Source organism: Solitalea koreensis, from assembly GCF_900182575.1.
Lineage (GTDB): Bacteria > Bacteroidota > Bacteroidia > Sphingobacteriales > Sphingobacteriaceae > Solitalea > Solitalea koreensis.
The window spans coordinates 1-115,343 of the sequence record NZ_FXSZ01000004.1; the positions used below are offsets into that span (position 1 = coordinate 1).

Annotated in this window: 105 protein-coding genes and 1 tRNA gene (1 of these 106 running past the window's edge); 77 read left to right on the top strand and 29 right to left on the bottom strand. The window is 38.2% G+C overall.

Going from position 1 to position 115,343, the window contains the following annotated elements; translation table 11 throughout:
- Nucleotides 1-94: 94 nt before the first annotated feature.
- The 16 genes from FN756_RS07285 (at nt 95) to FN756_RS07360 (ending at nt 19,077) form a co-directional block, all read left to right on the top strand.
- Complete coding sequence (locus FN756_RS07285) at nt 95-2,026, top strand: SusC/RagA family TonB-linked outer membrane protein (protein ID WP_262709400.1); 1,932 nt, start codon at nt 95-97, stop codon at nt 2,024-2,026.
- A 23-nt stretch (nt 2,027-2,049) separates the two neighbouring features.
- The gene (locus FN756_RS07290; protein ID WP_142602873.1) at nt 2,050-3,474 is read left to right on the top strand and encodes a RagB/SusD family nutrient uptake outer membrane protein; all 1,425 of its coding nucleotides are present in this window, start codon (nt 2,050-2,052) and stop codon (nt 3,472-3,474) included.
- 52 nt (nt 3,475-3,526) lie between these two features.
- A complete protein-coding gene (locus FN756_RS07295) occupies nt 3,527-4,753 on the top strand; it encodes a thioredoxin family protein (protein WP_142602875.1) in 1,227 nt (408 codons plus the stop codon).
- Nucleotides 4,754-4,817: 64 nt separating this feature from the next.
- Complete coding sequence (locus FN756_RS07300) at nt 4,818-5,945, top strand: TlpA disulfide reductase family protein (RefSeq protein ID WP_142602877.1); 1,128 nt, start codon at nt 4,818-4,820, stop codon at nt 5,943-5,945.
- A gap of 134 nt (nt 5,946-6,079) precedes the next feature.
- The gene (locus FN756_RS07305; protein ID WP_185955218.1) at nt 6,080-7,363 is read left to right on the top strand and encodes a TlpA family protein disulfide reductase; all 1,284 of its coding nucleotides are present in this window, start codon (nt 6,080-6,082) and stop codon (nt 7,361-7,363) included.
- Between the two features lie 16 nt (nt 7,364-7,379).
- A complete protein-coding gene (locus FN756_RS07310; RefSeq protein ID WP_142602881.1) occupies nt 7,380-7,673 on the top strand; it encodes a hypothetical protein in 294 nt (97 codons plus the stop codon).
- 362 nt (nt 7,674-8,035) lie between these two features.
- Nucleotides 8,036-8,107 (top strand) — tRNA-Arg (locus FN756_RS07315).
- A gap of 318 nt (nt 8,108-8,425) precedes the next feature.
- Nucleotides 8,426-9,160, top strand: coding sequence for a trehalose-phosphatase (gene otsB, locus FN756_RS07320; protein ID WP_142602883.1), 735 nt, complete (start codon nt 8,426-8,428; stop codon nt 9,158-9,160).
- 9 nt (nt 9,161-9,169) lie between these two features.
- Complete coding sequence (locus FN756_RS07325) at nt 9,170-10,024, top strand: mechanosensitive ion channel family protein (RefSeq protein WP_142602885.1); 855 nt, start codon at nt 9,170-9,172, stop codon at nt 10,022-10,024.
- 15 nt (nt 10,025-10,039) lie between these two features.
- Nucleotides 10,040-12,256 (top strand): alpha,alpha-trehalose-phosphate synthase (UDP-forming), encoded by a 2,217-nt coding sequence (locus tag FN756_RS07330; RefSeq protein ID WP_142602887.1) that lies wholly within the window; start codon nt 10,040-10,042, stop codon nt 12,254-12,256.
- Between the two features lie 13 nt (nt 12,257-12,269).
- On the top strand, nt 12,270-13,535 hold the full coding sequence (nhaD, locus tag FN756_RS07335; protein ID WP_142602889.1) for a sodium:proton antiporter NhaD: 1,266 nt from the start codon (nt 12,270-12,272) through the stop codon (nt 13,533-13,535).
- Nucleotides 13,536-13,858: 323 nt separating this feature from the next.
- Complete coding sequence (locus FN756_RS07340) at nt 13,859-16,786, top strand: DEAD/DEAH box helicase (RefSeq protein ID WP_142602891.1); 2,928 nt, start codon at nt 13,859-13,861, stop codon at nt 16,784-16,786.
- Between the two features lie 48 nt (nt 16,787-16,834).
- A complete protein-coding gene (locus FN756_RS07345) occupies nt 16,835-17,518 on the top strand; it encodes a hypothetical protein (protein WP_142602893.1) in 684 nt (227 codons plus the stop codon).
- A complete protein-coding gene (locus FN756_RS07350; protein WP_142602895.1) occupies nt 17,515-17,868 on the top strand; it encodes an MmcQ/YjbR family DNA-binding protein in 354 nt (117 codons plus the stop codon). Before FN756_RS07345 ends, FN756_RS07350 begins: the two co-directional genes overlap by 4 nt.
- A gap of 108 nt (nt 17,869-17,976) precedes the next feature.
- Entirely contained in the window at nt 17,977-18,213 is a 237-nt protein-coding gene (locus tag FN756_RS07355) for a 4a-hydroxytetrahydrobiopterin dehydratase (RefSeq protein WP_142602897.1), read from the top strand.
- A gap of 213 nt (nt 18,214-18,426) precedes the next feature.
- Nucleotides 18,427-19,077 carry a porin family protein gene (locus tag FN756_RS07360; protein WP_185955219.1) on the top strand — a complete coding sequence of 217 codons (651 nt, stop codon included), beginning with the start codon at nt 18,427-18,429 and terminating at the stop codon, nt 19,075-19,077.
- Between the two features lie 78 nt (nt 19,078-19,155).
- Here FN756_RS07360 and FN756_RS07365 read toward each other — a convergent pair whose 3' ends face one another.
- The 3 genes from FN756_RS07365 to radA form a co-directional block, all read right to left on the bottom strand.
- On the bottom strand, nt 19,156-19,713 hold the full coding sequence (locus tag FN756_RS07365) for a 2'-5' RNA ligase family protein (protein ID WP_142602899.1): 558 nt from the start codon (nt 19,711-19,713) through the stop codon (nt 19,156-19,158).
- A gap of 73 nt (nt 19,714-19,786) precedes the next feature.
- Nucleotides 19,787-20,317, bottom strand: a complete 531-nt coding sequence (locus FN756_RS07370; protein WP_142602900.1) for a DUF1572 family protein — start codon at nt 20,315-20,317, stop codon at nt 19,787-19,789.
- A gap of 2 nt (nt 20,318-20,319) precedes the next feature.
- Nucleotides 20,320-21,714, bottom strand: a complete 1,395-nt coding sequence (gene radA, locus FN756_RS07375; RefSeq protein WP_142602902.1) for a DNA repair protein RadA — start codon at nt 21,712-21,714, stop codon at nt 20,320-20,322.
- 104 nt (nt 21,715-21,818) lie between these two features.
- Between radA and FN756_RS14770 the strand changes: the two genes are divergently transcribed.
- On the top strand, nt 21,819-22,073 hold the full coding sequence (locus FN756_RS14770; protein WP_142602904.1) for a PLDc N-terminal domain-containing protein: 255 nt from the start codon (nt 21,819-21,821) through the stop codon (nt 22,071-22,073).
- Nucleotides 22,074-22,146: 73 nt separating this feature from the next.
- On the opposite strand, the gene FN756_RS07385 is transcribed toward FN756_RS14770, so the two are convergent.
- The 3 genes from FN756_RS07385 to FN756_RS07395 all read right to left on the bottom strand — a co-directional run bounded on the left by FN756_RS07385 (nt 22,147) and on the right by FN756_RS07395 (nt 25,332).
- On the bottom strand, nt 22,147-23,694 hold the full coding sequence (locus FN756_RS07385; protein ID WP_142602905.1) for an Rne/Rng family ribonuclease: 1,548 nt from the start codon (nt 23,692-23,694) through the stop codon (nt 22,147-22,149).
- 295 nt (nt 23,695-23,989) lie between these two features.
- On the bottom strand, nt 23,990-24,826 hold the full coding sequence (locus tag FN756_RS07390) for a tetratricopeptide repeat protein (RefSeq protein ID WP_142602907.1): 837 nt from the start codon (nt 24,824-24,826) through the stop codon (nt 23,990-23,992).
- 11 nt (nt 24,827-24,837) lie between these two features.
- The gene (locus FN756_RS07395) at nt 24,838-25,332 is read right to left on the bottom strand and encodes an HU family DNA-binding protein (RefSeq protein ID WP_262709398.1); all 495 of its coding nucleotides are present in this window, start codon (nt 25,330-25,332) and stop codon (nt 24,838-24,840) included.
- On the opposite strand from FN756_RS07395, the gene mutY reads away from it, so the two are divergent.
- The 3 genes from mutY (at nt 25,270) to FN756_RS07410 (ending at nt 28,246) form a co-directional block, all read left to right on the top strand.
- A complete protein-coding gene (mutY, locus tag FN756_RS07400) occupies nt 25,270-26,313 on the top strand; it encodes an A/G-specific adenine glycosylase (RefSeq protein ID WP_246085444.1) in 1,044 nt (347 codons plus the stop codon). The two genes, FN756_RS07395 and mutY, sit on opposite strands and share 63 nt — an antisense overlap.
- A gap of 42 nt (nt 26,314-26,355) precedes the next feature.
- The gene (locus FN756_RS07405) at nt 26,356-26,796 is read left to right on the top strand and encodes a single-stranded DNA-binding protein (RefSeq protein WP_142602912.1); all 441 of its coding nucleotides are present in this window, start codon (nt 26,356-26,358) and stop codon (nt 26,794-26,796) included.
- Nucleotides 26,797-26,950: 154 nt separating this feature from the next.
- Nucleotides 26,951-28,246, top strand: coding sequence for an OmpA family protein (locus tag FN756_RS07410; protein WP_142602914.1), 1,296 nt, complete (start codon nt 26,951-26,953; stop codon nt 28,244-28,246).
- Between the two features lie 51 nt (nt 28,247-28,297).
- Here the strand turns inward: FN756_RS07410 and aspS are convergent, their stop codons facing one another.
- Complete coding sequence (gene aspS, locus FN756_RS07415; protein ID WP_142602915.1) at nt 28,298-30,043, bottom strand: aspartate--tRNA ligase; 1,746 nt, start codon at nt 30,041-30,043, stop codon at nt 28,298-28,300.
- Nucleotides 30,044-30,200: 157 nt separating this feature from the next.
- Between aspS and FN756_RS07420 the strand changes: the two genes are divergently transcribed.
- Nucleotides 30,201-31,016: a TerC family protein gene (locus FN756_RS07420; RefSeq protein WP_142602917.1), complete on the top strand. Its 816-nt coding sequence runs from the start codon at nt 30,201-30,203 to the stop codon at nt 31,014-31,016.
- A 75-nt stretch (nt 31,017-31,091) separates the two neighbouring features.
- Here FN756_RS07420 and FN756_RS07425 read toward each other — a convergent pair whose 3' ends face one another.
- Complete coding sequence (locus FN756_RS07425) at nt 31,092-31,757, bottom strand: hypothetical protein (RefSeq protein ID WP_142602918.1); 666 nt, start codon at nt 31,755-31,757, stop codon at nt 31,092-31,094.
- Nucleotides 31,758-31,827: 70 nt separating this feature from the next.
- Nucleotides 31,828-33,015, bottom strand: coding sequence for a class I SAM-dependent rRNA methyltransferase (locus FN756_RS07430; RefSeq protein WP_142602920.1), 1,188 nt, complete (start codon nt 33,013-33,015; stop codon nt 31,828-31,830).
- Nucleotides 33,016-33,213: 198 nt separating this feature from the next.
- Here FN756_RS07430 and FN756_RS07435 point away from each other — a divergent pair, with 198 nt between their 5' ends.
- Complete coding sequence (locus tag FN756_RS07435) at nt 33,214-33,684, top strand: nucleoside deaminase (protein WP_394344414.1); 471 nt, start codon at nt 33,214-33,216, stop codon at nt 33,682-33,684.
- 173 nt (nt 33,685-33,857) lie between these two features.
- Nucleotides 33,858-34,463: a superoxide dismutase gene (locus FN756_RS07440; RefSeq protein WP_142602921.1), complete on the top strand. Its 606-nt coding sequence runs from the start codon at nt 33,858-33,860 to the stop codon at nt 34,461-34,463.
- A gap of 158 nt (nt 34,464-34,621) precedes the next feature.
- Here FN756_RS07440 and FN756_RS07445 read toward each other — a convergent pair whose 3' ends face one another.
- Together FN756_RS07445 and FN756_RS07450 are read right to left on the bottom strand one after the other, a co-directional pair.
- Nucleotides 34,622-36,004, bottom strand: a complete 1,383-nt coding sequence (locus tag FN756_RS07445; protein ID WP_142602922.1) for a DUF4270 family protein — start codon at nt 36,002-36,004, stop codon at nt 34,622-34,624.
- Between the two features lie 31 nt (nt 36,005-36,035).
- Nucleotides 36,036-36,857 carry a glycogen/starch synthase gene (locus FN756_RS07450; RefSeq protein ID WP_142602923.1) on the bottom strand — a complete coding sequence of 274 codons (822 nt, stop codon included), beginning with the start codon at nt 36,855-36,857 and terminating at the stop codon, nt 36,036-36,038.
- A gap of 151 nt (nt 36,858-37,008) precedes the next feature.
- Between FN756_RS07450 and panC the strand changes: the two genes are divergently transcribed.
- From panC to infB, 14 genes are all read left to right on the top strand, one after another.
- The gene (gene panC / locus FN756_RS07455; protein WP_142602924.1) at nt 37,009-37,854 is read left to right on the top strand and encodes a pantoate--beta-alanine ligase; all 846 of its coding nucleotides are present in this window, start codon (nt 37,009-37,011) and stop codon (nt 37,852-37,854) included.
- Between the two features lie 647 nt (nt 37,855-38,501).
- Nucleotides 38,502-40,877 (top strand): Calx-beta domain-containing protein, encoded by a 2,376-nt coding sequence (locus tag FN756_RS07460; RefSeq protein ID WP_142602925.1) that lies wholly within the window; start codon nt 38,502-38,504, stop codon nt 40,875-40,877.
- Nucleotides 40,878-40,925: 48 nt separating this feature from the next.
- Nucleotides 40,926-42,191: a hypothetical protein gene (locus tag FN756_RS07465; protein ID WP_142602926.1), complete on the top strand. Its 1,266-nt coding sequence runs from the start codon at nt 40,926-40,928 to the stop codon at nt 42,189-42,191.
- A gap of 53 nt (nt 42,192-42,244) precedes the next feature.
- Nucleotides 42,245-44,407, top strand: coding sequence for a T9SS type B sorting domain-containing protein (locus FN756_RS07470; RefSeq protein ID WP_142602927.1), 2,163 nt, complete (start codon nt 42,245-42,247; stop codon nt 44,405-44,407).
- Between the two features lie 142 nt (nt 44,408-44,549).
- Nucleotides 44,550-44,900 carry an aspartate 1-decarboxylase gene (gene panD / locus FN756_RS07475; protein ID WP_142602928.1) on the top strand — a complete coding sequence of 117 codons (351 nt, stop codon included), beginning with the start codon at nt 44,550-44,552 and terminating at the stop codon, nt 44,898-44,900.
- Between the two features lie 6 nt (nt 44,901-44,906).
- The gene (locus tag FN756_RS07480; protein ID WP_142602929.1) at nt 44,907-45,923 is read left to right on the top strand and encodes a lysylphosphatidylglycerol synthase transmembrane domain-containing protein; all 1,017 of its coding nucleotides are present in this window, start codon (nt 44,907-44,909) and stop codon (nt 45,921-45,923) included.
- Nucleotides 45,916-46,407, top strand: coding sequence for a D-glycero-beta-D-manno-heptose 1-phosphate adenylyltransferase (gene rfaE2, locus FN756_RS07485; RefSeq protein WP_142602930.1), 492 nt, complete (start codon nt 45,916-45,918; stop codon nt 46,405-46,407). The genes FN756_RS07480 and rfaE2 overlap by 8 nt, the downstream gene beginning before the upstream one ends.
- A gap of 37 nt (nt 46,408-46,444) precedes the next feature.
- Nucleotides 46,445-46,801, top strand: coding sequence for a TIGR03067 domain-containing protein (locus FN756_RS07490; protein WP_185955220.1), 357 nt, complete (start codon nt 46,445-46,447; stop codon nt 46,799-46,801).
- Nucleotides 46,802-47,076: 275 nt separating this feature from the next.
- Nucleotides 47,077-48,216 carry an acyl-CoA dehydrogenase gene (locus tag FN756_RS07495; protein WP_142602932.1) on the top strand — a complete coding sequence of 380 codons (1,140 nt, stop codon included), beginning with the start codon at nt 47,077-47,079 and terminating at the stop codon, nt 48,214-48,216.
- A gap of 173 nt (nt 48,217-48,389) precedes the next feature.
- Nucleotides 48,390-49,625 carry a TlpA disulfide reductase family protein gene (locus tag FN756_RS07500; RefSeq protein WP_142602933.1) on the top strand — a complete coding sequence of 412 codons (1,236 nt, stop codon included), beginning with the start codon at nt 48,390-48,392 and terminating at the stop codon, nt 49,623-49,625.
- A gap of 29 nt (nt 49,626-49,654) precedes the next feature.
- Entirely contained in the window at nt 49,655-51,805 is a 2,151-nt protein-coding gene (locus FN756_RS07505; RefSeq protein WP_142602935.1) for a M1 family aminopeptidase, read from the top strand.
- A 118-nt stretch (nt 51,806-51,923) separates the two neighbouring features.
- Nucleotides 51,924-52,391: a ribosome maturation factor RimP gene (locus FN756_RS07510; RefSeq protein WP_142602936.1), complete on the top strand. Its 468-nt coding sequence runs from the start codon at nt 51,924-51,926 to the stop codon at nt 52,389-52,391.
- Nucleotides 52,392-52,463: 72 nt separating this feature from the next.
- On the top strand, nt 52,464-53,702 hold the full coding sequence (nusA, locus tag FN756_RS07515; protein WP_142602938.1) for a transcription termination factor NusA: 1,239 nt from the start codon (nt 52,464-52,466) through the stop codon (nt 53,700-53,702).
- A gap of 112 nt (nt 53,703-53,814) precedes the next feature.
- Nucleotides 53,815-56,892: a translation initiation factor IF-2 gene (gene infB, locus FN756_RS07520; protein WP_142602939.1), complete on the top strand. Its 3,078-nt coding sequence runs from the start codon at nt 53,815-53,817 to the stop codon at nt 56,890-56,892.
- Nucleotides 56,893-56,950: 58 nt separating this feature from the next.
- On the opposite strand, the gene FN756_RS07525 is transcribed toward infB, so the two are convergent.
- The 7 genes from FN756_RS07525 to FN756_RS07555 form a co-directional block, all read right to left on the bottom strand.
- Nucleotides 56,951-57,862, bottom strand: a complete 912-nt coding sequence (locus tag FN756_RS07525; RefSeq protein ID WP_142602941.1) for a hypothetical protein — start codon at nt 57,860-57,862, stop codon at nt 56,951-56,953.
- 16 nt (nt 57,863-57,878) lie between these two features.
- A complete protein-coding gene (locus tag FN756_RS07530) occupies nt 57,879-60,167 on the bottom strand; it encodes a glycosyltransferase (RefSeq protein ID WP_185955221.1) in 2,289 nt (762 codons plus the stop codon).
- A 123-nt stretch (nt 60,168-60,290) separates the two neighbouring features.
- Entirely contained in the window at nt 60,291-61,211 is a 921-nt protein-coding gene (locus FN756_RS07535) for a glycosyltransferase (RefSeq protein WP_142602944.1), read from the bottom strand.
- 3 nt (nt 61,212-61,214) lie between these two features.
- A complete protein-coding gene (locus FN756_RS07540; RefSeq protein ID WP_142602946.1) occupies nt 61,215-62,030 on the bottom strand; it encodes a glycosyltransferase family 2 protein in 816 nt (271 codons plus the stop codon).
- A 319-nt stretch (nt 62,031-62,349) separates the two neighbouring features.
- Nucleotides 62,350-62,922 carry a hypothetical protein gene (locus tag FN756_RS07545; RefSeq protein WP_185955222.1) on the bottom strand — a complete coding sequence of 191 codons (573 nt, stop codon included), beginning with the start codon at nt 62,920-62,922 and terminating at the stop codon, nt 62,350-62,352.
- Between the two features lie 82 nt (nt 62,923-63,004).
- Nucleotides 63,005-63,808: a glycosyltransferase family 2 protein gene (locus tag FN756_RS07550; protein ID WP_142602950.1), complete on the bottom strand. Its 804-nt coding sequence runs from the start codon at nt 63,806-63,808 to the stop codon at nt 63,005-63,007.
- 10 nt (nt 63,809-63,818) lie between these two features.
- A complete protein-coding gene (locus FN756_RS07555; RefSeq protein ID WP_142602951.1) occupies nt 63,819-65,654 on the bottom strand; it encodes an ABC transporter ATP-binding protein in 1,836 nt (611 codons plus the stop codon).
- Between the two features lie 170 nt (nt 65,655-65,824).
- On the opposite strand from FN756_RS07555, the gene FN756_RS07560 reads away from it, so the two are divergent.
- The 14 genes from FN756_RS07560 (at nt 65,825) to FN756_RS07615 (ending at nt 79,577) form a co-directional block, all read left to right on the top strand.
- Nucleotides 65,825-66,961, top strand: a complete 1,137-nt coding sequence (locus FN756_RS07560; RefSeq protein WP_142602953.1) for a glycosyltransferase family 4 protein — start codon at nt 65,825-65,827, stop codon at nt 66,959-66,961.
- Between the two features lie 4 nt (nt 66,962-66,965).
- Nucleotides 66,966-67,862, top strand: a complete 897-nt coding sequence (gene meaB / locus FN756_RS07565; protein WP_142602954.1) for a methylmalonyl Co-A mutase-associated GTPase MeaB — start codon at nt 66,966-66,968, stop codon at nt 67,860-67,862.
- 346 nt (nt 67,863-68,208) lie between these two features.
- On the top strand, nt 68,209-69,465 hold the full coding sequence (locus tag FN756_RS07570) for an OmpA family protein (RefSeq protein ID WP_142602956.1): 1,257 nt from the start codon (nt 68,209-68,211) through the stop codon (nt 69,463-69,465).
- 84 nt (nt 69,466-69,549) lie between these two features.
- Nucleotides 69,550-69,693 (top strand): DUF6728 family protein, encoded by a 144-nt coding sequence (locus tag FN756_RS14715; protein ID WP_317131197.1) that lies wholly within the window; start codon nt 69,550-69,552, stop codon nt 69,691-69,693.
- A 2-nt stretch (nt 69,694-69,695) separates the two neighbouring features.
- Nucleotides 69,696-70,076, top strand: coding sequence for a RidA family protein (locus FN756_RS07575; RefSeq protein WP_142602958.1), 381 nt, complete (start codon nt 69,696-69,698; stop codon nt 70,074-70,076).
- A 3-nt stretch (nt 70,077-70,079) separates the two neighbouring features.
- Nucleotides 70,080-71,006, top strand: coding sequence for an EamA family transporter (locus tag FN756_RS07580; protein WP_142602959.1), 927 nt, complete (start codon nt 70,080-70,082; stop codon nt 71,004-71,006).
- 21 nt (nt 71,007-71,027) lie between these two features.
- Nucleotides 71,028-73,130, top strand: coding sequence for an ATP-dependent DNA helicase RecG (gene recG / locus FN756_RS07585; protein ID WP_142602961.1), 2,103 nt, complete (start codon nt 71,028-71,030; stop codon nt 73,128-73,130).
- A gap of 172 nt (nt 73,131-73,302) precedes the next feature.
- Nucleotides 73,303-74,685 (top strand): M20/M25/M40 family metallo-hydrolase, encoded by a 1,383-nt coding sequence (locus tag FN756_RS07590; protein WP_142602962.1) that lies wholly within the window; start codon nt 73,303-73,305, stop codon nt 74,683-74,685.
- Between the two features lie 110 nt (nt 74,686-74,795).
- Entirely contained in the window at nt 74,796-76,067 is a 1,272-nt protein-coding gene (locus FN756_RS07595) for an MFS transporter (RefSeq protein WP_142602964.1), read from the top strand.
- Between the two features lie 304 nt (nt 76,068-76,371).
- The gene (locus tag FN756_RS07600) at nt 76,372-76,866 is read left to right on the top strand and encodes a hypothetical protein (protein WP_142602966.1); all 495 of its coding nucleotides are present in this window, start codon (nt 76,372-76,374) and stop codon (nt 76,864-76,866) included.
- A gap of 321 nt (nt 76,867-77,187) precedes the next feature.
- Nucleotides 77,188-77,391 (top strand): hypothetical protein, encoded by a 204-nt coding sequence (locus tag FN756_RS07605; protein WP_142602967.1) that lies wholly within the window; start codon nt 77,188-77,190, stop codon nt 77,389-77,391.
- A gap of 135 nt (nt 77,392-77,526) precedes the next feature.
- Complete coding sequence (locus FN756_RS07610; RefSeq protein ID WP_142602969.1) at nt 77,527-78,159, top strand: shikimate kinase; 633 nt, start codon at nt 77,527-77,529, stop codon at nt 78,157-78,159.
- A gap of 63 nt (nt 78,160-78,222) precedes the next feature.
- Nucleotides 78,223-78,384, top strand: a complete 162-nt coding sequence (locus FN756_RS14460; RefSeq protein WP_185955223.1) for a hypothetical protein — start codon at nt 78,223-78,225, stop codon at nt 78,382-78,384.
- 656 nt (nt 78,385-79,040) lie between these two features.
- Nucleotides 79,041-79,577, top strand: a complete 537-nt coding sequence (locus FN756_RS07615; protein WP_142602970.1) for an outer membrane beta-barrel protein — start codon at nt 79,041-79,043, stop codon at nt 79,575-79,577.
- Nucleotides 79,578-79,759: 182 nt separating this feature from the next.
- On the opposite strand, the gene FN756_RS07620 is transcribed toward FN756_RS07615, so the two are convergent.
- Complete coding sequence (locus FN756_RS07620; RefSeq protein ID WP_142602972.1) at nt 79,760-80,308, bottom strand: lipid-binding SYLF domain-containing protein; 549 nt, start codon at nt 80,306-80,308, stop codon at nt 79,760-79,762.
- A gap of 216 nt (nt 80,309-80,524) precedes the next feature.
- Here FN756_RS07620 and FN756_RS07625 point away from each other — a divergent pair, with 216 nt between their 5' ends.
- Together FN756_RS07625 and FN756_RS07630 are read left to right on the top strand one after the other, a co-directional pair.
- Nucleotides 80,525-80,923 (top strand): DUF7793 family protein, encoded by a 399-nt coding sequence (locus FN756_RS07625; RefSeq protein WP_142602974.1) that lies wholly within the window; start codon nt 80,525-80,527, stop codon nt 80,921-80,923.
- A gap of 56 nt (nt 80,924-80,979) precedes the next feature.
- Nucleotides 80,980-81,348 carry a DUF2784 domain-containing protein gene (locus FN756_RS07630; protein WP_262709399.1) on the top strand — a complete coding sequence of 123 codons (369 nt, stop codon included), beginning with the start codon at nt 80,980-80,982 and terminating at the stop codon, nt 81,346-81,348.
- A gap of 48 nt (nt 81,349-81,396) precedes the next feature.
- Here FN756_RS07630 and FN756_RS07635 read toward each other — a convergent pair whose 3' ends face one another.
- From FN756_RS07635 to FN756_RS07670, 8 genes are all read right to left on the bottom strand, one after another.
- The gene (locus FN756_RS07635; RefSeq protein WP_142602977.1) at nt 81,397-83,154 is read right to left on the bottom strand and encodes an ABC transporter ATP-binding protein; all 1,758 of its coding nucleotides are present in this window, start codon (nt 83,152-83,154) and stop codon (nt 81,397-81,399) included.
- A gap of 143 nt (nt 83,155-83,297) precedes the next feature.
- Nucleotides 83,298-83,801, bottom strand: coding sequence for a DUF6691 family protein (locus tag FN756_RS07640; RefSeq protein WP_142602979.1), 504 nt, complete (start codon nt 83,799-83,801; stop codon nt 83,298-83,300).
- Between the two features lie 4 nt (nt 83,802-83,805).
- A complete protein-coding gene (locus FN756_RS07645; RefSeq protein WP_142602980.1) occupies nt 83,806-84,369 on the bottom strand; it encodes a YeeE/YedE family protein in 564 nt (187 codons plus the stop codon).
- Nucleotides 84,370-84,429: 60 nt separating this feature from the next.
- Complete coding sequence (locus FN756_RS07650; RefSeq protein ID WP_142602982.1) at nt 84,430-85,836, bottom strand: MBL fold metallo-hydrolase; 1,407 nt, start codon at nt 85,834-85,836, stop codon at nt 84,430-84,432.
- Between the two features lie 82 nt (nt 85,837-85,918).
- The gene (locus FN756_RS07655; RefSeq protein ID WP_142602983.1) at nt 85,919-86,518 is read right to left on the bottom strand and encodes a methyltransferase domain-containing protein; all 600 of its coding nucleotides are present in this window, start codon (nt 86,516-86,518) and stop codon (nt 85,919-85,921) included.
- Nucleotides 86,515-87,309, bottom strand: coding sequence for a sulfite exporter TauE/SafE family protein (locus FN756_RS07660; protein ID WP_142602985.1), 795 nt, complete (start codon nt 87,307-87,309; stop codon nt 86,515-86,517). The genes FN756_RS07655 and FN756_RS07660 overlap by 4 nt, the downstream gene beginning before the upstream one ends.
- Nucleotides 87,310-87,424: 115 nt before the next feature.
- Nucleotides 87,425-88,681: a pyridoxal phosphate-dependent aminotransferase gene (locus tag FN756_RS07665; protein ID WP_142602986.1), complete on the bottom strand. Its 1,257-nt coding sequence runs from the start codon at nt 88,679-88,681 to the stop codon at nt 87,425-87,427.
- 130 nt (nt 88,682-88,811) lie between these two features.
- Entirely contained in the window at nt 88,812-89,879 is a 1,068-nt protein-coding gene (locus FN756_RS07670) for a histidine phosphatase family protein (protein ID WP_142602988.1), read from the bottom strand.
- A 228-nt stretch (nt 89,880-90,107) separates the two neighbouring features.
- On the opposite strand from FN756_RS07670, the gene rplM reads away from it, so the two are divergent.
- The 13 genes from rplM to pepT all read left to right on the top strand — a co-directional run bounded on the left by rplM (nt 90,108) and on the right by pepT (nt 101,564).
- Nucleotides 90,108-90,551 (top strand): 50S ribosomal protein L13, encoded by a 444-nt coding sequence (gene rplM, locus FN756_RS07675; protein ID WP_142602989.1) that lies wholly within the window; start codon nt 90,108-90,110, stop codon nt 90,549-90,551.
- Between the two features lie 11 nt (nt 90,552-90,562).
- Complete coding sequence (gene rpsI / locus FN756_RS07680) at nt 90,563-90,949, top strand: 30S ribosomal protein S9 (protein WP_142602991.1); 387 nt, start codon at nt 90,563-90,565, stop codon at nt 90,947-90,949.
- A gap of 21 nt (nt 90,950-90,970) precedes the next feature.
- Nucleotides 90,971-91,795, top strand: a complete 825-nt coding sequence (rpsB, locus tag FN756_RS07685) for a 30S ribosomal protein S2 (protein WP_142602992.1) — start codon at nt 90,971-90,973, stop codon at nt 91,793-91,795.
- Between the two features lie 110 nt (nt 91,796-91,905).
- Nucleotides 91,906-92,748, top strand: coding sequence for a translation elongation factor Ts (tsf, locus tag FN756_RS07690; protein WP_142602994.1), 843 nt, complete (start codon nt 91,906-91,908; stop codon nt 92,746-92,748).
- Between the two features lie 263 nt (nt 92,749-93,011).
- Complete coding sequence (pyrH, locus tag FN756_RS07695; protein ID WP_142602995.1) at nt 93,012-93,716, top strand: UMP kinase; 705 nt, start codon at nt 93,012-93,014, stop codon at nt 93,714-93,716.
- Nucleotides 93,717-93,862: 146 nt separating this feature from the next.
- Nucleotides 93,863-94,426: a ribosome recycling factor gene (frr, locus tag FN756_RS07700; RefSeq protein ID WP_142602997.1), complete on the top strand. Its 564-nt coding sequence runs from the start codon at nt 93,863-93,865 to the stop codon at nt 94,424-94,426.
- A gap of 171 nt (nt 94,427-94,597) precedes the next feature.
- Nucleotides 94,598-95,308: an SAM-dependent methyltransferase gene (locus FN756_RS07705; RefSeq protein WP_142602998.1), complete on the top strand. Its 711-nt coding sequence runs from the start codon at nt 94,598-94,600 to the stop codon at nt 95,306-95,308.
- A gap of 110 nt (nt 95,309-95,418) precedes the next feature.
- Entirely contained in the window at nt 95,419-96,231 is an 813-nt protein-coding gene (gene trpC, locus FN756_RS07710; protein WP_142603000.1) for an indole-3-glycerol phosphate synthase TrpC, read from the top strand.
- Between the two features lie 86 nt (nt 96,232-96,317).
- Nucleotides 96,318-97,526, top strand: a complete 1,209-nt coding sequence (hflX, locus tag FN756_RS07715) for a GTPase HflX (protein ID WP_142603001.1) — start codon at nt 96,318-96,320, stop codon at nt 97,524-97,526.
- A 113-nt stretch (nt 97,527-97,639) separates the two neighbouring features.
- The gene (rlmD, locus tag FN756_RS07720) at nt 97,640-99,049 is read left to right on the top strand and encodes a 23S rRNA (uracil(1939)-C(5))-methyltransferase RlmD (RefSeq protein WP_142603003.1); all 1,410 of its coding nucleotides are present in this window, start codon (nt 97,640-97,642) and stop codon (nt 99,047-99,049) included.
- 163 nt (nt 99,050-99,212) lie between these two features.
- The gene (locus FN756_RS07725) at nt 99,213-99,593 is read left to right on the top strand and encodes a hypothetical protein (RefSeq protein ID WP_142603005.1); all 381 of its coding nucleotides are present in this window, start codon (nt 99,213-99,215) and stop codon (nt 99,591-99,593) included.
- A gap of 123 nt (nt 99,594-99,716) precedes the next feature.
- The gene (locus FN756_RS07730) at nt 99,717-100,220 is read left to right on the top strand and encodes a phosphoribosyltransferase family protein (RefSeq protein WP_142603007.1); all 504 of its coding nucleotides are present in this window, start codon (nt 99,717-99,719) and stop codon (nt 100,218-100,220) included.
- Nucleotides 100,221-100,319: 99 nt separating this feature from the next.
- Entirely contained in the window at nt 100,320-101,564 is a 1,245-nt protein-coding gene (gene pepT, locus FN756_RS07735; protein ID WP_142603008.1) for a peptidase T, read from the top strand.
- A 138-nt stretch (nt 101,565-101,702) separates the two neighbouring features.
- Here the strand turns inward: pepT and FN756_RS07740 are convergent, their stop codons facing one another.
- The gene (locus tag FN756_RS07740) at nt 101,703-102,122 is read right to left on the bottom strand and encodes a nucleoside-diphosphate kinase (protein WP_142603010.1); all 420 of its coding nucleotides are present in this window, start codon (nt 102,120-102,122) and stop codon (nt 101,703-101,705) included.
- Between the two features lie 93 nt (nt 102,123-102,215).
- Here FN756_RS07740 and FN756_RS07745 point away from each other — a divergent pair, with 93 nt between their 5' ends.
- The 11 genes from FN756_RS07745 to recQ all read left to right on the top strand — a co-directional run bounded on the left by FN756_RS07745 (nt 102,216) and on the right by recQ (nt 114,939).
- Entirely contained in the window at nt 102,216-103,115 is a 900-nt protein-coding gene (locus tag FN756_RS07745; protein WP_142603011.1) for an FKBP-type peptidyl-prolyl cis-trans isomerase, read from the top strand.
- Nucleotides 103,116-103,465: 350 nt separating this feature from the next.
- Nucleotides 103,466-104,473 carry a DHH family phosphoesterase gene (locus tag FN756_RS07750; RefSeq protein WP_142603013.1) on the top strand — a complete coding sequence of 336 codons (1,008 nt, stop codon included), beginning with the start codon at nt 103,466-103,468 and terminating at the stop codon, nt 104,471-104,473.
- 21 nt (nt 104,474-104,494) lie between these two features.
- Nucleotides 104,495-105,361, top strand: coding sequence for an FKBP-type peptidyl-prolyl cis-trans isomerase (locus FN756_RS07755; RefSeq protein WP_142603015.1), 867 nt, complete (start codon nt 104,495-104,497; stop codon nt 105,359-105,361).
- A 91-nt stretch (nt 105,362-105,452) separates the two neighbouring features.
- Nucleotides 105,453-106,223 carry a TatD family hydrolase gene (locus FN756_RS07760; RefSeq protein ID WP_142603016.1) on the top strand — a complete coding sequence of 257 codons (771 nt, stop codon included), beginning with the start codon at nt 105,453-105,455 and terminating at the stop codon, nt 106,221-106,223.
- Between the two features lie 41 nt (nt 106,224-106,264).
- Nucleotides 106,265-107,302 carry an asparaginase gene (locus FN756_RS07765; protein ID WP_142603018.1) on the top strand — a complete coding sequence of 346 codons (1,038 nt, stop codon included), beginning with the start codon at nt 106,265-106,267 and terminating at the stop codon, nt 107,300-107,302.
- 139 nt (nt 107,303-107,441) lie between these two features.
- Nucleotides 107,442-108,413 (top strand): polyprenyl synthetase family protein, encoded by a 972-nt coding sequence (locus FN756_RS07770; protein ID WP_142603020.1) that lies wholly within the window; start codon nt 107,442-107,444, stop codon nt 108,411-108,413.
- A gap of 93 nt (nt 108,414-108,506) precedes the next feature.
- Nucleotides 108,507-109,559 carry a TerC/Alx family metal homeostasis membrane protein gene (locus FN756_RS07775; RefSeq protein ID WP_142603021.1) on the top strand — a complete coding sequence of 351 codons (1,053 nt, stop codon included), beginning with the start codon at nt 108,507-108,509 and terminating at the stop codon, nt 109,557-109,559.
- 130 nt (nt 109,560-109,689) lie between these two features.
- A complete protein-coding gene (rocD, locus tag FN756_RS07780; protein WP_142603023.1) occupies nt 109,690-110,934 on the top strand; it encodes an ornithine--oxo-acid transaminase in 1,245 nt (414 codons plus the stop codon).
- A gap of 127 nt (nt 110,935-111,061) precedes the next feature.
- Complete coding sequence (locus FN756_RS07785) at nt 111,062-112,120, top strand: ABC transporter permease (protein WP_142603024.1); 1,059 nt, start codon at nt 111,062-111,064, stop codon at nt 112,118-112,120.
- Nucleotides 112,121-112,231: 111 nt separating this feature from the next.
- Nucleotides 112,232-112,726 carry a shikimate kinase gene (locus FN756_RS07790; RefSeq protein ID WP_142603026.1) on the top strand — a complete coding sequence of 165 codons (495 nt, stop codon included), beginning with the start codon at nt 112,232-112,234 and terminating at the stop codon, nt 112,724-112,726.
- Between the two features lie 101 nt (nt 112,727-112,827).
- On the top strand, nt 112,828-114,939 hold the full coding sequence (gene recQ / locus FN756_RS07795; RefSeq protein WP_142603028.1) for a DNA helicase RecQ: 2,112 nt from the start codon (nt 112,828-112,830) through the stop codon (nt 114,937-114,939).
- 96 nt (nt 114,940-115,035) lie between these two features.
- Here recQ and FN756_RS07800 read toward each other — a convergent pair whose 3' ends face one another.
- Nucleotides 115,036-115,343: the 3' end of a GH3 auxin-responsive promoter family protein gene (locus tag FN756_RS07800; RefSeq protein ID WP_142603029.1), read on the bottom strand. The gene runs 1,213 nt beyond the window's last position; 308 of the gene's 1,521 nt are visible here — the last part of the coding sequence; the start codon falls outside the window, past its right edge; the stop codon is at nt 115,036-115,038.

The window sequence follows — 115,343 nt, forward strand, 5'->3', positions numbered from 1 at the left end:
AATGATCTGTGATTCGGTAAAATTGCTTTTTTTCATTTCCCTAAAGTTATAAACTACTACACTTATTATCGTAGCTGTTTTTGGGGAAGATTACATTTCTACAGGTTATCATCGTGAAACTCCAATTTATTATGGTGATTTTTCTGATAATAGAATTAGTTTTAATTCAAATGTGGCTCACCATTCAAAAGATAATAAATTAACGGTAGCGCTAAACGCCAGCTACAATTCAGATAAGAATAATCTTAATTCAACCGATCTATTGAATTTGATTACTACCATTCCAAATGCACCATATCCGCTTGATTCGCTTGGTAATTTAGTTTGGAGAGATCAAGGAGTAAATTTCAGTAATCCACTGGCTTATACCTTTAAAAAATACGTTGGATTAACTGAAAATATGATTTCAAGTTTAAATATAAGCTATAAATTAACCGATGGATTGGTAGCGAAGCTTGATGGAGGTTACAATTTGGTAAAAATGGATCAAACAGGTACAAATCCTATCAAATCTCAAAGTCCATTTGGTACCCAGCTTGCTACGGCAGATTTTTATAATGCAACTCAAAAGAACTGGATACTTGAGCCTCAATTGACATATAACAAGAATTGGAGTAAAAATAAAATAGACTTTTTAGTTGGAGGTAGTTTTCAAGACCAACTTGTATTAAATACAAAAATCAGTGCCAGTGGTTATACTAGTGATGAGATGATTTTCTCTCCAAGCCCTGCATCTAACAAATCTGTAACCAGTGGCTATGAAAATTATCGTTATGAAGCTTTGTTTGGTAGAATCGGTTATAATTGGGATGGTAAATATTTGGTAAATGTTTCGGCAAGGCGTGACGGTTCAACCCGATTCGGGCCCGGTAAACAATACGGAAATTTTGGCGCGATTGGTACTGCATGGGTTTTCTCAGAAGAAAACTTTATGAAGAATCTAAGCTTCCTGAGTTTTGGAAAACTGAGAGCCAGCTATGGGGTTACCGGTAACGACCGAATTACAAGCTATCAATATCTTTCATTGTGGAATTCTACAAATTCAGCGGTTTCCTATCAAGGAGTAAGCGGTCTTTATCCTGCAAACTTGTATAATCCTGATTATCATTGGGAACGCAACAGGAAATGGGAAGCAGCAATGGAATTAGGTTTTTTGAGAGATCGGATTTATTTATCTGCCGATTATTATTTGAATAAAACAGATAATCAATTGGTCGGATATGATCTTCCTGTGCAAGTTGGATTTTCAAATGTGACTGCAAATATGGATGCAATACTGCAGAATTCAGGCTGGGAGTTTGCCTTAAACTCAACCAATATCCATCTCAAAGATTTTACCTGGAAAACAGGTTTTAATATCACTATTCCTCGAAATAAACTAATTGCTTATCCTAATCTGGATATCTCCCCTTATGCTAGTGTATATTCAATCGGTATGCCGATTACTACTTCAAAATGGATTCAGTATCAAGGCGTAGATCCTCAAACAGGAGTATATAAATTGGCAGGGATGAATCCTGCAACAGATCGTACTCAAATTTATGATTTAGCTCAGCGCAGTTATGGAGGCCTCCAAAATACATTGACCTATAAATCTTGGACACTGGATTTCTTTTTCAACTTTGTTAAGCAAAAAGGAAAAACCAGTATAAACTTTGCAACTCCTGGTTTAAGATCTAATCAACCTACTTATGTTTTAGGTCGCTGGCAAAATCCTGGAGATATTACTGATATTCAAAAGTTCTCACAAACGGGTACGCCAACTACTGTTTATAGTTATTATGCAAATTATTCAGACGCACGTATAACTGATGCCTCATTCTTAAGGTTGAAAAATGCTTCACTTTCTTACCAGCTTGATAAGAAAATTGCCCATAAAATAATGGCAGATAATATTCGGATTTATGTACAAGGACAAAATTTGTTTACTGCAACTCCTTATAAATTGGGTGATCCGGAAACAATGTCTTTTAGCACGATGCCGCCATTGAGAACTATTTCAACAGGCTTACAGGTAACTTTTTAATTGTTCATTTCAATTGATTAATTATGAAACTTTTAAAATATACATTTCAAAATACAATCAGATTTTCAGGTCGAATAGTATTGATGGGTTGCTTGGCCTTAACTGCATTGCCTTCTTGTTCTAATTTTTTAGACATTGGAAATCCCCCGGACAAAATAACGGAGGATAAAATATTTAAGAGTGATAATACCGCAACTGCTGCCATGCTTTCCACTTATATTGATATGATGAATGATCAATTTGGAAGCAATGGATCCTTTGTTTGTGCGGCCATGTCGTCTCAAGCGGGTCTTTCTGCGAATGAACTTTCCTACATGGGTACTGGCTTGACACAGCCTCCCTTTAAGCAGTTTAATGATCATAATTTAACGCCAGACAATACTTATGTTCAGGCCTTTTGGAGAGATGGCTATAAATATATTTATCGAATGAATGCCATTGTTAGTGGTTTGTCTACCGCTACCGGAATGTCAGACGCAGTAAAGAAACAGCTCGAAGGGGAAGCGAAGTTTATGCGTGCTTTTTGTTATTTCTATTTGGTAAACTTATTTGGAGATGTTCCTTTGGTTCTAAATACCTCTTACCAGGATAATATGTTAATCCCTCGCACTCCGTCTGATAAGGTATGGGCGCAGATTATTTCTGATTTAAAAGACGCCAAAAATCTTTTAACAGATACATATGTTACCGCAGAGCACCTTCGTCCTAACAAATGGACTGCAACTGCGCTTCTGGCAAGAGCTTATTTATATACTGAAAAATGGCAAGATGCAGAGAATGAATCAAATGCTGTTATTTCTTCAGGGGTTTATTCCTTACAAACGGTTGATAAAGTTTTTAAGAAGGATAGTCCGGAAACAATTTGGCAATTACAACCTGTACGTGCTAATACCAATACTCTTGAAGCAACTTTATTTTTAGTTACTGGGGTTACCCAACCCACCTATCAATTGACACAAAATCTATTGGGTTCATTTGAGCTAAATGATAAAAGAAAAACTAACTGGGTTGGATTTAGCAATCCTAATGATTTAACATGGGCGTATCCGGCTAAATATAAAGCAACTGGCGCTACTGTAACAGAGTATTATGTGGTTTTCAGGTTGGCTGAACAATACTTTATTCGTGCTGAAGCGCGTGCTCAATTATCAAAAATTACAGAAGGTCAATCAGATGTTAATTTGGTACGTCAACGAGCAGGCATTTCGAATATTTCAGTTTCAACTAAAGAAGCCTTATTGCAAGCAATTGAACAAGAACGCAAAGTGGAGTTTTTTGCCGAGTGGGGTCATCGTTGGCTTGATTTGAAACGTACAAAAAGAACCGAAGCTGTTTTGAAGCCACTTTCTCAATCGCAAACTTGGAAACAAGGAACTGAATTATATCCAGTTCCAGCTCATGAGTTAAGCGCAAACCCTAAGCTTGTTCAAAATAATGCATATTTATAGGAATTGGAGTAGTCATAATTAATAATTATTCATCTTCTTAAATGCAATAAAAATGAAAATAATCAGAAAAATATATGCGGTTTATATCGCTGTTCTAGTGCTGATGGTTGCTCCGGTGATTGCCAAGGCACAGGGAATTGAGTTTCTTCACAACCTGGATGAAGCGCTGGCAAAGGCTAAAGCTGAAAACAAAATGGTGTTTATTGACTTTTACACCTCATGGTGTGGGCCATGTAAACAAATGTCTAATGAGGTATTCCCACAGGCTACTGTAGGCAGCTATTTTAATACCAATTTTATCAATTGTAAAATTCAGTGCGACGATAAGGGAGTTGGTGTTGAACTGGGTAAAAAGTACCAGGTTTATGCTTATCCTACTTTAATGTTTGTAGATAAGAATGGTGTTATGGTACATTCAACTGCAGGATCTCGATCTGCCGATGGACTTATTGAACTTGCAAAAATAGCTGTGGATCCTAAAAGGAATTTGGCATCCTTAATTAAAGAATGGGATGGCGGCAACCGCAAGGAAGAGTTCCTCGCTAAATATTTTTCAACACTTAAAAAGGAGTATCAGGGAGAAAGGGCAAGCGCTGATTTTGTCAACTATTTTAACGCGTTAAGCGCAAAAGATAAGACTAAGAAAAGCACTTTTGAACTAGTGAAAACGGTTGGGGCGGCACCCTTCTCATCTATCTTTGAGTACCTTGAAACCAATCGTAATGCATATGCCCAATCAGCTGGTGCGGCTGAGATAGATAAATTCATTGCAACTACTTATTTATGGTATTTAAAGAACTTGGTCATGGAAGCAAGGCCGGAATTCGAAGCCGCAATGCTGAAGTTCAAAGCTAAAAATTACCCTTATTTTGACGAGTACGCCATGTTTTATAACGTGTTTGAAGCATACCAGGACAAGGTCGAATATATGAGAAGAGGGACAGCGTTTTTAGATAAATATGGAAAAAACAATGATCAGTATACACTTGCATTAACGAGTTTATTGGGTAATTGTACAGGCAAGAAAGATGCAGGCATTGCCGGAATAAAATGGATGGAAGATCTATTGGAAAGAAATCATAATCCCCGTTATTTGAACACCTATTTTTATATACTCTGGAGAAATTATCATTTCGATAAAGCGCTTTTGGTAGCAAATGAGATGAGAGATTATGAGGTTAAAGCGGGTAATTCAACCAAGGATATTGATAGTCAGATTGAAATGGTTAAAGGATTGATAGAGAAAGAAAAGGCCAAGTTAGAGCAGAACAAAAGTTAATAGAAAAAAATAATACGAAGCTTGCATATGTATTTGCAAGCTTCTTTATAAAAAGGAAATTTCGATGAAAAAGATAATTGTAACAATAGCTATGTCTTTTCCATTTTTGGTTTGGGCACAAAATGAAACCTTTAGTATACAAGGTAAGGTCGCAAATCAAAAAAAAGAAGCTAAAGCTTATTTGAAGTATAGAGCAGAAGGTAAAAATAAGATCGATTCAGCAGAGTTGGTAAATGGGATGTTCTCTTTTTCCGGAAAAGTTTCAGGACCTACCTCTGCAACATTAACACTTGCTCAATCAGGCCAAAGAATGGATGCAAATTCGGATACGTATACTTTATATTTAGATAAAGGGGAAGTTGTATTAACTACAAAAGAGTCGATTAAAGATGCGACTATTTCAGGGGCTAAATTAAGTGTTGAATATGCGCGCTATACCAAACTTTTTGCCGCGCAAACCTTAGCGATTGCAGAGCTTGATAAGGAATGGGCTGCCGGAACTGATGCGGAGAAAAAGGATGGAAGTTTGGCCAAACGCTTAATGGAAAAATTTAAGCCGATTAATGCAGAAAAGCAGAAAATTCAGAAGGAATACATTAAAAAGAACTCTGATTCGTATTTCAGTTTAGTGGCCTTAAAGGAAATTGCCGGTTCATCGATTGATGAGGTGGAAACGGTAGAGCCTTTTTTTAATAATTTGTCAGCATCGGTTAAAAATACTACTGAAGGTCAGGATTTTGCCAAGAGGATTTTGACGGCTAAAAAAACAGCAAAAGGTGCTGTAGCACCTGATTTTTCACAGCCTGATAGGGATGGTAAGGAAGTAAAACTATCTGATTTTAGAGGAAAGTACCTTCTGTTGGATTTCTGGGCCAGCTGGTGTGGTCCTTGTCGTGCTGAGAATCCAAATGTCGTGGCGGCTTTTCATAAATTCAAAGATAAAAACTTTACAGTTTTAGGAGTTTCTTTAGACAATCCGGGCAAGAAGGAAGCCTGGGTAAAGGCTATTGAAAGCGATAAATTAGAATGGACACAGCTAAGCGATTTACAAGGCTGGAAAAATGCGGTCGCTGCTCTTTATGGGATTAGAGCAATACCGCAAAATTATTTGATTGACAAGGACGGTAAAATCATTGCCAAGAATTTACGTGGGGAAGAACTTGACAAAAAATTAGCCGAATTGTTAAACTAGGTTTTGCGATTAGCTATAAGGCTTAGGCTTGTTCGGTGTGTGAAAAATGCGCTTAATTGTCCTTGGACCCGTGTGACATGTTGATCTCCTCTCTTTTCTATTGTTTTAAGTTATCAGTTAAAATTTTGTTTGTTATGAAAAAACTATTTAAATCGGTATTATTTATTCTGTTGTACAATTGTGTTCCAGCGTTGGCACAAACCTATACTATAGCTTTACAATCAAAAATGGGTGCAAATCCTTTGGTTAATCAATATATGCCAGCTCTACCGGTAAGAGATGTTTCCATTTATAAAGGCATTCCACAAAAGAAATATGTCCTCCAGAATGTCAGAATATGGACATTTAACTATAATCAATCTGTATATGAAGCTTTAATGGAAGATCGTATCACTCTGGAAAACTATTTAAATAAGATTAAAAATAGCCCATTAGATACTGCATGTGTAACTAATCAAAAGATCAAAAGAAATTATGCATCAGTATTCATAGGCTTGGACTCATTGAATAATAAAGATGTAATAGTTGACGCTAACAATAATTTGGATTTTAGCGATGATAAGGTGTTTACATTTAACTTGAAAGAAAAAATAAACACACTTCCCAGGGTCGAGATTTCGGTAGATTACTTTAATGGAAAGGAAATTAAACCTACTACGGTTTCAATGAAAATGGATCCTAATGAGATTACTTATTACGAGAATGAAATTGAAAAAAAAGCGAACCTAACTTTAATGATAGATTCATACAAATGCGGAACCGGTGTGATTGACGGCAAAAAATATAATTTTTATGTAAACAATGATTATTTTGGCTTATACCCTTTAAAACACCATTATATCTCAGTAAAATCAGAAAATGAAGATTCAAATGAAAATATTTATCGTTATAATCCAACAGATACATTAAGGTTTGGACATGCCCTTTATAGAGTAAAACAATTAAAACAAGATTTACTGCAGATTGAATTAATCGCAAAAACAAAATTTGAAGCCACGGTTAATTCAATAGCACCTGAAATATCGGGCAAGGATATTTTTTCATCCAAAGATTTTTCCACTCAACAGTTAAAAGGTAAATATATCCTGATTGATTTCTGGGGAAGCTGGTGTCATCCATGTGTTGAATCATTGCCTGATTTAAAAAAATTGCATGAGAAATATAAAAGTAAAAATATCGAATTTGTAAGCATTGCCCGCGAATCTGATCCTGAGTTAGTGAGAGCAAAAAAAATAATAAACGAACAAAAGCTGGATTGGACCCAATTGGCGCCTAAAAGTGATAATCTTATGAAGAATTACCAGATTCAGGCTTACCCCACCACGATGTTAATTGATCCAAAAGGAAAGGTCGTTATTAGAGAAATGGGGCCTCAGGCGTTGGTAAAAATAGATAGTTATTTGGCAGAGAATTTATAAACAAAAAAAAACGAATTTGTTTGATATTGGAGAGCCCCTTTTCAATGCTTTGGCAACGCCTATAAGAAATAGTGATTCTGGACTTGAATTTGCTGAACGTTTAAAAATTGCACATGATACGGCTGTTGGTGTTGTGGCTTCTGAATTTACCCAGACAGATCGAATTTTCATCAACCAAATTGGCAACTTTTTTACGATTCCCTCCATTTGCTTTTCAGCTACGGCAAGTTCATTCTTGTGTAAGCTTCCCCAACGCTTACAATTGTACTCATCAATTTTCAAAGGACTTGTTTTGAATACAAATACATGATACACTCATGAGATAAGTCACTGTGGACCAATTGTAACTCTGAATAACCATAAAAACCAAGGCGGCATTTAATGAACAAAGGACGCTAAAGCAGATATGATTGCCCGGCTTCAAACTGAGTTTGATAACTATGCTGTAGGGTTAACAACCTTTTACAAAGGTTCAATGCCCGCAATGAAAATGAATTAATTTTAAGGTACCAATCAATAAATTGCAGTCCGGATTAATCTCCGGGCTGTTTTTGTTAAATGAAATTGCCCTCAGGATCTTTTTTGATTTCGAATGATTTTAAAAAAACTATATTTGCCTCCGCTAACAATTGATGGATAATGCTAATCTGCCATTTCCCATTTCTAAATTCTGGTCCTTTAGTTTAATGGATAGAATTCGAGATTCCGGTTCTCGAGGTACAGGTTCGATTCCTGTAGGGACCACAGAATACATCAGAATCCCTTGTAAATGTATTATTTACGAGGGTTTTTTATTTTGGGGTACAACATAGGTTAAACAAATCTAAGTTCTACCACAAGATTAGATGCTGCTCCCTAATTTGTCATTTCCCTAGGTTAAATTTTAGTGATTCTGTTTGATGAGAACAGTCGAACTGCTCAAACGGATTCAATGATTTAAAATAATTTACGGTAATTTCCGTTTAATTAATAATAATCCCTTCCGCTACGCCTGACGTGTTTTTTTTCACAAATTATTTACTTTAAAGGAAGAGTAATAGAATGTAAACTAAAACAGATTGAATGATCGAACAATTACAACACTACAAGAATGCTTCAAAAAGACTTGTGCTGCTTGATTATGATGGTACTCTTGTGAATCTTTCCTCATTGCCCAGCCAGGCCAATCCTACCCAGCAAACCATTAAGGTTTTGAAACAATTAACTGAAAAGGTGCAAACAAAAACAATTGTAATTACAGGTAGGAGTCATATTGATATAGAGCACTTTATTGGCCATTTACCAATTGATATTATTGCTGAACACGGGGCAATGGCAAAAGATCATACCGGCTGGAAAAAACGAATAAATGATAGTTTGTGGAAAAGCGAAGTTGCTCCAGTAATGGATAGCATTACAGCAATATGCCCAAAGTCGTTTGTTGAACAGAAAAGTTTTTCTTTAGCATGGCATTACAGAAACGCAGATGAAGAGACCGGCTATTTATATTCCAGAAAATTGATTGATAAGCTGGAAGGCATCGTGCAATTGAACAATTTAAAAATCATTGATGGTAATAAAGTGGTAGAAATCATATCTAAGGAAACGAGCAAAGGAATTGCAACTAAAGATCTGGTTGAACAGGGTAATTATGATTGGATAATATGCATAGGTGATGACAAGACAGATGAAGATATGTTTGAGTGCTTGTTATCGCATAAAAATGCCTTAACTATTAAGGTGGGAGAGGGAAATATACTCGCAAAATACAGAATGAAGTCTGTAGAAGAAGTGTTATTGTTTTTAGAACAGTTATAATAAATAATTATGAAAGAAATACTTACTAGCTGGATTGAAAATTTGATACCGTGGCTTTTATCACAAGGAATAAAAATTATATTCATTGTAATAGGGGGCTATGTTTTAAATAAAGTGCTAAAAAAATTTATTGAAAAAACGGTAAGAATCTCTGTTATTACTGATACCAGGCTCTCTAAGCATGCACAGAAAAAAAGAGAAGATACCTTAATTCGAATTTTTAAGGGAGCAAGTAACATCGTTCTCTTGGCCATCGTAGTCCTGATGATTCTTCAAGAAGTTGGTGTTCCAATCGGGCCGGTTTTGGCAAGTGCCGGAATTATTGGATTGGCAGTAGGTTTTGGGGGGCAATACCTTATACGCGATATAATTTCCGGGTTTTTTATTATCCTGGAAAATCAATACCGGATAGGGGATGTGGTTGACTTTGAAGGCACCTCGGGTTTGGTTGAAGATATTAGTTTGCGAATGACCACACTTAGGGATTTGGACGGAACTGTGCATCATGTTCCACATGGGGAAGTCAAAAAAGTGGCCAACCTTTCAAAATACTTTTCGAGGATTAACCTGAATATAGGCATTTCATATGCGGCTAAGCTTGATCACGTTATAGAAGTGGTAAATGAAATAGGAATTGAACTATCTGAAGATTCACAATGGAAAGAGTTTATTATAAAACCTCCTCAGTTTTTACGTATTGATGATTTTGCAGATTCTTCTATAATGATTAAAATTTTAGGAGAAACACAACCGCTTAAGCAATGGGACGTGACCGGTGAATTGAGAAAAAGATTGAAAATTGCTTTTGACAAAGAAGGAATAGAGATTCCATTTCCACAAAGGGTTGTTCATCAGGTTAAATAGTTTTAAATTACTAGTATGAAATTAAATTTAGCACTTACTTTATCTATTATTTTCGCCGTTGGATTAGTAGTATTTGGCTTTACATACCACCAGATATCAACTGAAAGAACAAAGCTTAATAATGAACTTGAAGTAAGAACAAGTCAAATAGCCGAAGAAATTGGCCGGGGTGGCTTTTTATCCTTCTTCCAAAACAATAAAAATCGTGCAGAGCACATACTTGATAGTATAAGTGTCAAATATCATTTGATTGGCATGGCCGTTTATTTTAATAATGATAGCATCCTTGTTAATAAAGCGGTTGCATCATTGATACCATCATCGCTTGATTATATTACTCAGGCATTAGTGGCTGATACCTCGCTATTCAATTATGTTTCTAACGGTCATCCCAAAACACTATTGTACATACGGCCGATACAGCAGGACAATAATATTTCAAACAAAGCAATTGTACTTTATGTAGACGCAGATTACATAGGAAATATAATTAGCGGAATTTGGTTAAGAAATTTCTTAAGATGGTTTGTACAGGCTTTGATCGTATCGTTTGTTACCGTTGTGATAATTAGATGGGGGATTTTTAGCCCAATTAATAAAATTGTTGAATGGGTGAAAGCTGCACGAGTGGGGAATATAAACCAGTTGCAAGAACCACCGGCAGGTTTTCTTGCTCCGCTTCATACAGAAATTGTACACATTGCCAAAGCAATGCATGAAGCCAAAGAAATTGCCAAAGAAGAAGCCCTGCTAAGAACACATAGTGCTGCAATCTGGACTCCTGAACGATTGAAGGTAGAGGTGAGTAACCTGTTGGAAAACAGAAAGATGGTGGTGGTGTCTAATCGTGAACCCTATATGCACTTTCATGAGGGGAAAAGAATAAAATGCATAGTGCCTGCCAGTGGTATGATTACCGCTATGGAGCCAATATTAAAAGCATGTGGTGGTTTGTGGATTGCCTCCGGATCAGGAGATGCCGATAGAGAAACCGTGGATATACATGATAAAATTCAGGTGCCACCGGAAGAGCCAAAATACACTTTGAGAAGATTATGGCAAACGAAAGAAGAAGAAGACCATTTTTATTACGGTTTTTCGAATGAAGGATTATGGCCTCTTTGTCATATTGCCCATACCCGCCCAACGTTTAGAGAGGTGGATATGAAGTACTACCGACAAGTTAATGAGAATTTTGCAAAAGCAGTTTTGGCCGAAACAGCCGATGAAGAAGAGCCATTTATATTAATACAAGACTATCATTTTGCGCTTTTGCCCGAAATGATCAAGCGCGAAAAGCCGAAAGCCAGAGTGGCGATCTTTTGGCATATACCATGGCCAAATCCTGAATCATTTGGCATTTGCCCTTGGCAAAGAGAAATATTACTGGGAATGCTTGGTGCGGATTTGATCGGATTTCATACCCAGTACCATTGTAATCATTTTCTGGAAACGGTTAATAGTGCCTTGGAATCAAGAGTGTTGTGGGAGAATTTTTCAGTTAGTAAGGCAGGACATACAACTCTTGTCAAGCCGTTTCCCATCAGTATAGCGTTTACTTTAAAAGATTATGATAAGGTAACGCCAAAATCGAGTGCAGCTCATCTGCTTCAGGAGAATGGTATCACCGCACAATTTATGGGCATTGGTGTTGACCGGATTGACTACACCAAGGGCATTATTGAAAAATTCCTTGCTGTTGAACGTTTCCTGGAAAAAAATCCAACTTATCAAGGGAAGTTTACGTTTGTGCAAATTGGTGCCCCTAGCCGTACGTTGTTAAAAAGTTATTCTGACATGCAAAATGCTGTTGAAAAGGAAGCCGAGCGCATTAATTGGCGTTTCAAGTCGAAAAACTGGAAGGCCATATTGCTGTTAAAGCGTCATCATAGTCATGAGGAAATAACACCTTACTATGCTTCTGCCGACTTTTGCATGGTTACCTCTTTACATGACGGAATGAATTTAGTGGCAAAGGAATTCGTTGCCACAAGGGGTAATAACGATGGCTCCCTTATTTTAAGTCGTTTTGCAGGTGCGTCACAAGAGTTGCAAGGAGCAATCATTATTAATCCATATGATATTGAAAAATCTGCTGATGCAATAAAAAAAGCGTTGGAAATGCCGGAGGATGAGCAACAGTTACGGATGAAACAAATGCGGCAAGTAATTGTGGGGAATAATATTTACTCTTGGGCCGCCGACCTTATAAAAAGTATGGCAGCTATTTAATTACTATTTATTAATGGGAATCATTACCGTAACGTTCATAATTGGCTATTTATTTATAACGCTTGAACATGTAATAAATGTTAATAAGGCTGCATCTGCTTTACTCACAGGGGTGCTCTGCTGGACGTTCTATGCTTTTTATGCAGGAGATCCTGAATCTATAACCGAACAATTAAGCCATCATTTAGGAAAAATTTCAGGTATCATTTTCTTCTTAATGGGTGCAATGACAATTGTTGAACTCGTTGATGCCCATGATGGGTTTGATGTGATTACCAATGCTATTAAGACCTCCAATAAGCAAAAGTTAATCTGGATAATTTGTATCCTTTCATTTTTATTGTCAGCCGTTCTAGATAATCTTACCACCACTATTGTAATGGTTTCTTTACTGCGAAAACTCATAGCGGATAAAAATGATAGGCTCCTTTTAATAGGTATGGTGGTGATTGCGGCTAATGCAGGAGGTGTTTGGTCGCCCATTGGAGATGTTACCACTACCATGCTTTGGATTGGCGGTCGAATCACTACAAAATATACTTTGGTTAATTTGTTCCTTCCAAGTTTGGTTTGCATGATTGTACCCTTGATCTTCGTTACCTTCAGGATAAAGGGGAAGGTTAATAAAGTTGCTTTTACCAAAGCGAAGGCTGATGCAGCCTCTACTTTTGAACGAAAAGTGATTTTCTTTTCCGGGATAGGGGTTCTGCTCTTCGTTCCTGTTTTTAAAACGACCACTCATTTGCCACCTTTTATGGGAATGCTCTTTGGCTTGGGACTGCTTTGGATTATTTCTGAAATCATACACAAAGACAAAGATGAAATAGACAAAAACGCATATTCAGTGCTGCATGCTCTTCGAAAAATTGATATGCCGAGTGTATTATTTTTTCTTGGTATTCTTATTTCTATTTCGGCAATCGAATCAACAGGGCAGTTAAAACAATTTGCCTCTGTAATGGAAGCGAAAATAGGGAACGTAAATATTTTAGTTCTTTCAATTGGACTGCTTTCTGCTATCGTAGATAATGTACCTATTGTGGCTGCTTCAATGGGTATGTATGATTTACAGGTATATGCCGTTGATCATTACTTTTGGGGCTTATTGGCTTATTCAGCAGGAACGGGAGGAAGTGCACTCATCATTGGTTCAGCTGCCGGTGTAGCAGCCATGGGCATGGAGAAAATCAGTTTCTTTTGGTATCTGAGAAACATCACTTTATTAGCTTTACTGGGCTATTTTTCAGGTGCTATTGTTTTTATATTGCAATCGCACTAGTGGTCCGTTAATAACTTTCTGAAAGTAACAATTATAAAAGGATTCTATATTTTTATGCAGTAAAGCCACAAAGCGCTTCTTCCTTGAATCTTATAACCGTGCCTTGTTTGTGCGTGATCCCGTTTTTTCTAAGGAGTTTACAAGCATTAGTTTAAAAGCCATTTACGGTTTTCTTGGCATTTTGACTTATTAATTAGCAACTTTGCATTCTGTTCACAAAGCGTAATCAATCACGGTTACGCTTTTTTTGTCTTCTGTAAATAATAAACCAAACTCACCAACGGCTTATTCTTCCGTTGTTATGATAATTAAAACCCATACTAATGAGCGTTTCGACCAAGTTGCCTTTTAAACTCATTTATGCATTGGATGTTCATCCGCAATTTGGACATCTGTTAAAACCTTTTGTTGTTCAGTGTAATGAAGATGGAAACTTAGGTTTTGCATTTAAATCAGTTACCACGGGTAATATGAACGATTTTGAAATTAATATGGATGATTTGGATCGGGAACTGATTGGGCTTTCTGAATTAATGGATCCTCAGGCGGTTTATAAGAAGTTTAGTGATAAATCCACCAGAAACATTCAGCAATTCATTGACAAATATTATGTGAAAGGGAAATTAGATAAAGCGCTTGATCCAATTCGCACTTTTGTTCGCCAGCATACTGATAAGCTTCGTAAACGCTTTCTCGAATTAGCGAAGTCAAAACATGTTTGTGAATTCAGTAAAGAAGGCCCGCCGATGTGGAAACAGCTGAATTACGCTACGGCGCAAGCTGAGTTAGGTTATTTTTTTAGTAGAAATGCTGAGGGCTTGTGTTATCAAGTTCAAGTGTTTTTTAATCAACAACCCGTTTCGGTTACAAACAATGGGTCTTCGCTCTTCTGTTTGGAGCCTGTAATTCTTATTGCGGGAGAAATGATTTATTCTTTTGATGAGAACAGTGATGGCAAAAAGTTACAGCCATTTCTTACACGCGATGTGATCATCATCCCCAAAGAACGCGAAGCAGATTATTTTGAAAAATTTATTAAGCCCATGGTGGCAGCCAATGAAGTGCATGCTGCAGGTTTTGATATTATTTCAGAAACATCAATGCCGTCTGCCGTTTTACATATTGCTGAAGAAAAACCATCAACACAACAAAATATCTTTGATACAGCCAGAGCTTCCGTCACAGAGGGACTGATGGTTTTTGAACTTAAGTTTTTGTATGGACGATTTACCTTTCGAAGCGGTTTAGGAGGCAACACCGTTAAGCTCATTACAGAAAATGATCATTACACTTTCTATAAGGTAAGCCGTAATGAAATTATTGAATCTGATATTAATAGCTGGTTCACTTCATCTGGTTTAGCCCTTGCCGGACATAAGATAGCCTGGCCGCGTAAAAAGGCCTTTGATTGGTTAAGTAGGAATTATGCTGCATTGAAAGCAAATGGAGTGATCGTAAAACAACCGGAAGGGACTTCTGATGAAGCTAAACACTATTTTATTGGTGAAGCTAAGATTGATTTGCAGGTTAGCGAAAATCGTGACTGGTTCGATGTTAAAGCTGTCGTTCGATTTGGTGAGTTTGAAATTCCGTTTATCAGCATTTATCAAAAAATTAAGCAGGGCAAACATGAACTTGTTTTGCCTAATGGCGAAACAGCCATCATTCCCGATACTTGGTTTGAGCATTATTCCGGCTTATTGAATTTTGTGCAAGAGCAAGAGGGCGATGTTTTATTGCTAAAGAAGCATCATTTGGCTTTGGCTCAGGAACTTCAAAAAAACAAATTACTTAAACTCAATATAAGTGAAAAGCTGGAGCAGTTGAGAAACATCGATCAATTAAAGGAATATGACTTGCCTGCCGGTTTTATAGGCGAACTTCGTCCTTATCAAAAAGCAGGCTACAATTGGATGCGATTTTTGAATGAGTTCGATTTGGGTGGTTGTTTAGCAGATGATATGGGTCTGGGTAAAACAGTACAAACATTGGCTCTTTTACAATGGCAGAAAGAGTACATGCCCGGTCATAAATCTTTATTGGTCTTACCTAAATCTTTAATATATAACTGGCATCTTGAAGCCCGCAGGTTTGCTCCTGAGCTTAAGATTGTAGTGCATGCGGGCTCCGATCGGGCTAAAACAAATCGGCATTTTTCAAAAGCAGATATCGTAATTACTTCCTATCCGGTATTGCGTCAGGATTTGGACTTGTTCCGTTCGTTTTATTTCAATTACATTGTATTAGATGAAGCTCAGGCGATTAAAAATCCATCCTCGACAATTGCTCAATCGGTAATGGAATTGCAAGGTAAACACCGCTTAATTCTTACAGGTACCCCGGTTGAAAATTCAACTATGGATCTTTGGTCACAAATGAACTTTATAAATCAAGGTTTGCTGGGAACGCAAACATGGTTTAAAAAGGAATATACTCAGGCAATTGAAAAAAATGCAGACGAAAATCGTGCAATTAGATTGCATGCCATGGTTAAACCTTTTGTGTTGCGACGCCTAAAGTCGCAGGTGGCAGCTGATCTCCCTGAAAAAACCATCAATATTCATTATTGCGCAATGTCTTCTGACCAGGAGGAAATATACGAGCGAATGAAGGCACAGTGCCGCAGGTTGATTTTGGAGGAATTGGAAGAAGGAAAATCTAAATTTCAACTTTTGGAAGGTCTCATGCGATTGCGTCAAATCGCTAATCATCCTCAATTGGCTGATAAGAAATATGATGGCCTATCTGGGAAGTTGGACGAAGTAAAAGACATGCTTCAAACCGTTACCGATGAAAAAAATAAGGTGTTGGTTTTTAGTCAGTTTGTAAATCATTTGCAATTGGTACGCACCTTTTTAGAGGAGCAATGCATTTCATATTGCTACCTGGATGGCTCCACCGAAAATCGACAGGAGCAAGTGGATCGCTTCCAAAATGATGAAACGGTAAAAGTGTTTCTGATATCATTAAAAGCTGGGGGAACTGGTTTAAATCTTACTCGTGCAGGATATGTGTTTTTATTAGATCCATGGTGGAATCCTGCTGCTGAAGCCCAAGCTATTGATCGTGCTCATCGCATCGGACAAAAGAATACTGTCATGGTGTATAAATTTATTACTAAAGATACCGTGGAAGAGAAAATTTTAGCCTTGCAAGACAGTAAAACGCGTTTGGCCCAAAGTTTAATTACTGCTGAAGAAGGCTTTGTTAAAAGCCTAAGCAAGGAAGATATAGAATCTCTACTTTCATAATTTGGTATTCGTGCAGAATAGCCTTATCTTAACATTAAGAAAATCAATATGTTAAGAAGGTTTACTTTGTCTGTTTTGCTCTGTTGGCTAAGCGTTAATTGTAATGCCCAGCTGGTGTACACCAGCTATAGTGCTGGTATTGAAGGGGGAGCTACTTTCGCTTTTATGGATGCGGAGAATCCCATAACCAGCAGCGCGTTTGGAGTCACACTTGATGCCAATGTTACTCCTTATTCATTTTTTAAGCTCGAATTTCAAACGGGTAAATTAGAAGGTGGATCTGAAACTACTGTCCGTCAGTTTACAAATAAATATAATTACATCGGCGTCACTTATAATCAGGGATTGGGCGATTTGCTGAACTTCAATCCCAACAAACTGCATAAGTTTTACAAAAGTATTTATGCAGGTTTAGGTTTGGGATTAATTTTTAATAATATCACGGACATAAAAGCGGTTGCTGATAGTACTCAGGGTATCAGCATTTACAATAAAAACAATGAGATTGTTTTCCCGCTCAACATTGGCTACACCTATCATTATAGAACTAAAACTGGTTTGAATCCTTTTAGCGCCACAATTAATTATCAATTTACTTTATCGTTTAGTGATGTGCTCGATGGTTATGAGTGGAATCCTGCTAGTCACAGCAAGGATTTTTATGGCTTCGTTTCGCTTGGTGTTAAATATAATTTTGGGAAAGAGCAAATTTATTATCGTCTTCGAAAATGAACATTGAATTATTAAGAGATCATTGTGTTTCTAAAAATGGAGTGACAGAAGAATGTCCTTTTGGAGACGATACATTGGTGTTTAAAGTAAAAGGTAAAATGTTTTGCCTGATCAGTTTGTCCGATCCTAACTTTTGCAACTTAAAATGTGCTCCTGAATATGCCATTGAATTACGAGAAAAATATGCCGAGGTACAGCCCGGTTATCATATGAGTAAGAAACATTGGAATACGGTTAACTTCAAGGGTGCTCTTACTGATAAAGAAATCTTGCATTGGATAGATGATTCTTATAACCTGGTTATTGCCGGCTTGCCTGTAAAGCTTAAACAAGAACTATTGGAGAAGTAATTGGTGAATTGTTGTAAGTTGTTTTTGAGGCTGTTTTAGAAAAGCAGCGGTTGAGAAGCTATTATATATATGAGTTTGGTGCAGTAATTATCCTTAAATCACAAAATCATGTGGAAAGAAGAAAACGATCAGCTTTCGCGAACTTTTCAGTTCCAAAACTTTATTGAGGCCTGGGGATTTATGAACAAAGTGGCGTTAATTGCCGAAAAAATGAACCATCACCCCAATTGGTTAAACGTTTACAATCGCGTTGAAATCAATCTTTGTACACATGATGCCGGCGACAAGGTAACCGAACGTGATCACAAATTAGCTGCGGCAATTGACAAGGTTTATAAAGGCTAATTTTAAATTTGCACAACAAAACATATATTTATATGATTATCAATAGGTTGTGTTCTGTTTTTGAATAAAATATAGTAAATTACAGTATAAACATAGCCTATGAAAAATTGCTAAAGGAACATTTAAATCTTTTTGTCATTAATTTCATTTTATTTTAAAATCTGAATAGCAGTAGATTGTAGTATTGGTTTTTAACATCAAAATTCATTGATTATGAAAAAGGTATTTACGCTCACAGTTATGTTGTTCACAATGGTGTGTGCAACGAACGCACAAACACAAAAGGGAAATATATTGGCTGGGGCTAATATTTCTAGCTTTAATTTTAATTTCGGTGACGAAGGTAATACGTTCAGTTTTGCCATTACACCAGAAGTTGGATTCTTTGTTAAAAATAACCTTGCCGTAGGCCCTACCGTAACACTTGGACTGATTACAGGAGGGGGAGCGGGTACTACGTTTAATTATGGCTTAGGCGCATTTGGAAGGTACTACGTATCAGATAATAGTACCGAGATTATGAAGGGTAGCCGATTTTTCTTTGAAGCGGATGCTGGCTTGAATGGTATTAATATTTCAGGTGGAGAAAACACAAACGGTATAGGATTTGGTTTTGGCCCAGGTTTGGCTTGGTTCATGACTCCAAGCGTTGGCCTGGAAGGCCTGCTGAAGTATAATCTTACCTTTGGTTTTGGAAGTTCTAATATTAACAACCGAATTGGTTTGGGGATAGGATTTCATGTTTATGTGCCAAACAAAAAGGCGAGACAGTTGATGAAAGATGCAGGAATACAGCCACAACCAGAAAAACAACCAGAAAAACAACCGGAAAAACAACCGGAAAAACAACCGGAAAAACAATAAATTTTAACAACATTATTTTACAGCGCTTTGAATTTTAAAATTAAAGCGCTTTTTTTTGGTGTTGAGAAAAACTTTGATCTATAAGAGAAATATAAATTCCCTGAAACGTTGCCATTGTTTACCGTCATGCTTTAGGAGATGAAATGAGTGACATGTCCAGTTTGCTTCGAAATGAGCCTGTTCGAATTCCGGCCATGCTTTTTCAAATTGTTCTTTTGAAAGATCTCGATGAGCTATGGTAAGATGTGGTTTGAAATGAAACGGAGTAGCTTGTTTACTAAAACCTGCTTCTGACCTTAAAAAGGTCATTAAATGCTGATGTAAATCAGATAGTGAAGGATTCTCCTCTACATGTACATAAACCACATGGCTGAATCTGCCTGCAAAAAATCCAAACCTGTTCAATCTTATTTCGAAAGAACTCTCGTGTGTCGAAAAACGTTCAAGTGAATCAATTAATAAAGGTTCATTGGTTGAAACGGCTTTAAATGGCATTTGTAAAGTGATATGAGGCAAAATCTTCAAACCTTTAGGAGCCGAGAACTCAATCGCAAAACGTTGCTTTAGCTTTATAATTTTTGAGCCTATTTCATCCGGCGGAAGTATAGCAATGAAGTATAAGTCAACTCTAGCCATATAACTCCTTATATTAAATCGAAAATTGATTACTCTTGCCTCTTTTTCAACTCCTGACTCCCAACTCTTTTCTCTATCTCCCCATCATTTTTTTATTGAACTCGTCTGATTTTCCCTTGGGTATGCTCAAGGTTTGCCAGTCATTTCCTTTAATTATTTTACCTATGTAAGCGATCTGGCCAACATGGTAGGAGTAATGCAACAGTTGACGATTAATAGCATCTAAAACAGTGTGTTCTTCCGATCGAACGAATACTGTTTTTAAAAGATCACTGGCAGTAAGCGATTCAAGTGTTGAAAACAAAATAAGCCAGGCAGAATTCCATTTCGATTCAAGCTCTTCTTTGGGCATTAGTTGCTCTTCAAACTCTTCATCACGATTACGATTTGGTTTTTCACCATCGGAGGTAAGAAAATCGGTAAAACGAGAATGCATGTTTCCGACTAAATGCTGAATGATAACGGCAATGGAATTTACACCCGTACAGGGTTCGAAATGCATTTCAGTATCGCTCAATTGTATAAAGGTTTTATCTCCCAATTCTTTCAGGCTTCTAAACCGTTTCTTTACACTTTCCAGGTAAGCAGCTCCAGTTGTTTCCATAATTATCCAAATAGCAGATTAAATACTTCTTCTATTTTACCAACGGTTTTTACTTCAATTGCGTATTTCTTAAGGTCTAAACCTTTTTTGTTGTATTTAGAAATGAATATTTGCTCAAAGCCAAGTTTTTCAGCTTCCATGATGCGTTGTTCAATCCGGTTTACAGCTCGAATCTCACCCGAAAGGCCAACTTCGGCGGCAAAACAAGTCTTAAACGATATAGGCATGTCTTCATGAGAAGAAATGATAGATGCCACCAAACCTAAGTCAATCGCCGGATCTTCAATGCGGATACCCCCGGTTATGTTCAGAAAGACATCTTTCATCCCGAGTTTAAAACCACATCGTTTTTCGAGCACAGCAAGCAACATGTTCATTCTACGCACGTCAAAGCCCGTAGCTGATCGCTGTGGCGTTCCGTAAGTTGAATGGCTCACCAGCGCCTGTGTTTCTATTAACATGGGTCTTGCTCCTTCTATGGTGGCTGAAATGGCAATTCCGCCGAGCGGTTCATCTCGCTGCGACAATAAAATTTCTGAAGGGTTAGCCACTTCTCGTAATCCATTGCCTCGCATTTCATAAATGCCGAGTTCAGATGCGGAGCCGAAACGGTTTTTTATTGCTCGTAAAATCCGGTAGGAGTAATGCCTGTCGCCTTCAAATTGTAAAACAGTATCAACCATGTGCTCCAGAATTTTCGGACCGGCAATCATTCCATCTTTAGTGATATGCCCAATCAGGAAAACAGGAGTAGCAGTTTCTTTAGCAAAACGAAGCAGCTCGGCAGTACATTCACGTACTTGCGATACACTTCCCGGCGTTGATTCAATGTGGGAAGAATGAAGCGTTTGAATAGAGTCAATAACCACTATTCCAGGCTCTAACAATTCTATCTGTTTAAAAATATTTTGAGTGGAGGTTTCGGTAAGTATGTAGCACCCTTTTCCAGAGCTTGGGCTAGGCGGAACCATTCTTTCAGCTCTCATCTTTATTTGCTGATCACTTTCTTCTCCAGAAACATATAATACTTTCATGTTTTTAAGATGAAGTGCTAGTTGAAGCATCAAGGTTGATTTGCCGATTCCGGGTTCGCCTCCAATTAATACCAATGAGCCCGGAACTACACCGCCGCCAAGCACGCGGTTGAGTTCTCCGTCGGAAGTGACAATTCGCTGCCGTTCTGAATAGGCAATTTCACCAAGTTCCTGTGGTTTTTGAGCCCTTTGTGTACTGGTTGAGGTAGTGGATGGTTTCCAGGTAGGCACACTGGTATTCACTTTCTCAATAATTTCTTCTACAAATGTGTTCCACTCATTACAAGAAGGGCATTTTCCTAACCATTTAGGCGATTGGTAACCGCAGCTTTGGCAGAAATATGAGGTTTTTAGTTTACTCAAATGACAATGTTTTTAAACAGTTAAAAATAGGAATTGTTAACCATTGTAAGCGTTTGTTCTTGATGTGAAAATGATTAAGTTTGAATATAACTCTAATCACTATCATGAACAATATTTTACTTTTTCTTAATTTAGGCTTAGGAGAGCTTATTATAATCCTTAGTATAGTACTCTTTTTTATCCCGACAGTGGTGTTGTGGATTTATTGCCTTTTAGATATTGTACGCTCAAAAATGTCGGGTACCAATGTGTTAATATCACTTTTGATGATACTGCTGTTCCCTCTAATTGGATGTATTCTTTACCTGGTATTCCGAAATAAATTAAAAGAAGCAGATGAGCCAGTTAAAACGTTATAGCTGAACTTAAACGAATTACTGTTATAAAGATAAAAATAAGAAGTAAGGAGCTAAAGCTCCTTTTTTATGGATGCTAAAACGAAATCTCTTCTTCGTTAGGGTTGAAGAAATGGTATTCAGTAAGCGCATATGAAGTAACAGGCTTAATTTTCACCCATTTACTATGCTTAAAGAGCCATTTTACACGCAAGGATGGGAATCCTTTCGTTAAATAAGCTGCAATGTATGGATGCACACAAAGTGTAATTCCTTTTTCATTTTGATCCTCGAGAATATAATTAATATTATTCTCAATATCGTCGATAATCGTAATACTGGCTTTTATCTCGCCCGTTCCGTCACAAGTGGGGCACTTTTCAACGGTAACGATGTTCATTTCAGGGCGAACACGTTGACGGGTAATTTGTACTAAGCCAAATTTACTAGGAGGGAGAATGGTGTGTTTCGCCCGATCTTCTGCCATTTCTTTTCGCAACTCATCGTATAACGCCTTACGGTTGGTAGGTTTATGCATATCGATGAAATCGACTACAATAATTCCGCCCATATCACGCAAGCGCAATTGACGAGCAATTTCTTTAGCAGCTTCAATGTTTACCTGAAGTGCATTTTCTTCCTGGTTTTCTTCGCTATTGGTACGGTTACCGCTGTTTACGTCGATAACGTGCAAGGCTTCGGTGTGCTCAATAATTAAGTAGGCACCACCATGGAAATTAACTGTACGTCCAAAAAGGTTTTTGATCTGTTTTTCTACACCAAATTGTTCGAATAACGGATCTTTTCCTTTGTAGAGCTTCACAATTTTTTCCTGTTCAGGGGCAATATTGTGAATATAGCTTCTGATTTCCTCATAAAGCGAAGAATCGTCGGCATGAATATTTGTAAAATCAGGATTAAGGATATCGCGCAGAATACTCGAGGTACGATCGATTTCTCCCAGAATTTTTTTAGAAGGTTCTGTCGTTTTCAAACGACGAGAAAACTCTTCCCATTTTGCAACCAGTTCGTTTAAATCAGCATGCAATTCAGCTACTCCTTTGTTTTCAGAAACGGTACGAATAATTACTCCAAAATTCTTTGGCTTAATGCTTTCGATTAATTTCTTTAAACGCGTACGTTCTCCCGAACTCTTTATCTTTTTAGAAATAGAGATTGAATCAGAAAACGGTACCAGTACAACAAATCGACCGGCTAATGAAATGTCTGAACTTAAGCGAGGACCTTTTGTAGAAATAGGTTCTTTGGCAATTTGTACAGGAATAAGTTGATTCTTGGTAAGAACTTCAGTGATTTTACCACCCTTATTAATATCCTGTTCGCTGCGAAAATTACTAAGGTCATTATGGGTTTGACCGCTTCGTATTTCTTTGGTAATCTTTAACAAGGAACGTACCTGTGGCCCTAAATCCAGATAATGCAAAAAGGCATCCTTCTCATATCCTACATCAACGAAAGCAGCATTTAATCCCGGCATTATCTTTTTGATACGGCCAAGATAAATATCACCCACAGCATAGTTCTTATTACGCTGTTCCTGATGTAATTCAACGAGTTGTTTATCTTTTAATAAGGCAATAGTAACTCCCGAGGGAGTAGAGTTGATAAGAAGTTCCTTTACCAAAAAATAAATTCCTTTAAGCACCAAAAGCCCGCACCTATTATTTATTTAGCAGGGATCTGGTTTAGTTACCAATACGATTAATAATCTGAAGTAAAAATATAAAAACAAGGACATAAATGCGGAGAGGTGACCATTCATGTCCTTGTGAAGTAATTTACTAAGCAAACAAGATAAGAATTACTTCTTCTTGTGACGATTTTTTCTTAAGCGTTTTTTACGCTTGTGGGTCGCCATTTTATGTCTTTTTCTTTTTTTACCGCTAGGCATAGTCGTAAGATCTTAATGTGTTATTTAATTATTTTAACTCTTTAATGATATTGTCGATTTGAGCAGTAAACTGCGGATCAACGATATATTCTTTTGTTTTTAAAAAAGCATCGATGGCTTTCTGTTTCTGCCCAAGATTGCGGTAGGTTTCTCCTAAGTAAAAATAGGCTTCCGCACTAGGGGCGTTTTTCAAAACAGTTAAGAACCGTTTTTCTGCTTTTTCGTATTGGCCTGTTCGCATTGCAAACATACCTAAATTGAGGTTGGCTTTTACATTTTCAGGGTCTTTTGTTACGACTTCTCGTAACATTACAATTCCCTGCATTGGGTTTGGTGTGGTTTCAACGTAACAAGTACCCAGCCCTGTTTTTGCATCCAGGTTATTTGGATCTTGTTTTAGCACCGTTTCAAAGGCTTCAGTAGCATTGGTTGAAAGATAATTAACAACCAGGCTATCATTTGCATTTTGGTAACCGGTTTGCAGTTTGTTACCAGCTAAAAGCCATGCTTGAGTTGTGTTTTCAGCTTTTGCGATAGCTAAGTAATATAGACTGCTAACTGAGGCAACGTTAAGCTCATCCCATTGTTTGGCTAACTTTTTCTTTAAATCCAGATTCTCAGGATCATTGGTCAATTGGGCTTCTAATCCTTCAATTTGTTTAACAATACCTGGATTGTTTAAAGCTGACTTAGCGCTTTGAGAAATCGAAACCACTGTTACAGAAGAAGCAGTGTTTTGCTGTTCTTTCTTTTCCTGTTGTCGATTTTCTTTTGGAGCAACTAATCCCTTGATATCAAGTGACAACAAAATGCCCATCAGAACTACAACTGACCCAATTACTGCGATTTGTTTCTTTGATATCAATTTTTTATTGTTTATTCTACTTCAACATTTTCAGCAGCAGCTTTTTCTAATTTAGCTTTAGCTGAACTATTTTTTACTTTATCTACAAACACTTTAGCTGGTTTAAAGCTTGGAATGAAGTGTTCTGGAATAATAATAGCGGTGTTTTTAGAAATGTTACGCGCTGTTTTTTGAGCTCTTTTTTTCACAACAAAGCTTCCAAAACCTCTCACGTACACATTTTCGCCCTCGATCATCGAGTTTTTAATAACTTTGAAAAATGCTTCAACCGTCTCCGCAACATCAACTTTCTCAATGCCTGTTCTTTGTGCGATTTCTGCAATTACTTCTGCTTTCGTCATTTTATTTTTACTTTTTAAATTCCTAACCTCTTCATTAATTTGGGGTTGCAAAGTTATGTCTTTTAAACAATTATAAAAATCAAAATAAATTTTTTTACAATCGTGTTTACAGAAACAGTCCAAATATGGTACAATAAGTACAAACGGGACCTCCCTTGGCGACATTCTTCTGACCCTTATATTATCTGGTTGTCTGAGATTATTCTACAGCAAACACGTGTTGATCAGGGACTTCCGTATTTTTATCGCTTTACTGAACAGTTCGGCAATATTACAGAATTTGCCTCAGCAAGTGAAGATGAAATTTTAAAATTATGGCAAGGCTTAGGCTACTATTCCAGGGCTCGCAATATGCACACAACTGCCAAAACTGTGGTTGAAAAATTCAAGGGCCGTTTCCCATCTGCTTATTCTGATCTTTTAGGTTTAAAAGGTATAGGGCAATACACCGCTGCCGCGATCTCTTCATTTGCCGCTGGCGAAGCTCATGCCGTAGTTGATGGCAATGTTTATCGACTTCTTTCTCGCTATTTTGGTATAGAAACACCTATTGATTCCACAATTGGCAAAAAGCAATTTACTGAATTGGCTTATGAGTTATTAGACAGTCAAAATCCAGGTCTCTATAATCAAGCAGTTATGGAATTTGGTGCTCGTCAGTGTAAACCGGTTAGTCCAGATTGCTCAATATGTCCATTGGCTCAAAATTGTATAGCGTTGAAGAATAATAATGTAGCCTCTCTACCTGTAAAAGCTAAGAAAGTAAAGATAAAAGAACGCTTTTTTAATTATTTGGTGATGCGGTCTGGTGCCAATATATGCTTAAATAAACGTGTACAGAAAGACATTTGGCAAAATTTACATGATTTTCCAATGATTGAAACCCCGTCCAGGATATTAGCTGATGAGTTAAATAAATTACCGGAACTGGCGCGATTAACGGGAGTGAAAAATGTTAAAGTAGCAACAGTATCTGAAGAATTTAAACATATTTTATCCCACCAACTAATTTTTGCCCGTTTTTGGGTGCTGGAATCTGAGAAGTATATCCTGCCTACTGATGGTACAAGCTTTTGGGCGAATGAAATGGATATACAATCATATGCCTTTCCGAAGCTTGTTGATATTTATCTAAAAAAGTATTAACTTAATTTTCTAAATAAAAGTTAACTAACCATACAAGTATCTATGTCAGGCATTAACAAAGTAATTTTAGTAGGTCATTTGGGCAAGGATCCCGAATTAAGGCAATTAGATGGTGGAGTGAAAGTTGCGAGCTTTCCATTAGCCACTTCAGAAACGTACACTAAAGATGGAAAAAAAGTTGAGCAGACTGAGTGGCATAACATTGTTATGTGGCGAGGGTTGGCTGATATTGCTGAAAAGTTTTTAGTTAAAGGTAAATTGGTTTATATAGAAGGAAAGCTTCGGACCCGTAGTTGGGATGATAAAGATGGCAATAAGCGCTATCAAACTGAAATTGTTGCAGATAACTTTACGATGTTAGGTAGAAAAAGTGATAATGAGCCTCATGAAAATAGTCAATATGGAAGTTCTTCTCATAGTGATAATGCTGTATTGGCAAAAGTAGAATCAACAGGTGGATCGGATGACGACCTGCCGTTTTAAAATTCTTCAAGCAAAAAAAGAGCATTGTCTTGACTAAGACGATGCTCTTTTTGTTTAGTTTGCTGTGGTTCAGTTTTTTACGTAATTTGTTAGTTGGTAATTTTTATGAAAAGGAACTATTAAATTATCTATCATTTAACCTAACTAAAAGAACATGGCAAATCTAGTTGAATCATTATCAGGGTTAATTACACCCGATCTGATTTCAAAAGCAAGTGGTATGCTTGGTGAATCAGAGATAGACATTTCAAAAGCCGTTGGTGGCATAATGCCATCTGTTTTAGGAGGACTGCTCAATAAGTCATCTGATTCGAGTGCAATGAGTTCTATATTTAATATGATACAACAAACCGATGAAAGTGTGCTTTCGAATCCAAGCCTATTGCTTGGAGGTGGCGGAGAGGCAAGTGCTGGTTTAACGACAATGGGCGATCAGTTTTTATCCTTACTTTTTGGTAATAAAAAAAGCGATGTTGGTTCAATGATTAGCAGTTTTTCAGGAGTTAAGGCTTCCTCCGCATTGAGTTTATTGAGTTTTGCCGCTCCGTTGGTGATGAGTTATTTAGGAATGAAAACCAAAGAAGAAGGTCTTGGCCTATCTGGGTTAACGAATTTTCTCTTCAGTCAAAAGGATAATATTATTAGTGCTGCTCCTGCAGGTCTTTCATCTATTTTAGGACTGAATAGTTTGGCCAATTTGGGAAGCAATATTAGTAGCAGAGTCCAATCAACAGAACAAGCAGTAAGTGATTTCGCAGATCCTCCGGTATATGCATCTTCGCCTGATATGAAAAAATCAAATTGGTTAGGGCCATTATTATTAGCTCTTGCCATGTTGGCTTTAGGTATTTATGCTTTGAAAAGTTGTAATAAACAGCCAGGGGAGCGTACCGCATCAGCTGTTGATTCGCTTATGGATACCACCTCTTATAACGTAGAAACGTTGGTTGATACTGCCACTGCGAAAGTAAATGAGGCATGGGAAGCCCTAGGTGCTTTTTTTATGAAAACATTACCTAATGGGGTTGAATTAAATATTCCTGAGCTTGGTGTAGAAAATAAATTATTAGCCTTTATTGAAGATAGCACCAAAATGGTTGATAAAACTACTTGGTTCTCCTTTGATCGATTAACTTTTGAAACTAACAGTGCCACTCTTAAACCTGAATCTGAAGAGCAGCTAAAAAATATAGCTGAAATCTTGAAAGCTTATCCTAATGTAAATATTAAGCTGGGCGGATATACAGATAATACAGGTGATCCAAAGGCTAACTTAAAGCTTTCGCAGGATAGAGCTAATTCTGTAAAAGCTGAACTGGAGAAACTTGGAATTGACGCCGGTCGTTTATCGGCAGAAGGTTACGGACAAGAATATCCGGTTGCTGATAATTCTACTGAGGATGGAAAAGCGAAGAATCGTAGAATTGATATTCGTGTAACTAAAAAGTAGATTCGTAAAAGAGGGTCAAAATAATTTTTGACCCTCTTTTTATTTTTCAGACTAGTTTTTAGTAGCAATTTTGAGTTCGTCCAACTGATCTTGAGCAATCGTTGACGGAGAATCAATCATTACGTCTCTTCCCGAATTGTTTTTTGGGAACGCAATTACGTCTCGAATGGTATCCAGGCCGGCAAATAACGAACAAAGGCGATCGAAACCAAACGCTATGCCGCCATGTGGAGGTGCTCCAAATTCAAATGCATCCATCAAGAATCCAAACTGTTTTTGAGCATCTTCTTTTGAAAATCCCAGATGCTTGAACATAAGAGCCTGTAATTCTTTGTTGTGAATACGGATTGAGCCACCGCCAATTTCAGTGCCGTTTAATACCATGTCATAAGCGTTTGCACGAACGGCTCCAGGGTTGGTTTCCAGTAATGCGATGTCTTCTGGTTTTGGCGAAGTGAATGGATGGTGCATTGCATGCCAACGACCACTTTCTTCATCAAACTCAAGCAACGGGAAGTCCAGTACCCAAAGAGGGGCAAAGGTGTTCTTATCGCGAAGCCCCATGCGGTTACCCATTTCTAAACGAAGTTCGTTTAATGCTTTACGGGTTTTATTAGCATTTCCGGCCAAAATCAGGATGATATCTCCTTTCTCTGCCTCGAAAGCATTCACCCATTTTTGTAGCTCTTCTTCGTTATAAAATTTATCTACTGATGATTTAATAGTACCATCTTCATTATAACGGCAATACACAAGACCTGTAGCGCCAATCTGCGGACGTTTTACAAAGTCGGTGAGTTCATCCATCTGCTTGCGTGTATAAGACGCACAGCCCTTAGCGCAAATGCCTACAACAAGTTCTGCATCATCGAAAACCTTAAAGTCCTTTCCTTTGACGATATCGTTGAGTTCAACAAACTTCATTTCGAAACGAATATCCGGTTTATCAGAACCATAGTATTTCATGGCATCAGCATAAGTCATTCTTGGAACAGAAGGAATATCAATGCCTTTTACTGATTTAAATAAATGCTTGAATAAGCCTTCAAACATGTTCAAAATGTCTTCCTGTTCCACAAAACTCATCTCACAGTCAATCTGCGTGAACTCAGGCTGGCGATCGGCGCGTAAATCTTCATCACGGAAACATTTCACGATCTGGAAATAACGGTCGAACCCGGAAACCATTAGCAATTGCTTAAAAGTTTGAGGAGATTGTGGTAAAGCATAAAACTCCCCCGGATTCATGCGGCTCGGTACCACAAAATCACGAGCTCCTTCCGGCGTTGATTTGATCAACACCGGTGTTTCAACCTCAATAAATTTATGACTACTCAAAAAGTTGCGGGTTTCATGAGCAACTTTATGACGGAGTTCCATGTTTTTACGCACAACCGATCGACGTAAATCAAGGTAACGGTATTTCATGCGTAAGTCATCACCTCCATCGGTTTCATCTTCAATCATAAATGGAACCGTTTTGGCCGCATTTAAGATTTCAAGTTTTGAAACTTTAATTTCAATTTCTCCTGTTGGCATCTTCAAGTTTTTACTTGAGCGTTCAATAACAGTACCTGTAACTTTTATAACAAACTCGCGTCCCAGTTTACGAGCTTCTGAACAAAGTTGCTCGTTATCTTCCATGTTGAAAACCAACTGTGTAATGCCATAACGGTCGCGCAAGTCAATAAATGTCATGCCTCCAAGATCACGGGATTTGGCAACCCATCCACTTAAAGTAACTTCTTTCGTTAGGTCGTTTATGGTTAGTTCTCCGCAAGTATGTGTTCTATGCATAATATGTGTGTGTCAAATAATTGAGCCGCAAAAGTAAATATTTGGAACGGAACCCCCAACCCTGTGAAGTAGGCTAATTATATTTAAATGAATCACCCTATCACAGCTCTTCAATATTATTTATCTTCGACGTTCACAATTTAAAAATTAATATTTAATGGAATGGTTATCGAATCCTCAAGTATGGTTGGGGCTTTTAACGCTTACTTTTTTGGAGATCGTTTTAGGTATCGACAATATCATATTTGTCTCAATTGCAGCCGGAAAGCTTCCTCAAAAACTACAAAGTAAAGCAACGAATATAGGGTTGATATTGGCCATGGTGATGCGTATAGCCTTACTTTTTGGTATAAACATTCTGATTAAAATGAATGAGCCTTGGCTAACTTTTAGTACTTCATTAATTCATGGGGCGTTTTCAGGCCAAAGTCTTATTCTGATTGCGGGCGGTCTGTTTCTCTTGTACAAGAGTACGAGCGAAATTCATCATAAGTTGGAAGGAGAGGAGCCGCATGATGACGCAATTTCTGAGAAAAAAAGTAGTTTGTCCGCAGCTATTCTTCAAATTACACTAATTAATATTGTTTTTTCATTTGATTCAATACTCACAGCAGTTGGAATGACTAATGGATTACCGAACGCATTGATCATCATGATTGTTGCTGTAATTGTATCGGTGTTGATTATGATGGCTTTTGCAGGGCCTGTTGGTAGATTTGTTAACGAACATCCTACAATACAAATGCTAGGGCTTTCATTTCTTATTTTAATTGGATTTACATTAATCGCCGAAGGAGCACACCTTGCTAACTTTGTTGTTGCAGGTTCTGAAATCGGTACTATTCCGAAAGGGTATTTATACTTCGCTATTGCTTTTTCTTTAGGGGTAGAGTTCTTAAATATGAAGCTTCGTAAAAAAGGGACACCTGTTCATTTGCATAGTAAAATGGAGGGAGAGACTTTAGAAAAGTAGTAATAGATTTATAAAACAGAAAGTCCTCAGTATTGAGAATGCTGAAGACTTTTTGTTTAAATGGGGTCTAAAAAACTATTTTAATGTTTTTTCTGCTTGCTCAGTTTTAACGATAACTTTTACTTGCAAATTGTTATAATTTGTATCATTAACGCTCATAAGACCATATACGGTTTCTCCATTTTTAATGATCTTCCCAATTGGGTTATTAGAAATCAACTCATCTTTATATTTTTTATTGGCACCATCTGCAGTTAGAACATTAATTAGAGTTAGACCCGGTCCAAGTACCAATCCGATCGGATAAGATTGACCTGTTGTAAATCCATATTGATCAGTTTTTGTGATATTCAGTTTAACAAACGAGAATAGCATATATAAAAAATAGGTTGGAACCGTCTGTTTTGTTTTTAAATGAGTTTCCGCCGGATAATTTATTGTTATTGGAGTATCTCCGTTAAATACTCTTATATCATCCCCAAATGATAAATCTTTGCCAGAATTATTAGTTAATTTCACCGAAACAACTCTTAAGAAGTTCTTTTCTTCCTTTTTTCCGTATTTTTTATTGCCGGCTTGTTGTAAAACATTGTAACTATAATAGAAATCTACACCTTTATCGCTTGATTTATTAGAGTAGTTCAATGATGATGGGTGAATGTGTTTATAGGATGCCGCACATCCTGAAACAAGAAAAGAAATTGAAGTTGCAATAGCAAAATAGAGTAGAAGTTTTTTCATGTACATATTTTTGATTTTAAGGGCGCAATATTATTCAAAATATGTTGAACTACCTTCCTTATATTGAATATCAAATTACCCTACACAGCAATCCTTTCAAATACTCTGATTCAGGGAATGATGTTCTGATTGGATGATCAGAAGGTTGATTAAACTGCTCAATAATCTGTAATTCCTTGCCTGCATCCAGAGCAGCCCATGATATTATTTGTTTGAAAAGATCTATGTCAATTCCACCCGAGCAAGAGAATGTTGCCAATAGCCCACCGGGTTGTAAAAGCTTTAAGGCCTGAAGGTTTAAATCTTTATAAGCACGTTGTGCTTTATCAACGGTGGCGCGGGTTGGAGCAAGTTTAGGAGGGTCAAGTATAATAAAATCAAACTCTCTTTTTTCAGTTTGAAAACGGCGTAAAGTGGCATTGACATCGGCTTCTATTAAATCGTTTTCATTAAATGTGATCTGATTTGCCTTGTAATTTTGTTTTACGGTCTTTATAGCAAGAGCTGATGAATCAATGCTCACAATCGATTTTGCACCGGCTTTATGAGCATTCAAACTAAAACCGCCAGAATAACAAAAGCAATCAAGAACAGATAGTCCTTTGGCGTACTTGGCAGCAATTTTTCTGTTTTCCCGTTGATCCAAAAAGTATCCCGATTTTTGTCCATCAGCAATATTTACCAAAAAGGTTAATCCGTTTTCGTTGATCTCCAGTAATTCGGGAGGCATTTCGCCAGCTAATAAACCATTTGATGGTTTCAGTCCTTCTAAGCTACGTGATTTGGCATCACTTCTTTCAAATATTCCTTTGGGTTTTAGTAAAGCATATAAATGATCTGTAATGAGCTTTTTTTGCAATTCTACGCCTGCAGTGAGCACCTGCATAACCAGAAAGTCTGCATATTTATCTACAATTAACCCCGGAATTCCATCAGCCTCGCTGTAGATTAATCTTACCGAATCCGTATCTTCCAAAGTTAATAATGACTTTCTTCTGGTAATAGCCTGAGTTATTCTATCCTTCCACCAGTTATCGTCTATTTTGGTTTCCTCGTTCCATTCGATAGCCCTCACTGTGATTTTCGAGCTTTTGTTGTAATACCCATATGCTAAAAACTGATCAGCGCTGTTGATTATTTTCACAACTTCTCCTTGATTGGGTTGTCCGATTGCGCTATTAATCGCCCCGGAAAACACCCAAGGATGATGATTTTTAACTGCTTTTTCTTTTCCCTTACTTATGCGAACAGATTTCATTTGGCAAATGTACCCTTTTCACTCCACAGTCTTAAGTCGACAGTTTACAATACAAGTAATTAAATGAATTAGTTTTTTGAATTATTGGGATCTCTTATTGTTGAACTATTTTGATTCCTGGCGATATGGATAAAAATCTGAAGACTATGAACCGTAGACTTTTTATTAGGATTTAGTACCTAGAAATTGGATTTTTGTATCATGTTTTTCAATTTTACAGGAGAATCGGATATTGCTGCCGATGAGTTTTACATGAAGCAAGCCTTAAAGGAAGCTTATTTAGCATTGGAAGCAGATGAAGTTCCTATAGGATCAGTAATTGTTTGCAAGAATAGGGTCATTGCACGTGGGCATAATCTTACTGAACGCTTGAATGACGTAACGGCGCATGCTGAAATGCAGGCGATAACTGCAGCCGCTAATCATTTGGGCGGAAAATACCTTGCAGATTGTACGTTGTATGTCACGATGGAACCATGTGTAATGTGTGCCGGAGCGCTTTACTGGTCGCAAATTGGCCGGATTGTTTTTGGAGCCTATGATCCGAAGCGCGGTTTTAGTCGTATCCTTCCTAATCCTCTCCATCCTAAAACAGAATTTGTAGGCGGAATTCTTGGAAATGAATGCGGTTTATTAGTAAAAGAGTTTTTCAGGAAGAAGAGACAATAGAGGTTCATAGGAATGAGTCTTAAGGATTGAGCCTAAAACCTATAGCTAATCCTGAGTTATCTAAATCATGAAAATCGGATAAATCATGGTTCTATTTATTAACTTTACCCATGAACGTCTACTCGTTCATTCATTAATTAACCATTTGTTACACAACTAAATTTATAAACGCAATGGCATTTGAATTACCAGCGTTGGCCTATGCAACCGACGCATTAGAACCCAACATTGACAAAATGACCATGGAGATTCACCATGGCAAGCATCACCAGGCATACGTAACTAACCTGAATAATGCTATAAAAGGTACCGATGCTGAAAACTTAAGCATTGAAGAGATTTGCAAAAACATCTCAAAATATCCAATGGCGGTTCGTAATAACGGCGGTGGTCATTACAATCACTCATTATTTTGGTCAGTAATTGGTCCAAATGCAGGAGGTGCTCCAACTGGAGAGTTAGCAGAAGCAATCAATACGGCGTTCGGTTCATTTGAAAGTTTTAAAGAAAAATTCTCAGCTGCGGGTGCTACTCGTTTTGGCTCTGGTTGGGCTTGGTTATTGGTTAAAGACGGTAAGTTAGAGATCTCTTCAACGCCTAATCAAGATAATCCATTGATGGATATTGCTGAAGTAAAAGGAACTCCAATTTTAGGAATGGACGTTTGGGAACATGCTTACTACTTAAAATATCAAAACCGTCGTCCTGATTACATTTCAGCATTTTATAATGTAATTAACTGGACTGCAGTAGCTGAACTTTATAAAAAGGCTAAATAATATTTAGTACATAACAGTTATTCAGTATCTCTCTTATTGGTACTGTGTCTTGATTGGATCAGTTATCGTATAGAAACTAAAATCAAAATGTATCAAAAAAGCCCTGACTCAAAATATGTATCAGGGCTTTTTTCATTGATCTTGAATCTGAATGTCTATTATTCCGAGATGATATCAGAATAAATGATGCTCAGTTTTGGTTTACTGTCAGCACTTCCACTTCCTGCCAAAACCACACGTCCGCCATCAATAGCCGGATTGTCGACAGTTAAATAAAGATTGGTGTCATCAGTTTTTCCTTCAATAATATCTCTGACAAAGCGTACCAGGTTTAGGTGGTATGTTTTTGTTGTTGAATTGTAATATCCCCCCATGTCATTTATAAACCGTGGGTCGGTTGCATTGCCGTCAGCAATTTGGATGTATTCACCCTTGTTATTTTGGCCTCTGTTAATATAAATACGACGTAATGGAGCAGGATCTGTTCCGCCAACAACTGTAAAAATAAGCTCAGCTTTGTTGATTAATAGTTTTTTGTTTTTGGCGATGTTCTTTAAATATGGAAAAGAAATTTTTGTTCTGATTCCAGCCATTGACTGTATATAGGCTTTCTGCAGATTCGGGCCTGCAGAAAGTGCATTCGTTAGTTCAGGCGTATAAGTATGCGTGAAGTGATTGGTTTGCGCTACTGCCGAGTTTATACGAAATAGTACACTCGCTGTATCTTTAGCTGTTTTGTAATAAAACTGAATGCGTGCTCCGCCATCTGCAACAGCTGGAGAGGTGTTTAAATATACCAATCCGCCACTTCCCGTAGTTTGTGTATTGTCAATTTTTACTTTAATGCCTTTAAAGTAGGCGGTAAAAGCGGCTTGTGTCAGGTAAACGCTTGAATCTGCATTTACGAAAACATTTTTAGCAAAATTAAGATCAAGTGGAACTCGAATTTGTGCTACATCTTTTTTGATTGTATCAATTTTCCCAACCCTAATATCCTGAACGTATATTGGCGTATTGGGAGTTATTTTGAAGAAACCACTTGCAAATGGAGCAGTTCCATCTGTGTTAAATGTTTGATTCGAATAATAAATAGAGTCAGATTTCATGGCCGATCCTAATTGTTCAACTGTTAATTTGAATTTAGAATCAACATCTCCATAAAAAGTGTTGTTCACTAAAGTGTCTGCATAGGGAAGCACCAGTACGGCAGAGTCAAGGATGGTTCCTGCAGGGAATTTAAACCCGAATGATGGAATTTGTAGTTGAGAGTACCAGTCAGCAGTTGATTTCCCGAAGACAGGATCATTGTAATAGCCTAACAGTTTAAACCTGTTAACGCCGGTTAAATTATTGTATTCAAAGTTGTTGTCGACTCGTATCGGATTGTCGCTAACTGTTTGTGTAACTACGGTTACCGTGTCGACAGTAGTGCCATTTATCAGGTCTTCGTTATTTAATCCAATGCCGTTAGGGTTCGTACAACCGGTAAAAAGAAAGAGACTTATTAAGGGCATTAATAAGTCTCGCATAGAAAATTTCATATTATCTCTTTGAAAACTAATCTGTTATGTTTTAAGCTGAAACTAACTCCTCGTTTAACACTTCTTCGTAAAACTGTGCAAATGTATCAGTTTCTTCGAAGTTTGTGTAATTGAGAACAGGTTTATTAATTTTTGAGATAAATTCGTCAACTTTTGTGTCAATTGCTTCCGCACCTTTGGTTACGCCATCGGCAAAAGCAACAGCGCCCATATGTAAGCTTGCACAATCACCATTTTGATAAATTTCCACTTCTTTTTCGCTTAATCCGCTCATGGTTAATTTTTTGGCAAAATCAGCATGTAGCTTTTCATCGAAACCGTTGTCGTAAACAGAATAAATTACTTTCGAGTTTTTGAAAGTAGGATCATTCTTGTAGCTGGTTTTTAAATAAGCAGGAACTAAACTGCTCATCCATCCATGACAATGAACAATGTCAGGAGACCATCCTAGTTTTTTAACGGTTTCCAATGCGCCTTTGCAAAAGAAAATTGTGCGTTCGTCATTATCTTCAAAAAATACATCCTTGTCGTTTCTAAAAACGTACTTGCGTTGGAAATATTCTTCGTTGTCTAAAAAATAAACTTGCATCTTCGCGCCTTGGATAGATGCAACCTTGATAATCAGTGGGTTATCGTTGTCGTTAATGACGATGTTCATTCCCGATAAGCGAATCACCTCATGTAAACGATTCCTTCTTTCATTGATGTTGCCGAAACGAGGCATTAAAACTCGTATTTCGTAACCTTTTTCTTGAATAGCTTGAGGAAGTTGACGGGTGATTTTTGAGATTTCTGTCAACTCTAAAAATGGTGACATTTCGTGGGTAATGTACAAAATCTTCGTCTTTGCCATGCTCATCAGTTTTTTGTTGTATTTAATTGTGTACGAAGCCAATATCGGGTGCAAATATACAGAAAAAATATTACAATTCAATGGAATTTGCATGATGTTGTTGCTAATAACCAATTAAAATTGCAAAATTTGTAAACTAACATACAGTATTTTGCTACAGGTCATTCATACCAAAAATGAGCTTATTGCTGCTCTTGCACGATTTAAAGCTGAAGGTAAAGTTATCGGGTTGGTTCCAACAATGGGCGCTTTACACGATGGTCATATTTCATTGATTCAATACTCGAAACAACAGTGTGATATTACTGTGGCAAGTATCTTTGTTAATCCTACTCAGTTTAACGATCCGGCTGATCTTGAGCGGTATCCACGACCAATTGAACGTGATACTGTTAAATTGCAAGAAGCAGGATGTGATATTCTTTTCTTGCCTTCTGTTTCTGAAATGTATGCAGAGAATGAGCAATGGCATATCGATTTAGGCAGAGTAGAGCATGTGCTGGAAGGCGCTTTTCGTCCGGGACATTATCAAGGTGTAACCCAAATTGTAAAGAAATTATTTGATGTAGTTAAACCAGATTTCGCGTTTTTTGGCCAGAAGGATTACCAACAATTTCTGGTGATTTCAAAAATGGTTGAAATTTTCAAAATGCCCTTAAAATTGGTTTGTTGTCCTACTATTCGTGAAAAAGACGGATTGGCCATGAGTTCACGTAATATTCACTTGAGTGAAACCGAACGAAATGCATCCTTAATGCTTTCTAAATTACTGTTTGCTGCAAAAAATCAAATCTCAGCCAAAACAATTGAGGCAATAGAAAATGAGGCGATGAGCCTGATGCGTACCGCAGAACTGGTTCAACCCGAATATTTTAAAATTGTTACTGCCGATAGTTTGCAAGCACCGGCTTCAACTAATGGAACTGAAAAAATGATTGCCTTAGTGGCTGCTAAAGTCGGGAATACAAGATTGATCGATAATATGTTTATGGATTAGCACTGACCTTCATTCAATTATCCCAAAAATCAAAAACGCTCATTCTTTTTGATCAAGGTAACTTGTACAAATAATCATGCTATACAAAATAGTGTTGCGAATCGTCCTAGATTCCGTAACGGTACGTCCTATTTGATGAATTTTCAATCCCGTTGTTCAATTTAATTCAGCTAACAAGGAGTATTTTGCCTTAAAGAATCCCGCTAATAATACCTATACTACTTTTCTGCAACAATTAAGTATGCACCCTTAGTTATATTAAATAACTAATTTTAATGGTGAAATTAGTTTCTTAATCAATAAAATAGTTAGTAGTTAAGTTTTTGTTTTTAAAAGCTCAAAATTATCTCAATTGTAAACTTTGGCTTGAAAAGCTCAAAAAGCAGTGTTTCACACTTTTGGGAATTTAAAGTGATTTCAAGTCAATAAATGTATATAAAAACGAACGCTAGTTGAATTAAAGTAGACAATTTGGCTAATTGTATTTACATGTTCTCACTTTAAAGATATATGCTTAACTGAATGTTAAATTCAGATTGAATAGACAAATGATTGGTTTGCACAGATAAATAAGATTTAGGAATAATAAATGATAATGGATTGTAGGTAATTAGAAAACAACAGGGCTTAACTTAAGGAAAAGTAAAATGCTTATGCAGAAGGGCTCTACTTTCGAAACAATTCCTTTACTTTTTTTTAAACTAGCTATTCAGCTTGTCTGGCAATCAATTTTCTTTTCAAAAAGCAACTTTTCTACTTTTAAGAAACATCTATTACTACTGTGTATTCTCTCAGTATTTATTTTAGAAACTAATTTAGCTGTTGGGCAATCCATTGGGGAATACAGATCTGTTGCAACCGGCGACTGGACGGCATTAGGCACTTGGCAAAGATGGAACGGATCTGCTTGGGCTACTCCAACAGCAGGTGAAGGCTACGCTGGGCAATATGGAACAGGATCGATAGCTATACAAAGTAGTCATATTGTTTCCGTAAATGCGGATATTTCTTTAAACGCATCTTCTGTAATAATTAAAAATGGTGGGGTATTAGCATTTTCAGGAAATTATACGCTAAGCATACCTTCTGGAGGAACTTTAGTATTGGAAACCGGATCGCCTGGAGGGAAATTAGCCACAGATAACCCATGTAACTCGCAAAAAAAAATAAAAATAGGCTCAGTAACGTATGCGAGCTGTAATGGAGGTAACGGCGGGGATTATTCATTTGACGAACTTGATAATTCCAATATAACTTTAACTGCAAACCCTGCTTCAAATTCCCCTGTGTGTCAGGCTGGAACAATCAATCTTTTTGGAGCTTATTCAGGAACTTATGATACCGGAACTTTGCCTAGTTATAGCTGGTCAATTAAAGATCCCAATTCGGTCACAACAACCTCTGCCAGTCAAAACCCGACTATCTCAAATGCTATTAGTGGAACCTATACGGCAACATTAACGGTTTCTACTGTTAAAAACAGTACTACTTATTCTAATTCTAAAACCATATCAGTACTGGTCAATGCTAGACCAACCGTAACAGCTATACCTTCAAATGCTATTTGTTATGGAGGCAACGGAAGTGCAGCTTTAAATGCAAGTGGAGGTACAGGGCCATATACGTTTACTTCAACAGGAGGAGTTGTAAGTGGCTCAACGCTTACAGCACCAGCCGGAAGTTATACCATTACTGCCACTGATAGTAAAGGATGTTCCGGAACCACTAGCGTAACAATTACTCAGCCGGCAGCATCTCAGATAAGCATCGCCAATGCAACTGTTATTGAAGGAACGGGAGGTCCTAATAATATGGCATTTACTGTTTCGCTTAATACTGCTTCTGGTTGCCCAATTACAGTTGATTACGCGGTTGATTTAACCGGAACAAATACCGAAGCTGCGGATTTCGCAGGTGCTACAAGCGGTATGCTAACTATCCCTGCCGGAATAACTTCTGCAACGATTAATATTCCCATTAATACTGATCAACTGGTAGAAATAACGGAAACCTTTAAGTTAAACCTCTCTAATGCATCCGGGGGCACAATTAGTACTTCGCAAGCAATAGGAACAATTACTGATGATGATAAAATAACTGTTCAATTTGATAAAACGATTGCTAACGGACCTGAACAGAATTCAGGTTCAAATGCAATCGCTTCCTCTGTTTTAGCCATTCAAATTTCAGGGGGTATTATTGATGCTGATAGCCCGGCTCAAAGTGTGGTTATTGCAAAAACTGGAGGTACAGCCACCGCATTATCTGATTTTACCGGAGCATTGGTTTCAACAACATATACACTACCGATTCCTACAGGTAGTTATGCCACTTCGCAATTAATTCAACTACCACAAGCAGCATTAGCCATTGAAGGCGATGTGTTATGCGAGGCTGATGAAACGCTAAATCTGCAATTACAAAGTCCGGTCGGAGCGCAACTTGGAGCTAATGCAGCCACCATATATACCATCACAAATGATGATGCAATTAGTTGGCTAAGTGGATTTCCTACAGTTTCAAAACAAAACAAATGTTCAAATGATTACCAAAATGCCGAATTGGAACTCCATGTAAACGGCACAACTTCTTATTTGGCAACCTGGACGCTCCCAGATGGAACAAATGTAATCGATAATGTATCGCCAACTAAATTAACCTATGCCGAATTGCAGGCTATTGGCAAAGATTTTCAACCGGGAACTTATCATGTTAAAGTTCAGGCTAATTCTTACCCTGCCGGGTGCTTTATTGAAACAGATGTGACTTTGAGTAATCCTCCAGCATTAATAGCAGCAGTGAGCAGTGTTAATATTGTTTGTAATGGTACTGCTAGTGGATCTATTACACTCACAGCTACGGGAGGAACTCCGCCCTATCAATTCAGTAATAATAATGGGGCAACCTTTGTGGGACCAGATATAGCTGGAGGGAATAGTCACCAATTTACAGGTTTGACGGCCAATAGCTACCAATTAATCATAAAAGATGCAAATGGCTGCACTGCTTTCCCATGTCCTTAGAGGAGAAATTTGAAATGACTTTTAAGAATAAATTTTTTTAAAACATATATGAGAAATAAATACACAATCACCCCAAAAACAATTGGGCACAAGATCTTGCTTCTTGTTTTCCCACTTTTGTTTTTTGCTAATTATGCTTTCGGGCAAGTTAGCTGTCCAATAGTCATTAAGGAGCCGTCAACGGCAGCTTTTACATCAAGTCCTCAAACGATTTGTATTGGGAATTCTACCAATTTGGTAATCCATTTAAACCGGGATTCGCAAGGTCCTGCAACTACTTCTTGGGTATTGAAATATTCAGATGGAGCTAGTACAACTACAATTAACACCTCCGCTCCTCCATCTGGTGTTGTAGTAACTTCAGGAGCCAATTCTGTAGATTTAACAATTCCGGTAACTCCAACCACTACAACCACATATTCTATAGTGGATTTAAGTGATTCTTGGTTTGGTACCGCTTCCAATTGTAACTACACTTCACCTTATACTAATTCAGTTACCATAACAGTTACTCCAGATGCAACGATCGCCTTGAGTTCAGCGGCAGCGACTACAAATCAAACGCCATGTATCAATACAGCGATCACCGACATTACCTATGCCATTGGCAACGCTACGGGAGCAACGGTAACGGGCTTGCCAGCAGGAGTAACGGGTACTTACGCATCCGGTGTGTTCACCATCAGTGGTACTCCGACAGCATCGGGTACATTCAACTATACGGTAAGTACAACGGGTAGCTGTGTGACGCCAAGCCTAAGTGGAACGATCACGATCACTCCAGATGCAACGATCGCCTTGAGTTCAGCGGCAGCGACTACAAATCAAACGCCATGTATCAATACAGCGATCACCGACATTACCTATGCCATTGGCAACGCTACGGGAGCAACGGTAACGGGCTTGCCAGCAGGAGTAACGGGTACTTACGCATCCGGTGTGTTCACCATCAGTGGTACTCCGACAGCATCGGGTACATTCAACTATACGGTAAGTACAACGGGTAGCTGTGTAACGCCAAGCTTAAGCGGAACGATCACGATCAATGCGCCAATAACCTTCACCTCTACCTACACTAATGTTGCTTGTGCAAATGCGCCGTCAACGGCTGCAATTACGGTAACATTAAACGGGGGATCTGGTAGTTATAAGCTTATCTTACAATTAAATGGAGTGAATTATAAGACTGATACTGTAACTGGTACCACTTATTCGTTTACTGGTCTGCCTAAAGGATCTTATACAATAATTGTAGAAGATGCAAATGTGAATGGTTGTGCTGGAACTTGTAACGGAGCTACTCTTACTCCGTAAGAGATTTGGTCAATTAGTTAGATTAAAAAAAGAAGAATAGTAGTTTATCTTTAATGAGGAATACTAATAACATCGCAAACACCAAAACAATCGGAGGCAGCAAGTTAATTCTTGCTGTACTCCTGTTGTTGTTTGCTGGTTATTCTTCTTTCGGTCAGTGTCCAATTATTATTAAGGTGCCGCCTTCGGCTAAAGTTTCTCTTTCTCAATCAAAGGTTTGTCCCGGTCAAACGGTTAATCTTGTGGTTCAGCTAACGAGTGATGACGAGTCTCTGGTGAGTGTTCCTCAATGGGTATTTACCTATTCTCAGGATGGTGTTAATGTTTCTGCAATTAATACTGCCGGTTCATTGCCTGCTGGCGCTTCTATTTCCCGTACAGGAAAAGATGCAACAGTTGTTATTCCCTTAACGATAACTATTCCGGGTACTTATACTTACGGAATTTCTTCATTGAGTGATAATTGGTATCCTGCAAATACGCCCATTAATGCATGTAATTATAGTAGCACTACAAATCTTGTCATAAACTCTGTCATGAGCATTGCATCCTGTTCGCCCACAAACGTATCCTGCTTCGGTAGTACAGACGGTTCGATTTCCGCAGGGGAAGTGTCCAATGCTTCAGGTCCTGTATCTTATGTTTGGAAAAACAGCAGTAATGCAGTAATTGGAAATACTGCAACCGTTAATAATCTTATGGCGGGAACTTATACCTTAACCGTTACGGATGGTTGTACCACCCTTAGTTGTTCACAAACTATCACCGAACCCAATCCAATTGCGGCGTCGATTAGTGGTACTACTACCATTTGTATGGGAGAAACTGCGCCGATCAGCTTTGTTGGTCCTTCAAATGGGTTGATAAACTATACAGTAAATGGCATTTCTCAATCGGTAAGGTTGGATAACCGCGGAATGGCAACCGTAATCACTCCTGCGTTAACAGCAAATAGTACGTATGCATTATCAAGCGTTAGTAGTGATCCGGCTGGAGCAAAGGTGTGCAGCAATGCAGTAAGTGGCCATGCTACAATAACTGTGGTTTCCCCTCCGGTGGTAGCTTCTATAATAGGGCCATCTATCGTTAATGTAGGCGCAACGGTAACCTTAACTAATGCCATTCCTGGCGGTGTTTGGAGCTCTTCAGATCCTTCTTTAGCTACTGTAAGTGCTTCGGGCATGGTTAAAGGTGTTAAGCCGGGTGATGTGGATATTTTTTATACCGTTACAAATGAGTGTGGCAGTGTGACTGGTACTAAGAAAATTGCCATTAGAGTATTAGATATTAATCCGCTAGGGGTAAATACGCCTCCTTCTGTAGCTGCAATAGAACGCACCACACAAGAAAATATGCCGGTAATAGAAGATGTATTAAGTAAAGTTTCTGATAAGGAAAATAATGTAAACCCTAATTCATTGTCGATTGTGCAGGCTCCGACGAACGGGGTGGCTGCACTTACGTTTGATAATAAAATTCAGTACACTCCTAATGCCGGATTCTATGGACAAGATAAATTGAAGTTTGTAGTTTGTGATACTAAGGGTGCTTGTACTGAACAATACATTACAATTAATGTGTTGCGTATTCAGGCTGATCTTTCAGTATTGAAAATTTCTCAAGGTGAAAATATTCAAATGAATCAGGAGTTTGAATATTTGATTAAAGCCATTAATCATGGGTCAAATGATGCAACCAAGGTGTTGGTGAAAGACGTTTTACCTGCTTCGCTTGAATTTGTGAGTGCATTAAGCACAAGGGGCTCATTCACCTATGATCAATTGATTAAAACCTTAACATGGGATATAGGGGACCTGAAAGTGTATGGTCAGGAGGTAATTACGATCAAGGTTAGGTCGAAAACAGGAGGAACGGTAACCAATACAGCAACCATTTCAGGGGTTGAGTATGATGCAAATTTGACAAATAATAGTTCAACTGATAGCCGTTATATTTATGGTTTGTCCATACCAACTGCTTTTACACCTAACGGAGACAATGTAAATGATTATTTTGTGATTCCCGGAATTGAAGAGGTTCAAAACTCGATTTTCATCTACAATCGCTGGGGGGATGAAGTTTACCGTAAAAATAATTACCAAAATAATTGGAATGGGTCATCACTACCTTCAGGTACTTATTATTATGTGCTAAAAGTGAAAGATAAGGATAACAAGTGGGATGGCTATAGTGGATATATAGAAATCATCAGATGATTTTAGCACCTTTAATTTAACAAAGAAAGGCCGTCTCACATGAGATGGCCTTTCTTTATTACTAAGCACTTTAAGATAAAATGCTGAACAATGATACATTGGTTTTCTTCATCCAATAACATTTACTAATTTTGCCAGCCTTATGATGATTCAAGTATTAAAATCCAAGATACATCGTGCAAAGGTTACTCAGGCGGAGTTGCACTATGTGGGGAGTATTACAATCGATGAGGATCTGATGGATGCCGCAAATATGATCGAGCACGAAAAGGTTCAGATTGTGAATGTAAACAATGGTGAACGCTTTGAAACCTATATCATTAAAGGCGAACGTGGTACCGGAACTATCTGTTTAAATGGGCCCGCAGCTCGTAAAGTGCAGGTAGGGGATATTGTCATTGTTATTTCGTATGCAACGTTGGATTTTGAAGAAGCTAAAAAGTTCAAACCAACCGTAATTTTCCCGGATCAACATAATCGTTTAATCAAGTAGCATAGATTGAACGGTCAAATTAAATCCATTTTTCGCTTTAGTATTTTTATTGCTCTTGGTGGCTTAATGCTTTATTTTGCTTTTAAAGGGCAGGATATTCATCAACTCACTACCGAGCTTAAACAGGCTAATTATTTTTGGGTGTCGCTGGCTGCCGCTGTTACACTTTTGGCTCATTTGGTAAGGGCTGCCCGTTGGAATATGCTTATAAAGCCGCTTGGGCATTCTCCTAAACTACTCCATACATTTAATGCAGTAATTATTGGCTATATGGCCAATCTCGCTTTTCCTCGTTTAGGAGAAGTAAGTCGATGTGGTACTCTTACAAAAACAGATGATATTGCTATTGACAAATTGATTGGCACTGTAATCGTTGAGCGTGTAATTGATTTACTTTCGCTAATTGTAATTCTACTACTTACTGTTCTGCTGCAATTTCGTTTAATCAGCTCATTTATTTATGATAATCTTTTAAAAGGGATAGTGGAGAAGTTAGAAAGTAATCAATTGCTGCTTTTGGGTATAGGAATATTGGGTTTGATATCCATAATAGCCCTGATTTTTATTTATAGAAGATATAAGCTTCAATTAATGTCATCGGTATTAGGGCAAAAAATTATCCTGTTGTTTTCCGGCATCTCAAAAGGGTTGACAAGTATTGCCATGGTTGAAAGTAAAGTGCTATTTATCGCATACACTGTATTATTGTGGTTTTTGTATCTGCTTTCTACCTATATCATGTTCTTTGCTATTCCCGCAACTTCCAGTTTGACTTTCTTAACCGGTTTATTTGTATTAACGGTGGGTAGTTTAGGAATGGCTGCTCCGGTTCAAGGAGGCATTGGGGCATTCCATTGGATTGTTTCAAAAGGTCTTGTGTTGTATAAAATTTCTGAAGCAGAAGGTTTGGTTTATGCAACTATTTCTCATGGAACGCAAACCCTAATGGTTATTCTTGTTGGCGCTTTAGGATTGGCTTATATTTTAGTATCTTCCAACCATAAAGTCAAAGCCGATGTATAATAACGCATTAATGGCTTCCAAACTCCTTTCTAAAGAAGAAGTAGCCAAAAAGATTTACACCTGGCGGTTTTTGGGTGATAAAATAGTATTCACTAATGGGTGTTTCGACCTGTTGCATTTAGGTCATGTTGATTACCTTTCAAAAGCAGCCTCGTTAGGCCAACGCCTGGTAATAGGGTTAAATTCTGATTTTTCTACCAAAAATCTTAAAGGGAATAACAGGCCAATTCAAGACGAATACTCCCGCGCAATGTTATTAGCGTCTATGTTTTTTGTAGACGCGGTTGTATTGTTTGATGAAGCCACTCCTTTTGAATTGATCAAATTTATTCAGCCTGATGTATTGGTAAAAGGAAGTGATTATACCATCGATAAAATAGTAGGCGCTGATATTGTAATGGCCAATGGTGGTGTCGTTAAAACCATTGATTACATTCCTGGTTATTCAACATCAGCAATTGAACAAAAAATTAAGGCGTTTTAATCTTAGGCGAGCGAGTTGTTCTCCATTTTTTTGAATGATGAAAAGTATACAGGGCACATGGGTGCCGGTTGAAGCTGAACTGGCTGGTATAGGAATGTTGGATGAAAAACTGGATTCAACTATTTTAACAATCAGAGATGATTGTTATGCCGTTAGCAGTGGCGGCATGAGTGATATTGGTAAGATTAGTATAGGCACAGAACGTAATCCAATGACTATGAATATTACCGGAACTGAAGGAGCGAATGCTGACAAAATCATTCGGGCAATTTTCAAATTTGAACAAGAAGATCTGATTGTTTGTTATAATTTAAATGGGGGTGATCGTCCTCTTGAGTTTTCAACGCATCAGAGTACATTTCAATGCCTTGTAAGATATAGAAGAGCTCTTTGAGCTCTTTTTTAGTTTTAGTTGAATTTTTCAGTTTCTTAGAAAAGTAAACTGTTCAAATTCGATACTGAAGGTGGAAGGATTTATGTGTATATCGAATGTACGAAGCTTATAGTATTGTTAAAGTTTTCAACTATTTTTTTGTAATTTAATATAGTTCGTGAACCGATTTTCAAAATAGTATATTTTTAAAGCTTGTATTAACGAAATAATCTTTTTTCGTTATAAATTTGACCTCCCAATCAATAAATTTCATTAACCAGAAAGAGAAGAGAGATATGAATTTTCAGCTTACAGAAGAACACTTAATGATTCAGCAAGCCGCACGTGATTTTGCTCAGAATGAGTTAAAGCCAGGTGTTATTGAGCGCGATGAGCACCAAAAATTTCCTGCCGAGCAAGTGAAAAAATTAGGCGAATGGGGCTTTTTAGGAATGATGGTTGATCCTAAATACGGAGGGGCCGGCTTAGACGCGATTTCGTATGTATTGGTAATGGAAGAACTTTCAAAGATTGATGCTTCGGTTTCAGTAGTAGTTTCTGTTAACAATTCCTTGGTATGTTATGGTTTGGAGTTATATGGTTCAGAAGAACAGAAGCAAAAATATTTGGTTCCGTTAGCTAAGGGAGAAATAATTGGTGCATTTTGTTTGTCGGAGCCGGAAGCAGGTTCGGATGCAACATCACAGCGAACAACCGCTATTGACATGGGTGACCATTATTTATTGAATGGTACAAAAAACTGGATTACCAGTGGTAATTCAGCTTCGGTTTACTTAGTAATTGCACAAACTGATGTAGCCAAAGGTCATAAAGGAATTAACGCGTTTATTGTTGAAAAGGGAATGCCAGGTTTTACTGTTGGCCCTAAAGAAAATAAATTAGGAATTCGTGGTTCTGATACGCATTCACTTATGTTTACCGATGTAAAAGTTCCAAAAGAGAATCGTATTGGAGAAGATGGCTTCGGGTTTAAGTTTGCTATGAAAACGCTTGAAGGTGGCCGTATTGGTATCGCTTCGCAGGCATTGGGTATTGCTTCCGGAGCATATGAATTAGCCGTTCAGTATTCAAAAGAACGTAAAGCCTTTGGAAAACCAATTTGTGATCACCAGGCTATTCAGTTTAAACTTGCAGATATGGCAACTGAAATTGAAGCCGCACGTATGCTGTGTCTTAAAGCTGCATGGTTAAAAGATAATCATCAGCCTTACGCTCAAGCTAGTGCAATGGCCAAATTATTTGCATCAGAAGTGGCCATGAAAACAACAGTTGAGGCTGTTCAGGTACACGGTGGTTATGGTTATGTAAAAGAATATCATGTAGAACGTTTAATGCGTGATGCTAAGATTACACAAATCTATGAGGGTACTTCTGAGATTCAGAAAATTGTAATCTCACGGGAAGTATTGAAATAAAGGATAAATCATTTTCGTAACAAAAAAGCGGCAAGTTCCAACTCTGCCGCTTTTTTGTTACCCCAAGCTCTTTGTTAAACTACTGAGTTGTAAATTTCGATTAAAGAGCAACCCCATGGTTTAAATGATAAATATTTACATTTGACAAGCGTCACATTTAGGTTAATTAATGAATGAAAAAAAGCTTTTTATTAGCGTTATCGGTTAGTTTATTGCTGCTGTCAAGCTGCAATAATTCTGAAAGTTTATTACAAGAAGGCCGTTGGAGAGCAACGCTTGAGACTAAATCAGGCAATGAAATTCCTTTTAATTTTGATGTCAAAAAAGATAGTGTAAGCGGTGAGCCGATTATTGAAATTATAAATGGAGACGAACGCTTAAGGGTAGATGACGTCTCTGTGAAAAATGATTCGATAGCTATTATAATGCCTTTTTTTGATTCTGAATTCAAAGCTGCTTTTGAAGGAGATCAGATTAAAGGACTTTGGGTAAAGCATCTTGCCTATAAAGATGTGGTGATGCCTTTCTCAGCAGAGCCCGACCAAGACTTCCGATTCTTTAAAGCTGGGACGAAGACTAGTTTTAATGCCACAGGCAGGTGGGCGGTGAATTTTTTTAGTGCCGAAGACAGTTCGCAGGCGGTAGGGGAGTTTGTTCAAAGTGAATCAAAGCTTGTCGGCACCTTTCTTACAACTACGGGCGATTACAGGTATTTGGAAGGAACGATTGCTGGGAATAATCTTTTTCTATCTTGTTTTGATGGCTCTCATGCTTATTTGTTTACAGGTAAAATTGACTCCAATACAATTGTTAATGGTAAGTTTTATTCTGGTGCGGGGGGCGTTGAACAATGGTCGGCCGTTCGCAATCCAGCAGCGCAGCTTCCTGATGCATATTCTTTGACTAAGTTGAAACAGGGTTTAAAACGCCTTGATTTTGCTTACCCAGATCTAAATAAACAAATTGTATCAAGCAAGGATGAGCGCTTTAAAAACAAAGTGGTTATTGTACAATTGTTAGGTTCCTGGTGTCCTAACTGTATGGATGAAACCCGTTTCATGTCGGCATTTTATAAAGAGAATCACACTCGAGGCTTTGAAGTGGTAGGTTTGGCATTTGAACGAACAACTGATTTTGATCGGTCGAAAAAAAATGTAGCAAACATTCAAAAGCGTTTCGAAGTTGGATATCCGCTATTAATTACCGATAAAACGAGTGATAAAAAACAGCGTGACGCTGCTTTGCCGGCGCTGGATCGAATTATGGGTTTTCCAACAACCATTATTATTGATAAAAAAGGCCAGGTGCGAAAAATTCATACAGGGTTTTCGGGGCCGGGAACGGGTAAGCATTATACTGATTTTGTAAAAGAGTTTACGCAAACGATCAATGAACTTCTAGCCGAATAATCAAACTTATTAATCTTGATACTTATAAAATGAAAAAATCAATACTGTTATTTTCAGGCCTTTGCTATTTTCTGCTCTCCTGTTCAACAGCTAAGCATGTGGAATTGCCGGAGATGGTTGTAAAAGCTAATTCAAATGAAACGTTGGCTAAGGCCAATATAGATGAGGCGAGAAAACCCTACATGGCGGCTTATACTAAAATCAATGATATTATTAATACTAAATTGGATTTAAGTTTTAACTGGGATAGTGCTTTTGTAAACGGATCTGCTACAATTAAGCTAAAGCCTTATTTCTATCCAACTGATACGTTGAAATTAAGTGCAAAGGGTTTTCAAATTAAGCAAGTAGCATTGGTTACAGCATCAGGTAAAATACCTCTGAGATATAGTTATAATGGTAAGTGTTTGAGTATCAATCTGGATAAAGCCTATGCCCGAAATGAGGAGTACACCGTGTTTGTTGAATACGTGGCAATGCCTAACAAAATAGTCACAAAAGGAAGCGAGGCAATCACTGCTGATAAAGGTCTTTATTTTATTAATAATGATGGTAAAATTAAGGATAAACCCAAAGAGATTTGGAGTCAAGGCGAAACGGAATCAAATTCATGCTGGTTTCCAACCATTGACGGTCCTCAGGAAAAAATGACTCAGGAGATTTCATTGACCGTCGACAAAAAATACAATACGCTGTCAAACGGTTTAATGGTTGCTTCAAAAGATAATGGCAACGGTACTCGCACCGATACTTGGAAGCAGGATAAGCCACATAGTACCTATTTAACCATGATTGCTGTAGGTGATTTTGCTGTAGTAAAAGATAGATGGCGCAATATTGAAGTTAACTATTATGTTGAGCCTCAATATGAGAAATACGCCAGGATGATTTTTGGAAATACTCCTGAGATGATTGAGTTTTACTCAAACCGTTTAGGCGTTGATTACCCATGGGATAAATACTCGCAAATAGTTGTGCGTGATTTTGTGTCGGGGGCGATGGAGAATACAACTGCAACAGTTCATTTTGATAAATTACAAATGGATGATCGCCAATATCTGGATGAGACGCATGAAGATATTATCTGCCATGAGTTATTCCATCATTGGTTTGGTGATTTGGTAACCTGTGAGTCATGGCCTAATCTGCCGCTTAACGAATCATTTGCAACCTATGGAGAATACCTTTGGCTTGAACATAAATATGGAAGAGAAGAAGCCGATATACACGGGCAACTTGATCTGATTGCTTATTTAAACTCTCGAAAAGACTTTTCTAAAAAATTAATCCGCTTTGACGTTGCCGACAGGGAAGATATGTTCGATCTGGTAACCTACCAAAAAGGCGGACGCGTGTTGCATATGCTGCGTAAATACGTGGGTGATGATGCTTTCTTTGCTGCATTGAAGCTTTATTTGGAACGCAGAAAATTCAATAATGCTGAAATAAATGACCTGCGTTTGGCTTTTGAAGAAGTTACGGGTGAAGACCTGAATTGGTTTTTTAACCAATGGTTTATGTCTTCAGGTCAACCCGACTTAAGTTTTGCATCAACTTATGATGCGGCGACTAAAAAGGTACAAATCAATGTAGCTCAACTTCAGGATTTCAAAACAATACCTTTATATCGTTTGCCGCTTGATGTTGATTTTTACGTTAGTGGAAAAGTAGAGCGCAAACGCATTCTGATTGACAAGGCCTCTCAGCAGTTTACCTTTGATTTTGACTCTAAACCTAATCTTGTCAACATTGATGCTGAAAAAATGCTTTTAGCTACTAAACGTGAAGTGAAAGCCAATGAAGAGTGGATATTTCAATACAATAATGGCCCTCTTGTAATTGACAGATTGGATGCGCTACAAAATTTAAGCATAAATCTAAGCGATACAAATGTGCAACAGGTATTTAAGGTTGCATTAAACGATAAGGCATGGGCTATTCGAATGGTTGCCATTCAAACTTTAGGTTCCTTGCCTGCTTCCGCAAAGGATACTTTTTACCCACTCTTGGTTGATAAGGCAAAAAATGACAAGAAATCAATCGTGCGCGCTACTGCAGTTTCAGGTATAGCTGCTATGTATCCCGGTAAAAATAACAAGGCTCTGTTTCAACAAACGCTTACAGATAAATCTCCAATGGTTGAAGATGCTTCAAAAACGGCTTTGACAAAGGGTAAGTAGCATATAAATAGATAAATACAAACAGGATGTTTTCAAAACAATAAATATTTATTATCTTTGCAACGCAAAAAGAGAAGAGGGGACATTGTCCCCTCTTTTGTTTATTTTGAATTATAAGATGAGCGCGATTGTAAACAGAATTACCAAACTTGTGGAAGAGAAGATTTCCGATGATGCGAATCTTTTTATTGTTGATATAAAAGTATTGCCTAATAATAAGGTAATGATATTTGTTGACGGAGATAATGGTATTACGATTCAAAAGTGTGCTGAAATAAGTCGTCATGTGGGTTTTCATCTGGAAGAAGAGAATGTTATTGATCATGCCTATACCCTAGAGGTTTCTTCTCCCGGAATTGATTATCCATTGACTTTGCAAAGGCAGTTTTCTAAAAACATTGGCCGGAACGTTCTTGTTAAGCTAGTTGATAACAATAAAAAAGAAGGTAAGTTGTTGGAGAATAGCGAAAACGGTATTAAAATTGAAGAAACAGTAAAAGAAAAAGGGAAAAAAGCTCAGCAGGTTGAAGTCGAAATTCCATTTTCTGAAATAAATGAAGTTAAAGTAACAATTAGCTTTAAATAAAATATAGTAAAGACAATTGCAGCTAGATCATTCTAGCATGTTTTATCATAAATAATAACATTTTTTATAAAAATGAGCAATATTAATTTGATTGACTCTTTCCAGGAGTTTAAGCAATTCAAAAACATCGACAGACCAACAATGATGAGCGTGTTGGAAGATGTTTTCAGAAGCATGTTGCGTAGAAAGTACGGCACTGACGAAAACTGCGATGTGATCGTGAATACCGAAAATGGTGACCTTGAAATCTGGCGCACACGTAAAGTAATGGAAGATGGTTTCTCAGAAGATGATGCACTTGAAGTGGAGATTTCTGAAGCAAAAATCATTGATCCGGAACTGGAAGTGGGCGACGATGCGATTGAATTGGTAACGCTTGAAAGCTTTGGCCGCCGCGCTATTTTAGCTGCACGCCAAACCTTGGTTTCAAAAGTATTAGAACTGGAGAAAGACGAAATCTTCAAAAAATATAAAGACCGCGTAGGAGAAATCATTGTTGGAGAAGTATATCAGGTTTGGAAAAAGGAACTAATGGTAATCGACGATGAAGGCAATGAATTAATTCTACCAAAAACAGAGCAAATTCCTGCCGATTTCTACAAAAAAGGGGATAGTATCCGAGCTGTAGTATTAAAGGTAGAAATGCTGAACAGCAATCCGCGTATCATTATTTCACGTATTGCTCCATCATTCTTACAGCGTCTGTTCGAACTTGAAGTGCCTGAAATTTTTGATGGACTGATTGTTATCAAGAAAATTGTGCGTGAACCAGGTGAGCGTGCTAAAGTTGCTGTTGAGTCGTTCGATGATCGTATTGACCCTGTTGGCGCCTGTGTGGGTATGAAAGGTTCGCGTATTCATGGTATTGTTCGTGAATTACGTAATGAAAACATCGACGTTATCAATTACACCAATAACTCATCGTTGTATATTCAACGTGCTTTAAGTCCGGCTAAGATCACAACAATTAAGTTGGATGAGGTTCGTAAACACGCATCAGTGTTTTTGAACCCTGATCAAGTATCCTTAGCTATTGGAAAAGGTGGCCATAATATAAAATTAGCAGGTAAGTTGACCGGTTATGAAATCGATGTGTACAGAGATACTAAAGATGAAGACGATGAGGACGTTGATTTGGAAGAATTCTCAGATGAAATCGAAAGCTGGATAATAGATGAGCTGAAATCCATCGGTTGTGATACCGCAAAAAGTGTACTTGAACTTACTGTTGACGAATTAGTAAAACGTACCGATCTGGAAGAAGAAACGGTGAAGGATGTTTTGTCGATTCTTCGTGCAGAATTCGAATAATATCAAGCTGCTCAATAATAAGGGATAATACCATTAATTGTGGAGCAGCTTGTGAAATAGTTTTCCTATTTTTACAAACGGAAACTCTCAGAATAAATTTAACAAGAGCTGAATGTCAGAAGACAAAAATTTTCAATTATTAAAAGTCGCTAAAGAACTTAACATTAGTATTGCTACTATCGCTGAGTATCTGGGCACCAAAGGATTTAGGGTAGAACCGAAGCCAGGTGCAAAGATCAATGATGATATGTATACCGTTTTGTTGAAGGAGTTTCAAAGCGACAAGACTATCAAAGAAGAAGCTAAGCATATTCACATCGGAAAAATCCGTCGTGATGAAGTTTCTATTGATGAGTCGCTGCTTGAAAAGCCGAAACCTAAAGAGGTTGAACAGGAAGAAATCCTGATTAAAAATATTGCAACCCCTGCTGAAAAGGCTGAGAAGCCTAAAGAGGAACCAGTAAAGCCCAAAGAAGAGCCTGTAAAACCCGAAGAAAATACTGGGGGACCTCAAATAGAGAGCAGCGAAGAAATTCAAGGTGTTAAAGTTGTAGGTCGTATTGATCTTGATGCGCTTAACACTCGTACCAGGCCCGATAAAAAAGCTGTCCGTGAGGAAAAGCCTATTGTGCCACAAGTAAAGGAAGAGGAGAAAAAGGCGGAAGTAAAACCCGAGCCTACTCCAGAGCGGGCACCAGTACCAACTCCTGAACCAACAGTAGCGCCAGAGCCTAAGCCGGAAGTTAAAGTTGTAGCTCCAGAGCCTAAAATAGAAGAAAAACCAGTGGTGAAAGAAAAACCATCGCCTGTAGCTGCTGCTGTGCCAGAGCCACCTAAGGTGAAACCTGTAGCCGAGAAGGCTCCAGAAGCGCCAGTTGCATCTGAATCAACAGATGAAGCGGTGAAGCCTGAAGAAGATGTAATTAAAGGCAGAGCTCAGCGTCTCAGCGGACCTAATATCATAGGTAAAATTGTACTTCCGGTTGAAAGGGAGAAAAAGGGAAGCCCTGTAGCTTCATCTTCTGATAACGATAAGCATAAACGTAAACGTAAACGTAAAGACGGCCAAGGGAATACCAACCCTAATCAGCAACAACAAGGGACTGGTCAGGGTACTCAACAACCACGTCAATTCCGCCCTGGTCAAGGTCAAACTCCTGCAGGGCCACCACGTCAGGTACGTCAATTCGATCATAGTAAATCTCCTCACTCGCACAATCGCCCTAATCAAGGCGGTGGCGCTCATGGTCATCACGGAAAGCCTGTAAAGGAAGAAGTTGATGAGAAAAAAGTGCAGGAACAAATCAAGCAAACGCTTGCTAAGTTAACTGGTGCGGGTAAACAAAATAAATTCGCGGCAGGCCGTAAACACCGCCGTCAAAAACGTGATGATTTTGCAACCTCGAGAGAAGAAGCATCATTACAACAAGAACTTGAATCAAAAATTCTGAAAGTTACCGAGTTTGTTACAGCTAATGAACTTGCTAACATGATGGATGTTCCGGTTACGCAGATTATTTCAACGTGTATGTCGCTTGGTATGTTCGTTTCCATCAACCAACGTTTGGATGCGGAGACGCTTACCATTGTTGCAGATGAATTCGGCTATACTGTAGAATTTGTTTCTGCTGATATACAGGAAGAAATTGAAGAGGATATTGATGATCCAGCAGACTTGATCCCTCGTTCACCGGTTGTAGCTGTTATGGGTCACGTCGATCACGGTAAAACCTCATTACTTGACTTTATTCGTAAAGCCAATGTAATTGCTGGTGAAGCCGGTGGTATTACGCAGCACATTGGAGCTTACAATGTGAAGCTCGAAAATGGCAAGAAAATCACCTTCTTGGATACTCCGGGGCACGAAGCCTTCACGGCCATGCGTGCTCGTGGTGCTAAAGTAACCGATATTGCAATTATTGTGATTGCTGCCGATGATGCCGTAATGCCTCAAACTACTGAAGCAATCAATCACGCTCAAGCTGCGGGTGTTCCTATTATTTTTGCATTCAATAAGATTGATAAAGATGGAGCTAATGCAGATAAAGTTCGTGAGCAATTAGCTAACATGAATATTTTGGTTGAAGAATGGGGCGGTAAATTCCAAACCCAAGAAATTTCAGCTAAAAAAGGATTGAATATCGACTTGCTATTAGAAAAGGTACTTCTAGAAGCCGAACTTTTAGAATTAAAAGCAAATCCTGAGCGTCGTGCAGTGGGAACGGTAATTGAAGCGGCACTTGATAAAGGTCGGGGTATTGTAACTACAGTATTGATTCAAACCGGAACGCTTACTGTTGGAGACCCAATTTTGGCTGGTAGCCATAGTGGTAGAGTAAAAGCCATGTTCAACGAGCGTGGAGTGAAGATTGAAAAAGCAGGCCCATCAACACCTGTTCAGGTATTGGGTATGCAAGGAGCTCCACAAGCAGGCGATAAGTTTATAGAAACTAAAAGCGAGCAAGAGGCTAGAGAAATCGCAACGAAACGTATGCAGTTGTTGCGTGAACAAGGCCTTCGTACTCAAAAACATATTACACTGGATGAAATCGGTCGTCGTTTGGCCATCGGTAACTTTAAAGAACTTAATATCATCGTTAAAGGTGACGTGGATGGTTCAGTAGAAGCACTTTCTGATTCATTATTGAAACTTTCTACAGAAGAAATTCAGGTTAATATTATCCATAAATCGGTAGGTCAGATTTCAGAATCCGACGTATTGTTGGCTTCAGCATCTGATGCGATTATTATTGGTTTCCAGGTTCGTCCTTCTGCAAGTGCACGTAAACTGGCCGAACATGAGCAAATCGATATCCGCATGTATTCAATCATTTACAAGGCGATTGAAGAGATCAAATTGGCGATGGAAGGTATGCTTTCTCCTGAAATTGAAGAGAAAATCGTTGCTAATGTTGAGATTCGTGAAACCTTTAAGATTACCAAAGTTGGTACCATTGCAGGTTGTATGGTGCTTGATGGAAAGATTAATCGAAACAGCAAAATTCGTATCGTACGTGATGGTGTTGTTATCCATAATGGAGAACTTGCTTCATTGAAACGTTTTAAAGACGATGTGAAAGAAGTTGCTACCGGTTATGAATGCGGTTTGAACATTAAAAACTTCAATGATATTCAGGTAGGCGACATTGTTGAAGCTTACGAAGAAGTGGAAGTTAAACGTAAATTATAATTTGGTTAGTCATAACCAATAAAAAGAAAAAACACCCTACTTTGGGTGTTTTTTCTTTTTATTTGAGTTTAAGCTTTTTAATTATTGATTTTAATGAACTAACCATTCTGCTTAATTTCCCTTTCTTCTTTGGCAAAGGTTGATAGAAGTGCTTGTCCCTTATTAGCTCTTGATCATGTAGGGTTCTATAGTTGCTAATGAACTCAGGGATAGATTTTCCCTCAGTATAAGCCAGCGATTCCCACATTGTTTTTGATAAGGGATGGAAATTATTATAAAATGGGTAATTGTGTTCATCGCAAGCATCCCAAAAGTTGTAATAACTTTGTGTATTGAAGTCATTTGCATGGCCCCAATTATTTATTTTAGCTAACATTTCATTCTTCTCCCTTGCCCAACTTTGATGAATCATGAAAAAATTACTCAATAATTTTCCTCCTTTGACCATTCTCGCAACTTCATATTGAGGATTCCGCGTTGCTATCGGGAAGTTTTCTGGTGAAGTTATATAAATGAATCCGTTTTTAGTTTTCTTGAAAAGTGTAATCACTTTGGCGTACACTCCATATGCTTCATTGGGTTTAACAAACTTGTCGGCCTTGTTTTTTAAGAAATTGGTAAATCCATCAAAGTCGATAAAATATTCATCAGTATCAAGTTGGATATGCCAGCCATCTAGCCCCATATATTTTGCAAGTAGACTTCGTTCTCTAGTTTCGTTTTCCATTGGAGAGAGGTCAGATACGTAAAAATCATCTTCATAAATGCGTATTTTATGATTTGTGTCAAATTGTTTCAGCCATTCAAAAAAATCATTTTCTACTGCGAATGTGTTTCCACTCCATGTTAATCTATTTTTGTCAATAGCCAGGGTAATTTCATCAGCTGCATTATAAACAATAGGAATTGATGTTTGTAATAACTTGTAGTCATATGATGCTAAAAAGCCAACTTTTATTGTATTATTCATTTTTTAACGGTAAAGGTTAGGTATGTAATGTAGTCAGCCAATGTAGGGATGCCTTAATGCTTTCAGGCGACTTATCTTCAATAGCCTTTTTGGCATTTTTGCGTAACTTGAGCCATAAGTCCTTATTGTTATATAATTCAAGGGTTTTGGCAGCAAACTCTTCTGCGGTATGTGCTAACAAAATCTCCCAGTTATCTTTAAGATGCATACCTTCAGCCCCAATATCCGTCGTAACAATAGGTAATGCATACTCTAAACTCTGTCCTATTTTACCTTTCATTCCAGCTCCGTATCTAAGTGGTGCAACAAATACCCTTGCACTGTTAAAATAAGGGGTTACATCCGGAACATAACCTGTTACAATAATTCTTTCATTGGCTAATGCCCTTACCTCTTTTGGGGGATGACTTCCTACCAGAAATAGCTTCATTTCCGGAGTTTGCTGCCATATTACAGGCATAATTTCGTTGGAAAGCCATAAGGCCGCATCAACATTCGGTTTATGATAATAACCTCCAATAAAAAGTAAATCTTTTCGACCGTCAAAACCTATATTCAATGACTCTGTATGGGGGACATGAATATTAGGAACAGTTTGAAGTGAGGATACACCATTGGCTTGTAAGATTTCTTTTTCTTTATCCGTAATGGTGACAGTAACATCGGCAGAAGTAGCAAGTTCTATTTCCATCTGTTTATAGTCAATAACCTTTTGGAGTAACTTTTTATTCATACTGCGCGATAATTCATACTCTCTTTCAAAGCGAAGATAGTGCAGGTCTATTGTGTCGTAAATCCATTTAATGCTAGGGAAGGATTGTTTGATATAGGAATAATCTCGATTTATTTCCGGTCTACAGGCCCATATTAAGTTTACATAAGGCAAGGTGGCCGAGAGCGATTCATGAAACTCTTTTCGTCCAAAATGCTTATAAATAACCTCAATATTTAAATTGTGTAAAAGTGAGTAATAGGGCTCAATTTTATTGCCGTCGGCCGGGAAATAAATTACATAGTAGCCTTTGTCTATAAATATTTTCAGCAATTGGAACATTCGATTTGCTCCCGATTCTTTGTCGAAAGCGGGAAGAGCATGATCCATGACGAGTAATACTGGTTTTTCAATATATTTCCGAGCTGAATCATCTAACGCTTTATTCTTTTGGTGTTTTTGCAATAATTCGGATTCCCATTTTTGAATAAATTTAACCCGGTTTATCTCTTGATAAGCTTTTACGTTGCCTGGAGAAATGGTTTTCCCTGAACTGACACCTTCAAAATGAATTAATTTAGAGGCGGGCTGATAAATAACCTTTTTATTCAGCTTGTAAGTAACGGAAAAACAAAGGTCAGTATCTTCATAATATGCAGGACTGTACCGTGTGTCAAATCCACCAAGTGCATTAAAATCTTTCGTACTAATCAGTAAGCTACATCCAGAACAATAATCAGTTTGTCTTGTGTAATTGTATTTAGGTATTTCAGGGTGCAACCCTCTACCATAATTACAACCTGAGCCGTCTTCAAAAATTAATCCACCGGCTTCTTGTAATAATCCGTAGGGATAAAGTAATTGGGAACCCACGGCTCCTATCTCATCGCCAAATTCAATTGTATCAACTAAGCTTTCCAACCAATTCGGCAAAATCAATGTGTCATTGTTTAAAAAACAGATGTATTCACCACTTGATTGGCTTACAGCTTTATTGCATGAGTTTAAAAAACCAATATTTTGATCATTGTGAATATACTTTATACCATCAATCTTTGATATTATTCGTTGAGTATCATCAGTGGAACAATCATCAACAACAATAATTTCAATTGGAAATTTCTTTGAAAAATGTTCCTTAATCGATGCTAAACTATTAATTGTAAAATCTAACTGATTATAAACTGGAATAATGATGCTGACCTTTGGATTGTTTTCAATTGGGAAAAGCAGCGTTGATAAATTTCCATTAATAGATTTAAAATATTCATTGTTACAGAAGTAGCGAAGACCCAATAAAGTTAATAGGGCTTCTTTCAATCGCGCTTTTAAATATGATTTAGGACGCTGTGGAATTTGAAGTGGAAAATACGTTTGTTTGAAACACTCATTATACTGTTGTAAGGTATTCTTATCAAGTTTTATAATACTAATAATTTCAAGGAGTATTCTTGCGACGGTGTATTTCCAGAATCTTGGTTTTAAAATATAAAACTCACCTTTTCCGTTTTCTCTTTGTAAATAATATTTAGAAGCAATAATTAGACATAAGCGTTCATTAAATTTTACAAGCTTGTTTTTCTTTTTTTGCATTGTTTGGAAACTATTTAATTGGTCTTGTTTTTTTGAAAAAAAAACGATTCCTGATTTTACCCTCAGGAATATTCTTATGATAAGGAGATTCATTATTGTTTGATTCGCTTTATCTTCAAAAAATTAGAAATTTTTATTTAAGCACTTTTTTATAAAGAAAACAACATTGCTAAGGAGTCTCTTTCTTCTTCGATCCGGGTAAAGAGAAAAAAAGTTTTTGAACATAAATATGTTGAATATGAATGACTTATGTTCGATAGTGTTGTGCGATTCATAAAAAGACATTAGGAATTCTCGGTCATTTTGAGTTAATCGTTTGTACTCCAAAAAGGCTTTAATTTGAGTTTTAACGATTTTTAAGCGTAGTGCTTGCCTGCCAATTCGTTTTTCAGTTTCAGCTTCTTTTTGAATTACAGAATTGGCATGTATTCTATAATAAGTTAATACTTCATTGAGATAAATTAACTCATTGTTATAAATACCTATAAATGCTAGCCACCAATCATAATAACCATTTTGGGGGATAGGCAATAGTTGTTCAGAAAATTTTTTTCTGAACATAGTTGTATGCCCTGTTAATATATTATGTAATAAGATGGATTTAAAACATTGATAATGTGAAAGGTTAAAATCGTAAAGTAAATATTTGTTTAAGAGCTGACCTTGTTCATCGATATATTGTGAATTAGAAAATATAACGCCTTTATCACCGATATTTTTAACGAGGGTATCTATCTTAATTGGCATCCAAATGTCATCCTGATCGCTGATTGCTATATAATCGCCGCTACATAGTGAGATTGCCTTTTCAAAGTTTTTGTTAAACCCAATGTTTACTTCATTTTTATAAGCCTTAATTCTTGAATCCTCTGCAGCAAGATTTGTTACAAGATTCCATGTATTATCTGTTGAACAATCGTCAACAATAATGATCTCAAGATTTGGATAGGTTTGTAATTGAATACTATTGATTTGATCTATAATAAACTTTGCTCCATTATAAGAGCATAACGCAATTGATACTAACGGTTGTAAATAGGTCATAAATCAATGATCATTTCTTACAGTTGTCGATAATTCACTATATCCATTCTTACACCTTACAACTCCATTTTTCCATATGGTATAAAAATAAGCTTTATTGTTTTCTTCATTGTGTCTTGCGTTTGGTTTATGAAATATATGATAACAAACGGCGGCAAACTTTAAATGACGTTTTTTAACACCTGAATTTACCAGTCGTGCTGCAAGTTCAATGTCTTCGTGTCCCCAACCCTCTATGTTGTTATCGTACCCATTAACATTGATAAAATCTTTTTTCCAAAAAGCCATGTTGCATCCAATGACATCTTGAGGGTCTGTGGGATTACCCTTTACCAAGAAGGATAATAAAGGTGCATGTGTGGCATTTAATCTGTTTTTAATTCCTTTTTCAAAAGGAGAAAAGTGAATTTCTTGATTGTTAATGACTGACTTTGATTTTTCCTCTAATAATTGTGTTCGGCTGCCACGAATAAAGAATCCGTTTTTGGCAGCCATTAAATGATCTTTAATGAATTCAGAATGTAAGATGATATCCCCATCTATTTGAATGATATAATCGCCTAAAGATTTGCTTATTGCGGTATTCATGATGATGGTTTTTCTGAAGCCATTGTCTTCATGCCATACATGAATTAAAGGAATAGGAAATTCTTTTTGAAAGGAATTAATTAAATTACGTGTTTCATCATTTGAACCGTCATCGGCAATGATTATTTCATTAGGTAAAACGGTTTGGATTGCAATACTCTTAAAAACGAGAGCTAATGCCTCCGGCCAATTATAGGTTGATATGATGAGTGAACAAGAAAAGGTGTTCATATTATTTATAAATAACCCGTTTTGCGATTTAAAAACTAAGTGCATTTTTCAAACGGTTCAAGGGTTTGTTATTTAAAAAGTTAAATATTGTAAAACGGTAAGCGCTGTACTTTTAGAAAGTATTCGAATGGATACTCCAAAATTGGACTTCGCGTAATTGCGTTTTAACATGAATTGATCATCAAGTTGAGAGAAGAGGTTTCAATCCTTTTTCTGGACTTCATGAAGATATAATCAAATCGTTCTTTGTTTTTCTGATTGTTGCGTTTGGGTGTTTTCAGTTGAATATTGCAGGAATTAAACAGGTCCAGCTGCTGTTCTATGGACAAGTATCCTTTGTTCTTAAATCCATGTTGAGACCCCCTTTAAGAGAGGTCACCAGATGCAGTTTATAGCCGTAGTAATAGGATTTTTGCACGGCAGAATAGCCTTTATCCGGAGCCGATTCAAAAGTTTCCTTGCAAATCTTACTGCGTTTTTCCCTTGCCAACTGGCACATGGGCACAGGAATCGAGTCGACTAAATAAACATTTTCGCCTTCATTTAAACGGGATGCTAACTGCTCGTTCAGTTCCCGAATAAAAGGGGCCAGTCGTTTTCGACGACGGTTAAAATTGCAGCGGTGAATCAGCTGTGTAAAGTCCTGGCGGAGCTCGGCCTTTAGCTTTTCAAAGAAGTAGTTTTCAGAATCAATTCCGATGGACTCTGCCGATAGCGCCAATGCAATAATCTCACAGTTGGACAGTTTAGGTGTTCTTCTGTAAGGCTGCAGTTTGTTGTCAGCCAACAATTTAGCAGAAAATACCGATTTTGTTATATCAAAGAACTTATCGAAATTGGCTTTTAAGTTGTGCATGAAGAAGTAAATACTTGGTCGTTTTTTCTTCTTCAAAATACTGTTAATCAGTTGATTGCGCAATTATTCATTCCAATTTACACCCAAATTTTAATTATAAATTAAATCGCACAACGGGCTATAAATATTGTAGTACACCCGTTTTGCAAGTGGTTAGTTTTTGGTTTATTGTATTGTAAAAACGTTCTTCATTTGCTTTTAGCATCTCGCGGCTGTTCTCCTTATGGTAAATGTGAAAGGCAATTCCTCCTTGTTTAATAAAACGTTTCTTTTTACCCAAATTGGTCAATCGCATAATAAACTCTTTATCTTCTGGCCCCCACCCAATGAACTCTTCATCATAGCCATTTACTTCAATAGCATCCTTTCTCCAAAATGCCATATTGCAGCCATGGATCTCAATCACTTCATGCTTTTTATATTTATCAGCAAAATAGTTCCAAAGAAAAGGTATTCTTAATCCACTAAAAAAATTACTTACTCCTTTTTTGAAAACACTTACGTCGATGCTGTTTGTTTTAAGTAATTCAGTAGATAGTTCTGCATTGATATAAATACGACTGGCTCTAACAAAAGTTTTTTTTTTGCTGAATTGAATATGATCGCCAATAAAATGAGGGCTCATGATAATATCGCCATCAATTTGAATTATGTACTCACCTGTTGCCTGAGCAATAGCTTTGTTTCTGATTTTTGCTAGTTGAAATCCTTCGTCAGGTTGCCAAACATGAATCAGTTTAGTAGGAAAGTCTTTGCTGAACTCCTCTATTAAAATTTTGGTATCATCTTTTGAGCCATCATCAGCAATGATTACTTCATCGGGTATTACAGTTTGATTTAACACACTTAAAAGGCATAGCCGCAAGGCGTCAGGCCAATTGTATGTAGAGATAATAAGAGAAGTGCTGGGCCGATTTTTCATTGTAAAATAGTTAAACCTCAAAAGACTGCATGTTTATTAATTTATGATAAAGGCCTTCTTTGACCAAAAGCTCGGCATTTGAGCCTTCCTCAATTACCCTGCCCTGATCTAAAACAATGATCTTGTCGGCGTTTTTAACGGTGCTTAATCGATGGGCAATAATTAAGGAGGTTCTGTTCTTCATTAAATTATTCAAAGCATCCTGAACCAGTTTTTCTGATTCTGTATCAAGTGCCGAAGTGGCTTCATCCAATAGCATGATGGGAGGGTTGGTTAATACCGCACGTGCAATGCATAGACGTTGGCGTTGGCCGCCTGAAAGCTTAGCCCCTCTGTCTCCAACATTTGTATTATATCCATTTTCTGTGTTTATAATAAACTCATGGGCATTTGCAATTTTTGCTGCTGCAATAACTTCTTCCTTAGTTGCTCCCGGTTTTCCAAATGCAATATTGTTAAAGATGGTATCGTTGAAAAGCACAGATTCTTGAGGAACAATGCCAATTTGAGAGCGAATAGAATCAGCTTTTAAGTCGCGAAGATCAATACCGTCAAATAATATATTCCCCGAATTGATGTCATAGAATCGAGGAGTAAGGTCACAAATGGTTGTTTTACCACTTCCTGACGGCCCGACTAAAGCAACCGTCTGACCTTTTTCAATTGTAAAGCTAACATTGTTAAGTACCGGACGATCCTTGTAGGCGAAACTCACATTTTTAAATTCGATTTTAGAATTGAAAGGGGCTGCTGCAGTAGCATTTTTCTTATCAACTATTAATACAGGAGTGTCAATAAGTTCCAGCACTCGTTCGCCGGCGGCCAAGCCTTGGTGTATTTGGGTAAAGGTCTCGGATATCGCTTTTGCTGGTCGGGTAACTTGTGAGAAGATTGCTATATAACCAATAAATTCAGCAGCAGTTAAGCCTGAATTTTGCTGATTCATAATCATGTTTCCACCATACAAAAGTATTCCGGCTACCGTTACTATGCCTAAAAACTCAGAAAGAGGAGATGCTAATTGTTGACGGCGAACCATTGATCGTGAAAGCCTCGAAAATTCTTTGTTCTCGTTATTAAAGCGATTCTTTACAAATTCGGTTGCGTTAAATGCTTTAATGATTTTTATGCCCGATAAGGCCTCATCCAAAAAGCTGATCATGTTTCCAAAACGTTCTTGTGACTCTCTGGCCTGTTTACGTAAACGCTTTACAATTCTTGCTATCAATAGGCCTGATACAGGCACTACTATTAAGGAGAAAAGTGTTAAGCTGGCCGAAATCTTAAACAGGATGATGAAATAGACAACTAGCTGTAAGGGTTCCTTAAAGATCACTTGTAGTGTGCTGGTAACAGTATACTGAACCACCTGTACGTCGGAAGCAACTTTTGATATAATGTCACCTTTACGTTCATTATTGAAATAGCCAATGTTAAGGTTCATGATATTGTTGAAGACCGAGATCCTCAGGTTTTCGATGGTATGGATGCGAAGCTCTTCCATAACCCGCTGTGAAATATACCGGAATAGATTGGATAGAAGGGCAGAACTAACAATGATAACACAGACAAACTTTAGGGTGCCGAACTTACCTTGCGAAATGGCAATTTCATTAAAATAATAGGAGAATATATTTTTAAAGTAATCTAAAGTGAGACTAAACTCAGGAAATGGGATCGAATGTATTGCATTTGTATCCGCTTTAAACAGTGTATCCGTTAAAGGTATTAACAAAGCTAAATTTAAGGTGCCAAATATTACCGCAAGTATTGTAGTTAAAATATACGGTACTGCGAATTTGCCCAGTGGTTTTGCAAAAGAAAGTAATTTAAAATAGGTCTTCATCAAAAAATAAAACAAGCCGCAAAGGTACTTATTTTTATAACCAATATTCTTGCTGTTTTAGTGTAATTAACTCTTTTGGAACGGTTTGATACCTAAAGTATTGCACTTCTCACTCAGATAACTCCTTTATAAATGCTACTTTTGGGACAAAAATGTTTTTACAATAGCAAATGAATGATCTAAAAATCGGCTTTGATGCCAAACGTTTGTTTCAGAATTATACGGGACTTGGTAATTATAGCAGAATGGTGGTTGGGGCTCTTCAGCAGTATTATCCTGATAACAAGTATCATTTATTTACTCCTAAGGTTATAAGCAATAATGAAACAGAAGCATTTTTAAAATGTAATAATAGTATCATTCATCAACCCGAAGGGATTTTTAAATCTTTAAAGTCAGTTTGGCGTACTTTTCAAATTCCTCAACTGGCTAATCGTGTGAATTTAGATATCTACCATGGGTTAAGTCACGAACTACCAATAGGGCTTTCTTCAAAAGTTAGATCGGTGGTAACTATTCATGATCTTATTTTTATGCGGTATCCTGAGTTGTTTAATCCTATTGACCGGGCTATTTATCTAAGAAAGTGGAAATATGCTTGTAAACACGCTGATCGCATAGTTGCCATTAGTAAACAGACCAAAAACGATCTTATAAATATGCTTGGAATTTCTGAAAATAAAATTGATGTTGTTTATCAAGGATGTGCTGAGCAATTTAAGATCAAAAGTACTAATGAGTATAAAACTGAAATTAAGTTAAAATATAAGCTTCCAGATAAGTATTTACTTTATGTAGGTACGATTGAAAAAAGGAAGAATTTGCTTGCCTTACTTAAGGCATTAACTTGTTTGCCCGAAGATATAATGCTGGTAGTTTTAGGTAAGCCGACTTCTTATTTTAGTGATGAGGTGAAGCCTTTTGTAGCAAAACATAAACTTGAAAATAGAATTGTGTTTATTCACAAGGCAAAATATGAAGAACTTCCTCCTTTATATCAACTGGCTACAGTTTTCTTATATCCTTCAGTTTTTGAAGGATTTGGAATCCCTATCCTTGAAGCCTTAAAGTCTGAGGTGCCGGTAATTACATCCTCAGGTTCATGTTTTTCAGAAGCAGGAGGCCCGGGTTCCATTTATATTCATCCTGAAGATTATGACGGACTGGCAGCGGCGATTAAAAAAGTTTGGAACGATAAAGCCATTCAATCTGAAATGATTGCCAAAGGATTGGAATATTCTTTAAAGTTTGACGATTCAAAAATTGCTCAAGATATGATGATGGTTTATCAGAATTTATTAAGCTAGTTTTATGAAGATAAATCATTTGTTTGATTCATTGCAAAAAGGTGATTTCAGGGCGCTATCCAGGGCTATTAGTTTGGTTGAGAATGAATCAGCCGGTTCGGAAGAGTTGTTGCACTTACTAGATTTTCATAAGAAAGTACCCGTTATTGGAGTAACGGGGCCTCCGGGAGCCGGTAAAAGTACATTGGTTAATGCCTTGATTAGGGAAATAACCCAAAAAGGATTTAGGATTGGAGTAGTCGCGATTGATCCTACTTCACCTTTTAACTATGGTTCGTTACTTGGTGACCGAATTAGAATGGCCGAACATTTTAATAATGAAAATGTGTTTATTCGCTCTTTGGCGACAAGGGGGTCATTAGGAGGGCTCTCAATAAAAACAATTGAAGTAATTGATGTAATGAAAGCGTTTGGTTTTGATTACATTATTATTGAAACTGTTGGTGTTGGTCAGTCAGAAGTGGAAATTGCAGGATTGGCGGATACCTCGATTGTTGTTTTAGTTCCCGAAGCGGGAGATGAGATTCAGGGAATTAAATCAGGATTAATGGAGATCGCAGATATTTTCGTTGTAAATAAGGCCGATAGAGATGGGGCAGATCAATTCGCAACAAACCTTAAAAAGTTATTGCATCAACGTCCTGCAAGTACATGGGAAATTCCGGTTTTGAAAACAGTAGCAGCTAAAAATGAAGGAATTGTGGAGCTGATTTCTCAAATTGAGAAACATTTTTCTGTAGCTCAAAATACAAAGAAACCTTTTCTAATGGCAGAGAAAGCTTATCGTCTTATTCAAAATAAACGGATGAAGGATGTAAGCAAAAACAAGTTACTTATTGACATGGCTCAACATATTAATGATCCTGCATTCAATTTATATAGATATCTTAAAACCCTATAATTTAAACCTGATGGTTTTAAATTAAATACATTCTTCCATTGCTCACATAAAAAAAGGTCCGTTTTTTGTCTTTGCTTTCACTGCATGGGAATTCGATCATTAGCATTAAAAAAAAGCCATAAAAGCCTTCTGAAGGCGGTTTTTAAATTTTTATTTTTTTTCTTAAAACAAATTCTCGTTGATAATTGTATACTCCATAGTTAATTTTTATAGATTCAGACTTTAACTGAAGGTTAAGGATAGAATGAATTTTGACAATCTTCCGTTATTGATAAAAAAAAATTATATTTGTACTACATTTGCAACATGCGAATTTAAATAAGAATTAAAATTAACTTGATCGACAATGAACAAATCTACTCTTAAAACTGTAGCGGCCTTGTCACTGGCAGCAGTGCTGGGCACGCTATCTGCATCTGCCCAGGATGGGTCGGTGTCTTCTGCCAAGGTATTTAGTGGCGCGAAACAATTTCGTACTTGGTCATTCGGTGTGAACGGTGGTGTGATGACGCCAGTTGTTTTCATTGGTGGAACAAACGATTTCAACACTTGGGATGGTAACTTCGGTTATGGAGCTTACCTCAAAAAACAAATTTCTCATGCTTTTGCCATTAAATTGGATTATACGGGCGGTAAAGTATCAGGGGGCTTTACTCCTGGAGATAATGGCTTGAGTGGTGGTGCGAATTTTGATACCAATATTGACTATGCTTTGGCTTTAAAAGGTGAGATTGACCTTACCAACCTTTTCATGAAAAAAGATCCTAAAGTAGCTCTTTTTGCTGATTTTGGATACGGTTTAACTGGTTACAAGCCAGATGCGAATAGCCGTACAGAGCAATTCATTCCAGTTGGCGGCGGTATTAAATTCAAACTAAGTCAAGGAACCAATTTAGAATTAGGTTATTCCATGAATTTCTTGGATGCTGATAACTTAGACGCTCGTTGGTTAAATGGAACCAGCAAAGATAAATGGTCATACGGATATGCTGGGTTGAGCTTTGCATTCGGTAAAGGTAAAGAGAATTTGGATTGGGTAAATCCTAATGCCTTGATGTACGATGAATTGAAAGATAACGAACTTCGTAATGAAGTTGCTGCTCTTAAATCACGTGTAGCTGCTACTGAAGGCGATGTTGCTAACTTGAAAAAAGATTCTGATGGTGATGGAGTATCTGATGTATTTGACAAAGAGCCTAATACTCCTGCTGGTAATGTAGTTGATGGCGCAGGTCGTACAATTGTATTCCCTAAAGAAACTGTTTCTGCAATGCCAGTTGACAAAAACACTATTCAGTTTGACTTTAACTCTGATGTTCTTCGTCCAGAGTCACAAGCTGCAATTGAGGCTTTAGCGGCTGATTTAAAAGCAAGTGGTGCTAAAGTTTCAATCGAAGGTCACGCTTCTGCTGAAGGAACTGAAGCTTACAACATGAATCTTTCAAAACGTCGTGCAAACAGCGCTAAGAAAGCTCTTATTAAAGCTGGTGTTAGCAAATCAAACCTTACAACTGTAGGTTACGGTGAATCTCGTCCGGTTGCTTCAAACGATACTGAAGAAGGTCGTCAGAAAAACCGTCGTGTTGAATTCAAAATGCAATAATTAGCATTAAAATAATTTTCATAAAAGGGAGTTCCGATAGCTATCGGAACTCCCTTTTTATTTATTTTTGTTTCATATAATAAGATGTTGTATTTCTTCAGAAAAAAAGATCCGAACCGTCCAACTAATTTTAATCTTAAAGTGATGCATTGGATTAATCGCATTGCTATCATTATGTTTTTGGTTGGAATTATCATTAAACTCATACTCGTTTACCTTAAAAAATAAGCATGAAAACTATTTTAAAAACAGACGAAGCCCCAGCTCCGATAGGGCCATACAATCAGGCTGTATGGGCTGGAAATCTATTGTTTGTATCAGGTCAGATCGCAATTGACCCTGCAAGTAATGAAGTTATAAAAGGAGATGTGGCAGATGAAGCAAAGCAAGTAATGAAAAATCTGGAAGCCCTATTGACAGAAGCAGGGTTAACTTTTAGTAATGTAGTGAAAACGACCATTTTCTTAAAAACGATGGATGACTTTGCAAAGGTTAATGAAGTTTACGGAGGCGCATTTACCGGGAATTATCCGGCGCGTGAAACTGTAGCCGTTGCTGGCTTGCCTAAAAACGTAAATGTTGAAATTTCAGTAGTTGCCGTAAAATTTTAAGTATTGACGAACAATAAAAAGTCATATAAATATTTGATTGCCGGTGCGGCGTCAGCAATAATTTGGGGGTTCTTTTCGATCCCCCTTCGTAATTTAAAGCAGCTCCAGTATAATGCTGAAGAGATATTAATTTATAGAGTCATAACCTCATTGCTTCTTATTTGGTTGGCTGCAGTTTTTTTTCGACGCGACAAAATAAGACAAGATGTTCAATACATAAAAGGGCTATCTACTCCCAAGCGACGACGAGTACTTTGGCTTAGTATATTGGCCTGCCTATTGGTAACCGCTAACTGGTTTTCTTTTATTTATGTAGTAAACAATGTTAGTTTGCGTGCAGGAGCATTTGCCTATATGGTTTGTCCTTTGCTTACCGCTCTTGGCGGATATTTCTTTCTGAAGGAACATTTAAATAAACTAAAATTCATATCGATAGGGCTAGCATTAGTTAGCATTTTCTTGTTGGCCATGGGATTTTATCAGGAAGTTGTATGGTCGGTGTTTGTGGCCGTTTTGTATGCAGGATATCTAATTATTCAACGTACCATTCAGAATATTGACAAGTTTAACTTTTTAGGTATTCAGCTGTTTTTTTCCAGCTTTTTCATTATCCCATTGGTAATAGCACATCCTCATGCATTCCCAATGCAAGTCGCATTTTGGATTAACATCCTAATCATCTCAATATTCTTTACCATTGTTCCATTATACCTGAGTTTATATGCTTTGATTGGTATTACTTCATCTACATTAGGAATTCTGATCTATATAAATCCAATTATTGCATTTGCTGTGGCATTCTTTTATTTTCACGAAACTGTTAACAGCATACAAATTCTGTCATACGGCTCTTTATTGCTTGCTGTTGTGGTGTTTAATTGGGAGTATATTAAAAAGTTGAAACCATCATCGGCAGTTATCGAATCTTAACTAATTATTGTTTTGGAAAGAATGAGTTTTTTTAGCACACCCATTGAGTTTTTGAAAGGAGTTGGTCCCTCAAAAGCTGACGTGCTAAAAAAGGAGCTTAAGATCTTTACCTACAATGATCTGCTGCGCCATTACCCTTTTCGATATATAGACAGAACTCGCTTTTATCTGATTTCAGAAATCACTCCCGATATGCCTTATATCCAAGTAAAGGGAGTGCTGATCTCAAAACAAGTTATTGGGGACGCTCGTAGAAAACGTCTTTCCGCAATTTTTCAGGATGAGCGGGGTGGAACTATTGAACTTGTTTGGTTCCAGGGAGTAAAATTTGTAGAGAAAACCATTGTTGTTGGTAAAGAGTACATTGTTTTTGGCAAGCCTAATTTTTTCAATAATAAACCTAGCTTACCTCATCCCGAGCTGGAGTTGGTTGCTGAAGCCAAGAAAGAATTTCAAACGGCGCTCCAGCCTGTTTACTCATCTACCGAAAAATTAAAGGCTTTTTTTCTGGACAGCAGAGGCATTATGCGTTTGCAGAACAATTTGCTGGAGCAGGCCTTGCCTCATATTACAGAGAATATGCCCTCAGCGGTAGTTGAACGTTATAAAATGCTGCCACGAGTTCACGCGTTGGCTCAAATACATTTTCCGACTAGTCCAAAGCTTTTACAACGCGCACAAGCAAGGTTAAAATTCGAAGAGTTCTTTTTTATTCAACTTCGCTTATTGTTTAATAAGAAAGTAAACAAACGGCTGCACAATGGAAATGTTTTTTCTACTGTGGGCAATCATTTCAACGGTTTCTATAAAGATCATTTACCCTTTGAACTCACCAATGCTCAAAAAAGGGTATTAAAAGAAATTCGTTTGGATACCATTTCGGGTATGCAGATGAATCGTTTGCTTCAGGGAGATGTAGGTAGCGGTAAAACGGTAGTAGCACTGATGTCGATGTTGCTGGCTATTGATAACGGTTTTCAAGCTTGTTTAATGGCGCCTACTGAGATTCTGGCTACTCAGCATTATAATTCTATTGCCCAGTTATTGCAGCATTTTGATCTTGAAGTTGGACTGCTTACCGGATCTACTAAAATTAAGCAGCGCCGGATTATACACGAAAAATTAGAAAACGGAGAGCTGAAAATACTGATTGGCACTCATGCCTTAATTGAAGACAAGGTAAAGTTCAATAATTTGGGTTTGGTAATTATTGACGAGCAGCATCGGTTCGGTGTTGAGCAACGTGCCAAACTTTGGAAAAAGAATGTGCGACCACCGCATGTGTTGGTTATGACGGCTACTCCCATTCCGCGAACCTTAGCCATGACTTTATATGGCGATTTGGATGTGTCGGTTATTGATGAGTTGCCGGCAGGTCGAAAACCGATTCAAACCATGCATAAGTTTGATAGTAGCCGTTTGCGGCTATTTGGCTTTTTAAAAGAAGAAATTGCAAAGGGCCGACAAGTATATATTGTGTATCCATTAATCGATGAGTCGGAGAAGATGGATTATAAAAATTTAATGGATGGATTTGAAAGTATTTCCAGAGCATTTCCACCTCCCGAATACCGATTAAGCATCGTGCATGGTAAAATGAAGCCCGCCGATAAGGATGCGGAGATGGAACGCTTTAAAAGAGGTGAAACTCAAATTATGGTGGCTACCACGGTGATTGAAGTAGGAGTGAATGTGCCAAACGCATCGGTAATGGTGATTGAGAATGCCGAGCGTTTCGGATTGGCGCAGCTGCATCAATTGCGTGGCCGGGTAGGTAGGGGAGCTGAGCAGTCTTATTGCATTTTAATGTCGGGCAATAAGCTTTCTTCAGATGGGAAGATCCGATTGGATGCCATGGTGCGCACCAACGACGGATTCGAAATTTCGGAAATGGATTTAAAACTCCGCGGTCCGGGTGATTTGGAAGGAACGCAGCAAAGTGGAGTGCTTGATTTGCACATTGCCGATCTAGCTAAGGATCAGGCTATACTTGCCGAAGCACGCGTTTGTGTAGAGGGTTTACTTGCCGACGATCCTGAATTAATGAAGCCGAGTAATCGTACCGTTCGCAATTATTTTGAACAGCGTGGCGTCAAAACGATAAGTTTGGAAAAGATATCCTAAAGAATAGTGCAATAGTTCGTGTTAACACAACCAAACTAAACCTGATTGCAGCGGAAAACCCACAGCGAAATAGGGAAATGTGTATTGGAGCGTGGATTTGTAGCGGAAAGCAGGACTGCCAGCGCAAAATAGCTAAGAATCACATTTACAATTAAATAGTAAAACCAAAACTATGAAGAAAATTTTAGTTCCTGCTCTCATCTTTACCTTTTTTACGGGTATTGTTCAGGCGCAAACCGATTCAGCGGTGGTGAAAAGCATCTTCACCAACATCCTCACTGAAGGCAAAGTGTATGACAACCTAACGTATTTATGTACCAAGATTGGCCCTAGGTTAAGTGGATCAGCAAATGCGCAGAAAGCCGTTGAGTGGACCAAAAAAGTTATGGAAGAACAGGGTTTCGACCGTGTTTTTTTACAAGAAGTAATGGTGCCTCATTGGTTGCGCGGAGCTAAAGAAACCGCTTGGTTTAATGCAGGCTCAGGAAAACAATCGGTTGTTATTGCTGCCTTAGGCGGTTCGATTGCTACTCCTAAAGACGGGGTCGAAGCGGAGGTAGTCGAGGTGAATTCTTACGATCAATTAAAGGTTTTAGGAGAGGCGCAGATTAAAGGGAAATTCGTATTCTTAAATCGCCCGATGAACCCTGCCAATGTGGATATTTCTGAATCGTACGGTGAAGTCGCTTCGATGCGTAATACAGGAGCAAGTGAAGCTGCGAAGTATGGAGCTGTAGGTGTTATATTTCGTTCAATCACAACGCTGATCAATGAATATCCGCATACAGGAGCTATGGGTTATACTTCTGAAAATAAAATCCCGGCTGCTGCTATATGTACCCGCGATGCTGAATTGTTGAGCAAGCAACTAAAAGCAAATCCTAAATTAAAATTCTACTATAAAATGAATTGCCAAACATTGCCTGATGTTCAATCATACAATGTAGTAGCTGAAATTAAAGGTTCTGAATTTCCTGATCAGTACATTGTAGTGGGCGGTCATCTTGATTCATGGGATCTTGCACAAGGCGCACAAGATGATGGCGCGGGTGTAATGCAATCGATCGAAGTATTGCGAACGATTAAAGCGTTGGGAATTAAACCTAAACACACCATCAGGGCCGTTTTGTTCATAAATGAAGAGAATGGTGCGCGTGGCGGACTAAAATATGCTGAATTAGCCAAGCAAAACAATGAACATCATCTGGTTGCAATTGAATCGGATGCCGGTGGGTTTACGCCTCGTGGTTTTGATATTGACGGGCCTTCAGCAGTTTTGACGAAAGTACTAAGCTGGAAAGCTTTATTGGATGCTTATGGGCTTAGTCAAATTAAGTTGAGCGGCCATGCCGGTACTGACATTGGTCCGTTAAAGCCAATGGCTACGGCCTTGATTGGTTTTAGACCCGACCCTCAGCGTTATTTCGATTTTCATCATGCTGCTAATGATGTAATTGGCAATGTGAACGAACGGGAGCTTAAATTGGGTGCTGCTTCTATGACCATGTTGGTTTACCTTATGGATAAATATGGCTTAAAAGAAGTTAGTCAATAGTCAAAGTCCATAGACTATAGTCGATTGTCCATGGACTATGGTCTATGGATATGATAAATATGAACCATTAACTAGTCCTCAGTAATTTATAATTTCTTAAAAAATAAACCGTGCCGTCCCAATCTTCAATTAACACCGATGCCTTTGCATCCTTACGTTATCCCGAATTCAGGTCTTATTTGAGTATGCGTTTTTTCCTCACGTTTGCCCTTCAAATGAAGGCCGTACTTGTGGGCTGGTTTATTTATAGTTTAACCAAAGATCCGCTTTCCTTAGGGATGATCGGATTGGCTGAGGCCATTCCTGCTATTTCGATCGCCATGTTTGGCGGTCACGTTGCCGATCGGTCGGATAAAAGGAAACTCCTTTTTGGAGTGATTTGCACCATTATTTTAGCAGCGACTTTGCTGTTTGTGGTTACGTTGCCATCTATGCAATCTCGGATTGATTCGCATAGGCTGGAACTGATTATCTATATAGTAGTGTTCATTGATGGCTTAGCCAGGGGCTTTTTTTCTCCCGCAGCATTTTCGCTCATGGCATTTATAGTACCCCGGGAGTTATATCCTAATTCAACATCGTGGAACAGTTCAAGCTGGCAGCTGGCCTCTGTGGTTGGTCCGGCAGTAGGCGGTTTAATTTATGGGTTCTTCGGCATCTCGGTAACCCTTGGAGTGGTTATTGGCTGTATGCTCATATCGCTTGTTAACGTTTTCATGTTAAAAAGCCGTCCTATTCCTCCTGCTGAAAAAGAAGAAAGCATTTGGAATAGCTTAGGCGAAGGAATTCATTTCGTGTTTGGAAATAAAATGATGCTGGGCGCCATGACCCTCGACTTGTTCTCTGTGTTTTTTGGAGGAGCGGTTGCCCTGTTGCCCATCTTTGCAAACGACATTTTAAAAGTAGGCGCCGAAGGTTTGGGTATTTTAAGAGCGGCTCCTTCAGTTGGGGCGGTGCTTACCATGTTGGCCATGACACGTTATAGTCCGGCTAACCAACCGTGGCGAAATTTAATTATTGCAGTTTCGGGCTTTGGAATCGCCACCATATTGTTTGGTTTGTCAACAAACCTCTACCTTTCTTTATTTTTTCTGTTCCTTACGGGAGCATTTGATAGTGTGAGTGTTATTGTTCGGTCAACCATTTTCCAGATGCTTACACCCGATCATATGCGCGGGCGCGTTTCGGCGGTAAACAGCATGTTTATTGGTTCATCCAATGAAATTGGCGCATTTGAATCAGGAGTAACAGCTAAACTCTTTGGTACTGCGCCGGCTGTAATTTTTGGTGGCTCGATGACCCTGTTAATTGTAGCCGGAACCTACCTGAAAACCAAAAGCCTGATGGGCGCCAGACTCATCGGTAAGGAAATCGTTGAATAGCTTTTTGATTGAATTGCATTGAATAATTTGACGATCCGGGTGTTCTGCCGCCCGGATTGTTTTTTAATACGACTTGAAAACCAAAAATCAGTGCTATCAATTCCTCGTCCTGCTTTCATTCCAAGTCCTCACCCCGCTGCTCCATGCAACGCTTCGTTCCGGGCTTTACATTCAATCAGGTTTAGGAGTACGGGTTCATCTTGGTTAAAGTTACTTAGGGTCTTTAAATGATTTTTTAATTCTTTGCGAAAATGTTATATTGATAATAGTTAATATATTTTATCTATACTAAAAACATTTTCTTATGCCATTAAACGATTTAATGAACCAGCATTTTACTGCTGTTGAAATGTCAGTCATCGATGGTGCGCTGAACACGATTCAAAACACATTACAGGCAAAATGCCGCAATTTGAGTCCTGAAGAACGCGTACAGCTGGGCAGTATTAATGAACAAAACAAGTTATTGGTAAACAAAGTGCGTGATTATAACATTGCGCAACCCGCCATGCGTAGCCCGGATGTAAATTGGGTGGAATTTGAAGCCGATTGGCAAGACCGAAGTTTTTTGGATACCCGTTTGGACCGCATTAACATGCTGGCTGAAATGATGATGGATACCAAAATACTACACGATTCCGACAACTATCAGCATGCATTACTGGATTACAAGTACACCAAGTACAAAGCCGATACGGATGCAGGTGGTTTTAAAACGAAGTGTGAAGATATTAAGCAACTGTTTCCGAATACCGGAACAACATTAAAGAAAGAGTCAACACAAGAGCGTGCTGTTTAAGTCGAACTCTTGTACCTAAAAAGGTGTTGGGATAATCAATCCCGGCACCTTTTTTTATTAACAGCCGATCCTCTAAATTTTTAGCTTTTCTATTCAATGTTTTAACAGCCTAACCTAAAAAGTTGATTGAACAGGCTAACCTTTTGCCAATTAGTCCCTACTATTTTAACTGTTTGACTTATCGATTTAGGTTGCCATCCTAAAATTTTAAGCGCCATCCTTAAAATTTTACCTTGTGAACCCTAAAATTTTAACTTGATTAGTTAAAATTTTAGCCCAGCTTGCCTAAAACGTTAGCCTGTCAACCTAAAATTTTACCTTGTGAACCCTAAAGTTTTAGCCTGGCAACTAAACTTTTATCCCTGTAAGCCTAAAACGGTGGCGCGGGAGCCTAATGCATTAGCGTGCTTGAACGCAAGTGCGGACGATTTGCAACTTGCAAATTCCAATACGTTAAATTACTTTCGACATGCTGGACAATTGAGCGGAGTCTTCTTCGCACCTGCGTCAAACGCAAACCGTTAGAAGCAATCCCATCTGTTTTAGTGAAACTGGCTCCTTCGGCTAACGCTATCGCTTCTTATGCCTCTTGAAGGCTAGTTTCTGGACCAAAAAAGAAAACTACGGATTCGAAAACAAATCGATAAATTCACAATTCCAATGAACAACAAGACCGTAATCTTAACCGGTTTTTCGACAGCAGGAAAATCACATTACTTAAGAGAAATCTGTAAAATCAATCTGTACCCCATTTACTTTCTGGACTCGGACAAATTCGTATCAAAAGAATTTGACGGACATATTTATAACATCTTCATGAAACTAGGACGCGAAGACGCTATCAGATACATCGAGACTAAAGAGCAAGAATTTATTCAACATCTTTCAGACATCAAAGTTCCGACATTAGTAGCAGCTGGACCTTTTTTATTAATTCGCGACGGTTGGGACAACTACGTTACCAACTTTCGACCACAAATTATTTATTTGAAAAAATCCTTAGAAAATATCCACAAAGATTTGTCCGCGCGAAAGGCAGATCAGAAAAACACACTTGATGTAAGAAATCCAAATTTTGGAAGCTGGGACTTAAGCGTAACGACCGAAATAAAAGACGGAACTTATCAAGACATTCCCGACTCCTCTGCTCTAGCCAATATTAAAGAACATCTTACTCGCATTGTACCAATTTATGAAAAGTTCGCTCAAGAAACTTATGACTCCGATCAATTAAGAAACAACGCAGACAAGAGTAACGCTTTAACATCGACAATTATTGAAAAACTTAGATAAACTGTGTGCGTCTAGCTGCATATAACAACGGTCTAGCGCCATTTTTTGCGCAGTTACGCTCAAATGCATAAATTGGATAAGCAAAAAACGGCACAAGGCCGCCAACCGTTAGTTGCAATCCCATCTGTTTTAGAGAAACTGGCTCCTTCGGCTAACGTTATCACTTCTTATGCCTCTCGAAGGCTACCTGTTTCTGGATCAAAAAAGAAAACTGGGCATGGTTAAACGGATTCGAAAACAAATCGATAAATTCGGCCTGACTAATTAAGATCTGGGCTTTGAGATCCTTTAATGGCATCTTTTTTAACGTTAGTCAGAATGTTAAACCGGACTATTTGCCTTTAAGATTATAAATGACCTTGAAAAGAAAAATTCTGCTGATACTCCTGTGGATGATCAATACCAAAATTGCTATTGCTCAAATAGAAATATCTAAAATTGGTTCTATCTTTTTGCCCATCGTTGGGCCAATTCTATACTTCAAAAACAAGAGTAAATTGCTCAAAAAGGTGAACGCATAATAGCTAGGCTTTCCTCTTGTCCGCAGGGCATGAGATGAAAGCCGTGACGAAACCGTTGGTAGCTGGCGGTGCTGTTTAGTATGGGGTTATCGAAGAAAGAATTGGGGCAATTGCCGGCGGCCATTTTAAGAAGATGCCGCCTGTAAATCTGCAAACCGTTACAGGCAATGCCAAATTCATGTTTTTTAACGCTTACCACTTCCTAAAAGCGAGATTTCAATCGACCTCTTTTTAATTCAAACTGAACTTTTATTAAGTTAAAAATACTACAACCCATTGATTATCAAATAATTATGATTAATTTGAGGTTGGTAATTGAAAATTCAAATTTTAATTATGTTTAACCTAAAGTAAGACATTATGAAAATTCTCAGACTATTTTTGCTCAGCTTATTTATGATAATAATCTGTAGCTCAGCCATTAATGCACAACAATTAGGGGTCAGGTCAGGATGGAATTTCTCTAAGGTCACCGGTGGAGACTTGCCTGATAAAGACAATAATAATGGATGGTACATTGGGGTCACCTATGAAATGCCTTTCATCGTAAAAGACCTGCTTTATTTAGTGCCGGAAGTGCAGTACTCACAACAAGGTTTTGGAAATGTTAATCTTGATTATATCAGTGTTCCGATACTTGCAAAAATATACCTCGTTAAAATAATTAGCCTGGAATTAGGACCGCAATTTGGTTTCAATATAGGTGACAATGCTCCGGCAGATTTAAATTATAGCATTAAAACTTTCGATCCAGCTTGGGCAGCCGGATTGGCTATCAATTTACCTTTTAGACTTTCCATCAGCGGACGCTATGTAGGCAGTTTTAGCGAAGTTGTAGAAGGTACCGGTTCTAAAAACATGCTTTTTCAAGCTGGTTTATCTTTTAGATTTAAATAAACAATCACAGTACAAGGATCTTGTAAAAAAATCTTCGGCTAAAATCCGAAGATTTTTTGTTTTACATGATTGTTTCAATGAATTTTCCAGTCAAAAAATTAGTTATAATAAGCGAATTTTTGTTGCAGAAACTAATTAAAGAAATGGTAAGCAGACAAGGATAAAGCCTTGCTATTTATCTATTAAAATGTGGAATACTTAAATTTTTGGCCGCCCACCGAGGCTTCGTACATTACACCGCCTTTTTGCTGGGTAAAAATCATAATTCCGTTTGTATACTTTGCATTTGCTGAAGCACCTGATTTTGCCGCCACAGCTGAAGCCTGTGCTGAGAATTCAACTTTATTGGCTTTGAAATGATCCAGAGCTTCCTTGTTTTCAAAAAATATGAGTTCCCTGTATGCTTGTCCCCCAAATTGAAAACCTACTGTTACTTGTGACATCTTCGCTTTTCCTACCATTTTGCCTTTTTCATAAACGATACCATTTCCAGAGGCACCACCCACGCCCACTGCTCCCTTGCCAACATTGGGAAGAATCACATATCCATAGGCCCCTTCAAACACATTTTTCAATAAGGGATCAGTATGAATAAAATCGGCTTTGGCACTGTCACAATCAGCAATTATTTTTTTTTCTTTGTCTGATTGAGCTACAGCAACAGTTGCAATTAATAATAAGGAAAATATCATTATTGATTGCGCAAATGTGGTAACGAGGTACTTTTTCATAGCGGTCAATATTTAATGAATAATTATAAGGACAGATCGCCTTTCACAACTAATTGATATTAAAGTTAATATATAATTGTCTGAAAATGTTTTAACTCAAAAAAAAATCATTCAAATTAGTCAGTTAAATAAGGGGTTTTAAAACAGAGATGCAATCATTTCATGCTATACTATATTGCAACGCCAATAAAACCATTGAATCATATATTTTAAACCATGATAGTACCAGTAGTACCAACCGACAGAGAAATAATTGAAGGAGAGATTGCAAGCTACTGGATGGATGATGATGGAGTTTTAGTCTCCTTGTCCAAAAGTCCTAAACGCACCGTTGAAAACATTCGAGGGAATGTTGAGCTGGTAAAACGAATTACCGGCAATAAGAGAGTTCCCTTGTTGATTTACTTGTCGAACTCACCCGTTCCGGATAAAGAAACGCGTAAGTTTTCTACCACTCAATTGCCTGTTATTTATTCGGCAATGGCCATGGTTTCCCAACCAGGTCTTGCAACGTTCATAATGAATATACTCTTCAGTTTAAAGCCGCCTCCAATTCCGATGAAATCGTTTACTGATGATAAGGAAGCTAAAGAATGGTTGAAACAGTATTTGTAAAGGTGAGCGTGAATATTCCAACCAAATAAGCGTTAATCACATAATACTATGCAGTTTTGTATCACACTTTAGATCTCTTTTTCATGATTCTGCATCCGTGCATTATCATTTTCAATCTATTTGGATGGATATGGAAAAAAACGCGCAAAGCTAATCTTGTACTGTTGTTGCTTACTGCGAGTTCATGGTTTGTCTTGGGTATATTTAAAGGGATTGGCTACTGTCCTCTTACTGATTGGCATTGGCAGGTGCTTCGAAAACTTGGACAATACAATCTTCCTAATTCTTATATCAAGTACCTTTTACTACGTCTTACCGGCATTGATTTAAATGATCGATTGATTGACATTGTTACGGTCACATCTTTTTTTGTGGCGCTTGGATTTTCAGTTTATTTCAACCTTAAGAAGAAGTCAAAATCTTAAGCCGACAATAAATAAAAGACCCAATAGATTTGCTATTGGGCCTTTTCATTATTGTTCAAATACTTCTTCCTTTTCGCCGATCTGTTGTCTCCACATGGCGTAGTACAAGCCTTTTTGATCCAGTAATTCGTGGTGACGGCCTGCTTCGGTTATTCGGCCTTTTTCCAATACGAAAATCCGGTCGGCATGCATTATAGTGCTTAAACGGTGCGCTATAAGAATAGTGATGTGATCAGATACTTCCGATACTTCACGAATGGTTTTGCTGATTTCTTCTTCGGTTAACGAATCCAGAGAAGAGGTGGCCTCATCAAAAACCAATAAGTCAGGTCGACGGAGCAAGGCTCTTGCAATCGATAAACGTTGTTTCTCTCCACCCGAAACCTTAACACCGCCTTCACCAATTAAAGTGTCAAGTCCTTTATCGGCACGAGCCAGTAGGGTGTGACAGGCGGCTTTATGCAGCACGTTCATACATTCTTCATCGCTAGCATCAGGGCGCACGAATTTCAGGTTTTCACGAATGCTGCCCGAAAACAGTTGGGTGTCTTGCGTAACAAAGCCTATTTTTTCACGGAGTTCATCCAGATCGATTTTCGAACTGTTGATGGCATTGTATGAAATCTTTCCTTCGCCTGGTTGATACAACCCCACCAACAGTTTAACCAGAGTGGATTTGCCGGCGCCTGACGGGCCAACAAAAGCAATCGTTTCCCCTTTTTCTACCTTAAATGAGATGTCGGTTATTGCATTCCGGTTGGATGACTGATGTTTGAATGAAACATTGTCAAATTCAAGCAGATGGATTCGATCAACCAAGACAGGGTTAACTGGTTTAACATCTTTTTTAGTATTCAGAATATCTTCAAAGTTATTCAGTGAAACTTCAGCCTCACGGTAGGTATTGATGATGTTTCCGAGCTCTTGTAATGGTCCGAAAATGAAGAACGAGTAGAACATTAGCGTAAGAAATTGCCCCGGTGTAATTTGACCCTTAAAGATGAGGAAGATCATTAAACCGACAATGCTTGTACGCAATAAGTTGACTAACGTACCTTGTATAAAGCTCAGGCTTCTGATGAATTTAACTTTGCGCAATTCAAGACCAAGTATTTTAACGGTAGTTCCGTTTAATCGCTCGATTTCCTGTTTACCCAATCCTAAACTTTTTACCAATTCAATATTACGTAATGATTCGGTTGTTGATCCGGCTAAAGCAGTTGTTTCTGCTACGATCGTTTTCTGTACTTTTTTAATACGCTTACTTAAAACAGAGCTGATGAAGCCAAGTAAAGGAATAGCTGCAAAAAATACCGGGGCAATAATCCAGTGTACCCTGACGGCATAAACCGTAACAATTACGATTCCGATAATGGATACAAAAAGGATATTGATAAAGGCGCTGATCAATTTTTCTACATCGGTACGTACTTTTTGCAGTTTGCCCAATGTTTCACCGCTGCGCTGATCTTCAAAAATCTGATAGGGTAACTCCAAAGAATGGCTCAATCCGTCGGTATACATTTGTGCACCTACTTTTTGCACGATCACATTCACAAAGTAATCCTGAAAATTTTTGGCTACACGTGATACAAAGGCAACCCCGACCATAGCAAGCAACAAAAGGCCGGCACCCTTATAAAATTCATCAGAATTTGCGGTTTTTGCCTTCACAATATATCCGTCCATCATATGGCCGAATATATAAGGGTCCATCATAGAGAACGATTGGTTGATAGTCGCCAGTACGAGTGCCAGCGCGAGCAATCCTTTATATTGTTTGAGGTAAGAATAGAGAATCTTCATAATTTATGTTCAATGAAAGAAAAAAAGACATCCTGTCTATTACATCAATTTTGCATTAAGTAAAATAACAAAGAAACATCAAGAAAGATTGATGTTGGAACAAGTTTTTGTCAGAGAACAAAAAAGATGAAAAAACGAATAACTCAATGCGGCAATTTATCTCTGAAATAGCCATATACCCATGTTCCGACTATAGCGCTTAACAGCGTAATAGCAATTACCGGAAATCCGGCTCCAATTTGAGCGAATAATGGTCCCGGGCAAGCACCGGTTAGGGCCCAGCCTAAGCCAAAAATTAGCCCTCCAATGATTTGCCCTTTATTAAATGTTTTATCATGAAAAACAACTTTCTCTCCGGATAACGTTTTGATGTTGAGTTTCTTGATAAGAAATATGGAAATGATCCCCACCACTACCGCAGAACCGATTATGCCGTACATATGAAACGACTGCAAACGAAACATCTCCTGAATACGAAACCAGGAAATAATTTCAGCTTTAACAAATACAATTCCGAACAAAATCCCAATAACTAAGTATTTTAAGTTGCCGATAAATCTTTCGCTTGTATGCAACTCATTAGGCGATTCGCATTCAATGGGATGCTCAATTACAAATTCTTCTTGTTCGTTTAGTTCTTTGCCCATAACATTAAAACAATTTGAAGAGATAAGGAAAAATAAACCAGGTCATCGCAAACCCTCCAACCATGAATGATAGTGTTGCGATTAACGAAGGCCATTGCAAATTAGAAAGCCCCATGATGGCATGACCGGAGGTACAGCCACCTGCATAGCGAGTTCCGAAGCCTACCATAAATCCACCCAAAATCATAAAGACCAGTCCCTTCAAGGTAAATAGCTGATCGAAACTGAAAATATCAGCAGGCATTAAGTGTGAAAAGTCGGTAATGCCAATTGCTTTCAAATCAGTAACAGTAGAGGAGCTAATGGCTACTGGAGTGGGATTGCTGAGGAAGAATGCCGCTATAAAGCCTCCTAATGCAATACCTGTAACGAAGAAAAGATTCCACGATTCTTTTCTCCAATTATAGTTAAAGTAAGGAAGTTTAGCAGGAAGGCATGCCGAGCAGATGTGTCGTAAGGATGAAGAAATACCAAACGACTTATTGCCGATGAGCAAAAGTGCCGGCACCACTAGTCCAATAAGTGGCCCTGCAATATACCAGGGCCAAGGTTGTTTTACTATTTCCATTAGAGTTTACTCTGATTTTATGATAATTAAAACTATAAACATGCTTATAGTCTTATTCTTTTAGCTCAATTTACTCTGGCAAACAAAATCAGTTTTAGGAACATCCGTTTTGGCAATTGCACCAAAACCACCGGCAACTTCAGTAAAGTTATCGAAACCGCGAGCCTTTAAAATGGAAGCCGTAATCATAGAGCGATAACCACCGGCGCAGTGAATATAAAAATGCTCCTTATGATTCATATTGCCTATCCAGTCATTGATAGAATCAAGCGGCTTATTATAGGCCTCTTCAACATGCTCTGCACGGTATTCGCTTTCTTTGCGAACATCAATTACCTGAAGCGTGTCTTTTTTAAAGCGACTGGCAAATTCTTCAGCAGAAATAGTATCAATGGTTTCAACCTCTTCTCCTGAGTTTTTCCAGGCTTCAAAACCGCCATCCAAATACCCGATTGTATGATCATATCCTACACGAGCTAAACGCGTTACAGCTTCTTCTTCACGGCCCGGTTCTGTAATCAATAAAATGGGCTGTTTTAAATCGATCACTAAAGCGCCAACCCAAGCAGCAAATTGTCCGTCCAAGCCAATATTGATGGAGTTAGGAACATAACCTTTGGCAAATTCCTGAGGCTTGCGTGTATCAAGAACTAAGGCACCTTCGGCATCTGCTATTGTTTCGAATTCAGCAGGACTCAGTTTTCTTGATCCATGTTGCAATACCTCATCAATACTATCATAGCCTTTTTTATTCATCAAGGCATTTTTAGGAAAATATTGAGGAGGAGGAAGAATTCCTGAGGTTACTTCTTTGATAAATTGTTCTTTGCTCATTGGTTGGAGCGCATAGTTAACCTGTTTTTGATGACCGAGTGTATCCCAGGTTTCTTTACTCATGTTTTTGCCACAAGCAGAACCGGCTCCATGCGCAGGATAAATAATCAAATCGTCAGGCAAGGTCATTACTTTGTTTCGCAATGAATCATAGAGCATTCCTGCCAGATCATTTTGGGTTAAGTCCGACTTAACGGCAAGATCCGGACGCCCAACGTCGCCAATGAATAAGGTGTCGCCACTGAATAAGCTGTAGTATTTTCCGTTCTCATCAATCAGTAAATAGCATGAAGATTCAGGAGTGTGGCCTGGCGTGTGCAAAACACGGATGGTAATGTTACCGAGTTTGAATTCTTCACCGTCGGTTGCTGTATGGCTTTCAAATCCGGTTTCGGCGGTTGGGCCATAAACTATTGTTGCTCCGGTTTTTTTGGCCAAATCAATATGACCTGAAACGAAATCAGCGTGGAAATGCGTTTCAAATACATATTTAATTGTGGCACCTTCTTTTTCAGCTTTTAAAATATAAGGAGCAACCTCACGCAAAGGATCAATGATGGCGGCTTCACCGTTTGATTCTATATAATAGGCGCCTTGCGCTAAACATCCTGTATAAATTTGTTCTACTTTCATAATTATAAATAAGTTCTAAGCAGTATGTACAATGTCTTGTATAGCCACTTAATAAAATATTAAGTTGAATTTTAAATTTCTCTCACATCTCACATTTCACCAAGTTTATAAACAGCTCTGTTCCCATTCTTGGTTTGATTGAATTATAACAATTTTCAAAAGTCTTAAACTCAAAATTACGTTTAAATAGCGAAGAGTACTCATCTGCATTTCCCCCAAAAGGAGGTCCGGGCATTTCAAATTCCCTATTGAATAATAAACCAATAAGTTTTCCTTTTGGTTTTAGCAGCTGATACATCTGTTCTACATATTTATGACGTAAAGCAGGTTCCAATGCACAAAAAAAGGTTTGTTCAATGATTAAATTATACTTTCCTTCTAATTTAAAAAAGTTGCCATGAACTATACTTAATCCGTTGCCTATATACGCATTCAGCTTTTCTTTCAAACGTTGAATAAGTGTTTGAGAGAGGTCAATTAATGTAATGTTGTTAAAACCTTGTTTTAATAGATATTCAGCTTCGTAAGCATTTCCACAACCGGGAATTAGGATGGCAATCGATTTGTCGTTCAATTGATCCACATAATTTTTTATCGGAGGGGATACCTCGCCGAGGTCCCATCCGGTATTATTCTGCTTATACCGTTCTTCCCAAAAGTGCTGATCTAATGCCTCACTCATTTTATAAATAATTCTTTAATGATGATGAATGATCCCATCACTAAAATAAACCAGCCAAAGGCAGGTTTCAATCGTTCTCCGCTGATTTTTTTTGACAGCTGACTGCCTGCCAATATACCAAATGCTGCTACTCCAAAGAACTTCAACATAAAACCCCAGGCCGAAGCTTGCATACCTGCGTGATTGCTTAAAAATCCAATTAACGAATTGATTGCAATAATTACTAATGAGGTTCCAATTGCGCGTTTAATGGGAAGGTCGGCCATGATTACTAGTGCGGGAATAATTAAAAAACCTCCGCCTGCACCAACAAGCCCGGTAATTTCTCCTACAAAAAAGCCCTGAGCAATTAATAAGATATTATTAGGAACATGGACTTCTTCAATTTCCGTATACTTTGGTTTTTTAATCATTGAGTAGGCTGCGAATACCATTACGACTGCAAATAAAATCAGTAGAAATAATGATTTGTTGACATGAAGAGAGCCAATCGAAAACATGTAATCTGGTATCAGCTTAACAAGATAGGTACGCGTAATGAATACGGAGAAAACGGAAGGTAAGCCAAACATCCTGACACTGCGCCAATCGATGTTGTTTTGCTTTAAATGGCTCACCGAGCCAACCAGGCTTGTTAAGCCAACAATAAATAAAGAGTAAGCTGTTGCCTGCACCGTGTCAACATGAAACAGGTAAACTAATATAGGTACGGTGAGGATTGATCCCCCTCCGCCAATAAAACCCAAGGTAAGACCCATGATAATGGCTCCTAAGTATCCGATTAACTCCATTTAGATGATTTTTGATTGGTATGCAAAAATGCTGATTAAACAAATAAATTGGTTATGCAATCCAAAAAAAGGGAAAGCCATTAAGCTTTCCCTTTTTTTGGAATAGGAACAGGTGTTAACTCAATTGAGTTAACGCATTTTTTACGCGGGTGATACCTGCTTCAATATCTTCAAGAGACGCAGCGCCAATTGAAGCACGGAACCAAAACTCATCCTCAGAAGTTCCGAAGGCTGAAAATGGTACCAAGGCCATGCCTGCAGTCTTAATCAAGTAAAAGTTGACATCCGAGGCCGTTTCAAGTATTTTGCCGTCAGGAGTTTTCTTGCCTTTCATATCTACTTTTACAGTAAGATAAATGGCCCCCATCGGTTCAATTGAGTCTACATCAAATCCTTCTGCCTTCAATTGTTGGAATCCATTATGAAGCGCAGTTAAGCTTTTCTGAACTTTTTCTTTGAAATTGGCCATGTAGGTATCTACGTCTGCATTTCTTTTCAAGAATTTAGCAGTAGCAACCTGCTCAGCTTTTGGAGCCCAGGCGCCCATGTGACCTACGATGGTTTTCATTTTAGAAATAACATGTTCAGGACCAAATCCCCAACCTACACGTACTCCTGTAGCCGCAAATGCTTTTGAGGCGCCGTCAATGTATATGGTAAAGTTTTTTAATTCAGGACGAAGAGAAACCGGGTCGTGATGCGCATATTCTCCAAAAGTTAGCATCCAGTACATCTGATCGAACATGATGTAAAGTGGTTTTTCGCCTTCTGCACGTGTTTTGTTCTCGGCAATAACCAGGTCACAAATTTCTTCTAAATCTTTTTTAGAGAACATGGTTCCGGTTGGATTTAGAGGAGAACATAACGCTAATAATACTGCGCCTTTTACATGTGGAGCAATATCCGCTGCGGTTGGCATGTAATTATGTTCAGGCTTGGTTTCCAGCAATACCGGATTAGCTTGAGTTAAGTATGAATAATGATTGTTATTCCATGAAGGAGTTGGGAAAATCACCTTGTCTCCCGGATCAACAATAGCCAGATAGGTAGAATAAATCAACGGACGAGAACCACCGGCAATCATGATTTCTTTTTCTGCAGAATAAACTAAGCCTAAGCGCTCTTTCACAAAGTCAGAAACAGATTGTCGTAAGGTTAAAACACCGTCAGCAGGAGGGTAGTTAGTATGATGCTCGGCATAAGCCTTACCAATTTCTTCTTGTAAAGCATCAGGGATAGGATAAATAGCTGGATCAAAATCACCAACTGTAAGATTGCTAATGGCTTCACCATTGGCTTTTAGTGCGTTAACTTGCGCCGCAATCTTTAATATTTCTGAACCGATAAGGTTTTTGGCTAACTTAGAATGCATATAATTCTTTTTTTTGAAATCAGCCGCAAAGATAAAACTTTAGTTGGGAGAAATTCTTAACTAGATGTACCAATTTGGTGATATTCAGTGATTGTGAAATTGATTTAGAATGAGTGGGACTGTAAACATCCTATAACATATTCAATTTCTTATCTCTCCAGTACTTAAACATTCCCCAAGAAGCAACCCCTTCGTAAGTAATGGTTTTATCAGGGGCAATTTTAATAAAATAGGCCGCTGTCCATGTGAAAGGCGAAATGTCAGGAAAGGAGGTATATCCTGGATAGCCTTCTTTTTCATTAATCGGATGATGCGACACAATAAGTGTCATTGTATTATCAACAGGTTGTTCGTTCATAACAGCAATCATTGCTGCAAACATAGTTAGGCCAGTAACATTGTAACTATAATGATTGAGGCGTTTGTCAATACTTATAGTTGGTCCTGCATTAATTAATTGGGCGGTGGTTATAGCTCTGCAAAACTCACTGCTAATTACCCTTGTAATAGGCAGTTGAAGATCTTTAAAAATTTTGCCTAATTCCGTTGCCCTTTGCTTGCCTTGTATGTTAAGCTGTCTCGCCATGGTAGAGTCACAAGAGGTCCACCAATTGGACGGTCCTGTAGTTCTGCTGAAGTCCAGGCCATTATCTGCGTCGGCATGTCTTAAAATAATTGCATAAGTTTCTCCGGGTAGAGGTAGTTTTTGCAAAGTCTTCCAGCCCTGTTGATAAGCAAGAAAGGGATCAGTCGCGTGCCGTCCGTGAAAAGAGGCATAGGGTTGATCGAATGAACTGTCGGTCGCTCCCAAAGCATAAATCCTGGTTTTCAATTTAGGTAGATTTACCCAATTAACATCAATGGCTACGACTTCTGCAGAAGTAATTCTTTTAATAAGGCCAGTAGGTGAAATTTGAATTTTGGGATCGTTTGATGAGAATGTGGCCGAATCACTCGTCAGTATTTGAAAGTTGCCACGATTGACAAAAAGCAAATCCTCCTTAAATTCTATTGAGGTTACTTTAGGTTGAGAAATTTTAGGTGTATCAATTGAAGATGTTGGATTTAGCAATTGATCGCTTTTATTGCAGCTGATTAACCACAAAGCAGTTAGAGATAACAGACCAGGTAAATAATAGGCAAAAGGAATGGTTTGCTTTTTAATCAGGATGAACGACAAAAGAAATTTTGCTTTCATACGATGATTATTTTAAAACATAAAGTTACTCATCAATCAATTAGATTTCAAGGATTAGGGTATGTAATTGTATCTAACTGTTAATCATGTGTTTCTTTATGAAAAAGTAATTTTGCGCTTTCAGAAAAATATTCCGGGAGCGCTTTGATACTTACAAAACAAAACCTATCTTTGCAGTCCCATTTTAGGGAGAGTATAAAATCATTTTTAAACATTAATTTATAGCAAGTGAATACGTTAAGTTACAAAACTGTCTCTGCTAACAGTAAAACTGTTAACAAGGAGTGGGTCGTAATTGACGCCAACGCAGAGATTCTGGGGCGCTTGTCATCGAAGATCGCAATGATCATCCGTGGTAAAAACAAGCCTGGCTTCACCCCACACGTAGACTGTGGCGATAATGTGATCGTTATCAACGCCGACAAAGTTAAATTGACCGGTAACAAATGGACTGAAAAACAGTACGTACGTTACACTGGATACCCAGGCGGTCAGCGCTTCATTTCTCCTAGAGATCTGATGGTTAAGCACCCAACTGCAGTAATTGAAAAAGCTGTACGCGGTATGCTTCCTAAGAACAAATTAGGTAATGCGCTTATCAAAAACTTACATGTTTACGTGGGAACAGAACACCCGCACGCAGCGCAAAACCCTAAATCTATTAAACTCTAAAATCCAGGAGAATGGCAACTACAAACACATCAGGTAGAAGAAAAACTGCTGTTGCGCGTATCTATTTAAAGGATGGTAACGGCAGCATTATCGTTAACGATAAAGATTACAAAGTATACTTCCCTACTTTGCCTTTACAATACGTAGTTAACCAAGCGTTAGAAGTTTCTAACCAATTGGGTAAATACGATGTAATGGTAAATGTTCAGGGCGGAGGTATTGCCGGCCAAGCAGAAGCTACTCGTTTAGCGATTGCTAAGGCTTTGGTTGAACTCGATCCGGAAGTAAAACCTGCTTTGCGTGCTAAGGGCATCATGACCCGTGACTCACGTATGGTTGAACGTAAAAAACCAGGTCGTAGAAAAGCACGTCGTAAATTCCAATTTAGCAAACGTTAATTTTTTCGGAGGACAACTAACATGGCAAGAACTTCATATAATGATTTATTGGAGGCAGGTGTACACTTTGGACACCTTACCCGTAAGTGGAATCCAAAAATGGCTCCATACATCTTCATGGAGAAGAACGGAATCCACATTATCGACCTTAACAAAACTTTAGTAAAAACTGAAGAAGCTGCATCTGCTATTAAACAGATTGTAAAATCAGGTCGTAAAGTACTATTCGTAGCTACTAAAAAACAAGCTAAAGATATCGTAGCTGCACAAGCTCAAGCAGTAAACATGCCTTTCGTAACTGAGCGTTGGTTAGGTGGTATGTTAACTAACTTCTCTACTGTTCGTAAATCAATCAAGAAGATGACTAACATCGACAAGATGACTAAAGACGGTACTTTCGATAACTTATCGAAAAAAGAGAAATTAATGATGAACCGTGAGCGTATCAAATTAGAAAAAGTATTAGGTGGTATTGCAGACCTTAACCGTTTGCCAGCTGCTTTGTTCTTGATCGACGTTAAGAAAGAACACATTGCTGTTGCTGAGGCGTTGAAATTGAACATCCCTACTTTCGCAATGGTTGATACCAACTCTGATCCATCTAACATCGACTTCGCAATTCCTGCTAACGACGATGCTACTAAATCGATCTCTTTAATCTGTGGAGTAATCTGCAAAGCAATTGAAGAAGGTTTGGAAGAGCGTAAACGCGAGAAAGAAGAAGAGTCGGATAAAGAAGCGGTTGCTGAAGCTAAAGCTGAAAAAGGCGAAGGCCCTAAAAAAAGAGCTGAAAAATCAGAAGCTAAAACTGAAAAAGGCGAAGCTACTGCTGAATCAGCTGAGTAATATTTCTTAACTACGGGTTACGAGTTATAGGTTACGAGTTTTAATTAAACTGCAGCCCGTAACCTGTAACCCGTAATTATTTATTTGTAAACTATTTTAATAAAAAAAATATGTCAACTGTACAAATTAGCGCTGCCGACGTAAATAAATTACGTATGCAAACCGGCGCAGGTATGATGGATTGCAAAAAAGCTTTAACAGAAGCTAACGGTGATTTTGAAGCTGCTATCGATTTGTTACGCAAAAAAGGTCAGAAAGTATCAGCTGCCCGTTCTGGTAATGCTACTTCAGAAGGTGTTGTATTTATCAATGTGTCAGCAGATGGTACTAATGGTAAATTAGTTGCTTTAGCTTGCGAAACTGAACCAGTTTCTAAAGTTGATGATTTCCGCAATTTAGGTGAGGCTATTTTAGCTGCAGCTGTTGCTAACAATCCTGCTTCGATTGAAGAATTATCAGCAATTGTTTTGGCTGACGGACGTACCGTAGCTGAAACGATGACTGAATTAACCGGTAAAATCGGTGAGAAAATCGTTATTCAAGAGTACGAAAACGTAACTGGCGAAAAAGTGGTTTCTTACATCCACTCAAACGGTAAAATGGGTGTTTTGGTAGTATTTGAAGGTGCTCAAGGTGCTGATATTACTGAAGCTGGTAAAGATGTTGCAATGCAAATTGCTGCAATGAACCCAATCGCTGTTGATAAAGACGGTGTTGATGCGCGTACTATTGAGCGTGAATTAGAAGTTGCGAAAGACGTAATTCGTGCTGAAGGTAAACCAGAAGAAATGGTTGAGAAAATCGCTGCTGGTAAATTGAACAAATTCTACAAAGATTCTACTTTGTTGAACCAAGACTTCGTGAAAGACGGTTCTAAAACTGTTGCTCAAATGTTAAACGGTGTTCAAAAAGGATTAACTGTTAAAGCATTTAAACGTGCTTTGATTGGTTAATTAACCACTTTATATTATTAAAAACGGCTGTTTCTTACTTGAGGCAGCCGTTTTTATTTGGGATTAAATTTATTAATAGTGATACCTGCACTGCCACTTCTTCTACATAGTTATTGTTATAAACACTGCGGTGTGGCTTATTAATAGTATGTACAATTGTGCTTTTGGCTGAACAAAAGTTTCCAATAAAATACTCAATCTTTCTTATTCAACTCAATCATTAAAAGTATTTTTCTATTTTTGCGCAGTTTTTATCTCATCCAATGAATTATAAAAGAATACTACTAAAACTTAGCGGAGAGTCTCTAATGGGTAATAAGCCGTTCGGCATTGACCCGGAGCGTGTGAATCAATATGCAAAAGATATTAAGGCGGTTGCAGAAAGCGGCGTTGAAGTAGCTATTGTAATTGGAGGAGGAAACATACACAGAGGTTTAGATGCCGAAAAGGGTGGTATGGATCGTGTGCAGGCTGATTACATGGGAATGTTAGCAACAGTAATTAACAGCATGGCTTTGCAGGATGCGTTGGAAAAGGTAGGTATGAAAACACGTTTGCTTTCTGCTATTAAAATGGAGCAAATCTGTGAGCCTTTTATTCGTCGTCGTGCAGTTCGTCACCTTGAAAAAGGACGCGTTGTTATTTTCGGAGCTGGAACTGGAAATCCTTATTTTACAACGGATACTGCAGCATCGCTTCGTGCCATTGAAATTGAAGCTGATGTGGTATTAAAGGGAACTCGTGTTGATGGTATTTACACTGCTGATCCGGAGAAAGATCCTGAGGCGGTACGTTTTGACAACATTTCTTTCCAGGAAGTGTATGCTAAGAACCTGAACGTTATGGATATGACCGCATTTACTTTATGTCAAGAAAATAAATTGCCTATTATTGTATTTGATATGAATAAACCAGGCAACTTTATGAAGATTGCCAAAGGTGAATCGATAGGAACATTGGTTCAATAAAGAAGAAGGAAAAAAGGCAAAAAAGCAAAGACAAAAGCCATCGGAGTCTTTGGACATCACGACAAAAGTGGGTGGCTTAAAACTTTATACTTATTACTTTTAACTTAATAGAATTCATACTTTCTAAAAAGCAAATTTAAAAGACTATGGACGAGAAAATAAAAATACAATTGGATGATGCCAAAGGACATATGGAGAAGGCTTTGAATCATACCGATGGAGAATTGGTAAAGATTCGTGCCGGTAAAGCTATGCCTTCTATGGTCGACGGGGTACATGTAGAATACTACGGGTCTCCGGTGCCGATTACTCAAGTGGCTAGTGTTAATACTCCAGATGCACGTACAATTGTAATTCAGCCATGGGAAAAAACCATGATTTCGCCAATTGAAAAGGCAATTATGGAGGCAAACCTTGGTTTCAATCCACAGAATGACGGCATTGTGGTGCGAATTAATGTTCCTCCTCTAACCGAAGAGCGTCGTAAAGACTTAGTGAAAAAAGTAAAGGCCGAAGGTGAGCATGGGAAAGTAACTGTTCGTAACATTCGTAAGGATGCAAACGAAAAAATTAAGAAAGCTCAAAAAGACGGTGTTGCTGAAGATGAAGCGAAAATGGGAGAAGCTGAAATTCAGAAATTAACGGATGTTTATATCCTTAAAATCGACAAGCTTTGTGAAGCAAAAGAGAAAGAGATTCTAACTGTTTGATGCTTTTAAGACAAAAGATATAAGACACACGAATAAAGACAAGCAGTTGCAAATCTTTTGATAATAACATATTTGTAATATTAAAACATAAAAAGACGATATTGTATCGTCTTTTTATGTTTATTTACGAAGGATAGGCCAATACTCGTAACCAATAACCAATACTTGATCATGCAAAAAGGTACCTTATTTCTTATTCCTTGTGCTTTGGGTGAAAATGTGATTGAAAGGTCTATAGTGCCCGCTCTAAAAGATACGATCAATAAACTTGACGAATTTATAGTCGAGAATGAGAAATCAGCTCGTAAGTTTTTGAAAGAGGTAGGAATCGGTATTCCACAGAGTCAGCTTATTATTCATGATTATGGAAAGCATCAACGTGGTGGTGATCAGACAAAATTTTTAGCAGCGCTTGAACAGGGTAAAGACGTAGGTTTACTTTCTGAGGCTGGTTGTCCGGCCATTGCCGACCCCGGAGCCGATATTGTTGCCCTGGCGCATCGTAAAGGTATAAAAGTGGTGCCATTTGTTGGTCCCAGTTCATTATTGCTGGCCTTAATGGGATCAGGTTTTAATGGACAAGGTTTTGCTTTTAGTGGTTATTTACCGATCGACAAGGCTGAACGGTCAAAGAAAATTAAGGAGCTGGAAACCCTTTCTAAAAAGACGAATCAAACCCAACTGTTTATTGAAACCCCGTTTCGTAATAACCCTTTGTTTGAAGAAATTTTGAGAAGCTGCCAGGCTAGTACTGAACTTTGCGTTGCTTGTGACCTTACATTAGATACCGAGTTTATTCAAACTAAAACCATTGCCGATTGGCGTAAAAAAACACCCGATCTTCACAAACGACCAACGGTTTTTTTGATTTACAAAAGATAGGTTTAAGTAATAAGTTTTTAGTTGAAGAATAATTTCAAATAATATTATTCTTCAATCATTGTATCATTCTCTCATCAATCATTGTATCATTCTCTCATCAATAATTGTAAATGAACATCCTCGATAAAATTGTGGCGCGTAAACGCCAAGAAGTTATAGAAAACAAAAGTAAAACCGCTACAGCTGTATTGGAGCAAAGCGAATTTTTTGATCGTTCTTGTTACTCTTTACGCGAAGCCTTAACTAATCCTGACAAAGTTGGAGTTATTGCCGAGTTTAAGCGCCGTTCGCCTTCAAAAGGAATTCTGAATGTTGATGCGGACGTGGCGGCTACCACTCAAGCTTATGTTCAGGCGGGAGCTTCTGTATTATCGGTGCTTACTGATGTTGATTTCTTTATGGGATGCAATGAAAATGTGATGAAGGCTCGACGCGCCAATCAGGTTCCTATTCTTCGTAAAGATTTTACGATCGATGAATATCAAATCCTTGAAGCCAAAGCGATGGGAGCGGATGTAATTTTATTGATCGCCGCTATATTATCTCCCGAGGAAATAAATCGATTGGCCGCATTTGCTCATAGTCTTGGATTGAGCGTGTTGCTGGAAGTTCATAATAAACAAGAACTATTGCGCAGCATTAGTCCTCATTGTGATGCAATTGGAGTTAATAACCGTAATCTGAATGATTTTACAGTGAATGTAGAAACCTCGTTTGAACTTGTTGAACTTATCCCTACCGATTTTGTAAAAGTTTCAGAAAGTGCTATCAGCAAAGCAGAAACAATTATTGACCTTAAACAAGCAGGGTATTCAGGATTTCTTATCGGTGAAACCTTCATGAAAACCAGTGACCCAGGTAAGGCTTGTAAAGAATTGATCGAACAGGTCTATAAGTTGGAAAGTTCTAAAGTGAAAGGTTGAGAAGGATCTTTCAACTTTTATCTTTAAGCCATTAGCCTAATACCTTCAACCTCTAAATTTGTATCTTTGCAGCTGAGGAAAATCAGATGGCCAAAATACATAGTACCGCTAAAATTAAGGAAAGAGCCGTATTGATAGGGGTGATTACCCCGAACGAGACGGAAGCGCAAGAGCAGGAATATCTTGAAGAATTGGCTTTTCTTGCCGAAACTGCAGGAGCCGACTTCTTGAAAAGTTTTACCCAAAAACTACAACGGCCGGATTCCAAAACCTTTGTTGGTAGTGGAAAATTGGAAGAAATCATTGAATATATCAATGCTGAACAAGCTGATATGGTCATTTTTGACGATGAACTTTCTCCTTCTCAGCTTCGTAATCTGGGCAGGGAGATGAAGGATGTAAAGATCTTGGATCGCAGCAACCTTATTCTCGATATTTTTGCCAATCGGGCTCAGACTGCCCAAGCTAAAACGCAGGTTGAATTAGCACAATATCAATATTTATTGCCTCGATTAACACGTATGTGGACTCACTTGGAGCGTCAACGTGGAGGTATTGGTATGCGTGGACCTGGTGAATCACAAATAGAAACTGACCGTCGTATTATTCTGGATAAAATTTCTTTGCTCAAGGAAAAGCTACAGAAAATCGATAAGCAAAATGCTACTCAACGTAGAAATCGGGGTGAACTGGTTCGCGTGGCATTGGTAGGCTATACCAATGTGGGTAAATCAACCATCATGAACATGCTGAGCAAGTCGGAAGTGTTTGCTGAAAACAAGCTTTTTGCAACACTCGACACCACAGTTCGTAAAATCGTGATCGGCAATTTGCCGCTGCTTCTTTCTGATACCGTAGGCTTCATTCGCAAGCTTCCTCATCATTTGGTTGAATGCTTTAAGTCAACATTGGCCGAAGTTCGTGAAGCTGATATTTTGATTCACGTGGTGGATATTTCACACGCAAATTTTGAAGATCAGATTAATGTGGTGAACGAAACACTGAAAGAGTTAGAAGCCCTTGATAAGGAAGTGATCACTGTTTTCAATAAAATTGATGCATATAAGCCAGAAGATGGCGAAAATGGCGATTCTCTTTCTTTAGATGATTTCAAAAGAACCTGGATGGCCCATCATAATTCTCCGGCCATATTTATTTCGGCACTTGAAAAAACAAATGTAAGCGAGTTTCGTAAAATGATTTATGATAAAGCGCGTGCAATTCATTTGTCGAGATACCCTCATAATGGGCTTTTGTATAAAGATTACGAGGAATCTGATATAGAGGCGCAATAAAAAATACTAATTAACAGAACGGAGTGGTGGTGCGATTGTTAAGATCGAATCACCACTTTTTTGTTATTGCTAACTCCAAGTCCATACGTCTAAAATTATTACCTTTGCAGCTTATGGCTAAACCTAAATTTGTTCCGTTTGTAGCGGAAAATGTGGAGATAATTGACATTGCGCACGACGGACGTGCTATCTGCAAAGCAGGAGAAAAGGTAATCTTTGTTGAGAAAGGCGTACCCGGAGATGTAGTTGACGTAAATGTGAACTACAAAAGAAGGAAACTGTTCGAAGGAAAAATTGCTAATTTTCATAAGCCTTCAGCGTTACGGGCTGATCCGTTCTGTGAGCATTTTGGAATTTGTGGAGGTTGCAAATGGCAACACTTCAGTTACGAGGCGCAACTTAAGTACAAGCAGAAGCAGGTGGTTGATGCTTTGGAACGTTTAGCCGGATTAAGTACTGAAACACTTATTCCAATATTGCCTTCAGCAAAAACACAGTTTTATCGTAATAAACTTGAATTTACGTTCTCCAATAAGCGTTGGTTAACTGAAGAAGATATTGCCAGCAGAGAAGTAATTGAACAGTCGGATTCTCTTGGCTTCCACGTGCCGGCTCGTTTTGATAAAATCATCGATATAAAAACCTGCTATCTGCAAGGTGATCCGAGTAATGATATTCGTAATACCGTTCGCAGTTATGCCTTGGAGCATAATCTTGAGTTCTTCGATTTGAAAGAGCAACACGGATTATTACGCAACCTGATTATTCGTACTTCAAGTACAGGAGAGTTGATGGTAATTGTGGTGTTTGCCCGCCCCGACGAACAGGAAATTCAAGGTTTGATGAGTATGCTGGCTGAGCAATTTCCTCAAATTACGGCCTTGCTATACGTTGTAAATCAAAAGCGTAACGATACCATTTTTGATCAGGAAGTAATCACGTTCAAAGGTCAGGATCATATTTTTGAAGAGATGGAAGGAATTCGTTTCAAAATATCTCCTAAATCATTCTATCAAACCAACTCTGAACAAGCCTACAACCTGTATAAAATAACCCGTGATTTTGCCGATTTTAAAGGCGATGAGCTGGTGTACGATTTATATACTGGAGCAGGAACAATTGCCAACTTTGTAGCAAAAAAAGTGAAGAAAGTAGTAGGTGTGGAGTACGTTCCTGAAGCTATTGAAGATGCTAAAGTTAATTCACAGCTCAATGGGATAGAAAACACCTTGTTCTTTGCCGGTGACATGAAAGATGTGCTGAACGCCGATTTTGTGAAAACACATGGTAAACCTGATGTGATTATCACCGACCCGCCTCGTGCCGGAATGCACGCTGATGTGGTAGCCAGAATCAATGAAATTGAGCCGGAGAAGATCGTTTACGTAAGTTGTAATCCAGCAACCCAAGCCCGCGATCTGGAAATGCTCAAAGAAAAATATAGCGTAGAGAAAATTCAACCGGTTGATATGTTTCCACATACCGTACATGTTGAAAATGTGGTGCTGCTTAAGAAAAAATAAGTGAATTCGAGAGTGACAGATAGGGGTGATTATGTTTTTTTGAACAGACTATCTAATCCTCTTTCCTGATAAAAGAGTGGGTGATTGAATAGCAAAAGTGATAAAGAGTTTTATTCTATCATTTCAACGTTCTTTCATTCAATAATTATTAAAAGTATTTGCAATGATTGATCCGTTTTCTACTGAAGAAGAACAACCCAAAAAAGGACCAAGTCCGTTATTGAGTCTTGAAGCCGATCTTAAAATTTACAGAGAGCCGATAAGGGAAGTGGCCGAAGAAATTTTGCGTGAACAGTTTTCACGTTATCCGATTTTTGTGGCTCACCAACATGAAGTAAAGTTGGGTGAATTGATCCTTGATAAAAGCGAATTGAAAACCAATTGGAGTATTCAGGCTTCCACTCTGGAAGAGTTTGTGGAGAAAGGAATTATTCAGCGTGAACGTCAGGAGCTTTTTGAAAATAATTATAAAGATCCCAAACAGTTTATGTGCCTGTTTGTAGTTGTTCCTGAAGGGGCAAATTTTGTGTTTTATCCTTATTAGGAGTATTGAGATGTGGGTATTGAGTAACTGAGATAAAAAGAAAAACGTAGATAACTTGCTTTATCCTTCATCTTTGCTCTTTCTTCCATTTAACTTATTACTTTTAACTTTTAACTTTCCCTAATGGAACGTATTAAAATTTTAGATAAAAAACAGATCCAGCAAAAAATCGATCGTATTGCTTTTCAAATTTTGGAAGACAACTTCGATGAACAAGAAATCATTTTGGCTGGCATTGTCCCGCGCGGAAATAAGCTGGCCCAAAGATTAAAAAAGGTCATCGAAAAAATTTCTGATCTGAAAGTATCGGTTTTAAAGATTGAACTGGATAAAGAAAGCAGTTCATTGGTTGGAAAAACGGATATTCCGGTTGATCAATGCATGAATAAAGTTATTATCGTTGTTGATGATGTGTTGAATTCAGGTCGAACCTTGGTGTATGGTTTGGGCTTGTTCCTAAACATTCCTACCAAAAAAGTGCGCACAGTGGTATTGGTTGACAGGAGTCATAAGTTATTTCCAATTCATACTGATTTTGTCGGTATCGAACTTTCTACTGTTTCACAGGAGCATGTAACCGTAGTGCTCGATAATGAAGGGCAAGACGATGCTGCGTATTTAGAATAACTCTCTTTGTCGTGCTGAGGAACGAAGCATCTCGCTAATCTTTTGGAGATCTCTCGTTCCTCGGGATGAAAGTCTTGTTTCAAATTACAATCAATTTTTATGAAGAATTATAATTTTACTGCAACCGAGCGTTTTTTACGTTATGTTCAAATCGATACTCAATCTGATCCACATTCAGAAGCTTCTCCTACAACAGAAAAGCAGAAGAACTTAGGAAAAGTTCTTGTTGAAGAGTTACAGGCAATGGGGATTGCTGATGCTCATTTAGATGACTTTGGCTACGTGTACGCCACCATTCCTGCTACCACGGATAAAAAGGTGCCTGTAATTTGTTTCTGTTCACATATGGATACTTCTCCTGATTGCAGTGGCGAAGGTGTAAAGCCTATCGTTCATGAAAATTACCAGGGGCAAGATCTGGTTTTGCCTGATGATCATTCGCAAATAATCCGCATGGCTGATCACGTTGATTTAGCTGCACAGATTGGAAACGATATTATTACAGCAAGCGGAACCACTTTGTTGGGCGCAGATAACAAGGCGGGTGTAGCAGAAATCATGGATGCTGCTCATTACTTGATCAATAATCCACAAATAAAACACGGTACAATCCGTATTTTATTTACTCCTGATGAAGAAGTAGGTAAAGGAGTCAATAATGTGGATATGAAAAAACTAGGCGCTGATTTTGGTTATACGATCGATGGAGAAACATTGGGCGCTATTGAAAATGAAACGTTTTCTGCCGATGGAGTAACAATCGTAATTAAGGGCGTGAGTTCTCATCCGGGTTTTGCGAAAGGCAAAATGGAAAGTGCTATTAAAATTGCTGCTGAAATCGTTGCCAATCTTCCTACTGATACACTTTCTCCTGAAACCACTGAAGGCAAAGAAGGCTTCATTCATCCTGTAGAAATAAAAGGAATTGTTGAAGAAGCTACGGTTTCCTTTATCATTCGTAATCATGATGAAGAGAAATTGAAAGATCACGAGGATGTTTTAAAAGCAATCGCGGATGAGGTGATTAAGAAATATCCTTTTTCAACGTATGAGTTCAAGGTGCAACAGCAATACCGAAACTTCAAAAAAGTGTTGGATCAATATCCACAAATTGTTGAATTTGCATTAGAAGCTATTAAACGTAGTGGAGTAGAACCAAAATTGCAGAGTATTCGTGGAGGAACCGATGGGTCACGTTTATCATACATGGGTTTGCCTTGTCCTAATATTTTTGCCGGTGAGCATGCTTTTCACTCTAAACACGAATGGGTTTCAGTGCAAGACATGAATAAAGCCGTGGAAACAATTGTGAATTTGGCGCAAATCTGGGAAGAGAAAAGCTAGATAGCAGTCAATAGTTTATTGACCAATTGTTCGCTGTTTTAATGCATTGCTCCGATCTTGAGATCGGGTAATAAAAATAAAAGGCTTTGTTGATCATCTCAACAAAGCCTTTTTAATAAGGTTTATGCGTACTAAAAATTAAAAACGCTCAAACTGCGAGAAGAAGAAATTGCCTTCAATGTTAGCGTTCTCGTTTGAATCAGAACCGTGAATTGCGTTCGCATCAATTGATTTAGCGAAATCAGCACGGATAGTACCTGCATCCGCTTTTGAAGGATCAGTAGCACCAATAAAGGTACGGAAATCTTCAACTGCGTTATCTTTTTCTAAAATTGCAGCTACGATTGGACCCGAAGACATGAAGTTTACTAATTCACCATAGAAAGGACGTTCTTTATGAATTTCGTAAAACTTGCCAGCAATATCAGCAGAAAGTGTAGTGTATTTCATTGCCACAATTTTGTAGCCGCCTTTAATAATACGGTCTAAAATAGCGCCTGCATGCCCGTTTGCAACTGCATCAGGCTTAATCATTGTGAAAGTTCTGTTAGTAACCATTTCGTTTCAAAATTTGGCGCAAAGATACTTTTTTAAAAGTATTTATGGTAGTCTCAAGAAAAAGCATTTTCTTGCAGTCTATTTAAAAATATCATGCGTTCAAAATTATGTATAGCCTTAACGGCTTTGGCAATTATTACGTGCTCCTTTGATGAGGGCTTTATGAAAACAGCACGTGGTCTCTTCTATAAAATTCATACCACAACTCCTGGTAGTATAAAAATCAAGGAAGGCGATTATGTGAAGTTTAATTTGACTTATAAAACCGATAAGGATTCAATTTTAAACAGTACAAAGCCAAATGAGCCGGCAGCGGCAATTGTAAAACTTGATACCGTAATGGATCGTGCAAAAGTAATGGACGCACTCCTTTTGTTATCAAAGGGCGACAGTGCAACTTTTAAAGTAAGTGCCGATGATTTATTCCGTGGTGCACCTGAAGGAACTCCTCGCCCTGATTTTTTACAATCAGGACGTTTTATGGTTTATACGGTGAAAGTTGTGGATGTTAAAACTCCTCAGCAATTGGAAGCCGAACGTAAAGCAAATGCGGCTAAGCTTAAACTAACTCAAGATAATGCCATCGCAAAATATGCAGCCGCTCATAAATTAAAATTATTGACTACACCATCAGGATTGCGTTATGCCATTACCTTGAAATCTTTAAAAGGAACAACTCCTAAAGCAGGTGATACAGTTAAAGTTCATTACACGGGTAAATTTCTTGATGACAAAAAGTTCGACGCATCCTATGATCGTAATGAACCAATCGAATTTCCACTTGGCCAAAAATATGTTATTGCCGGTTGGGACGAAGGTTTACGTTTCGTTAAAAAAGGTGAAAAGGCTGTATTGGTAATTCCTTCGGCACTTGCTTATGGAGAGCGAGGAAGACCTGGCATTCCAGAAAATAGTGTGTTGGTGTTTAACATAGAAATGGTTGATATAAAAGCGAATAAATCTGCAATTACTGAAGTGAAAAAAAAGAAATAGATTTTAAAAAGAAGTAAGACGTCACAAAGCTGAATCGTCTATGTTTTTTTCTATCATTCTATTATGATCCGTTTGGTATATTCCATGGGGTCACTTGAAAAAACTAAGTATTGGTTAAAATTTGCTCTTGATTGTAATATATTGATGAAAGTAGATATGCCGAATTTCTCAAGAAACTGGATGAGATAGGAGGCAAGCTGTATAAACTACATACTAATTGGAAATCGAAATAATGATAAAGTCTAAGGTTAGAGGTCGTAAGAAAAAACTGACATCTTATTTCCTACATCTTACTTCTGTTCTTAATTCTCATATCAAATAGCTATTTTCGCAGCTTGTTATTAGATCAGATGCAGCCGATTACGTCCATTAAACCTATTCTTGAGTCGCCTAAACAGATTGTTATCACTACTCATCATAAGCCTGATGGGGATGCTATGGGTTCTTCATTAGGGTTATATCATTATTTGCTGTTGAAAGGCCACAATGTACACGTAATTACGCCTAGTGATTATCCTTTTTTTTTACATTGGATGCCGGGCAATGGTGAAGTGATTGTATTTACTGATCACGAGGATCGCTCAAAAGAATTGATTGATAAAGCTGATTTGGTTTTTTGTCTGGATTTTAACGGACTTAAACGTATCAATAAGTTAGGAGAGATCGTAGCGGCATCTAATGCGAAAAAAGTGATGATCGACCATCACTTAGAACCGGAAGGTTTTGATGACTATCGCTTATGGAATGCCGAAGCTTGTGCGGCATCCGAACTGGTATATGAGTTCATTGAATTAATGGGAGACAGATCGTTGTTGAATAAAAATATTGCCAGCTGTTTGTACGCCGGTATTATGACTGATTCAGGGTCGTTTCGATTTCCTTCGGTAAGCGCGCGCTTGCATCGCATCGTGGCCGATTTAATTGAAGCAGGTGCTGATAATGCGCGAATTTATGAATTGGTATACGATACTCATTCTGAAACACGTTTGCGTTTTTTGGGATATTGTTTAAAAGATAAATTGCAAGTATTTCCTGAATATCGTACCGCACTCATTTCACTAAGCAAAAAGGATCTTATTGATTATAATGTAGGTTCAGGTGATTCGGAAGGCATTGTTAACTATGCTCTTTCTATCAACAATATAAAATTTGCAGTCATTGCAATTGATCGCACTGAAATGATAAAGATGTCTTTTCGTTCTAAGGGTGAATTTCCTGCGAATGAAGTGGCTAAAAAATACTTTGAAGGTGGTGGACACCACAATGCTGCAGGTGGACAATCTTCACTCAGTTTGGAAGAAACCGTGAATAAGTTCATGAGCATTCTTCCTGAATATAAAGAACTATTAACTATTTAGAATAAATCGATTTAAATAAAAATGAAAGCAAAAATTGCAATTTTAGGTTTGGCCATTGCAGGTACTCTAGCATCCTGCAATAAAGGTGGTTTTAAAAAAAGTGATGTGGGTTTTATGTACAATATCCACACCGACGCTAACGGCGAAAAAATTAAAGAAGGTGATTTCGTGAAGTTCAACATGATCTTCAAAACTGATAAGGATTCTGTTTTACAGAGTTCATACCAAATGAAGCGTCCTTTTGAAGTATTAGTTAAAATTGATACTGCGATGGACAAAGAGCATGTAATGAGTGCTTTAACAATGTTGGGTAAAGGTGATAGTGCTACTTTTAAAATCAGTACTGACGATTTGTTTAAAGGTGCTCCAGAAGGTGCTCGCCCTAAGTTTTTGCCTAAAGGTAGTTCTTTATTGTACACCATTAAAGTTGAAGATGTAAAATCTAAGGCACAGATGGAAACTGAATTCAAAGCAAAACGTGATAAACAAAATGCTATTGATAAAGCTCCAATTGATGCATACGTTGCAGCAAAAAAATTAAACGTAACCACTACTGCTTCTGGTCTTCGTTATGTAATTACAACTCCAGGTGCTGGTGACCAAATTAAAGATGGTGATACAGTTATTGCTCACTACTCGGGTACTTTATTAAATGGAACTAAGTTTGATTCTTCATACGATCGTAAAGAACCGGCTACATTCTTAATTAATGAGCATGCAGTTATTCCAGGTTTCTATGAGTCGTTGAAATTGCTCAAAAAAGGAGATAAAGGTGTGTTCATCATTCCATCTGCTTTAGCTTACGCTGAACAAGGAGCAGGAACTATCCCTCCTAATAGCCCATTGGTATTCGAACTTGAAGTGATTGATGTCAAAGCAAAAAAATAAAGAAATTTAAAAACTGCGGATGTCAAAACCATCCGCAGTTTTTATTTAGTTAAATGCCCTTGTCTTGGTTTTTGGCTCTTTTGTCTAAATAATGATACTTACCGATACCCATACCCACCAGTATTACGCACCTGAAGATCCGTTGGAACGTGAAAAAGCAATTCAACGTGCCTTTACGAATGGTGTAACACGTCTCTTCCTCCCCAACGTTGATAGTGAAACAATACAGCAAGTTTATACGCTGGCTGATCAGTATCCTGACAACTGTTTCCCAATGATGGGGCTACATCCATGTTCAGTTAAGGAGAATTTTGAAGAAGAACTTGCAACGATTTATAATGCAATGCAAGGAAGAAAGATTTGGGCCATTGGGGAAATTGGCATTGACCTTTATTGGGATAAAACATTTTTAGTACAACAGCAACAAGCCTTTCGAATTCAAATTGAATGGGCTAAAAAAATGGATCTTCCTATTGTTATCCATTGTCGCGAGTCGTACAATGAAATTGTTACAATTTTGCATGAATTAAAAGACCCGAAGCTTCGTGGTATTTTTCATTGTTTTGGAGGAACCCTTGAACAAGCACAAGAAGTAATTGAGCTTGGCTTTCACCTTGGTATTGGAGGCGTGGTAACGTATAAAAATTCGGGGTTGGATAAAGTGGTGGGACAGATCGAATTGAAACACATCGTGCTTGAAACAGATGCCCCTTACCTAACACCTGTTCCATTCCGGGGTAAATCGAATGAGAGCAGCTATTTGACTTATATTGCTGAAAAAATTGCCGATTTACATCGCATACCGGTTGAAGAACTCGCTGCTATTACTACTGCTAACTCAAAAGTTGTTTTTGGAGTTTAATAGACATTGACGTTTATTTGTAAACCAGTTGATTTAACCTCATGACCAATATTTTAATTATCTATACCGGTGGTACCATTGGAATGGTGAACGACCCTAAAACGGGTGTGTTAAAGCCTTTCAATTTTTCAAATATCACCAGTAATGTTCCTGAGCTCAAAAGGCTCAACTATAATTTCGCCGTTCACTCTTTTAATCCCACGCTCGATTCATCAAATATGACTCCTGAGATTTGGGTTGAATTGGCCATTATTATAGAAGATAATTATAATAAATACGATGGTTTTGTAGTTTTGCACGGCTCAGATACAATGTCTTATTCGGCATCTGCATTAAGTTTTGCGCTGGAAAATTTAGGCAAGCCGGTAGTTTTTACGGGGTCACAATTGCCAATTGGAGAGATTCGGACTGACGCAAAAGAAAATCTACTTACAGCATTAGAAATAGCCGCTGCTAAAGATCAGAATGGAAAAGCTATGGTGCCGGAAGTATGTGTCTATTTTGATTACATGCTCTACCGAGGCAATCGTTCAAGCAAAGTAAATTCTGATAAATTCGAGGCTTTTTTCTCGACCAATTATACTCCGCTTGCTGAGGCTGGTGTGCAAATTAAATTCAACGAAAAATACATTCTTCCTCATTCTGAAAATCCATTAAAAGTTTATAAGTATTTCGACACTTCAGTTGGTTCAATTAAACTTTTTCCCGGCATGGATCATAAGTTTGTAAGCGCGGTAACAAATACTCCGGGTTTGCGAGCTATTGTATTGGAAGCTTTTGGCTCTGGCAATGCCAGTACTAACCCTCAATTTTTGGCTATTTTAAAAGAAGCTATCGATCGTGGAATTATCATTCTTGATATTTCCCAATGTAATGGAGGAACTGTTGATCTCGGTCATTATGAAACCAGTAGTCATTTAACTCAAATGGGCGTATTAAGTGGTTATGACCTTACTTTTGAATCAGCTATCACTAAATTAATGTTCATTTTAGGATTAAATCTGCCTATTGAGGAACAAAAAAAGATGATTGAAACTTCATTACGAGGAGAACTTACTAAACTCAACGGACAAGTCTAGTGAATGTACGTTGTACAGCTCATGCATTCGGATTATATTTGCAATCGCAAAACGAATTTGGATATTCTAAAATAATACATTATATCTACGGAAAAATTAAGAAGCAGCCCGGCTCAGGGATAAAACATAGCTCAACTGAATGCCTACTTTAGACGAAATTAAACACCCTATAGCTACTGAAATTGATCTTTTTGAAGAAAAATTCAAAGACTCAATGCAAAGTTCGGTGCCGCTGCTCGACAGAATTACCCATTATATTTACAAGCGTAAGGGCAAGCAAATGCGCCCGATGTTTGTGTTCTTTGCCGCTAAGGTATGTGGTGGAATTACCGAATCAACTCATCGTGGAGCTGCATTGGTTGAGCTCTTGCATACGGCTACACTCGTTCATGATGATGTGGTCGATGATGCGCATGAACGCCGCGGGTTCTTCTCTGTAAATGCACTTTGGAAAAATAAAATAGCGGTGCTGGTGGGCGATTTTCTGCTATCAAAAGGGCTAATGCTTTCGGTAGAACATAAGGAATACCGGCAGCTTGAAATTGTTTCCAATGCCGTACGTGAAATGAGTGAAGGAGAATTGCTGCAGGTTGAAAAAGCACGGCGGATGGATATCGATGAGGCTGTTTATTTTGAAGTAATTCGTCAGAAGACAGCATCTCTTATTGCTTCTTGCTGTGCATGTGGAGCGGCTTCGGCCGGAGCTTCAGATGAAATAGTGGAAAAGATGCGTTTGTTCGGTGAAAAGATCGGGATTGCTTTTCAGATTAAGGACGATATGTTCGATTTTGGTATTGATGATGTAGGTAAACCTCGCGGTATCGATATTAAGGAAAAGAAAGTAACACTCCCGTTAATTTATGCATTAAAAAATACGGATAAGGCTGAGAAGCGTCGTATGATGAATTTGGTCAAAAATCATAACGAAGATCCTGCTAAAATTCAGGAAATCATCAAGTTTGTTAAAACCACCGGTGGACTGGAATTAGCCGAATCAACCATGTTGGGTTATCAGGATGAAGCTTTTGCCATACTTAATACCTTTCCTGATACCGAAGCCCGGCATTCTCTGGAGCAACTCGTGCGCTACACTACTGAAAGAAAGAAATAAGTTGATAGTTCATGATTAATAATGGTAGACCATGAGCATCAAAAAATATTGTAATAACGATTAACTCGTAACTAATTAACCCAATAACCCAAAATGACAAACGAAAATTTATTTTTTGCTGGATTTCTACTCTTCATCGTTATTATGTTAGCGCTTGACTTGGGGATTTTCAATAAAAAAGAAAAAGTGGTTTCGTTAAAAGAGGCAGGGGTAATGAGCTTAATATGGGTTTCATTTGCATTTGGCTTTTATTTTCTACTTACTCAACGCGGAGAAATGATTCATGGAATTGACAGCTTTGAGAGCTTAAGAGAAATTATAGCAGCCCATAAACATAACATCACGCTAATTCCGAATGATTTTGATGCCAGTTTAGGTATCTATCGAAAAAACCTTGGTTTGGAGTTTTTAACAGGATACGTTGTTGAATATGCATTATCAGTCGATAATATTTTTGTAATAGTTCTGATTTTATCTGCTTTTGGAGTAGAGCAGAGGTACTACCACCGTGTATTATTTTGGGGAATATTAGGTGCCATCATCATGCGCTTTCTATTCATTTTCATTGGTGCAACCTTGATTAGTCAGTTCAATTGGATCCTATACCTCTTCGGTGGCTTTTTGGTTTACACAGGTGTCATGATGTTTGTTAATCGGAATGAAGATGAGAGAATTGATACTGAAAATCATCGAGTCGTAAAATGGGCATCCAAAATATTTGCCGTTTGGCCTAATTATGAAGGTAAAAAATTCTTTGTAAAGAAGCAGGGAAAGAATTTGATTACGCCGCTTTTCATCGTGTTGTTGGTCATTGAGTTTACCGACCTTATTTTTGCTGTCGATTCAATTCCGGCAATTTTTGCAGTCACGAAAGATCCTTATATTGTTTTTTTCTCGAACATTTTCGCCATACTTGGCTTGCGTTCCATGTTCTTCTTGCTGGTTAATATCATACATAAATTCCACTACCTCAAAGTTGGTTTGTCGGTATTGCTCATCTTTATCGGTGTTAAAATGTTGGCGCACGATTTTCTTGCCAACATAGGATTTACTACATCGCATTCACTCATCATTATTGTCAGTATTTTGGTAATAAGTGTTACAGCCTCCCTACTTTTTCCTAAAAAAGAAGAACACGCCTCATAATTTTTTTCGATAGAATTCGGGCTTATCCTCTTTTAACCTGCTTTTCTGTAATACAGCAGGATTCTGCTTGCTCAAAAATTGTTGAAATAAGCCTAAATAGCTATCTTTAAGGCCTTTTAGTAATTTTTATATGATAACAACAGATAATAAATATTCCGCGGCCGATTTAATGAAATTGGAAGACAAGTTTGGTGCACACAATTACCATCCGCTTCCTGTAGTGTTAGAAAAAGGAGATGGCGTGTATGTATGGGACGTTGATGGTTGCCGGTATTATGATTTTCTGTCTGCTTATTCTGCTGTTAATCAAGGGCATTGTCATTCAAGGATCATCTCCGCATTGGTTGAACAGGCTCAGAAACTTACGCTTACTTCTCGTGCTTTTTATAACAACACCTTGGGTGAATATGAAAAGTTTGTAACGGGTTACTTTGGTTTCGAGAAGGTATTGCCAATGAATACCGGTGCTGAAGCCGTTGAAACTGCTATAAAAATTTGCCGTAAATGGGGTTATGAAAAAAAAGGACTGCCTGAAAACTCAGCACAAATTATAGTGTGTGAACAAAATTTCCATGGCCGCACTACCACCATTGTTTCTTTTTCAAGTGATGAGGGGGCGAATAAAAATTTTGGACCTTACCCTTTGGGCTTTATCCGCATTCCATATAATGATATTAATGCTTTGGAAGAAGTATTAAAGCACCCAAATGTTGCGGGCTTCCTTGTTGAGCCCATTCAAGGTGAAGCAGGCGTATTTGTTCCTGATGAAGGTTATTTAGCCAAAGCTGCTGAATTATGTAAAGCCAACAATGTGTTGCTCATTGCTGATGAAGTGCAAACCGGCATTGCTCGTACAGGCAAACTTTTAGCCTGCGATCATGAAAATGTACGTCCTGATATTTTAATCTTGGGAAAAGCAATTTCAGGAGGAGTGATTCCAGTTTCGGCGGTGTTCTGCGATAATCACATTATGGAGGTAATCACTCCGGGAACGCATGGTTCCACTTTTGGAGGAAATCCATTAGCCAACAAAGTAGCGATTGCAGCACTTGAGGTAATTGCCGATGAAAAATTGGCTGAAAATGCTGAGCGTTTAGGTGAAATTTTCCGCGCTGAAATACAAAAACTTATAGATGAAACCGAGTTGTTGGTACTAGTACGTGGTAAAGGGTTGCTGAATGCAATTGTAGTGAATGATACTGAAGATAGCTCTACTGCCTGGGATTTATGTGTGAAGTTGAAAGAAAATGGATTGCTCGCCAAACCAACTCATGGTAACATCATTCGCTTTGCGCCACCTTTGGTAATGAACGAAGAACAACTTATGGATTGCGTTGCCATTATTCGCAAAACGGTATTGGCGTTTAAAAAATAAGATTGTTCGATTTTATATTAAGCCTCGGAGACCCTTCGAGGCTTTTTTGCTTTGAAATGGGCACTGCTTAATTTGTGTCATCAGGGTGAAAGAAATTTTCCTAAATTCGGAACCATTAATTATTCGAATGATTTCATACATCCTAAATAAGGTGTTTTACGGTTTGTTGGTACTTTTTGGAATCGTAGTAACCGTGTTTTTTCTGTTTAATGTGTTGCCAGGCGATCCGGCTCGTATGACGCAAGGTCAGCGTTCTGATGTGCAATCACTAGAGGCGGTGCGTAAAGAATTGGGACTAGATAAACCTCTTTCTGTTCAGTTTGTACTTTTTGTAAATGATATTTCTCCTATCGGGATTCATGAGGCTGATTCAGCTTTACAGGCAAAGTATCACTTTTCAAAGTTATTTCCGGTTGGGACCAACAAGGTGTTAGCATTGAAATGGCCATATCTTCGCCGATCGTATCAAACTAAAAGAGACGTTGCTGATATTCTGGCAGAAACCATTCCTAATACGTTGGTACTTGCCGTTACTGCGATGATCTTCGCTACAGTAATTGGAATTACGCTCGGCGTGATTTCAGCTATAAAAAAGGATACCTGGATTGATAAAGGGTCAATTGCCTTTTCAATCATAGGTATTTCAGCACCTTCATTTTTTGCGGGTATTCTCATTGCATGGCTTTTTGGTTTTGTATTAAGTAGATATACCGGGCTCAATATGTCGGGTAGCCTGCATAATTACGATCCTTTTAAAGGAGAAGTGCTGACAATGAAAAACCTGATACTGCCCATGATTACCTTGGGCTTACGTCCACTTGCCATCATCGTGCAGCTTACACGTAGCAGCATGCTCGAGGTGCTTTCGCAAGATTATATTCGTACGGCCCGCGCTAAAGGGTTGAGTAATTATTCAGTAGTATGGAAGCATGCTTTGCGCAATGCTTTAAATCCGGTAGTAACGGCGGTTTCTGGCTGGTTTGCATCGCTTATGGCCGGTTCTTTTTTTGTTGAATATATTTTTGGCTATAACGGACTCGGCAAAGCCACCGTGGATGCATTAGGTTTGTCGGACTTCCCGGTTGTAATGGGTTCAATCCTGTTTTGTGGGTTCATCTTCGTGTTAACTAATATTTTGGTTGATGTACTTTATGGTGTATTAGATCCGAGGGTAAGAGTGAGGTAGTCTTTGAGTCGGTAGTCCTGAGTCTTGCGTAAGGAGTAAGATGAGATTAAACGAACTGAGGACTGATTGTTAAGGACTGTGTACTTTTTTTGATAATTTTAACAATAAACAATGCGAATTTTCCTCATTGGCTTCATGGGTGTTGGTAAAACAACTTTCGGTAAACGATTAGCCAAACGCTTAGCGGTTCCTTTTATTGATCTCGATCATCTTATCGAAGAACATACTGGTGGGTCGGTAGCTGATTATTTTGCCACTCATGGAGAAGATGCTTTTCGTTTGTTGGAGAAGGAGATTTTGCAACAAACCAATTTTCCCGAAAATGCGGTTATTTCAACCGGAGGGGGAGCTCCTTGTTTTTTTGATAACATGGATTGGATGAACGCGCAAGGCAAAACCATTTATATACAAATGCCGGCAACAGCAATCGCTGATCGACTTAAAAACGCCAAAGAAGAGCGTCCCTTAATAAAAGGATTAAAAGGAGAGTCCTTGATTAATTTTATTGAAGAACGTCTGCTTGCTCGTGAGCTACACTATAAAAAAGCTCATTTAACATTAAACGGGCATAATCTTAATCCTGAGAATGTAGTTGAGCTATTGTGACGTCTCGCGGAGCGGAGTCGAATCGCCTTTTTGTACCTTCGGTAAGGCTTACTATACTTATAACTCATAACCAATTGCTAGGTAACTATTAACCATTACTAATGACTGAAGCCGCAGCCGTACTTAAAGAATATTTCGGGTATGATCAATTTCGCCCATTACAGAGCGATATTGTCCGGTCCATTCTTGAACAAAAAGATGCCTTGGTTCTTATGCCAACGGGAGGCGGAAAATCCATTTGTTTTCAGGTGCCAGCTTTGTTATTTGAGGGTATGACAGTGGTTGTATCTCCTTTAATTTCTTTAATGAAAGATCAGGTAGATGCATTGCGCGCAAATGGTATTAAAGCAGAATTTCTGAATAGTAGCTTGAGTGCTGAGGAAGAAGAGGCAATTGTAGATAGATGCCTAGGTTCAGAAATTAAATTGTTATACGTTTCTCCTGAGCGCTTACTGAGTTCTCTTTCCATATTGGCCCAATTCAATATAAAGCTTTTTGCCATTGACGAGGCACACTGTATTTCGTCATGGGGCCATGATTTTCGTCCTGAATATACGCAGCTCAAAGTGTTGAAAGATCGCTTTCCGGGTGTCCCTGTGGTCGCGCTTACTGCAACGGCTGATAAAGTTACCCGTCGTGATATAATTAACCAGCTTAATCTTAATAATCCCGAAGTTTTCATTGCCTCTTTTGATCGTCCGAATTTGAGTCTGACCGTTCGGACGGGCTTAAAAACCAAGCAGAAAGATCAAGAGATTCTGGATTTTATAAACGACAGAGCGGATCAATCGGGTATCATTTATTGTTTGAGCCGTAAAACTACTAAGGAACTTGCTCAGAAACTAATCAGCCAGGGAGTTGAAGCCGTTTGTTACCATGCGGGCTTGAGTGCCGAAGAAAGAAGCAAAACCCAGGATGATTTCATTAACGATCGCGTTCAGATTGTTTGCGCCACTGTTGCTTTTGGCATGGGCATCGATAAATCAAACGTACGCTGGGTAATTCATTATAATCTGCCAAAAAATATTGAAGGTTATTACCAGGAAATCGGTCGTGCGGGCCGTGATGGTTTGAATAGCGATACCATACTTTTTTACAGCCTTAGCGATTTGGTGTTGCTTACCCAATTTGCTGAACAAGGCCAATTACGGGAAATCAATCTCGAGAAGCTGAAGCGTATGCAACAGTTTGCCGAAGCGGATATCTGCAGAAGAAAAATCCTGATTAATTATTTCGGAGAGTCTTTAGAAGAAAACTGCGGTAATTGTGATGTATGTCATAATCCTCGCAAGCATTTTAACGGGACCGTTTTGGTTCAGAAGGCACTTTCGGCTTTGTTGCGCATGGATGAAAAAGTGGGCACTATCATGTTAATTGATGTGCTGCGCGGATCTGAAAAGGCTGAAATTTTAGAAAGAGGGTTCGATAAAATAAAAACCTACGGTGCAGGCAGTGATATGAGCGCGTACGATTGGCAAGGCTACATCATGCAAATGCTGAATCAGGGCTTTATGGAGATGGCTTATGATGAGGGTTTTTCGTTGAAAGTAACTGATTTGGGTAAGGAAATACTTTTTGGTAAGAAGATTGCCAATCTCGTTTATCCTCAGCCTAAAGAAATTAAAGTTAAGCGAGCTGCTAGAATTGATATTGACGACGACGAGCCTGTTCCACGCAATTCGAAAGCTAAACTGTTTGATTCGCTGCGTAAACTTCGTCGTGAAATCGCGGAGGCAGAAGGTGTTCCGGCTTATGTAATCTTTAACGATGCCACCCTGCAAGAGATGGCTCAGGAAAAACCAAATACACCTGCCGGAATGTTGGCTATTTCAGGCGTCGGTCAGCATAAATACGATAAATATGGTGAAGCATTTCTAAGTCTCATCAGCTCCTCATATAAAACGCCAAAGCAAAAAGGCAATACACACAAAGAAACGCTGGAGCTGATTAAACAAGGCTTTTCTCCTGATGAAATAGCCGTGCGCAGAGAATTAAGCTCAACAACGGTATACTCGCATATTGCCCATTTGTATCAAACGGGAGAAGATATTTCATTAGAAAAATTTGTTAGCCTAGAAGAGATTGAGCGAATACGAAAAGCTAAAACAGCAATCGGTCCAACCGATAAACTGAAAGATTACTTCGAGCATCTGAACGGCGAAATTGATTATTTTAAGATCAGATTGGCGTTGGCGTATTTGAGTAGGGAGTAGCAAGTCGAACGAGAGTCGAGGAGTAATTTTATTAATCTTTGAATAAAAGACAAAACTATGTTATTGGAAACTATTCAAATGCCCTTAGCTTAACCCCTAAACCGCTTCTTTCATCATTCCCATAATTTGTTCAATATAGGTACGATCATTAGCAAGGCGCGGTACTTTATGTTGACCACCAAGTTTACCCTTACTTTTTAACCATGTATAAAATGTTCCTTCGGGAGCTACGTATACAATCGGGAAGCGAAGCGCCATGTCTTTATGACGTTTAGCCTCGTAATCGGAGTTGATGCATTTCAGGTGATTGTCGAGCAATTCAGAAAAATGGTCCAAGCTGTCGGGATGTTTTTCAAACTCAATAATCCATTCATGGCCTCCGGCATCTCCATCCGAAAAATAGA

Coding starts and splice junctions, on each gene's coding strand:
- FN756_RS07290 (WP_142602873.1), top strand. CDS start 2,050: ATGAAACTTTTAAAATATACATTTCAAAATACAATCAGATTTTCAGGT.
- FN756_RS07295 (WP_142602875.1), top strand. CDS start 3,527: ATGAAAATAATCAGAAAAATATATGCGGTTTATATCGCTGTTCTAGTG.
- FN756_RS07300 (WP_142602877.1), top strand. CDS start 4,818: ATGAAAAAGATAATTGTAACAATAGCTATGTCTTTTCCATTTTTGGTT.
- FN756_RS07305 (WP_185955218.1), top strand. CDS start 6,080: ATGAAAAAACTATTTAAATCGGTATTATTTATTCTGTTGTACAATTGT.
- otsB (WP_142602883.1), top strand. CDS start 8,426: ATGATCGAACAATTACAACACTACAAGAATGCTTCAAAAAGACTTGTG.
- FN756_RS07325 (WP_142602885.1), top strand. CDS start 9,170: ATGAAAGAAATACTTACTAGCTGGATTGAAAATTTGATACCGTGGCTT.
- FN756_RS07330 (WP_142602887.1), top strand. CDS start 10,040: ATGAAATTAAATTTAGCACTTACTTTATCTATTATTTTCGCCGTTGGA.
- nhaD (WP_142602889.1), top strand. CDS start 12,270: ATGGGAATCATTACCGTAACGTTCATAATTGGCTATTTATTTATAACG.
- FN756_RS07340 (WP_142602891.1), top strand. CDS start 13,859: ATGAGCGTTTCGACCAAGTTGCCTTTTAAACTCATTTATGCATTGGAT.
- FN756_RS07345 (WP_142602893.1), top strand. CDS start 16,835: ATGTTAAGAAGGTTTACTTTGTCTGTTTTGCTCTGTTGGCTAAGCGTT.
- FN756_RS07350 (WP_142602895.1), top strand. CDS start 17,515: ATGAACATTGAATTATTAAGAGATCATTGTGTTTCTAAAAATGGAGTG.
- FN756_RS07355 (WP_142602897.1), top strand. CDS start 17,977: ATGTGGAAAGAAGAAAACGATCAGCTTTCGCGAACTTTTCAGTTCCAA.
- FN756_RS07360 (WP_185955219.1), top strand. CDS start 18,427: ATGAAAAAGGTATTTACGCTCACAGTTATGTTGTTCACAATGGTGTGT.
- FN756_RS07365 (WP_142602899.1), bottom strand. CDS start 19,713: ATGGCTAGAGTTGACTTATACTTCATTGCTATACTTCCGCCGGATGAA.
- FN756_RS07370 (WP_142602900.1), bottom strand. CDS start 20,317: ATGGAAACAACTGGAGCTGCTTACCTGGAAAGTGTAAAGAAACGGTTT.
- FN756_RS14770 (WP_142602904.1), top strand. CDS start 21,819: ATGAACAATATTTTACTTTTTCTTAATTTAGGCTTAGGAGAGCTTATT.
- FN756_RS07395 (WP_262709398.1), bottom strand. CDS start 25,332: ATGTCGCCAAGGGAGGTCCCGTTTGTACTTATTGTACCATATTTGGAC.
- FN756_RS07405 (WP_142602912.1), top strand. CDS start 26,356: ATGTCAGGCATTAACAAAGTAATTTTAGTAGGTCATTTGGGCAAGGAT.
- FN756_RS07410 (WP_142602914.1), top strand. CDS start 26,951: ATGGCAAATCTAGTTGAATCATTATCAGGGTTAATTACACCCGATCTG.
- aspS (WP_142602915.1), bottom strand. CDS start 30,043: ATGCATAGAACACATACTTGCGGAGAACTAACCATAAACGACCTAACG.
- FN756_RS07420 (WP_142602917.1), top strand. CDS start 30,201: ATGGAATGGTTATCGAATCCTCAAGTATGGTTGGGGCTTTTAACGCTT.
- FN756_RS07425 (WP_142602918.1), bottom strand. CDS start 31,757: ATGAAAAAACTTCTACTCTATTTTGCTATTGCAACTTCAATTTCTTTT.
- FN756_RS07430 (WP_142602920.1), bottom strand. CDS start 33,015: ATGAAATCTGTTCGCATAAGTAAGGGAAAAGAAAAAGCAGTTAAAAAT.
- FN756_RS07440 (WP_142602921.1), top strand. CDS start 33,858: ATGGCATTTGAATTACCAGCGTTGGCCTATGCAACCGACGCATTAGAA.
- FN756_RS07445 (WP_142602922.1), bottom strand. CDS start 36,004: ATGAAATTTTCTATGCGAGACTTATTAATGCCCTTAATAAGTCTCTTT.
- FN756_RS07450 (WP_142602923.1), bottom strand. CDS start 36,857: ATGGCAAAGACGAAGATTTTGTACATTACCCACGAAATGTCACCATTT.
- FN756_RS07460 (WP_142602925.1), top strand. CDS start 38,502: ATGCTTATGCAGAAGGGCTCTACTTTCGAAACAATTCCTTTACTTTTT.
- FN756_RS07465 (WP_142602926.1), top strand. CDS start 40,926: ATGAGAAATAAATACACAATCACCCCAAAAACAATTGGGCACAAGATC.
- FN756_RS07470 (WP_142602927.1), top strand. CDS start 42,245: ATGAGGAATACTAATAACATCGCAAACACCAAAACAATCGGAGGCAGC.
- panD (WP_142602928.1), top strand. CDS start 44,550: ATGATGATTCAAGTATTAAAATCCAAGATACATCGTGCAAAGGTTACT.
- rfaE2 (WP_142602930.1), top strand. CDS start 45,916: ATGTATAATAACGCATTAATGGCTTCCAAACTCCTTTCTAAAGAAGAA.
- FN756_RS07490 (WP_185955220.1), top strand. CDS start 46,445: ATGAAAAGTATACAGGGCACATGGGTGCCGGTTGAAGCTGAACTGGCT.
- FN756_RS07495 (WP_142602932.1), top strand. CDS start 47,077: ATGAATTTTCAGCTTACAGAAGAACACTTAATGATTCAGCAAGCCGCA.
- FN756_RS07500 (WP_142602933.1), top strand. CDS start 48,390: ATGAAAAAAAGCTTTTTATTAGCGTTATCGGTTAGTTTATTGCTGCTG.
- FN756_RS07505 (WP_142602935.1), top strand. CDS start 49,655: ATGAAAAAATCAATACTGTTATTTTCAGGCCTTTGCTATTTTCTGCTC.
- FN756_RS07510 (WP_142602936.1), top strand. CDS start 51,924: ATGAGCGCGATTGTAAACAGAATTACCAAACTTGTGGAAGAGAAGATT.
- nusA (WP_142602938.1), top strand. CDS start 52,464: ATGAGCAATATTAATTTGATTGACTCTTTCCAGGAGTTTAAGCAATTC.
- infB (WP_142602939.1), top strand. CDS start 53,815: ATGTCAGAAGACAAAAATTTTCAATTATTAAAAGTCGCTAAAGAACTT.
- FN756_RS07525 (WP_142602941.1), bottom strand. CDS start 57,862: ATGAATAATACAATAAAAGTTGGCTTTTTAGCATCATATGACTACAAG.
- FN756_RS07530 (WP_185955221.1), bottom strand. CDS start 60,167: ATGCAAAAAAAGAAAAACAAGCTTGTAAAATTTAATGAACGCTTATGT.
- FN756_RS07535 (WP_142602944.1), bottom strand. CDS start 61,211: ATGACCTATTTACAACCGTTAGTATCAATTGCGTTATGCTCTTATAAT.
- FN756_RS07540 (WP_142602946.1), bottom strand. CDS start 62,030: ATGAACACCTTTTCTTGTTCACTCATCATATCAACCTATAATTGGCCG.
- FN756_RS07550 (WP_142602950.1), bottom strand. CDS start 63,808: ATGAAAAATCGGCCCAGCACTTCTCTTATTATCTCTACATACAATTGG.
- FN756_RS07555 (WP_142602951.1), bottom strand. CDS start 65,654: ATGAAGACCTATTTTAAATTACTTTCTTTTGCAAAACCACTGGGCAAA.
- FN756_RS07560 (WP_142602953.1), top strand. CDS start 65,825: ATGAATGATCTAAAAATCGGCTTTGATGCCAAACGTTTGTTTCAGAAT.
- meaB (WP_142602954.1), top strand. CDS start 66,966: ATGAAGATAAATCATTTGTTTGATTCATTGCAAAAAGGTGATTTCAGG.
- FN756_RS07570 (WP_142602956.1), top strand. CDS start 68,209: ATGAACAAATCTACTCTTAAAACTGTAGCGGCCTTGTCACTGGCAGCA.
- FN756_RS14715 (WP_317131197.1), top strand. CDS start 69,550: ATGTTGTATTTCTTCAGAAAAAAAGATCCGAACCGTCCAACTAATTTT.
- FN756_RS07575 (WP_142602958.1), top strand. CDS start 69,696: ATGAAAACTATTTTAAAAACAGACGAAGCCCCAGCTCCGATAGGGCCA.
- recG (WP_142602961.1), top strand. CDS start 71,028: ATGAGTTTTTTTAGCACACCCATTGAGTTTTTGAAAGGAGTTGGTCCC.
- FN756_RS07590 (WP_142602962.1), top strand. CDS start 73,303: ATGAAGAAAATTTTAGTTCCTGCTCTCATCTTTACCTTTTTTACGGGT.
- FN756_RS07600 (WP_142602966.1), top strand. CDS start 76,372: ATGCCATTAAACGATTTAATGAACCAGCATTTTACTGCTGTTGAAATG.
- FN756_RS07610 (WP_142602969.1), top strand. CDS start 77,527: ATGAACAACAAGACCGTAATCTTAACCGGTTTTTCGACAGCAGGAAAA.
- FN756_RS14460 (WP_185955223.1), top strand. CDS start 78,223: ATGCATAAATTGGATAAGCAAAAAACGGCACAAGGCCGCCAACCGTTA.
- FN756_RS07615 (WP_142602970.1), top strand. CDS start 79,041: ATGAAAATTCTCAGACTATTTTTGCTCAGCTTATTTATGATAATAATC.
- FN756_RS07620 (WP_142602972.1), bottom strand. CDS start 80,308: ATGAAAAAGTACCTCGTTACCACATTTGCGCAATCAATAATGATATTT.
- FN756_RS07625 (WP_142602974.1), top strand. CDS start 80,525: ATGATAGTACCAGTAGTACCAACCGACAGAGAAATAATTGAAGGAGAG.
- FN756_RS07635 (WP_142602977.1), bottom strand. CDS start 83,154: ATGAAGATTCTCTATTCTTACCTCAAACAATATAAAGGATTGCTCGCG.
- FN756_RS07640 (WP_142602979.1), bottom strand. CDS start 83,801: ATGGGCAAAGAACTAAACGAACAAGAAGAATTTGTAATTGAGCATCCC.
- FN756_RS07645 (WP_142602980.1), bottom strand. CDS start 84,369: ATGGAAATAGTAAAACAACCTTGGCCCTGGTATATTGCAGGGCCACTT.
- FN756_RS07650 (WP_142602982.1), bottom strand. CDS start 85,836: ATGAAAGTAGAACAAATTTATACAGGATGTTTAGCGCAAGGCGCCTAT.
- FN756_RS07655 (WP_142602983.1), bottom strand. CDS start 86,518: ATGAGTGAGGCATTAGATCAGCACTTTTGGGAAGAACGGTATAAGCAG.
- FN756_RS07660 (WP_142602985.1), bottom strand. CDS start 87,309: ATGGAGTTAATCGGATACTTAGGAGCCATTATCATGGGTCTTACCTTG.
- FN756_RS07665 (WP_142602986.1), bottom strand. CDS start 88,681: ATGCATTCTAAGTTAGCCAAAAACCTTATCGGTTCAGAAATATTAAAG.
- FN756_RS07670 (WP_142602988.1), bottom strand. CDS start 89,879: ATGAAAGCAAAATTTCTTTTGTCGTTCATCCTGATTAAAAAGCAAACC.
- rpsI (WP_142602991.1), top strand. CDS start 90,563: ATGGCAACTACAAACACATCAGGTAGAAGAAAAACTGCTGTTGCGCGT.
- rpsB (WP_142602992.1), top strand. CDS start 90,971: ATGGCAAGAACTTCATATAATGATTTATTGGAGGCAGGTGTACACTTT.
- tsf (WP_142602994.1), top strand. CDS start 91,906: ATGTCAACTGTACAAATTAGCGCTGCCGACGTAAATAAATTACGTATG.
- pyrH (WP_142602995.1), top strand. CDS start 93,012: ATGAATTATAAAAGAATACTACTAAAACTTAGCGGAGAGTCTCTAATG.
- frr (WP_142602997.1), top strand. CDS start 93,863: ATGGACGAGAAAATAAAAATACAATTGGATGATGCCAAAGGACATATG.
- FN756_RS07705 (WP_142602998.1), top strand. CDS start 94,598: ATGCAAAAAGGTACCTTATTTCTTATTCCTTGTGCTTTGGGTGAAAAT.
- trpC (WP_142603000.1), top strand. CDS start 95,419: ATGAACATCCTCGATAAAATTGTGGCGCGTAAACGCCAAGAAGTTATA.
- hflX (WP_142603001.1), top strand. CDS start 96,318: ATGGCCAAAATACATAGTACCGCTAAAATTAAGGAAAGAGCCGTATTG.
- rlmD (WP_142603003.1), top strand. CDS start 97,640: ATGGCTAAACCTAAATTTGTTCCGTTTGTAGCGGAAAATGTGGAGATA.
- FN756_RS07725 (WP_142603005.1), top strand. CDS start 99,213: ATGATTGATCCGTTTTCTACTGAAGAAGAACAACCCAAAAAAGGACCA.
- FN756_RS07730 (WP_142603007.1), top strand. CDS start 99,717: ATGGAACGTATTAAAATTTTAGATAAAAAACAGATCCAGCAAAAAATC.
- pepT (WP_142603008.1), top strand. CDS start 100,320: ATGAAGAATTATAATTTTACTGCAACCGAGCGTTTTTTACGTTATGTT.
- FN756_RS07740 (WP_142603010.1), bottom strand. CDS start 102,122: ATGGTTACTAACAGAACTTTCACAATGATTAAGCCTGATGCAGTTGCA.
- FN756_RS07745 (WP_142603011.1), top strand. CDS start 102,216: ATGCGTTCAAAATTATGTATAGCCTTAACGGCTTTGGCAATTATTACG.
- FN756_RS07750 (WP_142603013.1), top strand. CDS start 103,466: ATGCAGCCGATTACGTCCATTAAACCTATTCTTGAGTCGCCTAAACAG.
- FN756_RS07755 (WP_142603015.1), top strand. CDS start 104,495: ATGAAAGCAAAAATTGCAATTTTAGGTTTGGCCATTGCAGGTACTCTA.
- FN756_RS07760 (WP_142603016.1), top strand. CDS start 105,453: ATGATACTTACCGATACCCATACCCACCAGTATTACGCACCTGAAGAT.
- FN756_RS07765 (WP_142603018.1), top strand. CDS start 106,265: ATGACCAATATTTTAATTATCTATACCGGTGGTACCATTGGAATGGTG.
- FN756_RS07770 (WP_142603020.1), top strand. CDS start 107,442: ATGCCTACTTTAGACGAAATTAAACACCCTATAGCTACTGAAATTGAT.
- FN756_RS07775 (WP_142603021.1), top strand. CDS start 108,507: ATGACAAACGAAAATTTATTTTTTGCTGGATTTCTACTCTTCATCGTT.
- rocD (WP_142603023.1), top strand. CDS start 109,690: ATGATAACAACAGATAATAAATATTCCGCGGCCGATTTAATGAAATTG.
- FN756_RS07785 (WP_142603024.1), top strand. CDS start 111,062: ATGATTTCATACATCCTAAATAAGGTGTTTTACGGTTTGTTGGTACTT.
- FN756_RS07790 (WP_142603026.1), top strand. CDS start 112,232: ATGCGAATTTTCCTCATTGGCTTCATGGGTGTTGGTAAAACAACTTTC.
- recQ (WP_142603028.1), top strand. CDS start 112,828: ATGACTGAAGCCGCAGCCGTACTTAAAGAATATTTCGGGTATGATCAA.